This window comes from Arthrobacter sp. Y3223151 (assembly GCF_059091125.1).
Genome location: NZ_JBNHGI010000004.1, coordinates 1 through 112,899 on the forward strand (window position 1 = coordinate 1; position 112,899 = coordinate 112,899).

General features: G+C 65.1%; 108 protein-coding genes and 1 tRNA gene (1 of these 109 only partly in view). 47 read left to right on the forward strand and 62 right to left on the reverse strand.

Annotated features, from left to right (window positions below; genetic code table 11):
* On the reverse strand, positions 1-353 hold a 353-nt coding region (locus tag AC5RUP_RS07425), incomplete at its 3' end, for an anti-sigma factor family protein (RefSeq protein ID WP_494158419.1).
* A gap of 8 nt (positions 354-361) precedes the next feature.
* The gene (gene sigE / locus AC5RUP_RS07430) at positions 362-964 is read right to left on the reverse strand and encodes an RNA polymerase sigma factor SigE (protein ID WP_494067330.1); all 603 of its coding nucleotides are present in this window, start codon (positions 962-964) and stop codon (positions 362-364) included.
* Between the two features lie 300 nt (positions 965-1,264).
* On the opposite strand from sigE, the gene AC5RUP_RS07435 reads away from it, so the two are divergent.
* The gene (locus tag AC5RUP_RS07435; protein WP_494131937.1) at positions 1,265-1,897 is read left to right on the forward strand and encodes an O-methyltransferase; all 633 of its coding nucleotides are present in this window, start codon (positions 1,265-1,267) and stop codon (positions 1,895-1,897) included.
* A gap of 61 nt (positions 1,898-1,958) precedes the next feature.
* Here AC5RUP_RS07435 and AC5RUP_RS07440 read toward each other — a convergent pair whose 3' ends face one another.
* From AC5RUP_RS07440 to AC5RUP_RS07460, 5 genes are all read right to left on the reverse strand, one after another.
* Positions 1,959-3,560, reverse strand: a complete 1,602-nt coding sequence (locus tag AC5RUP_RS07440) for a leucyl aminopeptidase family protein (protein WP_494158420.1) — start codon at positions 3,558-3,560, stop codon at positions 1,959-1,961.
* 12 nt (positions 3,561-3,572) lie between these two features.
* Positions 3,573-3,752: a DUF3117 domain-containing protein gene (locus tag AC5RUP_RS07445; RefSeq protein ID WP_493979326.1), complete on the reverse strand. Its 180-nt coding sequence runs from the start codon at positions 3,750-3,752 to the stop codon at positions 3,573-3,575.
* Positions 3,753-3,926: 174 nt separating this feature from the next.
* Positions 3,927-5,171 carry a hypothetical protein gene (locus AC5RUP_RS07450; protein ID WP_494148721.1) on the reverse strand — a complete coding sequence of 415 codons (1,245 nt, stop codon included), beginning with the start codon at positions 5,169-5,171 and terminating at the stop codon, positions 3,927-3,929.
* Positions 5,168-5,560 carry a DivIVA domain-containing protein gene (locus AC5RUP_RS07455; RefSeq protein WP_494148720.1) on the reverse strand — a complete coding sequence of 131 codons (393 nt, stop codon included), beginning with the start codon at positions 5,558-5,560 and terminating at the stop codon, positions 5,168-5,170. Before AC5RUP_RS07455 ends, AC5RUP_RS07450 begins: the two co-directional genes overlap by 4 nt.
* Positions 5,561-5,594: 34 nt before the next feature.
* Entirely contained in the window at positions 5,595-6,377 is a 783-nt protein-coding gene (locus AC5RUP_RS07460; protein ID WP_494067335.1) for an LOG family protein, read from the reverse strand.
* 163 nt (positions 6,378-6,540) lie between these two features.
* Here AC5RUP_RS07460 and AC5RUP_RS07465 point away from each other — a divergent pair, with 163 nt between their 5' ends.
* From AC5RUP_RS07465 to AC5RUP_RS07480, 4 genes are all read left to right on the forward strand, one after another.
* The gene (locus AC5RUP_RS07465; protein WP_494092660.1) at positions 6,541-7,359 is read left to right on the forward strand and encodes an amino acid ABC transporter ATP-binding protein; all 819 of its coding nucleotides are present in this window, start codon (positions 6,541-6,543) and stop codon (positions 7,357-7,359) included.
* A gap of 52 nt (positions 7,360-7,411) precedes the next feature.
* Entirely contained in the window at positions 7,412-8,281 is an 870-nt protein-coding gene (locus tag AC5RUP_RS07470; protein ID WP_494158421.1) for a glutamate ABC transporter substrate-binding protein, read from the forward strand.
* A 67-nt stretch (positions 8,282-8,348) separates the two neighbouring features.
* Entirely contained in the window at positions 8,349-9,044 is a 696-nt protein-coding gene (locus tag AC5RUP_RS07475; protein ID WP_494154996.1) for an amino acid ABC transporter permease, read from the forward strand.
* Positions 9,041-9,904, forward strand: coding sequence for an amino acid ABC transporter permease (locus AC5RUP_RS07480; protein WP_494092657.1), 864 nt, complete (start codon positions 9,041-9,043; stop codon positions 9,902-9,904). The genes AC5RUP_RS07475 and AC5RUP_RS07480 overlap by 4 nt, the downstream gene beginning before the upstream one ends.
* A gap of 112 nt (positions 9,905-10,016) precedes the next feature.
* Here the strand turns inward: AC5RUP_RS07480 and dapE are convergent, their stop codons facing one another.
* Positions 10,017-11,105, reverse strand: a complete 1,089-nt coding sequence (gene dapE, locus AC5RUP_RS07485; protein WP_494158422.1) for a succinyl-diaminopimelate desuccinylase — start codon at positions 11,103-11,105, stop codon at positions 10,017-10,019.
* 74 nt (positions 11,106-11,179) lie between these two features.
* Between dapE and dapD the strand changes: the two genes are divergently transcribed.
* Positions 11,180-12,151 carry a 2,3,4,5-tetrahydropyridine-2,6-dicarboxylate N-succinyltransferase gene (gene dapD / locus AC5RUP_RS07490; RefSeq protein WP_494158423.1) on the forward strand — a complete coding sequence of 324 codons (972 nt, stop codon included), beginning with the start codon at positions 11,180-11,182 and terminating at the stop codon, positions 12,149-12,151.
* 20 nt (positions 12,152-12,171) lie between these two features.
* Positions 12,172-13,032 (forward strand): hypothetical protein, encoded by an 861-nt coding sequence (locus tag AC5RUP_RS07495; protein WP_494158424.1) that lies wholly within the window; start codon positions 12,172-12,174, stop codon positions 13,030-13,032.
* Between the two features lie 14 nt (positions 13,033-13,046).
* Here the strand turns inward: AC5RUP_RS07495 and AC5RUP_RS07500 are convergent, their stop codons facing one another.
* A complete protein-coding gene (locus AC5RUP_RS07500) occupies positions 13,047-13,658 on the reverse strand; it encodes a hypothetical protein (RefSeq protein WP_494067343.1) in 612 nt (203 codons plus the stop codon).
* A gap of 186 nt (positions 13,659-13,844) precedes the next feature.
* Here AC5RUP_RS07500 and galE point away from each other — a divergent pair, with 186 nt between their 5' ends.
* A complete protein-coding gene (gene galE, locus AC5RUP_RS07505) occupies positions 13,845-14,858 on the forward strand; it encodes a UDP-glucose 4-epimerase GalE (RefSeq protein WP_494154587.1) in 1,014 nt (337 codons plus the stop codon).
* A 106-nt stretch (positions 14,859-14,964) separates the two neighbouring features.
* Here the strand turns inward: galE and AC5RUP_RS07510 are convergent, their stop codons facing one another.
* The 3 genes from AC5RUP_RS07510 to fdxA form a co-directional block, all read right to left on the reverse strand.
* Complete coding sequence (locus AC5RUP_RS07510) at positions 14,965-16,248, reverse strand: citrate synthase (protein ID WP_494000304.1); 1,284 nt, start codon at positions 16,246-16,248, stop codon at positions 14,965-14,967.
* Positions 16,249-16,409: 161 nt separating this feature from the next.
* The gene (dapC, locus tag AC5RUP_RS07515) at positions 16,410-17,537 is read right to left on the reverse strand and encodes a succinyldiaminopimelate transaminase (RefSeq protein WP_494154586.1); all 1,128 of its coding nucleotides are present in this window, start codon (positions 17,535-17,537) and stop codon (positions 16,410-16,412) included.
* Between the two features lie 5 nt (positions 17,538-17,542).
* On the reverse strand, positions 17,543-17,866 hold the full coding sequence (gene fdxA / locus AC5RUP_RS07520) for a ferredoxin (RefSeq protein WP_494067346.1): 324 nt from the start codon (positions 17,864-17,866) through the stop codon (positions 17,543-17,545).
* A 91-nt stretch (positions 17,867-17,957) separates the two neighbouring features.
* On the opposite strand from fdxA, the gene AC5RUP_RS07525 reads away from it, so the two are divergent.
* The gene (locus tag AC5RUP_RS07525; RefSeq protein WP_494067347.1) at positions 17,958-18,206 is read left to right on the forward strand and encodes a putative acetyltransferase; all 249 of its coding nucleotides are present in this window, start codon (positions 17,958-17,960) and stop codon (positions 18,204-18,206) included.
* Here AC5RUP_RS07525 and AC5RUP_RS07530 read toward each other — a convergent pair.
* The gene (locus AC5RUP_RS07530; protein ID WP_494158425.1) at positions 18,194-19,510 is read right to left on the reverse strand and encodes an MFS transporter; all 1,317 of its coding nucleotides are present in this window, start codon (positions 19,508-19,510) and stop codon (positions 18,194-18,196) included. The genes AC5RUP_RS07525 and AC5RUP_RS07530 overlap by 13 nt on opposite strands.
* A 67-nt stretch (positions 19,511-19,577) precedes the next feature.
* On the opposite strand from AC5RUP_RS07530, the gene AC5RUP_RS07535 reads away from it, so the two are divergent.
* Complete coding sequence (locus AC5RUP_RS07535; protein ID WP_494067349.1) at positions 19,578-20,072, forward strand: ArsR/SmtB family transcription factor; 495 nt, start codon at positions 19,578-19,580, stop codon at positions 20,070-20,072.
* 24 nt (positions 20,073-20,096) lie between these two features.
* On the opposite strand, the gene AC5RUP_RS07540 is transcribed toward AC5RUP_RS07535, so the two are convergent.
* The 8 genes from AC5RUP_RS07540 to AC5RUP_RS07575 all read right to left on the reverse strand — a co-directional run bounded on the left by AC5RUP_RS07540 (position 20,097) and on the right by AC5RUP_RS07575 (position 30,786).
* Entirely contained in the window at positions 20,097-20,591 is a 495-nt protein-coding gene (locus tag AC5RUP_RS07540; protein WP_494153618.1) for a hypothetical protein, read from the reverse strand.
* A gap of 10 nt (positions 20,592-20,601) precedes the next feature.
* A complete protein-coding gene (gene typA, locus AC5RUP_RS07545; RefSeq protein ID WP_494067351.1) occupies positions 20,602-22,524 on the reverse strand; it encodes a translational GTPase TypA in 1,923 nt (640 codons plus the stop codon).
* Positions 22,525-22,683: 159 nt separating this feature from the next.
* Positions 22,684-24,375, reverse strand: a complete 1,692-nt coding sequence (locus AC5RUP_RS07550; RefSeq protein WP_494153617.1) for a dipeptide ABC transporter ATP-binding protein — start codon at positions 24,373-24,375, stop codon at positions 22,684-22,686.
* Positions 24,372-25,340, reverse strand: a complete 969-nt coding sequence (locus AC5RUP_RS07555; protein WP_494091436.1) for an ABC transporter permease — start codon at positions 25,338-25,340, stop codon at positions 24,372-24,374. The genes AC5RUP_RS07550 and AC5RUP_RS07555 overlap by 4 nt, the downstream gene beginning before the upstream one ends.
* On the reverse strand, positions 25,333-26,259 hold the full coding sequence (locus tag AC5RUP_RS07560; RefSeq protein WP_494067354.1) for an ABC transporter permease: 927 nt from the start codon (positions 26,257-26,259) through the stop codon (positions 25,333-25,335). The genes AC5RUP_RS07555 and AC5RUP_RS07560 overlap by 8 nt, the downstream gene beginning before the upstream one ends.
* Positions 26,260-26,383: 124 nt before the next feature.
* On the reverse strand, positions 26,384-28,027 hold the full coding sequence (locus tag AC5RUP_RS07565; protein ID WP_494131951.1) for a peptide ABC transporter substrate-binding protein: 1,644 nt from the start codon (positions 28,025-28,027) through the stop codon (positions 26,384-26,386).
* Positions 28,028-28,295: 268 nt separating this feature from the next.
* Complete coding sequence (locus AC5RUP_RS07570; RefSeq protein WP_494131952.1) at positions 28,296-28,832, reverse strand: hypothetical protein; 537 nt, start codon at positions 28,830-28,832, stop codon at positions 28,296-28,298.
* Between the two features lie 133 nt (positions 28,833-28,965).
* Positions 28,966-30,786, reverse strand: coding sequence for an ABC transporter ATP-binding protein (locus tag AC5RUP_RS07575; RefSeq protein WP_494131953.1), 1,821 nt, complete (start codon positions 30,784-30,786; stop codon positions 28,966-28,968).
* A gap of 80 nt (positions 30,787-30,866) precedes the next feature.
* On the opposite strand from AC5RUP_RS07575, the gene AC5RUP_RS07580 reads away from it, so the two are divergent.
* Positions 30,867-31,490 carry a PH domain-containing protein gene (locus AC5RUP_RS07580; RefSeq protein ID WP_494153616.1) on the forward strand — a complete coding sequence of 208 codons (624 nt, stop codon included), beginning with the start codon at positions 30,867-30,869 and terminating at the stop codon, positions 31,488-31,490.
* Positions 31,491-31,530: 40 nt separating this feature from the next.
* On the opposite strand, the gene AC5RUP_RS07585 is transcribed toward AC5RUP_RS07580, so the two are convergent.
* The 6 genes from AC5RUP_RS07585 to AC5RUP_RS07610 all read right to left on the reverse strand — a co-directional run bounded on the left by AC5RUP_RS07585 (position 31,531) and on the right by AC5RUP_RS07610 (position 39,744).
* Positions 31,531-32,559, reverse strand: coding sequence for an ABC transporter permease (locus AC5RUP_RS07585; RefSeq protein ID WP_494067359.1), 1,029 nt, complete (start codon positions 32,557-32,559; stop codon positions 31,531-31,533).
* Complete coding sequence (locus AC5RUP_RS07590) at positions 32,556-34,097, reverse strand: ABC transporter permease (protein ID WP_494067360.1); 1,542 nt, start codon at positions 34,095-34,097, stop codon at positions 32,556-32,558. Before AC5RUP_RS07590 ends, AC5RUP_RS07585 begins: the two co-directional genes overlap by 4 nt.
* Before the next feature lie 211 nt (positions 34,098-34,308).
* On the reverse strand, positions 34,309-36,096 hold the full coding sequence (locus AC5RUP_RS07595; RefSeq protein WP_494153615.1) for an ABC transporter family substrate-binding protein: 1,788 nt from the start codon (positions 36,094-36,096) through the stop codon (positions 34,309-34,311).
* Positions 36,097-36,476: 380 nt separating this feature from the next.
* A complete protein-coding gene (selB, locus tag AC5RUP_RS07600) occupies positions 36,477-38,282 on the reverse strand; it encodes a selenocysteine-specific translation elongation factor (RefSeq protein ID WP_494158426.1) in 1,806 nt (601 codons plus the stop codon).
* Position 38,283: 1 nt separating this feature from the next.
* Positions 38,284-39,615 (reverse strand): L-seryl-tRNA(Sec) selenium transferase, encoded by a 1,332-nt coding sequence (gene selA / locus AC5RUP_RS07605; RefSeq protein WP_494158427.1) that lies wholly within the window; start codon positions 39,613-39,615, stop codon positions 38,284-38,286.
* A 34-nt stretch (positions 39,616-39,649) separates the two neighbouring features.
* Positions 39,650-39,744: transfer RNA gene (locus tag AC5RUP_RS07610), tRNA-Sec, on the reverse strand.
* 42 nt (positions 39,745-39,786) lie between these two features.
* Here AC5RUP_RS07610 and selD point away from each other — a divergent pair.
* Positions 39,787-40,800 carry a selenide, water dikinase SelD gene (gene selD / locus AC5RUP_RS07615; RefSeq protein ID WP_494155030.1) on the forward strand — a complete coding sequence of 338 codons (1,014 nt, stop codon included), beginning with the start codon at positions 39,787-39,789 and terminating at the stop codon, positions 40,798-40,800.
* 32 nt (positions 40,801-40,832) lie between these two features.
* On the opposite strand, the gene nrfD is transcribed toward selD, so the two are convergent.
* The 4 genes from nrfD to AC5RUP_RS07635 all read right to left on the reverse strand — a co-directional run bounded on the left by nrfD (position 40,833) and on the right by AC5RUP_RS07635 (position 46,671).
* Positions 40,833-41,915, reverse strand: coding sequence for an NrfD/PsrC family molybdoenzyme membrane anchor subunit (gene nrfD, locus AC5RUP_RS07620; protein ID WP_494158428.1), 1,083 nt, complete (start codon positions 41,913-41,915; stop codon positions 40,833-40,835).
* Positions 41,912-42,910, reverse strand: a complete 999-nt coding sequence (locus AC5RUP_RS07625; RefSeq protein ID WP_494131961.1) for a 4Fe-4S dicluster domain-containing protein — start codon at positions 42,908-42,910, stop codon at positions 41,912-41,914. The genes nrfD and AC5RUP_RS07625 overlap by 4 nt, the downstream gene beginning before the upstream one ends.
* On the reverse strand, positions 42,907-46,209 hold the full coding sequence (gene fdh, locus AC5RUP_RS07630) for a formate dehydrogenase (RefSeq protein ID WP_494153319.1): 3,303 nt from the start codon (positions 46,207-46,209) through the stop codon (positions 42,907-42,909). The genes AC5RUP_RS07625 and fdh overlap by 4 nt, the downstream gene beginning before the upstream one ends.
* 93 nt (positions 46,210-46,302) lie before the next feature.
* Complete coding sequence (locus tag AC5RUP_RS07635; RefSeq protein ID WP_494153320.1) at positions 46,303-46,671, reverse strand: iron chaperone; 369 nt, start codon at positions 46,669-46,671, stop codon at positions 46,303-46,305.
* Positions 46,672-46,860: 189 nt separating this feature from the next.
* Here AC5RUP_RS07635 and AC5RUP_RS07640 point away from each other — a divergent pair, with 189 nt between their 5' ends.
* Positions 46,861-48,303 (forward strand): amino acid permease, encoded by a 1,443-nt coding sequence (locus AC5RUP_RS07640; protein ID WP_494153321.1) that lies wholly within the window; start codon positions 46,861-46,863, stop codon positions 48,301-48,303.
* Between the two features lie 92 nt (positions 48,304-48,395).
* Here AC5RUP_RS07640 and AC5RUP_RS07645 read toward each other — a convergent pair whose 3' ends face one another.
* The 5 genes from AC5RUP_RS07645 to AC5RUP_RS07665 all read right to left on the reverse strand — a co-directional run bounded on the left by AC5RUP_RS07645 (position 48,396) and on the right by AC5RUP_RS07665 (position 52,749).
* Positions 48,396-48,683 carry a hypothetical protein gene (locus tag AC5RUP_RS07645; RefSeq protein WP_494153322.1) on the reverse strand — a complete coding sequence of 96 codons (288 nt, stop codon included), beginning with the start codon at positions 48,681-48,683 and terminating at the stop codon, positions 48,396-48,398.
* A 297-nt stretch (positions 48,684-48,980) separates the two neighbouring features.
* On the reverse strand, positions 48,981-50,669 hold the full coding sequence (locus tag AC5RUP_RS07650; RefSeq protein ID WP_494153323.1) for an alpha-amylase family protein: 1,689 nt from the start codon (positions 50,667-50,669) through the stop codon (positions 48,981-48,983).
* Positions 50,670-50,707: 38 nt separating this feature from the next.
* Positions 50,708-51,664, reverse strand: a complete 957-nt coding sequence (locus AC5RUP_RS07655) for a TIGR03885 family FMN-dependent LLM class oxidoreductase (RefSeq protein ID WP_494153324.1) — start codon at positions 51,662-51,664, stop codon at positions 50,708-50,710.
* A 10-nt stretch (positions 51,665-51,674) separates the two neighbouring features.
* Positions 51,675-52,256, reverse strand: a complete 582-nt coding sequence (locus AC5RUP_RS07660; RefSeq protein WP_494153325.1) for a dihydrofolate reductase family protein — start codon at positions 52,254-52,256, stop codon at positions 51,675-51,677.
* Between the two features lie 55 nt (positions 52,257-52,311).
* The gene (locus tag AC5RUP_RS07665) at positions 52,312-52,749 is read right to left on the reverse strand and encodes a VOC family protein (RefSeq protein ID WP_494131969.1); all 438 of its coding nucleotides are present in this window, start codon (positions 52,747-52,749) and stop codon (positions 52,312-52,314) included.
* 84 nt (positions 52,750-52,833) lie between these two features.
* On the opposite strand from AC5RUP_RS07665, the gene arfB reads away from it, so the two are divergent.
* The 3 genes from arfB (at position 52,834) to AC5RUP_RS07680 (ending at position 54,854) form a co-directional block, all read left to right on the forward strand.
* Positions 52,834-53,274, forward strand: a complete 441-nt coding sequence (gene arfB / locus AC5RUP_RS07670; protein WP_494153326.1) for an alternative ribosome rescue aminoacyl-tRNA hydrolase ArfB — start codon at positions 52,834-52,836, stop codon at positions 53,272-53,274.
* A gap of 193 nt (positions 53,275-53,467) precedes the next feature.
* Entirely contained in the window at positions 53,468-54,358 is an 891-nt protein-coding gene (locus AC5RUP_RS07675; RefSeq protein WP_494158474.1) for a CPBP family intramembrane glutamic endopeptidase, read from the forward strand.
* A 280-nt stretch (positions 54,359-54,638) separates the two neighbouring features.
* Positions 54,639-54,854: an NUDIX domain-containing protein gene (locus tag AC5RUP_RS07680; RefSeq protein ID WP_494153332.1), complete on the forward strand. Its 216-nt coding sequence runs from the start codon at positions 54,639-54,641 to the stop codon at positions 54,852-54,854.
* Between the two features lie 92 nt (positions 54,855-54,946).
* On the opposite strand, the gene AC5RUP_RS07685 is transcribed toward AC5RUP_RS07680, so the two are convergent.
* Positions 54,947-55,558: a biotin transporter BioY gene (locus tag AC5RUP_RS07685; protein WP_494148692.1), complete on the reverse strand. Its 612-nt coding sequence runs from the start codon at positions 55,556-55,558 to the stop codon at positions 54,947-54,949.
* Between the two features lie 157 nt (positions 55,559-55,715).
* Here AC5RUP_RS07685 and AC5RUP_RS07690 point away from each other — a divergent pair, with 157 nt between their 5' ends.
* From AC5RUP_RS07690 to AC5RUP_RS07700, 3 genes are read left to right on the forward strand one after another with little or no spacing between them, the layout of a single operon-like run.
* Positions 55,716-56,987 carry an aspartate aminotransferase family protein gene (locus AC5RUP_RS07690; RefSeq protein WP_494091177.1) on the forward strand — a complete coding sequence of 424 codons (1,272 nt, stop codon included), beginning with the start codon at positions 55,716-55,718 and terminating at the stop codon, positions 56,985-56,987.
* Positions 56,988-56,995: 8 nt separating this feature from the next.
* On the forward strand, positions 56,996-60,010 hold the full coding sequence (locus tag AC5RUP_RS07695) for an FAD-binding and (Fe-S)-binding domain-containing protein (protein WP_494153328.1): 3,015 nt from the start codon (positions 56,996-56,998) through the stop codon (positions 60,008-60,010).
* A 60-nt stretch (positions 60,011-60,070) separates the two neighbouring features.
* The gene (locus tag AC5RUP_RS07700; RefSeq protein ID WP_494153329.1) at positions 60,071-61,561 is read left to right on the forward strand and encodes an NAD-dependent succinate-semialdehyde dehydrogenase; all 1,491 of its coding nucleotides are present in this window, start codon (positions 60,071-60,073) and stop codon (positions 61,559-61,561) included.
* Between the two features lie 87 nt (positions 61,562-61,648).
* Here the strand turns inward: AC5RUP_RS07700 and AC5RUP_RS07705 are convergent, their stop codons facing one another.
* Entirely contained in the window at positions 61,649-62,302 is a 654-nt protein-coding gene (locus AC5RUP_RS07705) for a GntR family transcriptional regulator (protein WP_494091174.1), read from the reverse strand.
* A 785-nt stretch (positions 62,303-63,087) separates the two neighbouring features.
* Between AC5RUP_RS07705 and torT the strand changes: the two genes are divergently transcribed.
* The 13 genes from torT to AC5RUP_RS07770 all read left to right on the forward strand — a co-directional run bounded on the left by torT (position 63,088) and on the right by AC5RUP_RS07770 (position 75,783).
* The gene (gene torT, locus AC5RUP_RS07710; RefSeq protein ID WP_494131976.1) at positions 63,088-64,233 is read left to right on the forward strand and encodes a TMAO reductase system periplasmic protein TorT; all 1,146 of its coding nucleotides are present in this window, start codon (positions 63,088-63,090) and stop codon (positions 64,231-64,233) included.
* A 65-nt stretch (positions 64,234-64,298) separates the two neighbouring features.
* Positions 64,299-65,813, forward strand: coding sequence for a sugar ABC transporter ATP-binding protein (locus AC5RUP_RS07715; protein WP_494091172.1), 1,515 nt, complete (start codon positions 64,299-64,301; stop codon positions 65,811-65,813).
* A gap of 7 nt (positions 65,814-65,820) precedes the next feature.
* Positions 65,821-66,879: an ABC transporter permease gene (locus AC5RUP_RS07720; RefSeq protein WP_494153330.1), complete on the forward strand. Its 1,059-nt coding sequence runs from the start codon at positions 65,821-65,823 to the stop codon at positions 66,877-66,879.
* Positions 66,876-68,282: an acetyl-CoA carboxylase biotin carboxylase subunit gene (locus AC5RUP_RS07725; protein WP_494091170.1), complete on the forward strand. Its 1,407-nt coding sequence runs from the start codon at positions 66,876-66,878 to the stop codon at positions 68,280-68,282. Before AC5RUP_RS07720 ends, AC5RUP_RS07725 begins: the two co-directional genes overlap by 4 nt.
* Positions 68,279-69,295, forward strand: a complete 1,017-nt coding sequence (locus tag AC5RUP_RS07730) for a carboxyltransferase domain-containing protein (protein WP_494153121.1) — start codon at positions 68,279-68,281, stop codon at positions 69,293-69,295. Before AC5RUP_RS07725 ends, AC5RUP_RS07730 begins: the two co-directional genes overlap by 4 nt.
* A 10-nt stretch (positions 69,296-69,305) precedes the next feature.
* Positions 69,306-70,274: a 5-oxoprolinase/urea amidolyase family protein gene (locus AC5RUP_RS07735; RefSeq protein ID WP_494131979.1), complete on the forward strand. Its 969-nt coding sequence runs from the start codon at positions 69,306-69,308 to the stop codon at positions 70,272-70,274.
* A complete protein-coding gene (locus AC5RUP_RS07740; protein ID WP_494131980.1) occupies positions 70,274-71,056 on the forward strand; it encodes a LamB/YcsF family protein in 783 nt (260 codons plus the stop codon). The genes AC5RUP_RS07735 and AC5RUP_RS07740 overlap by 1 nt, the downstream gene beginning before the upstream one ends.
* Before the next feature lie 46 nt (positions 71,057-71,102).
* A complete protein-coding gene (locus tag AC5RUP_RS07745; RefSeq protein ID WP_494091166.1) occupies positions 71,103-71,777 on the forward strand; it encodes a GntR family transcriptional regulator in 675 nt (224 codons plus the stop codon).
* A 27-nt stretch (positions 71,778-71,804) separates the two neighbouring features.
* Positions 71,805-72,017: a biotin/lipoyl-binding carrier protein gene (locus AC5RUP_RS07750; protein ID WP_494131981.1), complete on the forward strand. Its 213-nt coding sequence runs from the start codon at positions 71,805-71,807 to the stop codon at positions 72,015-72,017.
* Between the two features lie 178 nt (positions 72,018-72,195).
* Complete coding sequence (locus tag AC5RUP_RS07755) at positions 72,196-73,524, forward strand: aminotransferase family protein (protein WP_494153122.1); 1,329 nt, start codon at positions 72,196-72,198, stop codon at positions 73,522-73,524.
* Positions 73,525-74,020: 496 nt separating this feature from the next.
* Entirely contained in the window at positions 74,021-74,410 is a 390-nt protein-coding gene (locus tag AC5RUP_RS07760) for a hypothetical protein (RefSeq protein ID WP_494158429.1), read from the forward strand.
* 123 nt (positions 74,411-74,533) lie between these two features.
* Complete coding sequence (locus AC5RUP_RS07765) at positions 74,534-75,190, forward strand: peptidase M16 family protein (RefSeq protein ID WP_494153124.1); 657 nt, start codon at positions 74,534-74,536, stop codon at positions 75,188-75,190.
* Between the two features lie 53 nt (positions 75,191-75,243).
* The gene (locus AC5RUP_RS07770; RefSeq protein ID WP_494131985.1) at positions 75,244-75,783 is read left to right on the forward strand and encodes a hypothetical protein; all 540 of its coding nucleotides are present in this window, start codon (positions 75,244-75,246) and stop codon (positions 75,781-75,783) included.
* Positions 75,784-75,871: 88 nt separating this feature from the next.
* On the opposite strand, the gene AC5RUP_RS07775 is transcribed toward AC5RUP_RS07770, so the two are convergent.
* Both AC5RUP_RS07775 and AC5RUP_RS07780 read right to left on the reverse strand, forming a co-directional pair.
* The gene (locus AC5RUP_RS07775) at positions 75,872-76,501 is read right to left on the reverse strand and encodes a DUF4240 domain-containing protein (RefSeq protein ID WP_494153125.1); all 630 of its coding nucleotides are present in this window, start codon (positions 76,499-76,501) and stop codon (positions 75,872-75,874) included.
* Positions 76,502-76,726: 225 nt separating this feature from the next.
* Entirely contained in the window at positions 76,727-77,386 is a 660-nt protein-coding gene (locus AC5RUP_RS07780) for a Type 1 glutamine amidotransferase-like domain-containing protein (RefSeq protein WP_494153126.1), read from the reverse strand.
* A gap of 258 nt (positions 77,387-77,644) precedes the next feature.
* Between AC5RUP_RS07780 and AC5RUP_RS07785 the strand changes: the two genes are divergently transcribed.
* From AC5RUP_RS07785 to AC5RUP_RS07795, 3 genes are read left to right on the forward strand one after another with little or no spacing between them, the layout of a single operon-like run.
* Entirely contained in the window at positions 77,645-78,337 is a 693-nt protein-coding gene (locus tag AC5RUP_RS07785; protein ID WP_494153127.1) for an MSMEG_4193 family putative phosphomutase, read from the forward strand.
* A gap of 23 nt (positions 78,338-78,360) precedes the next feature.
* The gene (locus AC5RUP_RS07790) at positions 78,361-78,912 is read left to right on the forward strand and encodes a DUF3090 domain-containing protein (protein WP_494153128.1); all 552 of its coding nucleotides are present in this window, start codon (positions 78,361-78,363) and stop codon (positions 78,910-78,912) included.
* Positions 78,912-79,679 carry an SCO1664 family protein gene (locus AC5RUP_RS07795; RefSeq protein WP_494153129.1) on the forward strand — a complete coding sequence of 256 codons (768 nt, stop codon included), beginning with the start codon at positions 78,912-78,914 and terminating at the stop codon, positions 79,677-79,679. Before AC5RUP_RS07790 ends, AC5RUP_RS07795 begins: the two co-directional genes overlap by 1 nt.
* 302 nt (positions 79,680-79,981) lie before the next feature.
* Here AC5RUP_RS07795 and AC5RUP_RS07800 read toward each other — a convergent pair whose 3' ends face one another.
* Positions 79,982-81,223 carry an AI-2E family transporter gene (locus AC5RUP_RS07800; protein WP_494153130.1) on the reverse strand — a complete coding sequence of 414 codons (1,242 nt, stop codon included), beginning with the start codon at positions 81,221-81,223 and terminating at the stop codon, positions 79,982-79,984.
* Between the two features lie 1,198 nt (positions 81,224-82,421).
* Here AC5RUP_RS07800 and AC5RUP_RS07805 point away from each other — a divergent pair.
* The 3 genes from AC5RUP_RS07805 to AC5RUP_RS07815 all read left to right on the forward strand — a co-directional run bounded on the left by AC5RUP_RS07805 (position 82,422) and on the right by AC5RUP_RS07815 (position 83,067).
* Complete coding sequence (locus AC5RUP_RS07805; protein WP_494153131.1) at positions 82,422-82,574, forward strand: type II toxin-antitoxin system Phd/YefM family antitoxin; 153 nt, start codon at positions 82,422-82,424, stop codon at positions 82,572-82,574.
* 100 nt (positions 82,575-82,674) lie between these two features.
* The gene (locus AC5RUP_RS07810; protein ID WP_494158430.1) at positions 82,675-82,806 is read left to right on the forward strand and encodes a hypothetical protein; all 132 of its coding nucleotides are present in this window, start codon (positions 82,675-82,677) and stop codon (positions 82,804-82,806) included.
* Positions 82,807-82,827: 21 nt separating this feature from the next.
* Complete coding sequence (locus tag AC5RUP_RS07815) at positions 82,828-83,067, forward strand: hypothetical protein (protein ID WP_494049629.1); 240 nt, start codon at positions 82,828-82,830, stop codon at positions 83,065-83,067.
* A gap of 198 nt (positions 83,068-83,265) precedes the next feature.
* On the opposite strand, the gene AC5RUP_RS07820 is transcribed toward AC5RUP_RS07815, so the two are convergent.
* Complete coding sequence (locus AC5RUP_RS07820) at positions 83,266-84,717, reverse strand: FAD-binding oxidoreductase (protein ID WP_494153132.1); 1,452 nt, start codon at positions 84,715-84,717, stop codon at positions 83,266-83,268.
* A 483-nt stretch (positions 84,718-85,200) separates the two neighbouring features.
* On the opposite strand from AC5RUP_RS07820, the gene AC5RUP_RS07825 reads away from it, so the two are divergent.
* Positions 85,201-86,028 (forward strand): alpha/beta fold hydrolase, encoded by an 828-nt coding sequence (locus AC5RUP_RS07825; protein ID WP_494153133.1) that lies wholly within the window; start codon positions 85,201-85,203, stop codon positions 86,026-86,028.
* A 778-nt stretch (positions 86,029-86,806) separates the two neighbouring features.
* On the opposite strand, the gene AC5RUP_RS07830 is transcribed toward AC5RUP_RS07825, so the two are convergent.
* Positions 86,807-87,538, reverse strand: coding sequence for an alpha/beta fold hydrolase (locus AC5RUP_RS07830; RefSeq protein WP_494153134.1), 732 nt, complete (start codon positions 87,536-87,538; stop codon positions 86,807-86,809).
* A gap of 453 nt (positions 87,539-87,991) precedes the next feature.
* Entirely contained in the window at positions 87,992-88,891 is a 900-nt protein-coding gene (locus AC5RUP_RS07835; protein ID WP_494153135.1) for a diacylglycerol/lipid kinase family protein, read from the reverse strand.
* A 519-nt stretch (positions 88,892-89,410) separates the two neighbouring features.
* On the opposite strand from AC5RUP_RS07835, the gene AC5RUP_RS07840 reads away from it, so the two are divergent.
* Positions 89,411-89,860 (forward strand): rhodanese-like domain-containing protein, encoded by a 450-nt coding sequence (locus tag AC5RUP_RS07840; protein ID WP_494131997.1) that lies wholly within the window; start codon positions 89,411-89,413, stop codon positions 89,858-89,860.
* A 212-nt stretch (positions 89,861-90,072) separates the two neighbouring features.
* Here AC5RUP_RS07840 and AC5RUP_RS07845 read toward each other — a convergent pair whose 3' ends face one another.
* The 4 genes from AC5RUP_RS07845 to AC5RUP_RS07860 all read right to left on the reverse strand — a co-directional run bounded on the left by AC5RUP_RS07845 (position 90,073) and on the right by AC5RUP_RS07860 (position 94,023).
* A complete protein-coding gene (locus AC5RUP_RS07845) occupies positions 90,073-90,441 on the reverse strand; it encodes a zinc ribbon domain-containing protein YjdM (RefSeq protein ID WP_494153136.1) in 369 nt (122 codons plus the stop codon).
* A gap of 216 nt (positions 90,442-90,657) precedes the next feature.
* Positions 90,658-91,011 carry a DUF1801 domain-containing protein gene (locus AC5RUP_RS07850; RefSeq protein WP_494131999.1) on the reverse strand — a complete coding sequence of 118 codons (354 nt, stop codon included), beginning with the start codon at positions 91,009-91,011 and terminating at the stop codon, positions 90,658-90,660.
* Between the two features lie 743 nt (positions 91,012-91,754).
* Positions 91,755-92,501 carry an SDR family NAD(P)-dependent oxidoreductase gene (locus AC5RUP_RS07855; RefSeq protein WP_494153137.1) on the reverse strand — a complete coding sequence of 249 codons (747 nt, stop codon included), beginning with the start codon at positions 92,499-92,501 and terminating at the stop codon, positions 91,755-91,757.
* 847 nt (positions 92,502-93,348) lie between these two features.
* Positions 93,349-94,023 carry an acyl-CoA-like ligand-binding transcription factor gene (locus tag AC5RUP_RS07860; protein WP_494153138.1) on the reverse strand — a complete coding sequence of 225 codons (675 nt, stop codon included), beginning with the start codon at positions 94,021-94,023 and terminating at the stop codon, positions 93,349-93,351.
* A gap of 163 nt (positions 94,024-94,186) precedes the next feature.
* Here AC5RUP_RS07860 and mftD point away from each other — a divergent pair, with 163 nt between their 5' ends.
* The gene (gene mftD / locus AC5RUP_RS07865; RefSeq protein ID WP_494153139.1) at positions 94,187-95,383 is read left to right on the forward strand and encodes a pre-mycofactocin synthase MftD; all 1,197 of its coding nucleotides are present in this window, start codon (positions 94,187-94,189) and stop codon (positions 95,381-95,383) included.
* A gap of 172 nt (positions 95,384-95,555) precedes the next feature.
* Here mftD and AC5RUP_RS07870 read toward each other — a convergent pair whose 3' ends face one another.
* A complete protein-coding gene (locus tag AC5RUP_RS07870) occupies positions 95,556-95,912 on the reverse strand; it encodes a zinc ribbon domain-containing protein YjdM (RefSeq protein WP_494153140.1) in 357 nt (118 codons plus the stop codon).
* 192 nt (positions 95,913-96,104) lie between these two features.
* Positions 96,105-96,743, reverse strand: a complete 639-nt coding sequence (locus AC5RUP_RS07875; RefSeq protein WP_494153141.1) for a TetR/AcrR family transcriptional regulator — start codon at positions 96,741-96,743, stop codon at positions 96,105-96,107.
* Positions 96,744-96,919: 176 nt separating this feature from the next.
* On the opposite strand from AC5RUP_RS07875, the gene AC5RUP_RS07880 reads away from it, so the two are divergent.
* Entirely contained in the window at positions 96,920-98,125 is a 1,206-nt protein-coding gene (locus tag AC5RUP_RS07880) for an APC family permease (protein ID WP_494153142.1), read from the forward strand.
* A 46-nt stretch (positions 98,126-98,171) separates the two neighbouring features.
* Positions 98,172-98,417, forward strand: a complete 246-nt coding sequence (locus AC5RUP_RS07885) for a hypothetical protein (RefSeq protein ID WP_494153143.1) — start codon at positions 98,172-98,174, stop codon at positions 98,415-98,417.
* A 12-nt stretch (positions 98,418-98,429) separates the two neighbouring features.
* Here AC5RUP_RS07885 and AC5RUP_RS07890 read toward each other — a convergent pair whose 3' ends face one another.
* Positions 98,430-98,795 carry a hypothetical protein gene (locus AC5RUP_RS07890; RefSeq protein WP_494153144.1) on the reverse strand — a complete coding sequence of 122 codons (366 nt, stop codon included), beginning with the start codon at positions 98,793-98,795 and terminating at the stop codon, positions 98,430-98,432.
* Between AC5RUP_RS07890 and AC5RUP_RS07895 the strand changes: the two genes are divergently transcribed.
* Genes AC5RUP_RS07895 through AC5RUP_RS07910 form a run of 4 tightly spaced genes read left to right on the forward strand, consistent with a single transcriptional unit; the run spans position 98,795 to position 102,447 of the window.
* Entirely contained in the window at positions 98,795-100,087 is a 1,293-nt protein-coding gene (locus AC5RUP_RS07895) for a flavin monoamine oxidase family protein (RefSeq protein ID WP_494153145.1), read from the forward strand. The genes AC5RUP_RS07890 and AC5RUP_RS07895 overlap by 1 nt on opposite strands.
* Before the next feature lie 52 nt (positions 100,088-100,139).
* Positions 100,140-100,475, forward strand: coding sequence for a MoaF N-terminal domain-containing protein (locus AC5RUP_RS07900; protein WP_494153146.1), 336 nt, complete (start codon positions 100,140-100,142; stop codon positions 100,473-100,475).
* Positions 100,472-100,957: a MoaF C-terminal domain-containing protein gene (locus AC5RUP_RS07905; protein ID WP_494153147.1), complete on the forward strand. Its 486-nt coding sequence runs from the start codon at positions 100,472-100,474 to the stop codon at positions 100,955-100,957. Before AC5RUP_RS07900 ends, AC5RUP_RS07905 begins: the two co-directional genes overlap by 4 nt.
* Positions 100,958-101,016: 59 nt before the next feature.
* Positions 101,017-102,447 carry an aldehyde dehydrogenase family protein gene (locus tag AC5RUP_RS07910; RefSeq protein ID WP_494153148.1) on the forward strand — a complete coding sequence of 477 codons (1,431 nt, stop codon included), beginning with the start codon at positions 101,017-101,019 and terminating at the stop codon, positions 102,445-102,447.
* Positions 102,448-102,690: 243 nt separating this feature from the next.
* Here the strand turns inward: AC5RUP_RS07910 and AC5RUP_RS07915 are convergent, their stop codons facing one another.
* The 11 genes from AC5RUP_RS07915 to AC5RUP_RS07965 all read right to left on the reverse strand — a co-directional run.
* On the reverse strand, positions 102,691-104,325 hold the full coding sequence (locus tag AC5RUP_RS07915; protein ID WP_494158431.1) for a DUF5677 domain-containing protein: 1,635 nt from the start codon (positions 104,323-104,325) through the stop codon (positions 102,691-102,693).
* A gap of 684 nt (positions 104,326-105,009) precedes the next feature.
* Positions 105,010-105,237, reverse strand: coding sequence for a hypothetical protein (locus tag AC5RUP_RS07920; protein ID WP_494049621.1), 228 nt, complete (start codon positions 105,235-105,237; stop codon positions 105,010-105,012).
* A gap of 81 nt (positions 105,238-105,318) precedes the next feature.
* Positions 105,319-106,062, reverse strand: a complete 744-nt coding sequence (locus AC5RUP_RS07925; protein WP_494153150.1) for a maleylpyruvate isomerase family mycothiol-dependent enzyme — start codon at positions 106,060-106,062, stop codon at positions 105,319-105,321.
* A gap of 83 nt (positions 106,063-106,145) precedes the next feature.
* Positions 106,146-106,982 (reverse strand): fumarylacetoacetate hydrolase family protein, encoded by an 837-nt coding sequence (locus AC5RUP_RS07930; protein ID WP_494153151.1) that lies wholly within the window; start codon positions 106,980-106,982, stop codon positions 106,146-106,148.
* A complete protein-coding gene (locus AC5RUP_RS07935) occupies positions 106,979-108,076 on the reverse strand; it encodes a cupin domain-containing protein (RefSeq protein WP_494153152.1) in 1,098 nt (365 codons plus the stop codon). Before AC5RUP_RS07935 ends, AC5RUP_RS07930 begins: the two co-directional genes overlap by 4 nt.
* Before the next feature lie 71 nt (positions 108,077-108,147).
* Positions 108,148-109,323 (reverse strand): MBL fold metallo-hydrolase, encoded by a 1,176-nt coding sequence (locus AC5RUP_RS07940; RefSeq protein WP_494023349.1) that lies wholly within the window; start codon positions 109,321-109,323, stop codon positions 108,148-108,150.
* Between the two features lie 118 nt (positions 109,324-109,441).
* Complete coding sequence (locus AC5RUP_RS07945; RefSeq protein ID WP_494023348.1) at positions 109,442-110,305, reverse strand: SDR family oxidoreductase; 864 nt, start codon at positions 110,303-110,305, stop codon at positions 109,442-109,444.
* A gap of 35 nt (positions 110,306-110,340) precedes the next feature.
* Positions 110,341-111,570 (reverse strand): NAD(P)/FAD-dependent oxidoreductase, encoded by a 1,230-nt coding sequence (locus tag AC5RUP_RS07950; protein ID WP_494153153.1) that lies wholly within the window; start codon positions 111,568-111,570, stop codon positions 110,341-110,343.
* Positions 111,567-111,815 carry a ferredoxin gene (locus AC5RUP_RS07955; protein WP_494023346.1) on the reverse strand — a complete coding sequence of 83 codons (249 nt, stop codon included), beginning with the start codon at positions 111,813-111,815 and terminating at the stop codon, positions 111,567-111,569. Before AC5RUP_RS07955 ends, AC5RUP_RS07950 begins: the two co-directional genes overlap by 4 nt.
* Positions 111,812-112,339 (reverse strand): aromatic-ring-hydroxylating dioxygenase subunit beta, encoded by a 528-nt coding sequence (locus AC5RUP_RS07960; RefSeq protein ID WP_494023345.1) that lies wholly within the window; start codon positions 112,337-112,339, stop codon positions 111,812-111,814. The genes AC5RUP_RS07955 and AC5RUP_RS07960 overlap by 4 nt, the downstream gene beginning before the upstream one ends.
* Before the next feature lie 4 nt (positions 112,340-112,343).
* Positions 112,344-112,899: the final stretch of an aromatic ring-hydroxylating oxygenase subunit alpha gene (locus tag AC5RUP_RS07965; protein ID WP_494153155.1), read on the reverse strand. 851 nt of this gene lie beyond the right edge of the window; only the last 556 of its 1,407 coding nucleotides appear in the window; the start codon falls outside the window, past its right edge — the gene reads right to left on this strand; it ends in the stop codon at positions 112,344-112,346.

Consider the following 112,899-nt stretch of genomic DNA (forward strand, 5'->3'; position numbering starts at 1 on the left):
AGAGCGGCGGGGGCGGGCGGGTGGGCGGCGGCGGCACCGGCCTGCGCGGGGGTGCGCGCGGCCGCGGGTACGCCGTCGTGCCGGTTTTCCGCGGCACCGGAGGGTTCGAGGCCCAGCGGGGGCCCGGCCGGTCCGGTAGCCCCGGGCTGGCTGCAGCGCAGCAACCGCGCGGTCAGGTTGTCGTCCGGGGGCGGCACGTCCAGCGAGCGCAGGCGGTCCTGGATCCGGCGGAATTCGTCGACACTCTTGCGGCACCGCCGGCAGCGTTGAAGATGGCGTTCGAGGGCCGGGCGGCGATCATCGGAGAGTTCGCCGTCCAGGTACTCCGCCAGCTCTCTTCCCGGGTGGAGCATGGCAGCGATCAGTGGGCTCCGGCGATTCGCGGCAGTTTCAGGCGCGGGCGCTCGGCGGGATCCCGGTGCGCCAGCTTTTCCCGCAGCATGGTCCGGCCACGGTGGATCCGCGAGCGGACGGTGCCCAGCTTGACGCCAAGGGCCGCGGAGACCTCGTCATAGGACAGCCCCTCCAGGTCGCAGAGCACTACTGCGGCGCGGAAGTCCGGCGGCAGCTCTTCCAGGGCGGCCTGGACATCGATATCCAGGTTGTTGAATTCGAAGCTGCGCTCGGGGCCGGGATCCTTGCCGGGCAGCCGGGCTTCGGCTTCGTCGCTCAGTCCATCGAACCGAATCCGGCTCTTGCGCCGGGCCTGGTCGAGGAAGAGGTTGGTGGTGATCCGGTGGAGCCAGCCGTCCAGCGTGCCGGGCTTGAAGTTGTCCAGCGACCGGAAAACACGGACAAAGACTTCCTGGGTGAGGTCTTCGGCGTCGTACCGGTTGCCGGTAAGCCTGAAGGCCAAGCGGTAGACCTTGGCGGAGTGGTTGCTCACCACTTCTTCCCACGTCGGAGCGACCCACTGATCGTTGCCGGCGGCGGCGGCCGACGCGGCGTCCTGTAGCTTCGTCATCATCGTGCCCCTTCGTCGGACCGCCCGCACGCCGCCCACCTCCTGGGGGTCCGGGAATGCGGCTGCGTGCTGCCGGTCTGGCTTTCGGCGTCCCGGGTACCCATCTTGGCGCAAAAAACTGGGAGAATTCTGTAAACCGGCTGCACAAATACCGCTAAGCCCGCTCCCCCGTCTGCCCCGGCCGGCGGCAGCGTGTCCCGACGCCGGGGCACGCGCCTGATCCCGCCACCTGTGGCAGTAGGCTTGGCACTGCGGCCCTGCGCCGTTTCACCGCAAAAGCTGAAGAGAAAGCGATATTTCATGAGTGCCGACAAGCAGACGAGTTGGTCCTACACGGAGGGACTCCCCGCCGAGGATGACGTCTTGCTTCGGGCCCGTGAGCGTTCCCATGAACTGGGCGTTGCCGCTGTCGGCACGGGGGTCGGCGCCGCCCTGACGGTCCTCGCCGCGGGTACCAAGGCGCAGACGGTGGTGGAAATCGGTTCCGGCGCCGGTGTCTCCGGGGTCTGCCTCCTGCGCGGACTGCCGCCTGCCGCGGTGCTGACCACCATCGATGCGGACGTCGACCATCTGCGTGCGGCACGCCAGTCCTTCGTCGATGCCGGCATTCCGGGCAACCGCACCCGCACCATCTCCGGCCGCGCGGCCGACGTGCTGCCCCGGCTGACCGACAACGCCTACGACCTCGTCTTCGTCGACGCGGACAAGCCCTCGTATCCGCTGTACGTGCAGCAAGCGGTCCGGCTGCTCAAGCGCGGCGGCATGCTGATTGTCAACGACGCCCTGGACCACGACCGGGTCTCGGATCCGGCCATCCGCGAAGAATCCACCACCACGCTGCGCAAGGTTGGCAAGGCCATCCGGGAAAACGACCAACTGCTGTCCACCATCCTGCCGACCGGCGAGGGACTGCTGCTGGCCGTCAAACGCTGACCGCCCCGCGGCGCCCAGCCCGCGGCTCCCTGCCCGCGGGCGGTTGGGCCGCCGCCCGGTGCTAGCCGCGGTAGGAGCGCAGGAAGGACAGCAGCAGCCGGGCGCCGTACCCGGTGGCGCCCTTCGTGACCTCGGCCCGGTCGGAGTCTGCCCGGGCGGGGCCGGCGATGTCCAGATGGATCCACGGAAGGGTGCCGGTGAATTCGCGCAGGAACAGCGCTGCGGTGATCGATCCCCCGCCGACCTTCGACCGCTGGGATGCGATGTGCGAGATGTCGGCGATACCGGATTCCAACGCGAAGCCGTATTCGGCCGCCACCTCGTCCAGCGGCATGTGCCAGACCCGCTCCCCGGTTGCCTCCCCCGCGGCTTCGAAGGCGCGCACCAGGGACGGCCGGGTGCCGTACAGCGCCGCATGCTGCCTGCCCAGCCCCAGGGACGCCGCACCGGTGAGGGTGGCGATATCCACCAGGACGTCGGGCTGCAGCCGGGCGGCGGCGTAGGAGAGGCCGTCGGCCAGCACCATGCGCCCCTCCGCATCCGTGTTGCCGATCTCCACCGTGGTGCCGTCGTGGACGGTCACCACGTCGCCGGGCCGGTAGGCGTCGGCGCCGATCGCGTTCTCGGCCAGGGCGAGCAGGCCGGTGACACGGTGCGGGACGCGCAGCTCCGCCGCAGCGGCCAGCACCGCCAGCACGACGCCGGCGCCCGCCATGTCGGTCTTCATCGGCACCATCGGTTCCCGCGGCTTGAGCGACAGCCCGCCGGTGTCGAAGGTGATGCCCTTGCCGACGATGACGATGTGCCTGGTGTTCTCGCCGGCCTGTGCGGGCGTGTAGTCCAGCTGGACCAGCCTGGGCGGAGTCGGCGAGGCCGATCCCACCGCCAGCAGGCCGCCGAACCCTCCGGCAGCCAGCTGATGCTCGTCCCACGTGCGGATGCCCAGGCCGCGGGCCGCGGCGAGGCGCGCGGCCTGGCCGGCCATCCACTCCGGGTTCTTCACGTTGGAGGGCATGTTCGCCAGGTCCCGTGCCAGCCAGGTGGCCCGGGCGCCGGCGGCGGCCGTTGCGGCCGTCTCCGCCGCGGTCCCGGTCAGTTCCAGCACCGCGGCCATCGGCTTGGGCGCGGCGGACGTCCCGGCGCGCGGCGGCCGGTAGCCGCCCAGCAGGAACCCCTCGATGAAAGCCTGTTGCAGCCCTTCCGGCAGGCCCTCGACGGCGCTGCTGCGCACCCGGTCGGTGCCCATCGTCGCCTTGGCCAGGGCGGCGCCGGCCTTGCGCAGCTCCGCCGCGCTGCCACTGCCCAGCCCAATCAAGACGAGGCGCTCAGGCAGCCGGGCGGAGCCGGGCGGCGCCGGCACGGCCAGGACTTCACCGGCCTTGCCGGAGATCCCGTGGACCTCCGCCAGGGCCGCCACGTCGGCGCCAAAGTCGGCTGCCGCCTCGGCGGCACCCTGGCGCGGCTGCGGTGTGGCCCGCTCGACGTTGGCCTCGCCTTCGGCGATGGGAACCGCCAGCACCGTGACATCCCCGGCGCCTTCGGCCGGGGACTGTCCACGGCCGAGGGCCGGAAGGGCCTGGACGCGCGCCATCTGCGGTTCAACCAGGGCCTGCTCCAGATGACGGGCGGTTTGTTCCTCTGCGGTGGAGGGAACGTGGTTCACAGCAAACGGTTCCTAGCCTGCCACGTCGCTGGTGACGCCGAGCAGGCAGTCCTTGAGGTTGCCGGCTTCTTCGGCATTCAGTTCCAGCACCAGACGCCCGCCGCCGTCGATGGGCACCCGCAGGATGAGGCTTCGCCCCTCCTTGGTCACTTCCATCGGACCGTCACCGGTACGCGGTTTCATCGCAGCCATCTGGGAATTCCCTTCCGCCATGGGGCAGCCCGATCGGTGATCGCCCTGCCCGCCAACCTCACATCGGCGGCCCTTCAGTTGCCCGGCCGCCATGTCCAACCACTACCCATTATCGCGTACATCACAACCGGGTGCTAATTTGCGCGACACGGGGCGCACCGGCGCCGGCCGCCGCTAGGGCGGATAGTCCCCGCCGCCGGGCAGTTCGGCCCAGGACCAGAGCCAGGTGACCCAGACGATCTGCCCGGCCAGGAACATCACTGCCAGGCATGTGCGGTAGGCCCGGCTGCGTGATAGCAGGGCCGCCGCCAAGGCCAGCGGGAAGAGCGGAAGCAACAACCGGAAGGTGCTGGTCTGCGGATGAAGAAAGGCAAGCAGGTAGCCCAGGTAGCAGGCGCACCACAGCCTCAGGTCGGCCCCCATCTCCCGGGCCGGCCGGGAGCAGAGGACCCAGGCCGCCGCGGCCACCAGCAGCAGCGGGGCGATCATTCCGCCCAACAGCCCGAAAAGGTTCACGCCCATGTCGAACCACGGCTTGAACAGGATCAGGGCCTCGCCCCGCCAGGCGGTCTCGGTATCGGTGTACGCGGTCATCTCGCCCGTGACCGACCAGGCCAGCACCGGCCAGGCGAGGGCTGCGGCACAGCTGACCAGCGCCAGCGCTGCCGCGCGGAGGAATTCCCGGGTCTGCAGCGGATCGGTGCGGCGCTGCTTGATCCGCCACAGCAGGTGAAGGCCGGCGAGCGCCGCGAACGGAACGCCGACCGGCCGGGAGAGGCACATCAGCACGACGACGGGAATCGCCAGCAGGTACTTCCGCCGCACCAGCAGCAGCAGCGCTCCCGCCAGCAGCGCCAGATTCAGCGATTCGGCGTACGGCACCTGGAGGATCGGCGAGACCGGAAAGACCGCCACGAAGAGCAGGGCCCACAGCGCGGTGCCGTGGGGGGCGTAGCGACGGAAAAGTTTGTAGATGAGCAGCACGGCGGCAAAACCTGCGAGGGTCGCAACCAGCGGTGCCAGCAACTGCCACCCCAGCCCGGTGCCCGCCGCCAGGATGCGGACGATGCCGGGGAAAAGCGCGTAGAACGCCCACTGGTTTTCGTCGACCCGCCCGTCCTGGCCGCGGGGAATATCGGCGGGATACCCCTCCTGGTAGACCTGCTCGTACCAGGCGCTGTCCCAGATTCCGATGAAGGACAGATAGTCGGGGTGCGGGCCGGTCCACGGATTCGGCCCCTGCTGGCGTGCCACCGCGAGGAAGACCAGCAGCGAATACACCCGGGAAAGGGCGTAGAGCACGCAGACCTGGACCCACCACGGCCACCCGGAGATCCGCCGGCGCCAGAAGGAAAGCTCCGCGTGCACGGCCTCCCGAAGCACGCGGGTGCGCGCAAGGCGGTCCTGCACCCCCGTCATCCTTCCCGCGCCGGGTGGGCACCGCCGTCGTGCTGTGGCTGTTCGTGGCTCAGTTGCCGGATCAGGCGCTCCTTGGCTCCCAGCTCGGCCCGCAGGACGTCCAGCACTTCGTCCACCTGGTCCATCCGGTAGCCCCTCAGGGCGGTGGAAAACCGGACACTGTCCAGGTCTTCGGCACGGGGGTGTTCAGGCAGCAAGACCGCCGGCAGCCGCGCCTCATGCTCGCTCAGGCCCTGCAGCGCGGCCACGCGCCCTCGCTCCCATCCGGTGCCGGCGCCCCCGCCGCCCGCGCCGTCGGCGGCCGCCTTCCTCCGGCCCCGCCACCCCGACGCGGCGACAGCGGCCGCACCTGCAACGGCGATGGCAAGGAAAACCAGGAATGCGCTCACAGCACCATCGTGCCAGAGAGGACGTCCCGCCGGGTCAAAATCCGGAGCGGGCGGACAACCCGGAGATGACCTGCTCGACTGCCTCCTCGGCCGTATCCACCACGCTGACCAAGTCCAGATCGGCCTCCGCTATCATCGCTTCGGCCAAGAGCGTGTTGCGGATCCAATCGATCAGCGGCGACCAGAATGCCGTGCCCACCAACACGATCGGGAAGGACGTCACCTTCTTCGTCTGGACCAGCACCATGGCTTCGAACAGCTCGTCGAGCGTGCCCAGCCCGCCGGGGAGCACGATGAACCCCTGCGCGTACTTGACGAACATGGTCTTGCGGGCGAAGAAATACCGGAAGTTGATGCCCAGGTCCACCCAGTTGTTGAGCCCCTGCTCGAACGGCAGTTCGATGCCCAGTCCGACCGACACGCCGCCGGCCTCGCTGGCCCCCTTGTTGGCCGCCTCCATGGAACCGGGGCCGCCGCCGGTGATGACCGCGAAATTATGCCGGACCAGCAGCTGCCCGATCTCCTCGGCGATGGCGTAGTGCTTGCTGCCCTGCCGGGTGCGGGCCGAACCGAACACGCTGATCGCCGGGCCGAGGTCGGCCAGGGTGCCGAACCCTTCGACGAATTCGCTCTGGATCCGCAGCACGCGCCAGGGATCCGTGTGCGTAAACTCCGCCCGGTCCTTGGTGTCCAGCAGGTACTGGTCGGCCTGCGGGATGTCCGCCTGGCGGCGCCGCAGCTCAACCGGCCCCTTGAAACGGGTTTTCGGTGCGCCCGGAAGTTGCGACGGGAGCGGGATGTCTTGCTGGTTTGTCATTTCCCAAGGCTACAGATTCGCCGGCCATCCGTGGCGGTTTCCCCTGTTTCGGTGACAATTCGGCGTATGCGCGGTCCCGGGCGCAGGTTGCTCTTAAATCACGATTCCAGCGGTTCGGTCGCGAATGCATTGCTTGAAGGGAATCTTTCGCTAGATTCATTCCATGACCAGTGACGCATCGCACAGTAAAACGCCGCCTGCCGCTCCGGCGGCGGCAACCCGAGCCACGTCCGCCGCGCCGGCGGGTCAGCCGCTGGTGTCCCTAAAGAACGTCAACAAGCACTTCGGATCCCTCCATGTGCTGAAGGACATCAACCTGGAGGTCACCAAGGGCGAAGTGGTGGTCGTGATCGGGCCGTCGGGTTCCGGCAAGTCCACCCTCTGCCGGGCGATCAACCGCCTGGAGACCATCGACGACGGCGAGATCCTGATCGACGGCGAGAAGATGCCGGCCGAGGGCAAGGCCCTGGCCAAGCTGCGGGCCGACGTCGGCATGGTGTTCCAGTCCTTCAATCTCTTTGCCCACAAATCGATCCTGGAGAACGTCACCCTGGGACCGATCAAGGTCAAGGGGATGAAGCAGTCCGAGGCCAAGGAGCTGGCCATGAGCCTGCTCGAGCGCGTCGGTGTGGCCAACCAGTCGCAAAAGCTGCCGGCCCAGCTCTCCGGCGGCCAGCAGCAGCGCGTGGCGATTGCCCGGGCACTGGCCATGAAGCCGAAGGTGATGCTCTTCGACGAGCCCACCTCGGCACTCGATCCGGAAATGATCAACGAAGTGCTCGACACCATGGTGCAGTTGGCCAGGGAAGGCATGACCATGATCGTGGTTACGCACGAGATGGGCTTTGCCCGCAAGGCAGCAGACCGGGTGCTCTTCATGGCCGACGGCCAGATCGTGGAGCAGGCCACCCCGGAAGAATTCTTCACCAACCCGAAGAGCACCCGCGCCAAGGACTTCCTGGGCAAGATCCTCGAACACTGACCCCCACACCTGGCCTTCCACTGACGGAGGGCCGACAACGCAAGGAGAAAACATGCGAAAGACCCGTTATGGAATGGCTGCCATGGCAGCCGGAGCCGCGCTCGTGCTGTCTGCCTGCGGCGGTGGCGGCGGCACAGGCGGCGGAGGCGGCGGCGGCGAGACTGCCGGCGGCGGCGAAGGCGGCGGCGAAGGCATCCGCGTCGGCATCAAGTACGATCAGCCCGGCCTGGGCTTTTCCTCCGGCGGCCAGTTCTCCGGCTTCGACGTGGATGTAGCCAAATACGTGGCCAACGAGCTGGGCTACTCGGAGGACCAGATCACATTCGTCGAGTCGCCCTCGGCGAACCGCGAAAACATGCTCGCCAACAACCAGGTGGACATGATCTTCGCGACGTACTCCATCACCGATGAGCGCAAGCAGACCGTCGACTTCGCTGGACCGTACTTCGTGGCCGGCCAGGACCTGCTGGTCCGGACCGACGACACCGAAATCACCGGCCCGGATGCCCTTAACGGCAAGAACCTCTGCTCGGTGACCGGCTCCACCTCCGCCCAGCGCATCAAGGAAGAGCACGCCGCCGAAGTGAACTTGGTCGAGCGGCCCAGCTACGCCGAGTGCGTGACCGCCATGCAAGGCGGCCAGATCGACGCGGTGACCACCGACGACATCATCCTGGCCGGACTCGCGGCGCAGCCGAACAACGCCGGCAAGTACAAGGTGGTCGGCAACCCGTTCTCGGAGGAGAACTACGGCGTCGGCCTGCCGAAGGGCTCGGAGCTGTGCGCGGACATCAACGCAGCCATCAACAAGATGGTCGAGGATGGTGCCTGGGAAGAAGCCCTCAAGAAGAACACCGAGGGCGTGGACTACTCCTACAACAAGGACCTGAACCCGCCGAAGCCGGGCGAAGCCTGCGCCTAGCAACATCCGTTGTGGGGCGGGGCTCCCCCGCCCCACAACATGATCTGCCTCTTCCCACCGAAAGGGGATGGACAGTTTGTCCGAGTATTTCCAGAGCTACCTGACGGCGCTGGAGACCTACGACGTCGTCGGAGCCTTGTGGGTCAATATCCAGCTCGCTTTTTGGGCCGCCCTGGGCTCGTTGGTGCTGGGTACCGTCCTGGCCCTGATGCGCATCTCACCGGTACCCAGCTTCCGCTGGGCCGGCGCGGCGTACGTCAACGTCTTCCGCAACACGCCGCTGACCATCATCATGGTGTTCTGCATCCTGGTGGCGGTCTTCCAGCTCCAGATGAACCTCTCCGGCGATTTCGACTTCAACTTCTTCCTCTGGGCCATCGTCGGGCTGTCCATCTACCACGCGGCCTTCGTCTGCGAATCCATTCGCAGCGGCGTCAACACCGTGCCCCTGGGACAGGCCGAGGCCGCCCGCGCCATCGGGCTGAGCTTCCTGCCGGCGGCACGGATGGTCATCCTGCCCCAGGCCTTCCGCGGCGCCGTGGCGCCACTGGGCAACACCCTGATCGCCCTGACCAAGAACACCACTGTGGCAACGGCGGCGTCGGTCGCCGAATCCGCCGGGCTGATGAAAACCATGATCGAGTTCCGGCCGGATGTCATCATGGCCATATTCGCGACCTTCGCCATCGGCTTCGTGATCATCGTGCTGCCGATCGGCCTGATGACCACTTGGCTTTCCAAGAAACTGGCGGTGTCACGATGAAAATCCAGCAGAACGTCCTCTTCGATGCGCCCGGCCCGAAGGCCCGTGCGCGGATCATGGTCACCAACGTCATCGGCATCCTGCTTTTCCTGGGTGCGGCGATCTTCGTCATCGTCGGATTGAACGACAAGGGCCAGCTGGCATCCGAGCTGTGGACGCCCTTCCTGACCGGCGAGGTCTGGCAGTTCACCATCCTGCCGGGCCTGATGAATACCTTTAAGGCCGCGGCAGTCTCGATCCTCACGTCCGTAATCTTCGGTTTGCTCTTTGGCGTGGGCCGGCTCGCCTCGAACGGCCCCCTGCGGTGGCTCTGCGGGGTGATCGTCGAACTCTTGCGGGCTGTCCCGGTGCTGCTGATGATGATCTTCTTCTGGCTCCTGTTTGGGCAGCTGAGAATCGGCACCCCTGCCGACATCCCGTTTTACGCCGTCGTGACGGCCCTGACGCTGTACAACGGATCGGTGATCGCCGAACTGGTCCGCTCCGGCGTGTTCGGCCTGCCCAAGGGCCAGCGTGAAGCCGGCATGGCGATCGGCATGAGCCGTGGCCAGTCGTTGCGCAGCATCGAACTGCCGCAGGCGCTGGTGGCCATGCTGCCTGCCCTGGTCAGCCAGTTCGTGGTGATCTTGAAGGACTCCGCCCTCGGCTACATCATCACGTACTCCGAGTTGCTGCGGTCGATGCAGATCTACGGCTCCGCCGGTCCGATCCTGCAGTCGCTGACGATTGCGGCCGTCCTCTTCATCATCGTCAACTTCGCCTTGTCCTGGGTAGCCAACTGGCTCTCCAAGTTCCTGAGCAGCCGGACCGCGGGCGAGACCGCGCCGCTGACCACGCAGCCGATGGCCGTCAAGGTGTGACCGGCTGCCGCTGACCGCCGACGGGGAAGGGGAGGATGCCTGCGCGTCCTCCCCTTCCCCGTTCCGGGCGGCCCTGTTCCCCGACCGCGGCGTCCCCCGCCGCCCCGGGCGGTCAGGCCAGCAGCCAGCGGCGCAGCGCCGCCCGGCACTCGCGGACGGCCTCCGCCGGCACGTGTTCGTTGTCGGTGTGGGCCAGCAACGCGTCGCCGGGGCCGAAATTGACGGCCGGAATGCCCAGCTCGCTGAACCGCGCCACGTCGGTCCAGCCGTACTTGGGCTTCGGCTCCGCGCCGACGGCGGCCACGAATTCGGCAGCCGCCGGGTGGTCGAGGCCGGGCCGGGCGCCGGCCGCGGCATCGGTGCAGACCACCGTGAAGCCCTCCAAAAGGTTCCGCACGTACAGTTCGGCGTCCCCGGGCGTCTTGTCCGGAGCGAACCGGTAATTGATTTCCACCGTGGTGCTGTCGGGGATGATGTTGCCCGCCGTGCCGCCCTTGATCTTCACCGCGTTCAGGCTCTCGCGGTACTCCAGTCCGTCCACCGTGACAGTGGCGGGTTCATGGTCCCGGAGCCGGACCAGGATGTCAGCCGCAGCATGGATAGCGTTGACGCCCCGCCACGCGCGCGCGGAATGCGCCGCCTGGCCGACCGTGCTCGCTTCGAACCGGGCCGTGCCGTTGCAGCCGCCTTCCACGGTTCCGTCGGTCGGTTCGAGCAGGATGGCGAAGTCGCCCTGCAGCAACTGCGGGTGGTTGCGCACCAGCCGGCCCAGCCCGCTCATCGAAGCATCCACTTCCTCATGGTCGTAGAAGATGTAGGTGACGTCGCGGCTGGGTGCCGTCAGCTCGGCGGCCAGCGCCAGCTGCACCGCTACCCCGCCCTTCATATCGGTGGCCCCGCGCCCGTACAGCACGTCTCCGTCCCACACCGACGGCACGGTCCCGCGGGAGCCGGGCACGGCGGGCAGCGGCACGGTGTCCAGGTGGCCGGCCAGGATAACCCGCTCCGGCCGTCCCAGCTGCGTGCGGGCCACGATGGCGTCGCCGTCGCGCAGCACCTTCAGGTGCGGCAGGGCACGCAGGGCGGCCTCCACGGCGTCGGCCAGGGCGGTCTCGTTGCCGGACACGCTGTTAACGTCGATCAGCGCCGCGGTCAGCTCGGCGACGTCGGCGGTCAAGTCCAGGGCGATGGCGGAAGTCACTCCCCCAGCTTAGCCAGACGCGCCTGCGGCATCCCGGCGTCAGCGGCCCCGGCGCGCTCGGTAGACTTGCATCCATGACCGCGAGCACCACCGCCACCGCCACTCCCCGCACCGCCCACGGCACCGGGCTGGCCACCGTCACCGACAGCGGCACCGTCCTCGACGTCTGGTATCCCGCGCCGGCGCTGGGCCCTGCCGGCGCCGCCCGGGACGCGGAGCACGGCCTCGAGGCCGACGCCGCGGACAGCGCCGATGCGGACCGCGGCACCCGTCTCGAGGTTCTCACCCGCAGCATCGACCTGGACGCCGCGCCGGCCGACACCGCCGACGCCTACCTCCGGCTGCATCTGCTCTCCCACCGCCTCGTCACCCCCAATTCGCTGAACATGGACGGCATTTTCGGGCACCTTGCCAATGTGGTCTGGACCAACTTCGGCCCGTGCGCCGTGGACGGTTTCGAAGCGGTCCGCCGCCGGCTGCGCCGCCGCGGCCAGGTCACGGTCTTCGGCGTGGACAAATTTCCGCGCATGGTCGACTACGTGGTTCCCACCGGCGTGCGGATTGCCGAGGCCGACCGCGTCCGCCTCGGCGCGCACCTGGCCGCCGGCACCACGGTGATGCACGAAGGCTTCGTCAACTTCAACGCCGGCACGCTGGGCACTTCCATGGTGGAGGGCCGCATTTCCGCCGGCGTCATTGTGGCGGACGGGTCCGACGTCGGCGGCGGCGCCTCGATCATGGGGACGCTCTCCGGCGGGGGGAAGGAACGGATCAGCATTGGCGAGCGCGTGCTGCTGGGCGCCAACTCGGGCGTCGGCATCAGCATTGGCGACGACTGCGTGGTCGAGGCCGGCCTGTATGTCACCGCCGGAACCCGGGTCAGCCTGATCGACGTTGCCACCGGGGACCACCGCCAGGTCAAGGCCGTGGAGCTCTCCGGCCTGCCCAACCTCCTCTTCCGCCGCAACTCCACCAGCGGTGCAGTGGAAGTCCTGCCGCGCAAGGGCCAGAGCGTGGAGCTCAACGCGGTCCTGCACGCCAACTAGCAGTCCCGGACGGCACCGCCATGTCCCGGCAAGCCCGTGCACGCAGGACACGCAGCCTGCTCAGCCTGATCGTCCTGCTGGCCCTGGTCGGCGGTGCCGCCTACTTCGCCGCCACCTTCATAGACCGTTCCCAAACCCTGGTCCGGGAGCGGTGCACCGCCGTCGTCGGTTCGGAAACCTTCGAATTGGCACCGGACCAGGCCGCGAACGCCGCGCTCATCTCCGGGATTGCGGTCGGGCGCGGGCTGCCCGCACGCGCCGCGTCGATCGCCTTGGCGACGGCCATCCAGGAGTCGAAGCTGCGCAACATCGATTACGGTGACACGGCCGGTCCCGACTCCCGGGGGCTGTTCCAGCAGCGGCCGTCGCAGGGCTGGGGCACCGAGGAACAAGTGCAGGACCCGGTGTATGCGGCCAACAAGTTCTACGAGGTGCTCGAAGAGGTCCCGGGCTACGAGTCCATGCCGGTGACCGACGCGGCCCAGACCGTCCAGCGCAGCGCCTATCCGCTGGCCTACGCGGACCATGAGGCCGAGGCCAAGGCCTTCGCTTCGGCGCTGACCGGCCACTCGCCCGCCGCCCTGAACTGTGTGCTCAAGGATGCCGAGGCAGCCGGGGACCCCGCTGCCGTCCTGGCGCAATTGGAGGCCGTGCATCCCGGCCTGGACATGGCCGTCGCCGGCCGCGAGGTCCGGGTGGCGGCAGCCGACGAGCGGGGCTGGGCGGTGGCACAGTGGGCGGTGGCTACTGCCGAACGGTTCGACCTTGAGTCGGTGGCCCACGCGGGCCTGAGCTGGCAGCGTGACGACGGCGGCTGGGTCGGCGCCGATACCGACACCGGCTACGTCGTGATCACGGTGGCGCGGGGCCCGGCCGCCTGAGCCGCCCGGCGCAGCTAGACGATGAGTTCGACGATCGGCTGAAGGTAACTGCGGAAGGCGCTTTCGTCGTCCAGCAGTGTCTGGCACAGCAGCACCCGGTCCGGCTCCACAAACCAGGCACGCGGCTCGCACAGCGGCAGCTCGATGAGCTTCAGCTCGAAGGTCCGCGCGGCGCGTCCGAGCTCCATTTCCCGGTCCTGGACCAGTTCGCGGATCAACCCGTTCGTGCCCTTGGCCTCGCGCTCCTGCGCCAGCTTCCCGTACTCGGCCATCCGGGCACGCGCCCAGCTCATCCCGGCGCCGAAGTGGGCCTGCAGAAGCCGCTGCAGCGCGGGGCTGCCGGCGAAGGCGGGAAAGGACGGCGGGGCCAGTTTCGCGGCGTTGCCCGGGCGGTCACGGACCAGGTCCTCCCACCACTTCTCCCATTCGTCCCGCAGCGCTGCCGGGCCGCCGACATGCGCGGTCAGCTGGGTGGGATCGGCGGTGCGGACCGTCGGCAACACCGGCGAGACCGCGGGCCAGCCGGCTCCGGCCAGCCCGGCGACGTCGCGAAGGTAGAGTGCCAGCAGCATATGTCCCGAGGTGTCTGCGGTGATCCGCCACCCCGGCCCACCCGTCTGGTGCATGCTGTCCGCGTCCTTTCGCTCGGACCGACGACGCAGCTCATCTGCAGCGGCCCCGCTGCGGGTGCCGCCCGCGGGGATCTCCACTGCCGCCTGTAGCTCAACTCTAGACCTTGCTGTCCAGCCCTGTACCTACCCCGCTGCGGTCCGTGGCGGGGTGATCGGGGGTGAGCTACTAAGCTGGTGGGCATGAGAATTCTGGTCACCGGAGGAACCGGCTTCATCGGCTCGCACACCACGCTCGCCCTGCTGGAGGCGGGGCATGACGTGGTGGTGCTCGACAACCTGGCCAATTCCAGCGAGGAGTCGCTGCGACGGGTCCAGGAGCTGGCCGGCCGGCAGGCACGGTTCCACCGGGCCGACCTGCTCGACGAGGCCGCGCTCAGCCGGGTGCTGGAGACCGAGTCCGTGGACGCCGTGATCCACTTTGCCGGCCTGAAGGCCGTCGGCGAGTCCGTTGAGAAACCTCTGCACTACTACCACAACAACGTGGGCGGCACGTTGAACCTGCTCCGCGCGATGGACGCCCACGACGTCCGCACGATCGTGTTCAGTTCTTCGGCCACGGTGTACGGCGCCACCGAGGAGGTGCCGCTGACCGAGAAGCTTCCGTTGGACGCCATCAATCCGTACGGCCGGACCAAGGAACAGATCGAGGACATCCTGTCCGACCTGGGCGACTCCGACCCGCGCTGGCACGTGGCCCTGTTGCGCTACTTTAACCCCGTGGGCGCGCACGAGAGCGGGCGGATCGGCGAAGACCCGACGGGTGTGCCCAACAATTTGCTGCCGTTCGTGGCGCAGGTGGCCGTGGGCCGCCGGGACAAGGTCCGGGTCTTCGGCAGCGACTACCCGACGCCGGACGGTACCGGCGTGCGCGACTACATCCATGTCATGGACCTGGCCGCGGGGCACCTGGCGGCCCTGGACTTCATCGCCGGCCGGCCCGGAGTGCGCCGATGGAACCTGGGCACCGGCAAGGGCTCGTCCGTGCTGGAGGTCCTCGCCGCGTTCGGCAAGGCCGCGGGATTCGACATCCCCTACGAGCTGACCGACCGGCGCCCCGGAGACGCCGCCATCAGCTATGCCGACCCTTCGGCCGCGCTGGCCGAGCTCGGCTGGTCGGCCGTCAAGAACCTCGAGCAGATGTGCGAAGACCACTGGCGCTGGCAGAAGAACAACCCGAACGGTTACGCCGGCTGACCAAACGGCGCAAGCGGCAGGCGTCGATGATCTCCGCCTGAAGCAAACGAATGGCCCCCGGATTGCTCCGGGGGCCATCGGCGTCAAGGCGTGCTCCGCCGTCGTACTAGCGGGCCGGGTACTCGCGCTCCTGCGCACCCGTGTACAGCTGCCGCGGGCGGCCGATCTTGGTCTGCGGGTCCTTGATCATTTCCCGCCACTGGGCGATCCAGCCGGGCAGGCGCCCGATGGCGAACAGCACGGTGAACATCTTCTCCGGGAAGCCCATGGCCTTGTAGATCAGCCCGGTGTAGAAGTCCACGTTCGGGTACAGCTTGCGCTCGATGAAGTAGTCGTCCGCCAGCGCCTTCTCTTCCAGGCGCATGGCGATGTCCAGCAGCTCGTCGTTGCCGCCGAGCTTGCCCAGGATCTCGTGCGCGGTGGCCTTGACCAGGCGGGCGCGCGGATCATAGTTCTTGTAGACGCGGTGCCCGAAGCCCATCAGGCGCACGCCTTCTTCCTTGTTCTTGACCTTCTCCATGAACTGCTCCGGCTCCTGGCCGCTGGCCTGGATCTGGCGGAGCATGTTCAGCACCGCCTCGTTGGCGCCGCCGTGGAGCGGGCCGAACAGGGCGTTGATGCCGGCGGAGACGGACGCGAACATGTTGGCGTTGGAGCTGCCCACCAGGCGCACGGTGGACGTGGAGCAGTTCTGCTCGTGGTCGGCGTGCAGGATGAGCAGCAGGTCCAGGGCCTTGACCACGGTCGGGTCCAGTTCGTAGGGCTCGGCGGGCAGGCCGAAGCTCAGGCGCAGGAAGTTCTCGACCAGGTTCATGGAGTTGTCCGGGTAGAGCAGCGCCTGGCCGATCGACTTCTTGTGCGCGTAGGCGGCGATCACCGGCAGCTTCGCCATCAGGCGGATGGTGGACAGCTCCACCTGCTTGTCGTCGAACGGGTCCAGCGAGTCCTGGTAGAAGGTGGACAGCGCGCTGACCGCCGAGGAGAGCACCGGCATCGGGTGCGCGTCGCGCGGGAACCCGCCGAAGAAGCCCTTGAGCTCTTCGTGCAGCAGGGTGTGGCGGCGGATCTTGTGGTCGAACTCCTCCAGCTCCGTGGGTGTGGGCAGTTCGCCGTAGATCAGCAGGTAGGACACTTCGAGGAAACTCGAGTGCTCGGCCAACTGCTCGATCGGATAGCCGCGGTAGCGGAGCACCCCGGCGTCGCCGTCGATGTAGGTGATCGCTGAGGTGGTGGCCGCCGTGTTCATGAACCCCGGGTCGAAGGTGACCGCGCCGGTCTGCTTCAGCAGTTTGGATACGTCGTAACCGTCGTTGCCTTCGGCGGCCTTGAGCCGTGGGAGTTCGAGTTCGCCGCCATCGAAGTGCAGCTTGGCACCGGTCTGCTCAGTCATTGAGTCCCCTTCAGGAGGTTTAGAAGCTTACGGCACGCCGGGCGCTTGTGGCACTGAGCATGCACATACTCGGGTAAAACGCTACCCGTAGAGTCACGGATATATCTAATCCGCGACATATATTTTTGTTCATATCCACAGTCGGGCGCCGCCTGGCCGGGTCAGGAAAGCCGTTCGACGGCGGCGTCGATCCGTTCGTCGCTGCCGGTCAGCGCCACCCGGACATGGCCGTTGCCGGCCTCGCCGTAGAACACGCCGGGTCCGGTGACGATGCCCAGCTCGGCCAGACGGCCCACGGTGGTCCACGTATCTTCCCCCGCGCTCCCCCACAGGTACAGGCCGGCCTCGGAGTGGCGGATCTGCACGCCGAAATTCTCCAGCGCCGGCAAGAGCCGCTCGCGCCGGCTCCGGTACAGGTCCTTCTGCTCCTGGACGTGCGCGTCGTCGCGCAGGGCGGCGCGCATCGCGGCCTGCACCGGGAACGGCACGATCATGCCGGCGTGCTTGCGGCTGTTGATGATGTTCGGCATCAGCGCCGGGTCGCCGGCCAGGAACGCGGCACGGTACCCGGCAAGGTTTGACTGCTTGCTGAGCGAGTAGGCGCACAGCAGGCCCTCGTGCGAGCCCTGCGCGACATAGGGGTCCAGCACGCTCGGCACGGCCTGCCCGCCGCGCGCGGTGTCCCAGGCGCCCCAGCCCAGCTCCGCGTAGCATTCGTCGGAGGCGACCACGGCGCCCAGGCCGCGGGCGTCCTCCACCAGGGTGCGCAGCTCTGCCCGGTCCCGGACAATGCCCGTGGGGTTGCCCGGCGAGTTGACCCACACCAGTTTGACCCGGCTCCTGGTCTGCGGATCCAGGTCCGCCAGGTTGTCCGCCGCCACCGGGGTCGCGCCGGCGAGGATGGCGCCGATGTCGTAGGTCGGATACGCCACGACGGGGCGCACCACCACGTCGCCCGCCCCGAGTCCCAGCAAGGTGGGCAGCCAGGCGACCAGTTCCTTGGAGCCGACGGTGGGCATGACCGCCTCCGGGTCCATGCCGGGAACGTTGCGACGGCGGCCGAACCAATCCACGATCGCTTCCCGCAGTTCGGCGGTGCCGTGGGTCGTGGGGTAGCCCGGCGCGTCGGCGGCCGCGGCCAGGGCCTCCCGGACGACGGCCGGAGTGGAGTCAACCGGCGTGCCGATGGACAGGTTCACCGCGCCGCCCGGGTGCGCGGCCGCTTTTTGCGCGTAGGGCGCCATGGCGTCCCACGGGTATTCCGGCAGCTGCAGGCCGAAGGGACTCATCGAGTTCAGTCTTGGTTCTGCGGCGGCAGCGCGGCGATCAGCGGGTGGTCCTTGTGCGTGTTGCCCAGCTTGGCGGCACCGCCCGGGGAACCCAGATCGTCGAAGAACTCCACGTTGGCCTTGTAGTAGTCGGCCCACTCCTCGGGGGTGTCATCCTCGTAGTAGATGGCTTCGACCGGGCAGACCGGCTCGCAGGCGCCGCAATCGACACATTCATCCGGGTGGATGTACAGGGCCCGTTCGCCTTCGTAGATACAGTCCACCGGGCATTCTTCGATACATGCCTTGTCTTTTACATCCACGCACGGCTGTGCGATTACGTACGTCACGTCCGTCAGCACCTTTCTGAACAGTTCCCACCAGCGTATCCGTTCGGACCATTATCTCCCCAGCCGGGCACGGCCTGCCTAAGATGGTGACGTGATACCCGCTACCCCCGCCGCGTTTCTGGCCGCAGCAGCACCGGGAACGCGCGTGGTGGTCCGATACCGGATCGAGGGCGGATTTACCGACGTGCTCGGCGAACTGCGCGCCGTCGACGCCGAAAGCTGCACGGTGGTCACCAGGCGCGGCGACGTCGTCGTCTCCCTGTCGGCCGTGGCCGCGGCCAAGCAGGTGCCGCCCGCCCCGCCGCGGCGCCGCCCGCGGGCCGGCGGTCAGCCCTCGTAACTGTCCGGCAGTTTCCGCAGGGCCCACAGGGGCGAGAACAGTACCGGCGCCGCGGCAAGCGCGGACCCGGCCGCACCGATCCACAGGGTGGGCACCAACCCGATGGTTCCGCCGAGCAGGCCCGCCAGCAGTCCGGAGAGAGGCAACACGCCGTACACCACGAAGCGGATCGAGGCGTTCATCCTCCCGAGCAGCCGCGGCGGACAGACCCGCTGGCGCATCGTCACCTGCATCACGTTGTAGACCAGGGAGCAGAAGGCGACGCCGGCCTCGCCCACGATCAGCAGGAGCAGTGCCGAGGCGGTGTCCGGCATCAGCACCGACAACGGCATCGCCGCCAGGAAGACCGCCGACGCGACACTAGCCAGCGGAATCAGGGCCCCCTCGCCGGTCAGCTTCGCCAGCCGGGGCGCGGCCACCGCGCCCAGCAGTCCGCCGGCCGCGGCGACCGAGTAGACCAGCCCCAGCGCGGCCGGGCCCAGGCCCAGTTCGCGCAGCACCAGGATGGGAAACAAGGTGAAAACCAAGCCGGCGAAGAAATTGGACAGGCCCGTGCACGCGGCTATCCGGCTGATCAGCGGGTGCCGCACCACGAAGCCGAGCCCTTCCTTGATTTCCACCGCGAGCGGCCGCCGGCCGTGCCGCGGAGCAGGCACTTCCCGGTCCGAGGTGCGGATCAGGAACAGGGCCGAGAAGAGGTAGCCGAGCGTATCGGCCAGGAACAGCAGCGGAGCCGCCATCACCTGCAGCAGGCCGCCGCCCGCGGCGGGTCCGCCCATCCTCGCCAGCTGCGCGGTACTCTCCAGCTTGGAGTTCGCCGACGACACCTGGTCGCTGCGCACCAGGACCGGGATGTAGCTCTGGTAGGCCACGTCAAAGAACACCGTTGCGCAGCCGAGCACGGCCGCCACCGCGTACAGGTGCCACATCTGCAGCACGCCCGCCCACCACAGCAGCGGCACGGACAGCATCGCGGCGGCACGGACCAGGTCGGCCGTGATCATGACCCGCCGCTTGAGCCAGCGGTCCACCCAGGCGCCCGCCGGCAACCCGATCAGCAGAAAGGCGGCGGTGGCGCTGGCAGTGAGGACACCCACCTGGAATTCGGTGGCCCCGAGCACGGCCACGGCGAGCACCGGGACGGCCAGCTGGCCGACCTGGGCCCCGACCTGGCTGAGCGTCTGGGCCGACCAGAAGGTACGGAAGTTCCGGTCCCGCCATAACGACGGCGGTGCGCCGCCCGGGTGGGTGGCGCCGGCCGCCGGAGCTGTTCCGGAGGCCCCTGGCGCGGGTAGCTGGGTCACAGGTCACAGTCTCAGACAGCGATTGGGGAAAGTCAATCATTAGGCGCCGGTGTCGTATGCTGGAGACATGCCTACGGATCAGGACCTGCAAGCCACCGGGCGGGCGCTCAGCTCCCCGGTACGGCTGCGTATACTCCGGCTCTGCCTCCACCGGTCCCGGACCAACAAGGAGATCGCGGAACTGCTCGGCCTGAATCCGGCCACCTCGCTGCACCATGTGCGCACGCTGCTCAACACCGGCTTCCTGGAGGCCGAGGAACCGCGGAAGGGCAACCGGGGCGCCAAGGAGGTCCCCTACCGTGCCACCCGGATGTCGTGGGGCGCGAAGATGCCGGACGCGGCACCGGTGCTGGTAGAGACCTTCCTGCAGGAAATCGACGGCCTGGCCCCTGACCAGATCGAAACCACGCGAATGGGCATCAAGCTCAACGACGCGCATCGCGAGGAGATGCTGGCGAAGATCCGCGCAATCTTCGAGGAATACGCGATGCTGCCCGCCGACGAAGACGGGACCGCAACTTCCATCTTCATGGCCCACCATCTGGACCAGACGGCGAACTGACGCCCGGCGCGCGGGCGACGCGGATCAGGCCCCGGCCCGCCGCGGCCTAAGTGCCCAGGCACAGGCCAGCAGCGCCACGATGGTGGCGAAAACCAGCCCGATCATCCAGATCCGGCCGGCCACGGCGATCGGCAATTCCACCGCTGCGGTGGTCCCCGTGACGATCAGCGGCTCCCCACCGGGAGCCATCGCCATCAGCCCGACGAGGACGTACGAGAGAACACCCGTCAGGCCGGCCATCAGGACGTTGTGCGTCTTGAGTCCGGCCCAGACCATCACCGCCAGGGCGAACAGCAGGGCCGCCGCGGCGCCCCACGGGTACCCGGACTCGCCGGCATAGAGAATCTGGGAGTGAAGGGCCGTTCCGGCGACCGCCGTCGCCACCGCACCGAAGACGGCCGTGCCCCACCCCTGAAGGGCGGGACGCCGCCGTCGTGTGGGGCGCCGTTCGAGGCCTGGCCCGAAAACAGCGGAAGGCAACCCGCCGTGGTCTCCGGCGGGTTGCCTCTGCTCTGTCATACGGTCCAGCTTATGCCCTGGCGCGCGCCCGGGCCGCCTTGAGCCGCTCGTTGGCGTCCAGCACCAGCTTGCGGATGCGGATCGCTTCCGGGGTGACCTCCACGCACTCGTCCTCGCGGGCGAATTCGAGCGACTCTTCCAGGGTCAGGTTCCGCGGCGGGGTGAGGTTCTCGAAGCTGTCGGAGGAAGCGGCACGCATGTTGGTGAGCTTCTTCTCCTTGGTGATGTTCACGTCCATGTCGTCAGCCCGCGAGTTCTCGCCAACGATCATGCCTTCGTAGACCTCGGAGGTGGGCTGGACGAAGAAGGAGCCGCGTTCCTGCAGGTTGATCATCGCGAAGGGCGTGACCACGCCGGCCCGGTCGGCCACCATCGAACCGTTGGTGCGGTACTCGATCGGCCCTGCCCACGGCTCGTAGCCCTCGGAGATGGACGCGGCGATGCCGGCGCCCCGGGTTTCGGTCATGAAGCGGGTGCGGAAGCCGATCAGGCCGCGGGCCGGAACGATGAACTCCATCCGGACCCAGCCGGTGCCGTGGTTGGCCATGTTGACCATCCGGCCCTTGCGGGCGGCCAGCAGCTGGGTGACGGCGCCGAGGTACTCTTCGGGCACGTCGATGGTCATGTGCTCCATCGGTTCGTGCACCTTGCCGTCGATGGTCTTGGTGACCACCTGGGGCTTGCCCACGGTCAACTCGAAACCTTCGCGTCGCATCTGCTCCACGAGGATGGCCAGCGCCAGCTCGCCGCGGCCCTGGACCTCCCAGGCGTCCGGACGCTCGGTCGGCAGCACCTTCAGCGAGACGTTGCCCACCAGTTCCTTGTCCAGCCGGTCCTTGACCTGGCGGGCGGTGACCTTGGCGCCCTTGACCCTGCCGGCCAGCGGCGAGGTGTTGATGCCGATGGTCATCGAGATGGCCGGATCGTCCACCTTGATCAGCGGCAGCGGCTGCGGGTTCTCGGCATCGGTCAGGGTCTCGCCGATGGTGATGTCCTCGATGCCGGCGACGGCGACAATCTCGCCCGGGCCGGCGGATTCGGCCGGAACGCGCGTCAGTCCCTTGGTGGCCAGCAGCTCGGAGATCCGGACGTTCTTCAGCTGGCCGTCCTGGCGGGCCCAGGCCACGGTCTGCCCCTTCTGAAGGGTGCCGTTGTAGATGCGCAGCAGCGCCAGGCGGCCCAGGAACGGGGAGGCGTCGAGGTTGGTCACGTGGGCCTGCAGCACGCCGTCGGGATCGTAGGACGGGGCCGGCACGTGCTCCATGATGGTGGCGAACAGCGGCTCCAGGTCCTCGTCTTCCGGCAGGGAGCCGTCGGCAGGCTGGGTCAGCGAGGCGCGGCCGGCCTTGCCGGATGCATAGACAACGGGAACGTTGAGGACGGCATCCAGGTCCAGGTCGGGGACTTCGTCGGCAAGGTCGGAGGCCAGGCCCAGCAGCAGGTCCATCGCCTCGGCGACGACGGCGTCGATGCGGGCGTCCGGACGGTCGGTCTTGTTGACCACCAGGATGACGGGGAGCTTGGCGGCCAGCGCCTTGCGCAGCACAAAACGGGTCTGCGGCAGCGGGCCCTCGGAGGCGTCGACCAGCAGGACCACGCCGTCCACCATGGACAGGCCGCGCTCCACCTCGCCGCCGAAGTCGGCGTGCCCGGGAGTGTCGATCACGCTGATGGTGATGGTCTCGCCCTGGGCAGACGGGCCGGAGTAGAACACGGTGGTGTTCTTGGCCAGGATGGTAATGCCCTTTTCACGTTCCAGTTCCCCGGAGTCCATGACGCGCTCTTCAGTCTCGCCGTGGCTGGAGAAGGCACCGGTGTGCTTCAGCATGGCGTCCACGAGGGTGGTCTTCCCGTGGTCGACGTGGGCTACGATCGCGACGTTGCGAAGGTCGCTGCGGACGGCGCTCTGCGTCGATGCGGTGGTTTCAGACATGCGGGATTACTCTTCCGTGGATTACATGGAACCTGGGCCTAATATCGGACAGCCAGCGCCGTGCCCGGATGCGGGTAGGCACTCCATTGTAATCCGCAAGGCCACTCATGGCCTAACGGGGGCCCGGACCCCGGGCCGGCAACGGGGCCGGAATCCGTGTCAGGCCACCTCCGGCGGCAACTCCAGGGTCGCGCCGGGAATGGCCGCCAGCAGCTCCTGCGTGTACCGCTGCTGCGGGGAGTCGAAGACGCCGTCCGTGGTGCCGGCCTCCACCACCCTGCCCTTTTCCATCACGGTGACGTCGTCGGCGATCTGCCGGACCACGGCCAGGTCGTGCGTGATGAACAGGTAGCTCAGCCCCAGGTCCTGCTGCAGGCCCGCCAGGAGGTCCAGGATCTGGGCCTGGACCAGCACGTCCAGCGCGGATACGGCCTCGTCGCAGATCACGACCTCGGGATCCAGGGCCAGCGCACGGGCGATGGCGACCCGCTGACGCTGGCCCCCGGAGAGCTCGTTCGGGAACCGGCGCATGGCCGACGCCGGAAGCGCCACCTGGTCCAGCAGCTGCCGGACCTTTGCCTCGCGGCTGGAGCGGTCGCCGATGTTGTGCACCCGCAGCGGCTCCTCGATGGTGCGGAAGATGTTGTACATGGGGTCCAGCGATCCGTACGGATCCTGGAAGATCGGCTGGACCCGCCGGCGGAAGGCCAGCAGGGCCTTGGCGTTGAGGCCGGTCATGTCCACGCCGTCGAAGACAATGCGGCCGCTGGTCGGCGACTCGAGGTTCAGGACCATCTTTGCCACCGTGGACTTGCCGGATCCCGACTCCCCCACCAACGCCATCGTGGTTCCGCGCTTGATAGCGAAGGACACGTTGTCCACGGCGGTGAAGTCGGTGGACTTCCCAAACCCGCTGCGCAGTTTGAAGACCTTGGTCAGGTCCTTGACCTCGATGACGTTGTCCGCGGCCTGGGCCTCCTGGCCGACCGGGGCCAGCAGTTCCGTGGTTTCTATGCCGGCGGCCTTCGCCGACTGGATCCGCCGCGAGGCCAGGGAGGGCGCGGACTCGACCAGCCGCCGGGTGTAGGGGTGGCGCGGGTTCTGCAGTATCTGCAGGGCGGGACCCGATTCCACCACCCGGCCCTTGTACATGACCACCACCTTGCGGGCACGTTCGGCGGCCAGGCCGAGGTCATGCGTGATCAGCAGGACGGCGGTGCCGAGGTCCCGGGTCATCGATTCCAGGTGGTCCAGGATCTGGCGCTGCACCGTCACGTCGAGGGCCGAGGTGGGCTCGTCGGCTATCAGCAGCCGGGGCCGGCACGACAGGCCGATGGCGATCAGGGCGCGCTGGCGCATGCCGCCGGAAAACTCGTGCGGGAACTGCCGGGATCGGCTGGCGGCATCGGGCAAGCCCGCCTCGGCCAGCACTTTGGCCACCGCGGCGTTATCGGACCGGAGCCCGTTGGCGCGCAGCGTTTCCCTGACCTGGAAGCCGATCTTCCACACCGGGTTGAGGTTGGACATGGGGTCCTGGGGCACCATGCCGATCGAATTGCCGCGCAGTTCCACGATCCGCTGGCTGCTGGCGCCGGCCAGGTCCTCCCCGGCGAAGACGATCTGCCCTCCGGAGACCCGGCCGTTCTCCGGGAGCAGTCCGATGGCCGCCAGCGCGGTGGTCGACTTGCCCGAGCCTGATTCGCCCACGATCGCCACGGTCTCCCCCGGCATGACCGTCAGGTGGGCGTCTTTGACCGCCTCCACGTCCCCGGTGGACGTTCGGAACGTAATCGCCAGGTCTTTGATCTGCAGCAGGGGCGCGGCACCCTCGACTTCGCGGATGTGCGTCATCGCTTCCTCGCCTTCGGGTCAAGGGCGTCGCGGAGGGCGTCGCCGAGCATGATGAAGCTCAGCACGGTGACGGAGAGCGCCAGTGCAGGCCAGAGCAGGCTGGCCGGGTTCGAGCGCAGCGACACCTGGGCCGTGGAGATGTCATTGCCCCAGGACATCACGTCCGGCGGCAGCCCGATGCCCAAAAAGGACAGGGTGGCCTCGGCGACGATGAAGATGCCCAGGTTCACCGTCACCACCACGATGACGGGCGCCAGGGAGTTGGGAATGACGTGCTTGACCAGGGCGGCAAGCCTGGAGACGCCCAGCGACCGGGCCGCCGTGACGAAGTCGGCGTTCCGCACCGAAATGACAGCGCCCCGGGTGATGCGTGCCACCTGCGGCCAGCCGAAGACCACCAGCGTGATGACCACCGTCCAGACGTTGCGGTTGGCCCGGAACAACGGCAGCTGCATGATGATGATGGCGCCCAGGATCAGCGGCAGCGCGAAGAAGACGTCGCCGATCCGGGCGATCACCGAGTCCAGCCAGCCGCCGTAAAACCCGGCAATGGCGCCGAGCGTCCCGCCGATCAGCAGAGCGCCGAGCGTGGCGAAGATACCCACCGTCAGCGACGCCTGGGTCCCGTAGATGATGCGCGAATAGACGTCGCAGCCCTGTTTGGTGAACCCCAGCGGGTGCCCGGGCGCCGGTCCGCCGTCGGAATTGGCCAGCAGGCAATTCTGCGCCGGCGGTGTCTGGGTGAAGATCCACGGGAAGAGCGCCACGACAATGACCAGCACCAGCAGCAGCACCGAGATGATGAACAGCGGCTGTCTCCGCAGGTTCCGCCAGGCTTCGGCCCACAGGCTCAGCGGCTGGACATCCTCGTCGACCTTGTCGGTGGCCAGCAGCGGCGTTTCGTCCAGGGGCGCCACGAAATGCTCGATGGCCTGGTTGTCGCGTTCCAGCGGTTCTCTAGGCATAACGGATCCTCGGGTCGAGCCAGGCATAGAGCACGTCCACCAGCAGGTTGGCCAGAATGTAGACGAGCACGAGCACGCTGACGATGGACACGATGGTGGGGCCCTCGCCCCGCAGCACCGACTGGTACAGGCGCTGGCCGACGCCGGGGACGTTGAAGATGCCCTCGGTCACGATCGCCCCGCCCATCAGGGCCCCGAGATCGGCGCCCAAAAACGTCACGACCGGGATCATCGAGTTCCGCAGGATATGTACGACGACGACGCGCGGCCTGGATAAGCCCTTGGCCATCGCGGTGCGCACGTAGTCGGCGTTCATGTTCTCGATGATGGAGGTTCGGGTCAGGCGCAGCACGTAGGCCAACGACACAAGGCCCAGCACGACGGCGGGGAGTATCAGGTCGGACCAGCCCGCCTGGGCGCCGACCGTGGGTCTGGCCCAGCCGAGCTTGACGCCGACGACGAACTGCAGGACGAAACCGAGGACGAAAATCGGGATCGCGATGACGATCAGCGAGGCGACCAGCACGGTGCCGTCGAACATCCGGCCCTTCCGCAGCCCGGCGATCAATCCGAAGAGGATGCCGAAGACGGCTTCGAAGATCAGCGCGAGGATGGCGAGCCTGACCGTGACCGGGAAGATCTGGGCCAGCACCTCGGCGACGGGCCTGCCGGAGAAGTCGTTGCCGAGATTGAAGGTGACGAGGTTTTTCAGATAGAGGACGTACTGAATGAGGAACGGCTGGTCCAGGTTGTACTGCGCCCGGAGCTGGGCGGCCACCGCGGGGTTGACCGTGCGGTCGCCGAACAGGGCCTGGATGGGATCGCCCGGCAGCGAAAAAACGAGGAAATAGACCAGGAACGTGGCGCCGAAGAACACCGGGATCATCTGCAGGAAGCGCCGGAAGATGTACCAGAGCACTAGCTTCCTCCTTGCGCCCTGCGTGCCGCCAAGTGATGGATCATCAACCCTGCCTCTCGGTGGGATCGGGAGTTGGGGCGCGCTGCGGGGCCCGGCCGCGGCCAGGCCCCGCAGCGCCTCGGGGTCACTTGCCGGTGATCTGGTGGTAAATCGGCACCCCGTTCCAGGCGGTGTCCACGTTCTCGACGACGGAACTCCAGCCGACCTGCCGGACCTGGTACCACAACGGGACGACGGGCAGGTCCTGCATCAGGATCTCCTGCGCCTCGTTGAAGATCTGGTTGCCCTCTTCCGGTGTGGCCGCCCCCAGCCCGTCGCGCAGCTTCTGGTCGAACTCCTTGTTCGAGTAGTCGCCGTCGTTGGATCCCGCCCCGGTGCCGTACAGCGGGCCGAGGAAGTTGTACAGCGACGGGTAGTCGGCCTGCCAGCCGGCACGCGAGGCGCCGGTCATCTCCTTCGCCGTGACCTTGGTCCTCAGCTCGGGGAAGGTGGCGTACGACTCGAACTGGGCGTCGATGCCGAGCACGTTCTTCAGGCCGTTAGCGACTGCTTCGATCCATTCCTTGTGGCCGCCGTCGGCGTTGGAAGCGATGGTGAACGTCTTGTCGCCCCACGGTTGGATCTTGTCGGCTTCCGCCCACAGCCGCTTGGCCTCCTCCTCGTTGTACTGCAGCACTTCGTTGCCCGGGATGCTGTCGCTGTAGCCGGTGAGCACGGGGGCGGTGAACTCGGTGGCCGGCTGCCGGCCGCCCTGGAAGATCACCTCGGTGATCTCGTCCCGGTTGATCGCCATGGAGATGGCCTGGCGCCGCAGCTGGCCGGCCTCGCCGGTCCATTCGTCCAGGTACTGCGGAATGACCATGGTCTGGTTGCCGGCATAGGGCTTTTCCAGCCAGCGGCCCTCGCCGAGGTCGGTCTTGAAGTTTGCCAGCGCGCTCGGCGGGACGGTGTCGAGCACGTCCAGGTTGTCCGAGAGCAAGTCCTGGTAGGCCGCCTCAAAGGACGAATAGAACTTGAACGTGATCCCGCCGTTCTGCGGGGTCCGGGTGCCCTGGTAGTCCGGGTTCGGCACCAGTTCGATCTGCACGTCGTGCTGCCACGCGCCGTCGCCGCCCAGCATGTAGGGTCCGTTCCCGACCGGGTTCTCCCCGAAGGCCTCCATGTCCTCGAAGGCCACGGGCGGCAGCGGCACGAAGGCTGTGTAGCCCAGGCGCAACGGCCAGTCGGATTCGGGCTGTCTCAACGCCACGGTGAAGGTCGTGTCATCGACGACCTTGAGCCCGGACATCTCCTTCGTGGTCGCGCCCTCGGAGCTGACCTCGTCGTATCCTTCGATGCTTTCGAAGAAATAGGCACTCAGCTGGGCGTTCTCGACGGCGGCCCCGTAGTTCCAGGCGTCCACGAAGGAGCTGGAGGTGACCGGGTCGCCGTTGGTGAACGTCTGGTCCGGCTTGAGGGTGATCGTGTAATTCTGCGCGTCCTCGGTCTCGATGGATTCCGCCACCTCGTTGACCGGCTTGCCCTCGGGATCGTAGCTGATCAGGCCCTCGAAGATGAGGTCAACCACGCGGCCGCCGCCGACCTCGTTGGTGTTGGTGGGGACCAGCGGGTTCTGCGGCTCCGTGCTGTTGGCCGTGATCACCGCCTCGGCATTGCCGCCGCCGGCCTCCGTGCCGCCGCCGCCACCACCGCCGCCCCCACAGGCCGTGACCGCGAGCACTGCCGCGGCTGCCAGTCCAACCAGTCGGGATGTTCGAGCGAAACGCATGCCGCCTCCTCAGGTACCGTGCTCCATCCGGCGGCTTGTGACGCCGGACCGGTCCGCGCCGGCATGGATCGCAGCCGCGCAGGCTCAGGTGGCACCAGCATAGGCGCCAACTGTGACGCTGATAACAGGCCTTGCTTCCAATTGGGTTGCGATTTGGTGATAAGGGGTGCTAACGCGGCCGCTGACCAGGTTTCCGGGCCGGTGTGCCGGGGACCGACACGGCCACGAACCTTACCGGGGCGACGGCGACGGACCGGTCGCGGTCCCCTCAGGACAGCTCGGCGAGCTTCGCTTTCCAGTAGGCACGCCAGTGGTCAAGCTGCTCGGTCGACTCGAGCCGTTCATGCTGCACTCCAACCGAGGACTTGCCCGAGGGCTTCTCGTAGATATGGACGCTGACCCGGGAGCCGTCGGCCAAGCCGCAGCGCCAGTACCGCCACTTGGCGGTGTCGCTCAACTCGGGTCCGCGGGTGACCGCGATGCCCGAGAATTCCTCTGCCGCGCCCACCACGGCCACCCACTTGTTGCGCGCCTCATCCATGCTTCCGGTGACGGTCCTGCTCACCGAGGTTTGGAACTCCCCGTCGCAGTCCTGGCCGGGCTGGCGGCGGCCGATCTGCTGTTCGTAGGCGACGGTAGCCGTCTGCGCCCACCAGCCGTCCGCGAGCCCCGACTCGTGCAAGGCAGCGGCGATGTCCTTGTGGCTGAGTTCCTTGGCGCCGATTCCGGCCAAGTACTCCTCCACCTCGGCCCAGCTGACGCCGATGCCCTTTTCAATCGCCTCGATATTCATGCTGCGTACCACTAACACTCCTGGATTGCGCGATGGCCGGCGGCGCCGTCGTGGCAGCACACCGGCCAGGGGCGGCTGAGCCCCCGCCGCCATTTCATCATGGGCGGGGGCCCGGCACCATGGATGGCGGGCTTTGCGGGTCTGGTCAGTCGCCGGCGGCCAGCAACTGGGCGCGCAGCTCGCGGCGCTCGCGCTGCTTTTCCGGATCGGGCAACGGCACTGCCGCCAGCAGCCGCTGGGTGTACAGTTCCTGCGGGTTGCGCAGGATCTCGTCGCGGGTGCCCTGCTCAACGATCCGGCCGTGGCGCATCACGCAAATGCGGTCCGCGAGCACGTCGATGACAGCCAGGTCGTGAGTGACGAACAGGCAGGCGAAGCCCAGTTCCTGCTGCAGGTTCTGGAACAAATCCAGCACCGTCGCCTGGACCGACACGTCCAGCGCGGAGGTGGGTTCGTCCGCCACCATCAGCCTCGGCTCCAGCGACAGTGCCCGGGCGATGCCCACGCGCTGCTTCTGGCCACCGGAGAGTTCGTGCGGGTAGCGGTTGCGGTACGCGCGCGGCAGCTCCACCTGGTCCAGCAGCGCCTCGATCTTCCGCTGCAGGGCGGCGCCCTTGGCGACACCGGCGAGGTACATCGGTTCGCCGATGCTCTCGCCGATCGGCAGCCGGGGATTCAGCGAGGACGACGGGTCCTGGAACACCATGCCCACGTGGCGGCGCAGCGCGTGGAGCTGCCTGGGCCGGGCGCCGGCGATGTCGTGGCCCACCACCCGCAGGGAGCCCTCCGCGACGGGCAGCAGTCCGACGGCGGCGCGACCGATCGTGGTCTTGCCCGATCCGGATTCCCCGACCAGCCCGACCACCTGTCCGGGGTAGATGGACAAGTTGGCCCCCTCCACGGCGCGGAAGGCGGGCACCCGCCCCTGTTTGGGGTATTCGATGGCCACATTGGTCAGCTGAAGCACGGGGTCGCCCTTGGCCGATTCATGGCGTGACTGCGCCAGGGCTTCGGCGTTTTCGCGTTCGCGCCGCTGCAACTCGGTCTCGTCGATGCTCAGCGAGACCCCGGTGGCGGCGGCCAGCGCCGCCGTGAGGTCGACTTCCGTTCCGTCCTCGGGGCGCCCGCCCAGGTGCGGCACGGCGGCCAGCAAGGCCTGCGTGTATTCGTGCCGGGGGTTGTTAAAGATTTCCATCGCGGTGCCGGCCTCCACGATGCGCCCGCGGCGCATCACGGCGATCTTGTCGGCCAGGTCGGCGACCACGCCCATGTCATGGGTGATCAGCACGATGGCGCTGTCCAGTTTGTTGCGCAGGTTGCGCATCAGGTCCAGGATTTCGGCCTGGACGGTGACGTCCAGCGCGGTGGTGGGCTCGTCGGCGATCAGCAGTTTGGGGTCGCAGGAGAGCGACTGGGCGATCATGGCGCGCTGGCGCTGGCCGCCGGAAAGCTGGTGCGGGTAGGACCGGAAGGCCTTGTCCGGGTCGGGCAGCTCGACGAGCTCCAGCAGCCGCAGTGCCCGCTTCTTCGCCTCGCCGGGCGAGATGGCATAGTGCAGCCGCAGCGTCTCCACGATCTGGAACCCGATGGTGTACACCGGGTTCATCGCCGTCATGGGTTCCTGGAAGATCACGGCGACGTCCTTGCCGCGCACCTGCCGGAGCTTGGCGCTGCTAAGGCCCAGGATCTCCCGGCCGTTGAGCTTGACGCTTCCGGTGGCACGGCTGTTGCCCGGGAGCAGGCCCAGCAACGCCATCGAGCTGGCGCTCTTGCCCGAACCGGATTCGCCCACGATCGCCAGGACCTCGCCGGCCTTGACATCGTAGGTGAGGCCGATCGCGGCCGGCACCCACTCCTTGTCCACGCCGAAGTCCACGCTGAGGTTGGTGACCTCCAGGACGGGTGGTGTTCCGCCGGCCGTCTCCAGTTTTCCTGCCGGCAGCGTCGGATCGATGATTTCAGTCATAGCTGGTCTTTCCCTTCCAACGTGTCGCAGTTGGTTGTGGCTAGTGGAGAACCGGCACCCGGTCCTGAAACTATGGGGGCATGACAACGTCTGCTGCCGCCGGCACCACGGTCTTCCGTCCGCGCTCCGCGACCTGGTTCACGGGCATCGTCTGGGCGATCGTGGCGGTCAGCCTGGCGTCCTCGGTGCTGACGCACGGCCCGGGCAGCCTGCTCGTTTCCTGGCCGCTGCTCGCTATTGCCTATCTGACCTGGTGGCTGGCCTGGTATCCCGCCGTCGTTATTGGCGACGACGGCGTGGTGTTGCGCAACCCGGTACGGACCGTCTCCGTGCCCTGGGGAGCCCTGGCCACGGTGGACACCCAGTATGCGCTGACGTTGGTCACCCCGCGCCGCAAGTACACCTCGTGGGCCGCACCGGCTCCCGGCATGTTCGGCGTCCACCGCGCCCGCGCCGATCACGTCCAGGGGCTTCCGGAGACCACCTACGGGCCGGCGCAGTCGATCCGCCCCGGCGATCTCGCGAACACCGATTCCGGGGCAGCCGCGTACTACGTCCGCAAACGCTGGGCGGAGCTGCTGGCTGCGGGCAGCATCAGCATCGGGGACGCCGACAACGTCCCGGTGGGACGGACACCGAACTGGGCGGTCCTCGCCGTCGGGACGGCGCTCGCGGTACTCAGCGTCGTGACGCTGGCCCGCTGAGCCGGGCCTCACGGGGCCGGGCAGGCGACGGGTGCCCATCCTAGACACCCGTCGTCGCGGTGGTTCCGGTCTCGGGGTGCGCGGAAACCGCTGCCGCCTTCGCCCGCTTGGCATTGAACTTCTTCTGCCGCGGGTCGAACGCGTCGCGCAGTCCGTCGCCGATGAAGTTGATGCACAGGCAGATGGCCACGATGAACATGCCCGGCCACCAGAACAGCCACGGACGGGTCTGGAACGCTTCCTGGTTCTGGCTGATCAGCAGGCCCAGCGAGACGTCCGGTGCCTTCACGCCCAGGCCCAGGTAGGACAGGCTGGTCTCCAGCAGGATCGCCGCCGACATGCTCAGGGTCACCGAGACGATGATGACGCCCACGGCGTTCGGCAGGATGTGCTTGAAGATGATCCGGGCGCTGGAGGCGCCGGCGATCCGTGCGGCGTCGACGAATTCCCGCTCGCGCAGGGACAGGAATTCCGCCCGGACCAGTCGCGCCAGGCCGGTCCAGATCACGCAGCCCACGAACAGGCCCAGGAAATACGGCTGGATGCCGGGCCCGACGGCCCGCCCGGCGACCTGGCCGAGCACCGCCGCGATGATGATCAGCGGGATGACGATGACGACGTCGGTCAGCCGCATCAGCACCGCTTCGACCCAGCCGCGGAAGTAGCCGGCGAGGGCGCCGATGACCACCCCGATGGCGCCGCCGACCAGGCCGATGATGAACATTACCGCCACGGAGATCTGGATGCCGCGCATGGTCTGGGCGAACGTATCACGGCCCAGGCGGTCCTGGCCGAACGGATGTTCGCCCAGGCTGAACGGGAACAGCTGCAGGGTGGGCGCTCCCGAGTTCACCATGTCGTTGACGCCGTTGTGCGTGTACTTCCACCAGCCGGGCAGGCCGAACATCCCGCTGGACGAATAGGCGATCAGCAGGATCAGGCCAAAGACCACCAAACTGACGACGGCGGCCGTGTTGCCGATGAAGCGCCTGCGGACGATCTGGCCCTGGCTGAGGCCGGCCTTGTTCTCGTTGGTGGCTGCGACGGGTTTCGTTGCCGTGGTGCTCATGCCTTTACCCTCACTCGCGGATCAAGCGCGGAGTAGACCAGGTCCGCGACAAGGTTGAAGACCAGTGCCAGGATGCCGGTGATGAGGAAGACACCCATCACCGGATTCGGGTCGACCCTTTGCAGCGCCTGGATAAACAGCTGCCCCATGCCGGCGAACGCGAACACCTGCTCGGTGATCACCGCGCCGCCGATGAGCCCGCCGATGTCGAAGGCAACGATCGTGGCGATCGGAATCAGCGCGTTGCGGAACGCGTGGCGCATGACCACGGTGCGCTCGCCCAGGCCCTTGGCCCGGGCCGTGCGGATGTAGTCCATGTTCATGATCTCCAACATCGACGACCGCGAGTAGCGGCTGTAGGACGCCAGGGAAATCAGCAGCAGCGCGATGGTGGGCAGCAGCAGGTGGGTGAACGTGTCGAGGCCATGGACCCAGTAGTCGCCCTTCAGGTTCGGCGTTTCCGAGCCGATGGTGGCGATGGGGCGCTGGTTGACACGCCCGTTGGTGAAGTAAGTGGGCCATGCCTGCATGAAGCGGTCGAGCGCGATGAGGCATCCGACCAGGAAGGAGGTTATCGCCGCAGCATTCATGCTCTGGCGGCGGTCATACCCGCCCATCAACCAGCCGACCGCAAGTCCGACCAGGACGGCGGCAAGGGCCAGCAGGAAGATCATCAGCCCGGTGGCCTGGGCCAGGAGCGGCTGGATCGGGAAGTAGATGACCACGCCGACGCCGACGCTGATGAGCGCAGAGTAGAGCGCCTTGCGGTTCTTCAGGCCCGCGGCCAGCAGGGTGATGCCGAAGGCGATGCCGACGCCGCTGATGGCGATAACTACCAGGCCGAGCCCGGGAGTCTTGAACCACTGGGTGACCGACAGACCCCAGAACACTGCGGCAGCCAGCAGGAAACCGATCCCGGCGGCGCCCAGTTTCCGTTTGTAGCTGCCGTTGGCGCAGACGAACCACACGACCGCGCTGACCAACCCGATGATGAGGATGGATTGCAGGGGTATGTTTGGGTCTCTCAGGAAGTTATTAAATCCGATGGCACCGAATTCTTTCAGCAGGACGGCTACCCAGAAAACGGGAAGTGAAAAGAAGAGGAACGCCATGAAGGTGATGCCGTAATCCAGGGCGCTGTACTGCCGCAGTGCCGAAACAATACCCAGGGAAACACCGATGATGATGGCGAGGACTGTCGCCGCCGTGACCAGCAGAATGGTCATGCCCATGGCCCGGCCGAGTTCTACGGTGACCGGCTGGCCGTTGACGGCATAGCCCAGGTCGCACTGCGCCACGAACGGGACGACGCACTTGGCGGCGCCCGCCAGCCAGCCGAAGTACCGGATGGGTGCCGGCGTTCCCAGGTCGAGCAGCGCAATGCGCTGCTGCATGAGCTGCTCCTTATTCGCGGCATTGCTCTCCCGGAGGTCGTGCAGGGGATCACCCGACAGCGCCGTCAACTGATAGACCAGGAAAGAGGCACCTAGGAGAATGAGCACGGCGGTGAATAACCGCCGCACAATGTAGGTCACCATAGCGTTTTTAACCTCGTTGGTATGTGTTTGCGGATCTTGTGGATCCGGCATTTTCACAGTGAGTGTAATGCAGGTTACACACGAGCGGAATTTGGGAAATCCCAATCACTTATGCGGGAAAATCCGGTGGTAAATGCCGCAAGGCGCCGGGACCGTGGTACTCAAGGTCCCGACGCCTTGCATGCTATCTGCCGAGGAACAGGCGGGGCGGTTACTTAACCTTCCACTCCCAGAAGTTCCACCAGACGCCGGTCTGGTTCGGCATGTACTTCACACCGTCGATCCGGTCGCTGTTGTAGGCATCGATGCCGACCGGCTGGAACAGCGGCAGGCCGTAGAACGAATCCCAGACGATCTTGTCGATCTGCTTGATGAGTTCGTCCTGCTTCTCCGGCTCCGTGGTGACGATCAGCTCGTCCATCAGGGCGTCGGCTTCCTTGCTCGAGAAACCGTTGTAGTTGGAGTCGGCCTTGGTGCGGAAGATCTGCGGCACGCCGCTGACGCCCACGCCCGGGGAGATCCAGCCGAAGATGGTGGCATCGTAGGTGCCGCCGCCCAGGGCCGAGCCCCAGTCGGAGCCGCCCAGGCCGCCGTCGACGATCTTGAAGCCGGCCTTGGAGGCGGATTCCTCGATCAGCGTGAAGGCGTCCACGCGGTTGGGGTTGTCCTTGTTGTACATGATCCGGACCTCGGGGGTGGCGCCGGCCAGCAGCTCCTTGGCACCCTCGATGTCGGCTTCCTGGTAGTTCTCGGAGCCGTTGTTGGCGGCGGAGTCCTCGTAGGCGGCCTGCGCCGGCACGAAGAACTGGGAATCCAGCGGCGTGGCCTCCGGATCCAGCGGAGCCATCAGGCGGTCGACGATGGCCTTGCGCGGCACGGCCTTCATGAACGCCTCGCGGACGTTGGCTTCCTCGAAGACGCCCGAGAAGTTCAGGTCGATGTGGTCGTAGGAGAGCTGCTCGCCGCGGTTGACGGTCACGCCCTCCAGGCCTTCGAGCAATTCCACGGTGTCGGCGGACGCCTGCGGGGCGATGATGTCGACTTCGCCGTTCTTCAGCGCCTGGACCTGGTCCGGAGCGGCGCCGATGTAGCGGATGGTGATTTCCTCCACGTTCGGCATCGGTCCGAATTCGTAGGCCTCATTGCGGACCAGGGTCATGGACTGATCAGGAGTGATGCTGTCCACGATGAACGGGCCGGTGGAGAGGTAGAGGCTGGCGTCCGACGGGAGGGTCTTGCTGTCGAAACCGGTGTTCCAGAAATCGGCGACGGCTTTCAGCTCTTCGTTCTCGGCCGGCTTGTCCGGATTACCCTTGGGGCTCTCGCTGATCAGGTCGACCAGTGCCTGCTCGTCCGCCAGTCCGGCCTTCTCGGCCACCACGTGGGCCGGGCTGTCCAGGACTCCGTAGGAGATCTCCCAGTCGGCGAACGGCTTGGAGTACTTCAGCGTGATGGAGCGGCCGTCGTCGCTGATCTCGGGCTTGTCGGTCAGGCCCAGGCCGGAGGTGTCGCCGGCGTAGGAGAAGTAGGCAGTGCCCTTGTCGACTTCACCCTCGTCGTTGTAGGTGGCGTCGTCGAAATGGCCGGAGTAGACGGCCCAGGCGAGCAGCAGGTCGCCGGCGTCGACCGGGTTGCCGTCCGACCAGGCGACGCCCTCGTTGACCGTGTACTTGACGGTCAGCGGGTCTTCGCTGACCTTCTCGTAGGTGCCGAACTCTTCGTTCTTGACCACGTTGAGTTCGTTGTCGATGTAGTTGAAGTCCGCGTGGGTCAGGTACGAGATCTTCGAGTTGATATCGACGTTGCCGACGGCGGTGTCCGAGTTAAAGGAGCTGAAGGCGTTCACTTCAGCGACGCTGATGGAACCACCGGCTCCAGCCGCGGTGGAATCGCCTGTGCCCTCGGGGGAATTTCCGCCACCCGAAGTCGCGCAGGCGCTCAGGGCCAGGGCTGCAACAGCCGCGACCCCGATAGCTTTGGAAGTACGTCCGAAACGCATTCCGCCTCCTTGTTTCTGTCTTTGGAAGGTCCCCTGCAGTGCTGCAGGGGACGGACATAGACCGCGTCGCCTGAAGTTCAACGAGCTTCCCGCCGAACGTGGCATGTCTCACACGCAATAGAGCGTAAACCGGAACCCCTCGGCTTGGGTATAAAAACTTCGCTTCATATCCGGTTGTTACCGAGATGCAACCTTAAAGCCACGGGCCGCCACCGGGCGAAAACTCCGGCCTCAGGCCGGGAGCCATGGCCGGATGCCCGGAAACACGGCGATCCCGGCCTGCTGGAGGGCTCGGGACACCGCCGGAAACGGTTGCCTCAGACAAGCTTCAGTTATCGAGCGCTAACCGATTTGTGTCCCCGTCGCCGGCCCTCGCGACCTCAACCCGTCGGTTGGGCCCGCCGCACGAGGGTCCGGTGGCCGGAGTCGAGCCGCCTGGTCCAGCCGCGTGCGTCGAGGTGTTCGAGCAGCGGGATGGCCACCCGCCTAGTCGTGCCCAGCGCGCGGCGTGCCTCACTGGCCGTGAAGGGCTGGGGCAGGCGGGCCAGTTCGCGCATCGCCAGGGCGGGCGCCTGCGGAAGCAGCACAACCCCGCCGGCAAACCGGAGCAGGCGCCCGCTGCGTTCCGCGGCGGCGAGTTCGCGGTTGCCGAGACCCAGGGCCCTCAGGTCGTGGGCTTCCGGGGCGGCGAAGGGTTCGGACCCGAGGCGGCGCTCCAGCGTGCTGACCGCGTCCTCGGCGGCACCGAGATCGCCGTGTTCGCCCGGCAGCCGGACGTATCCGCCGACCTGTTCCAGCCCCGCCTCCCGGACGGCCGCCTCGAGCACCGCGTTCCCTGCCGGTCCGAGCAGGTCAACGGCGGCCCCGCGGGACAGGCCGGCCGCCAGCGGGTCCTGCTCCCCCAGTTCCAGCACTGCGTCCCGAAGCCGCCGCCGCCAGGCGTCGAAGACGGGTGCGTGCACCCACCACTCGCCGAACGCCCGGACGTCGTCGGGGACCCTGCCGGGCGCCGTGACACCCATCCGGCGGAGGTGCTCACTCCGGACAGCCCCCCGGCGGACCACCTCGATGAGCGCGTCGCCCCGGGGAGGCAGCGCCGCGAGGCTTTCGGCGCGCCTGGCGCCGTCCCCGCGACGGTCGAGCGCCGGCGGGTCGACGTCGAGGACCTGGGCTCCGGCCAGCACCGACCGGCTGCCTTCGGCCCGCAGCACCAGGCGGTCCCCGATCGCCAGCGGGAGCCGCCGCTCGAGCGTCAGCCGGGCGTGGTCCTCGTTGAACGGGCGCACCCGGCACGGCACGGCCGCGGTGCCGATGTGGGCGAGCAGGTGCCGCGGCCCGTCCGGGAACGCCGCACCCATCGTGCGGCGGACGTCGATGCTGTCCACGAGGAGCCAGGCGTCTTCGGACAGGAGGACGTCGCCGCGATGGATGCCGCCGGCGGCCAGGCCGCGCACATTGACGCCGACCCGGTTGCTCGGACCGATGGACGATAAGGCTTCGTTGCGGCTGTGCAGGCCCCGCACCGACACCGGCCGGAGGCTGCCGTGGCCCGCGAGCTGCAGGCGGTCGCCCACGGCCAGGGAGCCGGCCGTCAGCGTTCCGGTCACCACCGTTCCCGCGCCGCTGATCGTGAAGGATCGGTCGATCCACAACCGCACGCGGCCGGAGGGGTCGGGAGCGGGGATCGAGGACAAGGTTGTATCCAGTACCTTGCGCAACTCGTCGAGGCCGGCTCCCGTGACCGCGGATACGGCGACTGCCGGGGCGTCGTGCAGCCCGGTGCCGGCCAGCTCCGCCCGCACCCGCGCGAGGACCTCGCCGGCCCGGCCCGGCGCGCGGTCGCTGCGGGTCAGCACCACCAGCCCGTGGTTGATGCCCAACGCAGCGACGGCGTCCCGGTGGTCGCTGGATTGGGCCTGCCAGCCTTCGTCCGCGGCGACGACGAAACACACGGCGGGAACGGGACCGAGTCCGGCCAGCATATTGCCCAGGAACTTCTCGTGGCCGGGCACGTCCACGAGCGCCACGTCCCTGCCCGACGGGAGCACGGTCCAGGCGAAACCCAGGTCGATGGTCAGACCGCGGCGCCGTTCCTCGGCCCAACGGTCGGGCTCCATTCCGGTGAGCGCGCGCACGAGGGTGCTTTTGCCGTGATCGACGTGTCCCGCGGTGGCCACCACGAACATGTCAGGAGCCCGTGGTTCGCTGCTGGTCGTCGGTGTGCGCCAGCGCCGAGCGTACGGCGGCGGCGAGCCGCTCGTCGTCGGCCTCGGGCACGCAGCGCAGGTCCACCAGGCAGGCACCGCGGTGGACCCGGGGCAACACAACGGGGTCGCCCGTCCGCAGCCGTCGGGCGGCCGCTTCGGGCAGCTGGAGGGCCCACCCGGGCAGCGGCACCCCGGGCGCTCCCCCGCCGCCGACCCTTCCGTCGTGCTCCACCACCCGGCCGCCGGCGCTGGCCGCCAGGCGCTCCGTGCGCTGCCGCAGCCGGGCGGGGTCGGCGTGCAGGGCCGCCGCCACCGGCGTCTGTTCTCCGGTGAGCGTCGCCTCCACCGCGGCCAGCGTCAGTTTGTCTGCCCGCACCGCCCGCGCGAGCGGGTGGCGGGCCAGCCGGGTGATGACCGCGGCCCGGCCCAACAGCAGTCCCGCCTGGGGGCCGCCCAGGAGTTTGTCACCGCTGGCGATGACGACGTCGGCCCCGGCGGCGAGCGCGCCGGAGATGTCCGGTTCCCGGGGCAGCACCGGGTCTGGGTGGAGCAGGCCGCTGCCCAGGTCCACGACCAGCGGGATCCGGTGTTCTTCGGCCAGGGACCGGAGCCGGCCGATGCCGACGTCGGCGGTGAATCCGCTGACCCGGAAATTGCTCGGGTGCACCTTGAGCAGGCAGCCGGTCTGCGCGCCGATCGCCGAGGCGTAGTCCTCCAGGTGCGTCCGGTTGGTGGTGCCCACTTCGCGCAGCCGGGCACCGGTCGATTCGATCAGCTCGGTCAGCCTGAAACCGGCCCCGATCTCGATGAGTTCGCCGCGGCTGATGACCACTTCGCGCGATCCGGCCAGGGCGGTGGTGGCCAGCACCAGGGCCGCGGCGCCGTTGTTGACCACCAGCGCTTCCTCGGCGGCCGGGCAGGCGTCCAGCAAAGCCTTCCGCGCACCGGCCCCGCGCCGGGACCGTCCGCCGGTGGGCAGGTCCATCTCGACGTCGACATAACCGGCCGCCGACAGCACCGCCTGGCGTGCGGACGCGGAGAGCGGAGCGCGTCCCAGATTCGTGTGGACGATGACGCCGGTGGCGTTCAGCACCGGGCGCAACGAGCTGGCCGCGCGGGAAGCCACCGCGGTCAGGACCGTCGCCTCGACGTCTTCCGGGGCAAGGTCGCCGCGACGCGCCTGTTCCTGCACGTCCCGGACGGTGGAACGGATGGCGTCGTCGCCGAGGCGCACGCGTGCGTGGAGAAGTTCCGGGTGGGCGAGCAGCTGGTCGGTGCGCGGAATGTGCCGGCGCGGGTCGTTCTGGCCCACGGCCCTCCTTCCGGGTCACCTTCAGCTGCGCAGCTGGCGGAAGCGGACGGGAATCGAACCCGCCAGGCCGAGGTACTCGGCCTCACCGGTTTTGAAGACCGGGGGGCCCACCAGGACCCGGACGCCTCCACGAGCATGGTAACACCGGCCCGCCGCTCCTATGCTGTGATCATGAACGGGATCACCGGCGTCGCAGAAGAGTCCGCCGCAGCAGTCCGGCTCACGGGATACGCACACGGCGGAGGCTGTGCCTGCAAGATTCCGCCCGGCGAGCTCGAGGACGTTGTCCGCGGCCTGACCGGCCAAACCAACCCCGACGTCCTGGTGGGGCTCGACGACGGCGACGACGCATCCGCCGTCCGGGTCGGCGAGGACCTCGCGGTGCTCTCGACGGCGGACTTCTTCCCTCCCGTGGTCGACGACGCGTACGACTGGGGCCGGATCGCGGCGGCGAACGCCCTCTCCGACATCTATGCCATGGGCGGCCGTCCGGTCAGCGCGATCAACCTGGTCGGCTGGCCCCGGGACGTCCTGCCGATGGTACTGCTGACCGAAGTGCTGCGGGGCGGGCTCGCCGTGGCGTCCGAAGCGGGCTGTCCGGTGACGGGCGGGCACTCGGTTGACGACCCGGAACCGAAGTACGGGATGGCGGTGACCGGCATCGCCGACCCCGGCAAGCTGATGCGCAATGACGCGGCCCGGCCCGGGCTGCCCCTCACGCTCACCAAGCCGATCGGCCTCGGCCTGCTCAACAACCGGCACAAGAGGACCGGAGAGGTCTTCGACGAGGCGGTCGCGGTGATGACGCAGCTGAACCGGGAGGCCGCCGACGCGGCCGTGCGCGGCGGCGTCCGCGCGGCGACCGACGTCACCGGGTTCGGCCTCCTCGGCCACCTCTACAAGATGTGCCGCGCGTCCGGCGTGGGCGCGGTCATCGACCGGAAGGCCGTGCCGCTCATCGCCGGCGCACGGGAGGCACTGCGGGATGGCTATATCTCCGGCGGCACCCGGCGCAACCTCGACTGGGTCCGCCCGCACCTGCGGCCGGGGGCGGGCATCACGGAGGATGACCTGCTGCTGCTGGCCGACGCGCAGACTTCCGGCGGATTGCTCGTGGTCGGGGAACTTCCCGGGCACCCCGTGGTGGGGCAGACCGTTCCGGGATCCGGGATCGAGGTGCGCTAGGCCCACACCAGCCTGGCTGGCGCCAGCCTGGCTCAGCCGGCGGTCGTGATCGAATCGTGGACGATGCCCGCGCGGCGCCGGGCCGCCAGCCGGGTTTTCTGCGGCTCGATCGTGTAGCGGGGATCCTCCGCCGAGCGGATGCCGGCACGCAGGATACCGAACCGCGTCAGCGCCGACGCGGCCAGCAGCGCCGTGCCGCAGGCCGCGGCCGCCGGCCTGTGCCTGCCGACGGCGAGCACCCCCGCACCGGCAGCCACGGCCAGCCGGTCGCTCCACTTAAGCATGTGCCCGGGAGCACCCTCGTGGAGGGGTTCCGCGGCCACCGGGTCCATGCCGCGTTCCAGGGCCCGGGTGGCGATGACCTCACCGGCAACGCCGAGGACCGCGAGCGCCCGGGCGGGCCCGGCTTCGCGGACGGGGGTCGTGATCATGGCAAGACCGGCCGCGGCGAGGCTGGCAGAACTGACGAAAACGAAGGGCAGGTTGTCGCGACCGGCATTCCAGGTCGGGTTCGCGGTGTCCGACAACAGAACCGCGGTGTAGGCGGAGAGCGGTGCCGCGAACACCGCTGCCTCGACTCCCGCCGGGCCCTCGAGCGCGCGCAGCACCGGGCGCAGCGGCCCCAGCGGCAGCCGGGAGCCGGTCAGGCGGTCGATTTCGGACGCCGCGGAGATCCCGGCACCGGCGCTGAACGCCGCAAGGATCCAGGAGCCCAGGCTCATGGGCGAGGTGGGCTTGATGGTGCGCAGCATGTTGAGGAACCGCTCGGGCCGGCCCAGGTCTTCGATCAGCGCGACGGCGCCGAGGCCGACTGCCGTGAGGGCGGACAGGCGGCTGTTGCGGCACAGCGCACGCCTGCCCGTCAGTTGCCCGCCGAGTCCGAGCAGCGCCGAGCCGCCGGCTACGCCGCCGAGGAAGAGGTAGAGGGCTATCGGGTCGCCCCACGGCGGCGGCTTGACCACGGGCCGGCCGTAGTAGGAGTCGAACCGGGCGTCCGGAACCACCGGCAGTTCGCCCGAGCCGTCTCCGGTCCCGGCGCGGCGCCGCTTGCCGCCGCGCCGGGAGCGGCGAGGCGGTTCGGGCGGGCGGTAGCTGTCGAAGTCGGAGACGGTCACCCGCGGCCTCCCGTCAGGAAGGCGGCCGCGGCCGCGGCCAGCATGCCGGCCGCGGCGATGCCCGCCCGTTTGAACATGCGCGGCAGGTCCGCCGTGGGCACCCGCGGGTCCGGCGGCAGCCCGTACACCTCCGGTTCGTCGAGCAGCAGGAACACGGAACCGGTGCCGCCCACGCCGTCGGAATCGTTGGCCCCGTAGAGGCGTGCCTCGGTCAGCCCCTGCGAGTGCAGTTCAGCTACCCGCTGCTTCGCGGTGGCCACCAATTCCTCGCGCTCGCCGTACTTGATCGACGTCGTGGGGCAGGCCTGGGCGCAGGCCGGCGTCTGGTCGTCGGTGATCCGGTCGTAGCACAGCGTGCATTTCTGGGCGACACCGACGTTGCGGGTCGGGGCTTGTTCCCCCGGGGTGAAGTCACGCTGCGTCTTCGGTCCTGCCGTGCCGTCGCTGCGCCGTTCGATCACGCCGAACGGGCATCCCGCGACGCAGGTGCCGCAGCCGTTGCAGACGTCGTCCTGCACCACCACCGTGCCGTGTTCTGTGCGGAACAGCGCACCGGTGGGGCACACGTCCAGGCACCCGGCGTTGGTGCAGTGCTTGCACACATCCGAGGACATCAGCCAGCGGAAATCGGGCGTATCGGGAGGCGTCGTATCCACGCCCGAAGGCTTCGCCGCTGCAGCCGCGCTTCCCGGCGGTCCGATGCCGGGCATGCCGAGGCTGACGAGTGCCCGCCCGGAGTCGCGTGCCTTTTCGATCCGCCCGCGGTCCTGCTCGACGAAGGCGACGTGGCGCCACGTGTCGGCTCCCAGCGCGCCGGTGTTGTCGTAGGAGGACTGCAGCAGTTCGTACTGCGGGTCGGCGGGATTGCGGTTCCATTCCTTGCAGGCCACCTCGCACGCCTTGCAGCCGATGCAGATCGAGGTGTCCGTGAAGAAGCCCTTGCGCGGGTGTCCGGTGTGCGGAATGTCCCCGGGCGCTTCGGTCAGCCGTTTCATAAGCCTTCCCTCGTGGTGTCATCACCCGGCACGGGGCCGGGATGGGTGATCTTGTCGCTGCCGGTCTCGGGCGTCACCCCGGCGCGGGCCCGGTATTCGGCGACCAGGGCGAGCAGTTCCGGGCCCTGAGGCCGGCGGCCCGGGAAGATGTCGCACGATCCGGCCTTGGATTCCTGGATCTGTACGTTCGGGTCCAGGGTCACGCCCAGCAGGTCGTTGGCTGCGTCCCCGCTGATGACCGCTTCCTGTCCGACGCCCCAGTGGTAGGGCACCCCGATCTGGTGCACCGTGCGCCCGCCGACGACCAGCGGCTTCATCCGTTCGGTCACGAGCACCTTGGCCTCGATGGCTGCCCGTGGCGAGACGATTGTCGCCCAACCGTAGGGTTCCAGGCCGCGTTCGGCCGCCAGTTCCGGCGACACTTCGCAGAACATTTCCGGCTGCAGCTCCGAGAGGTACGGCAGCCAGCGGCTCATCCCGCCGGCCGTGTGGTGTTCGGTCAAGCGGTAGGTGGTGAACACGTAGGGGTAGATGTCCGAACCGCGCACGTTGGCACTCGGCGCGCTGAGGTTGTCTGCGCGCGGGAAGGTGATCCGGGCGGGATTCTGCTGCTGCCGGTAGAGCGGGTTGGCGACCGGAGATTCCTGCGGCTCGTAGTGGGTCGGCAGCGGCCCGTCCACCATGCCCTTGGGCGCGAACAGCCACCCCTTGCCGTCGGCTTGCATGATGAAGGGGTCGTCTCCGGCCAGCGCGGCGGCGCCGCCGGCTGTCGGGTCCGGCTTGCTCCCGGGAGCGCGGTCCAGCGGGAAATCGGGGACGTCCTCCCCGGTCCACCGGTTCTGCTCCGGGTCCCACCAGATGTACTTCTTGCGTTCGCTCCAGGGCTTGCCGTCGGGGTCCGCCGACGCGCGGTTGTAGAGGATCCGCCGGTTCGCCGGCCAGGCCCAGCCCCACTCGGAGGCGACCGGCCCTTGTTCCTGGCCGGGCTTGCGGTCGGCGGCGTGGTTGATGCCGTCGGCGTACACGCCCGTGTAGATCCAGCATCCGCCCGAGGTCGAGCCGTCGGCGCGCATCTCGGTGTACGACGAGAGGGGCATGCCGGCCCGGGGACCGGTGAGATGCCGGCCGTTGATTTCCGCGAGCACCGCTTCGCCGTCGGGGTCGCCGTGTTCGTCGGTGGGATAGTCCCACGTGAGATCCAGCAGCGGCCGGTCTCGTTCATCGGTCGAATCCGCCAGTTTTTCCCGGAGGCGTATGCCCAGCTCGTAGAAGAACTGCAGTTCGCTGCGGCAGTCCCCCGGCGGCTGGATGGCCTGATGCCGCCATTGCAGCAGCCGCTGGGTCTGCGTGAAGGTTCCGGCCTTTTCCACGTGCGTCGCCGCCGGCAGGAAGAAGACTTCGGTGCCGATGTCCTCGGTCCGCAGCTCGCCCGTGGCGATCTCGGGACCGTCCTTCCACCACGTCGCCGACTCGATAAGGTTCAGGTCCCGCACCACCAGCCATTTCAAATGGGACATGCCTAAACGCTGCATGCGCCCGTTGGCGGATCCGACCGCGGGGTTCTGGCCGAAGAGGAAGTAGCCCTCGACCTCATCGGCAAGCATGCCCATGACCGTCTGGTAGGTCCCGTGCGGGCCGTCGATGCGCGGAAGGTAGCCGTAGCCCCAGTCCGAGTCCTCACGGGCCGCGTCGCCCCACCAGGCCTTGAGCAGGCTGATGGTGTAGGCATCGGCGTCGGCCCAGTAGCCCTTCTGGTCCGGCGACGCGATGCCTCCGAGGTAGTCCTGCAACGTCTCCATCTCGGCCTTCGGCATGGGGAGGTAGCCGGGCAACAGGTTGAACAGGGTCGGGATGTCGGTGGAGCCTTGGATGCTGGCATGGCCGCGCAGCGCCATGATTCCCCCGCCCGGCCGCCCCATGTTGCCCAGCAGCAGCTGCAGGATCGCCGCGGTCCGGATGTACTGCGCGCCCACGGTGTGCTGGGTCCAGCCGACGGAATACGCAAAGCAGGTGGTCCGGTCCCGGCCGGAGTTCTCCGTGACCGCCCGCGCCAGGTAGTCGAAATCCGCCAGGGAAATGCCGCAGGCCTCCCGGACCATCTCCGGGGTGTACCTGGCATAGTGCCGTTTCAGGATCTGGAACACCGTCCGCGGGTGCTCCAGCGTGGGGTCCTGCTCGAAATCGGGGTGGGCTAGGGTCGGCCCGCCGCTGCCGTACTGCTGCCCGGTCGCCCGGTCCGCGGTGTCGGCGCCGTGTTCGTGGCCGCCGGCTTCTCCTGCCTCCGACTTCCGTTCATAGGCCCAGGAGGCGAGGTCGTACTGGCCCGTTTCCGGATCGAATCCGGAGAACAGCCCGTCCAGGTCCTCGGCGTCCCGGAACTCTTTGTTCACCAGGGTCGCCGCATTGGTGTAGGCCCGCACGTAGTCCTTGAACCACAGATCGTTGCTGATCACGTAATTGATCAGGGCGCCCAGCAGCACGATGTCCGAACCGGCACGGATGGGCACGTGCCTGTCTGCCACCGCGCTGGTGCGGGTAAACCGAGGATCCACATGGATGACCTTCGCGCCGCGGGCCCTGGCTTCCGTGACCCACTGGTAGCCCACGGGATGGCACTCGGCCATGTTGGAGCCCTGGATGACGATGCAGTCGGCGTTGGCCATGTCCTGCAGTGATTGCGTCGCGCCGCCGCGTCCAAACGAGGTTCCCAAACTGGGAACCGTTGCGGAGTGTCAAATGCGGGCTTGGTTCTCGAGCTGGATGGCGCCCGCAGCGGTGAAGAGCTTCTTGATCAGATAGTTCTCTTCGTTGTCGAGGGTCGCCCCGCCCAGCCCGGCGATGCCCATGGTCCGCCGGAGCGGCCTGCCGTGCTCATCGCTTTGCTGCCATGTGTTCCGGCGGGCTTCGAGGAACCTGTCGGCGATCATCTCGACGGCGGTGTCCAGGTCAAGGTGCTGCCAGTCCTTGGCGTGGGGCGCTCGGTAGAGCACCCTCGTCTGCCGGCCGGGCGCGTTGACCAACTGCTCGCTGGCAGATCCCTTGGGGCAGAGCCGGCCGCGGGAGATCGGCGAATCCGGGTCGCCCTCGATCTGGACAACCTTTTCGTCCTTGACGAAGACGCGCTGACCGCATCCCACCGCGCAGTACGGACACACGCTTTGCACCACGCGGTCCGCGGTGGACGTCCGGGGAGCGATTTCACGGGTCCGCCGCGAGGTCACGGCCTCGCCCCGCCCGAGCGAATCACTCGTGCGGAACTGCCGTACAACCGGCCACTCCAGGAAGCTGAACCGCGACATGGGCCCACCCTAACCCATCCAATTCACCCACAACAGGGGAAACGACGACGCCGGAGGCTCGCGCGGACCCGATGAGGCGGCGGAGGCCGTGCCCTACATCCACAGGACACCGTCTTCCCGGAACTCCCGGACGCGGTGGGCCATCATCCTCCCCAGCAGCTCCGCGGGCACAGGCTGCGTGTAGGGCAGCTGCACCGATCCCTTGCCGGTCCGGAAGCCAGCCAATTCGTCGGCAAACGCCACCCGGATGCCAGGAGTGAAAACCATGTTCGCGTGCCGGCTGTATCCGGCGAAAACAAACATGATGGTGCCGTCGAGAGAGTACGCCGGGGAACCCCACTTCAAGGACTCTTCGGCTTCCGGAACCTGCCCGCGGCTCAGCGACCGCAGCTCCTCCAGCAGCGTGCGGGCGTCTGCAGGGAACGCCGCCAGGTACTCGTCCACGGTCTTCGGCTTGTCCATGTCTCGAAGTTACCCTGCCACGGGCAGACCGGGGCCGGTGTGTGCCGGTTTCGCACGCTAGGACCGGTGGGGTATTCCCTGTGGGCAGCGCGCGGTCCATACTCGGACACGTACGGGGCATCGGCGGGGCGGAGCCGCCCCTGGCGCAGGCTCCGGCCGCAGATGCAGGCGCGAACATCGGAGTCTGGCATGGCTAATTGGAGCGGTTCCCAGTCCCTCCTCCGGCGCAAGCCGATCACGGAGCTGGTGGAGGAGAGCGGGGAAAGCCACCTGTCCAAAAGCCTGGGCGTGTGGCAGCTGACCGCGATCGGCGTCGGCGGGATCATCGGCATCGGCATTTTCACGTTGGCCGGGCTGGTGGCCAACGGCGGCGCCGACGCGGATCCGGTCGGCCCGGCGGTGCTCATTTCCTTCCTCATTGCGGGCCTGGCCAGCGCGGCGGCGGCCCTGTCATATGCGGAATTCGCGGGCATGATCCCGTTTGCCGGCTCGGCCTACACCTATGGCTATGTGGCCCTGGGGGAGGTCATCGGCTGGTTTATCGGCTGGGACTTGCTGCTGGAATATACGGCCATCGTCGCCGTCGTCGCCATCGGCATCTCGGGCTATTTCAGCGCCTTTATGGAGGGCATCGGCGTCCAGGTCCCGGCGTGGATGGAGGGCACCTCCGACACGGTCGAGGGCGGCGTGGTCAACCTGCCGGCCATTGTGGTCTGCCTGCTGATCACGTGGATCCTCAGCCGCGGGACCCGCACCTTCGGCCGGTTCGAACTGATAGCGGTGGGGCTGAAGATCCTGTTGATCCTCTTCATCATCGGGCTGGGCTTCTTCTTCGTGAACCCGGGCAACTACAACCCGTTCATGCCCTCCGGATTCGGTCCGGTGCTGGCGGGAGCCGCCACCGTATTCTTCGCGGTCTTCGGCTATGACGCGATGAGCACGGCGGCGGAGGAATCCGTAGACGGCAAGAAGCACATGCCGAAGGCGATCCTGCTGTCGCTGGCCATCGCGATGGCGCTCTATGTGCTGGCCACCCTGGTGCTGACCGGAATGCAGAACTACACGGACATCAGCCCCACCGCGGGGTTCGCGTCCGCCTTCGAGTCGGTCGGGCTGCCGGTCGTGGCCACGATCATTGCCGCCTTCGCCGTTGTTTCGATCCTGACCGTGATGCTCACCTTCCTGCTGGGCGTGACCAGAGTTTGGTTCTCGATGAGCCGCGACGGGCTGCTGCCGGGCTGGTTCGCGGCGACGGACCGGCACGGCACCCCGCAGCGGGTGACGTGGATCGCCGGCATCGCGTCAGCGCTGCTGGCCGGGGTGTTCCCCATCCGTGCCGTGGCCGACCTGACCAACATCGGCATTTTGGCCGCCTTCGTGGTGGTCTGCGTCGCCGTGATCGTGCTGCGGCGCACCCGGCCGGAGGTACCGCGGACCTTCCGGCTGCCGTGGATGCCGGTGGTCCCGGCCTTCGGCGTCTTGGCCTCGGGGTTCCTGATGCTGCAGCTCGACTGGGAAACCTGGGTGCGCTTCCTGATCTGGCTGATCATCGGCCTGGTCATCTACCTGCTGTACAGCCGCAAGCACTCACTCATGAATCCGAACAGCCCGCGCCATCGGGCCGTACCCTGATCGGTGGCCCGAGCACCTATGCAGGGCTCGAACGAGTGAACCCGCAGCTCTGCAGTGGAACCGCGGCTGCATCGTCACAAGCCGTCGACGAGCTATTCGTTGAGCTCGGCGGTGGCGACTTCGTACTCTTCGACTTCGAGGATCTCCAGCGTTAGGGAGTTGCTTGCCTCGGAGCGAAGGCTGTTCGCCATCTCCGTACTTGCCGTCAGGTTTTCCTCCGTGTCGTATAGCGCGATGGATAAGGATTTGCCGTTCCCCTTCCCGTTCATGAAATAGAAGCCCCGGCAACCGGGGAGTTCCAGCACCCGCTTGACGAGGTCCTGCGGGAGTCCGCTGGAAGCGTCTTGGCTGCCTCGGTAAGTGCTGACTCGAGCGAACATGTTTCCTCCAATGGTTTATTAACTGGAGCCTCGCCTGCCGCTGCTCATTACAGGCGCATTGTGAGGGTGGACACAACCTCCGGCAAGCCATACCGCTGGTTCGGGCTCCTCCCACCAGTAAGCACCCCTCAGCGCCTGCGGACAATACCGGGACTCGACAATAATGGCTGCCCTTCGTCGGCGGTAGGTCTACTTGCAGTTGCAGAGTGGTCAACCGGGCGTAGTTCAACGGATGGTGTTTGGACCCAGGAGCAGTGCGTCGCCGACGCCGGCCCGCGCGCCGTCGTTCACGCCGGCCTACGGGAGCCGCCGGTCCCCAGAATGCTGCAGGCGCAGCCACTTGTAGCCGAACCCTTCGAGGGGCAGGGTGCAGGTGCCGTCCTCGGCGATTTTCACGTCCGCGTCACCCAGCAGGTCCAGCAGCAGCACGGCCCGGAGCTTTTCCGCCGGCCGGTCCTCCGTCGCCAGGTCCAGCGCGACGGTGACCGGATCGGGCGAGAGGTTATGCAGCAGGACCATGCTGGACTCCTCCCACGTGCAGCGGTGGGCCAGCACGGACTTCTCCGGCTGGTCGAGGATCTCGAAGTGCCCCCAGCCCAGCTCCGGGCACTCGCGGTAGCGCTTGATCAGCGTGGCCATGAAGTTCCACAGCGATTCCGGGTCCCGTTTGGCCTGGGCGGCGTTGACGAACTGCGGGCCGAAGCCGCCGTCCGCCAGCGGCGAGATCAGCTGTCCGGGCTCCGCGGTGGAAAAGCCCGCGTTCGGACCGTTCGTCCACTGCATGGGGGTGCGGACGGCCAGGCGGCCTTCCGCGTCCAGGTTCTCCCCCATGCCGATCTCCTCGCCGTAATACAGCACCGGGGTGCCGGGCAACGAAAACAGGAGCGAATACACCATCCTGATCCGGCGCGGGTCCCCGCCCAGCATCGGCGGCAGCCGGCGCTTGAGTCCGCGGCCGTAAAGCTGCATCTGTTCCTCGGGCCCGAAGGCCGCGAAGACCTCCTGGCGCTCCTCCTCGGTGAGCTTGTCCAGCGTCAGCTCGTCGTGGTTGCGCACGAAGGTAGCCCACTGGTTGTCCGGGTTGATGGCCGGCCTGCCCTGCAGGGCCTTCGCCAGCGGGCCCGCGTCCTGCCGGGCCAGGGAGAGGTACATGTTCTGCATGGCGATGAAGTCGAACATCACGTTGAGTTCGTCCCCGTCGCTGCCGCCGAAGAAGGTCAGCTGGTCCTCGTACGGCAGGTTGACTTCGCCCAGCAGGATTCCACCGCCGCGGCGGCGGCTCAGGAAACGGCGAAGGTCCCGCAGGAATTCGTGCGGATCCGGCAGCCCGGACCCGTCCTGCCCGGTGGTTTCAAGGAAGAAGGGCACCGCGTCCACCCGAAAACCGTCAAGCCCCAGCTCCAGCCAGAAGCCCATGGCCTTGGCAATATGGTTCCTGACCTCGGGGTTGGTCACGTTCAGGTCCGGCTGATGCCTGTAGAAGCGGTGCAGATACCACTCCCCCGTGGGCTTGTCTTGGGTCCAGATGGACTGCTCCTGGTCCGGGAACACAACCTCCCGGGAGGTGTCCGGCGGCGGGTCGGACCGCCACACGTAGTAATCCCGGTACGGACTGTCCGTGGACTGGCGCGCGGACTGGAACCACGGATGCTGGTCGGAGGTGTGGTTGACCACCAGGTCCGCGATGACCCGCATGCCGCGGTCCCGGGCGGTGCGGAGGAACTCCACCAGGTCGCCGTGGTCCCCCAGCCGCCGGTCCACGCCGTAGAAGTCCGTGACGTCGTAGCCGTCGTCCCGCTCCGGCGTCGGATAGAAGGGCATCAGCCAGATGCAGGTGACGCCCAGTTCGGCCAGATAATCCACGCGCTGCGCCAGGCCGGCGAAGTCGCCCACGCCGTCGCCGTCGGAATCGAAGTACGACTCCACGTCCAGGCAATAGACGACTGCCGTCTTCCACCACAGGTCGGAAGTGTCGGTAATCCTCACTGGCTTCTCCTCGCTTTCCGTCCGGGCGGTCGAGTCCGTCAGCGCAGCTTCGGCAGGACCTCGCCGGCGAACGTCTCGATGAAGGGCCGCTGCTCCTGGCCCACGAAGTGCAGGTACAACTCGTCGAAGCCCAGGTCCAGGTACTCCTGCAGCCACTCCACATGCCGGCCCGTGCTGGCCGATACGTTGACCGCCGTGCGCAGCTGGTCCTCGCCGACGTGCTCGCTCACGGCGTCGAAGTGGCTGGCCGTGGCCAGGTCCGCGGCCACGTGCGGGGCGAACGTGTTGGAGCGCCACTGGTCCATGGCGATGTCGACGGCGGCCTCCTCCGACGGTGTCCAGGACAGGTGCACCTGCAGCGCGGCCTTCCCGCGTCCGCCATTGTCCCGGTAACCGGCGAGGACCTTCCTGAGCTGCTCCGGCGCCTGGTTGACGGTGATCAGCCCGTCCGCCCAGCGCGCGGCGCGGCGGGCGGTCTCCACGCTGATGGCGGGGGCGATCAGCTCGGGCTTGGGCTCGGGTACCTCCCAAATCCGGGCGTGCTCCACGGTGACCAGTCCGCGGTGGGTGACCTCCTCGCCGTCGTGCAGGCGGCGGATCACCTCCACGGACTCCTCCAGCCGCTGCTGGCGCACGTCCTTGGAGGGCCAGGCGTCGCCCGTGATGTGCTCGTTGGAGTTCTCGCCGCTGCCCGGCGCCATCCAGAACCGCCCCGGAAACATGACGGCCAGGGTGGCCGAGGCGTGCGCGATGATGGCCGGATGGTAGCGCTGGCCGGGGGCGGTGACGACGCCGAACCGCAGCGCTGTGGTTGCCAGCGCCGCACCGAGCCAGGACCAAGCGAAGCCGGAATGCCCCTGCCGCACGGACCACGGCTCGATGTGGTCCGAACACATGGCGGCGTCGAAACCCGCTTCTTCTGCCAGTTTCACGTCCTGCAGCAGCTGGGCGGGCGAGATCTGTTCGTGGGATGCATGGAATCCGATGACAGGCACCACTCCATCCTTACCGTGCCGTCGCGGGTTGTCGAGGCACGTATCGCAGGTACGCGATGCCGTTGTCGAAGATTCTGTGTTCGGCGAGGCTGAGGTCGAGGTGCACGTCGTCGGGCAGGGCGTGCAGGCCGCCGCCCACCATCTTCGGCACCACGAAGAACCGGAAGTCGTCAACCATGCCCGCACGGATCGCGTCTGCCGCAACCGTGGGCCCGAAGATCTGGACCACACCGTGCGCGCGCTCCACGATCCGCTGCAGCTCTCCCAAGCTCAGGCGCGGCACGATGCGCGCCCGGTCCGAGGTGAGCTCTTCGGCCGTCATGGTCGACGACACCACGACCTTGTCCAGGTCCCGCCAGCGCCGGGCGAACTCCCGTTCGGCCGCAGGACGGTCCTCGCCGTCCGGATAGGTGTCCCAGTACCCCATCAACGCATAGGTTTTCCGCCCGAGCACCTCGGTCGATATCCCGGCCATGCGCTCGAGGTGCACAGCAAACACGGCATCACTCGGGCCCGTCCACTGGAAGTCGCCGTCGGCATCGGCGACGTAGCCGTCGATGGACGTTGTTGCCACATAGGCGAGGGTTCCCATGATCGTTCCGCCCCTTCACGGTGCTTACTTGGGCCGGCAGCGACACCGGCACACGTCAGTTCTTCTTCAGTTCCTCGGCGAGCATCACGATGATGCCGCTCGGGCCGCGGACGTACGTGAGCCTGTAGGCGTCCTCGTAGGTTGCCACCCCGCGAAGCGGACGGCAGCCGTGTTTCGCGGCTATTTCGAGGGCCTTGTCCAAATCATCCACGGAGAAAGCGACCCGGTGCATGCCGATCTCGTTGGGGCGGGTGGGCGTCGACTCGATCGCTTGGGGGTGGAGGTATTCGAAGAGCTCGAGCCGGCCGTGACCGTCCGGGGTCTGGAGCATCGCGATGTTGGCGTGGTTGCCATCAAGCCCGACGGCGGTGTCGGTCCAGTCACCGCTGACCGTGTCACGGCCGAGGACCGTCAGGCCGAGGTCGGTGAAAAAGGCGATCGCTGCTTCCAGGTCCCGGACGGCGATACCGACGTTCTCCAGTTTGATGGCCATGCGCGACATGCTAGCGAGCCGCGGGGACAGAAAAGAAGCCCCCTCCCAGCTGCGCCGCGTCGGAGTTGCGGCACAATAAACCGTGTGGACGACCTGCATGTGCCCCCGGGACCCGGCGCGCCCCGCGGCCTCCGGGTGCCGGCGGGGGAACTGGTCGAGCAGTTCTCCCGAGCCTCGGGCCCTGGCGGCCAGAGCGTCAACACCGCCGACTCTCGTGTGCAACTCAGTCTCGATCTGGGCACCACAACGGCGCTCAGCGAGATCCAACGCGAACGCGCCGTCGCCAGGCTTTCCGAGAGAATGTCGGGCACCGTGCTCACCATCAGCGCCTCAGAGCACCGCTCCCAGCGGCGCAACAGGGCTGCGGCGCGGCAACGCCTCGTAGCACTCCTGCGGGACGCGGTGACTCCGCCTGTCGCCCGGCGGGCAACCCGCCCCACGGCTGGCTCGCGGCGCCGCCGGCTCGATGCAAAACGGCTGCGCTCCGAGACCAAGCGCAACCGCCAGCGCCCAGGCTCCGAATGACCTGACTGTTTGCGCCGATCGCCGGGCTCCTCTGTTGAGGATTGCACGGAACTTCAGAGCGCCCCGGCAGCGCTTGACACAGGTCCGGCAGCGGAGAAAAGTGGCGGCCATACCGCCCTCTCCCCCTTTAGCCGCCCCCGTTGGCAGTCCCCGGGAGCCGGGTTTGGCCGCTTGATCATCGAATGGGGTGGGCATGGGTAACGATCCTTCGGGAGCCGAACCGGCGCCATCTCCCCGCGGAGGGCATGCGGGACGCCTGATCGCCCGGCACCCGGTAACGGCCTTTGTGGTCATTGCGATCGGGCTGACGTGGGCTGCGCAGGTGCTATCGATCGTTGTGCTGGGCAATGTTTTGCCCGGGCTCCTGGCAGAGCTGCTGATCCTGCTGGGTACTGCGGCCCTGGTGACCGCAGCCTCGGGCGGCAGGAAGGCCGTCCGGGGCCTTTTTCGGCAGGCTGTCCGCTGGCGGGTAGGCGTCGGCTGGTATATCGCCGCCCTGCTCGCCATACCCGTGCTGACCCTGCTGATCGCCGCGGCAACCGGGTCATTTCAGCCACCGGAAGCCGGATGGGCCGCTGAAACCGGCAACTATCTCGTGAATACCATCCTCGTCGGGGCTGTTCTGGCGAATATCTGGGAGGAACTGGCCTGGACCGCCGTGGTACAGCATCGGCTGATGGAGCGGTGGGGCCTGATCTCCGGCTCGCTGCTGACAGCTTTACCCTTTGCGCTGATCCACCTCCCCCTCGCCTTCGCGGACAAAGGCTTCACCGCGACGCCGGTCCGGGAGGTGCTTTTCTACTGGGCGGTCCTGTTCCTCTTCGCCCCGATTTTCAGGCTCCTGGCGGGCATGGTCTATCTGGGCACGGGCGGAAGCATCCTCATCGTCGGACTCCTTCACGGGTCCTTCAACGCCTCCGGTGCGGATAAGCTCCAGGCGTTCGAGGGAGAGTGGCAGCAGATCGCCGCCGCAGCAATGCTGACCATCGTGCTGGCGCTCTACCAACAGAGCGGGGCACGCGCTAAGGGCCGCCGAACACGATCCCGGCCGGATCGTTACGAAGCAACCCCGGACGACACCTGAACTGGGATTGGTGCAGCGGGGGCGGAATCCCGGTATCCCATCGACTGAACTCCGGCGTTGAAGGATGGAACGCTCGTCCCCTTTGCACGGCCGGGCGGTTGACCGCACCATGACCGGGATGCGAAGTCCTCATGGCCCTGCCACTGAGACAAACCGCCGCAACGTCCGTCAATGCCCGGTGAACGTTCGCCTTTCGGGTATCGACGTGTCACCCGCCGGGTGGGGTCGCTCGTAAACTCGTCTCGTGAGTGAATCATTGGTGCGCTACGTGTCATGCGGCATGCTGATACGTGCAGGCCGAGTCTTTCTTGTGCATCGATCACCGTCGAAGGGACGGTACGCCAATGTCTGGGACTTTCCGGGAGGCCATCTCGAGCCAGGCGAAAATAGTCGTCAAGCGCTTGTGCGTGAGCTTCGAGAAGAGTTGGGCGTAGACATCACTCTGCCTGCTGGGAATCCGCTACGGACCCGCCGGCGTGGTTGTCTCGCGCCTTGATGAAGTGGCGGAGGCTTGGCAGTCAATAATGTTGGCGGGTCATCGCATCACGTCGTCGAGCAGGGGCAGCCCGAACGCGCGGGTCAAGTCCGCTAGACGCGGGAGCCACCGAAGTTCTCGGGCAGCCTGGCTGCCAGCTTCCACGCGGCGGGCATGGCTGCAGCAGCGAGCAGGGCCTTCACGATGCCGCCGATGATGAACGGGTACAGGCCCCACTCGAGCGTCTGCTGCAGATCGGCGCCCAGCGAGATGGACAGCCAGGCCATGCCGAAGACAAAGGTGATCACAGTGCCGGCGAGGAAGGAGACCGTGGCGCCCAGGAACTTCTTGTCCCAGTTGCGCTTGGCCAGCCATCCGGTCAGGCCCGCGGCCGCAACGAAACCCACCAGGTAACCGCCAGTAGGGCCGACGGCAACCGACAGGCCGGACGAGGCATCGGAGAACACCGGCATGCCGGCGACACCGGCCATCCAGTACAGGGCCATCGACAGCATCCCGCGGACCGGGCCCAAGGTGCTGCCAACCAGCAGCACGGCCAGGGTCTGCCCGGTGATCGGGACCGGCCACAGCGGCACAGCCAGTTGAGCCATCACAGCGGTCAGGCCGGCACCGCCGACCACCAGCGCGGTGTTGGCCAGGGCGGTGCTGGGTACCAAGGCGTCGGCCAGGACGCCTTGGCGCACGACTGCTGTGGCTGTGCTCATGGTTGCTCCTTGTGTTTTGCGGAAATCTCAAGACCCGCGGGCACTTCCCCGAGGACCGCAGCGGTGCATCCGCTCGAACTGGCGGTATCCCACGTCTGACACTAGCCTGATCGGCGATTGTTGACAATAAAATAATGTGACCCGCATCATGGGACGCATGGCCTCCCTTAGCCCTCTTTTGAAGCAGGCTACCCCACTGGTAGTTGATCACGCCCTAGGCAGTTGGATCCACGCGACTGATGGAAAGTCGTACCTTGATTTCACTACCGGCATCGGGGTGACGAGCACGGGTCATTGCCACCCGCGGGTAGTGGAGGCTGCCCGCGATCAGGTGGGCAAGATCATTCACGCGCAGTACACCACGGTGATGCACAAGCCGTTGCTGGCGTTGACGGAGAAGCTTGGTGACGTACTGCCCGAAGGTTTGGACTCGGTGTTCTACGCCAATTCCGGGTCCGAGGCCGTGGAGGCTGCGATTCGTTTGGCCAGAATGGCCACGGGCCGGCCAAACATCGTAGTGTTTCAGGGTGGTTTCCATGGTCGGACGGTTGCGGCGGCGTCGCTGACCACTGCCGGAACGAAGTTCTCCGCAGGGTTTTCCCCGCTGATGTCCGGAGTGCACATGTCCGCCTTCCCCTATGCCTATCGGTACCGCTGGGATGACGTGGCAGCAGTGGAATTCGCCCTGAAGGAACTGGACTACCTGCTCCAGACCCGCACCGCTCCAGACGATACTGCAGCATTCCTGATCGAACCGGCGCTCGGCGAGGGTGGGTACCTGCCCACCCCGGCGGCGTTCCAAGATGGACTGCGCGAACGGGCCGACCGGCACGGAATCCAGTTGATCTTCGACGAAGTCCAGACAGGCGTGGGCCGGATGGGCAAGTTCTGGGGACACCAGTATTCCACCGCCACCCCCGACATCCTCATCACCGCCAAGGGCATCGCGTCAGGTTTTCCGATTTCCGCAATCGCCGCCTCCACCGAACTGATGTCCAAGGGCTGGCCCGGGTCCCAGGGCGGAACCTACGGCGGGAATGCGGTCTCGGCCGCCGCTGGCGTCGCCACCCTCGACGTCATCCGTGACGAAGGGCTGGTGGAGAACGCGCGGATCCGCGGCGAGCAGCTCCAGACCGGACTCAAAGAAATCCAGGACCGCTTCCCCGTCATAGGCGATGTCCGCGGCAAGGGCCTGATGCAAGGCATTGAATTCACCGCCGAAGACGGCGCCCCCGACGCCGCCACCGCAGCAGCGGTCCAGCAAGCCACCACCAATCACGGCCTGCTCACTCTCACCTGCGGCCCCGCAGGTAACGTCGTTCGCCTCATCCCCGCCCTCATCGTCTCCGCCGAAGAAATCACCACCGGCCTCGAACGCTTCGAAAACGCCGTAGCCACCGTCACTGCGGCCGTTTCCGCGAAAGGCTGAGCCCACCAATGACGGATGCCGTTCGCTCCCCCGCAGGTCCAGCAACCGGCCCCCGTCGAACAGGCGCACCGGATGCCGGCCTCCCCGCCGTCCTTGCACGCCTTGCATCGGCGGGCGTGGCTTCCGACAGCTCGCCACGCCGCCTCGCGGAATACTCCTATGACGCTTCCAATTACCGGGTAGCCCCGGTTGCCGTGGTGTTCCCCCGGACGGTTGAGGACGTGCTCGCGGTGGTTGCTGCATGCAGGGAAACGGCAACCCCGCTGATTGGGCGCGGCGGCGGGACGTCCATGGCGGGCAACGCCATGGGTCCAGGCGTGATACTTGACTTCTCCCGGCACATGAACGTGGTCCACGAGATTGACGAGGTGACGGGCACCGTGAGCGTCGACCCCGGCGTGGTGCTCGCCATCCTCTCCCGCGAGGTGGAGAAGGCCACCGGTAACCGCTTCACCTTCGCGCCGGACCCGTCCTCCAAGAACCGTGCCACCGTGGGCGGCTCGCTTGGCAATGATGCATGCGGCAACCACTCCGTTCGGTACGGCCGGATCTCCGACCACGTAGTGGAGATCGACGTCGTCACTTCCGACGGCGCCCGCCTTACGGCCACGGCTACCGGGCTGCGTGCCACAGATCCTGCCGACCATGACTCGGCGGCCCGTGCGGATGCACTGACCGCCTCCTTCAAAAACTTGGCCCACCGTCACTTGTCCGAGTTCCGCCTGGAACTCGAACGAATCCAGCGTCAAGTCTCCGGTTACCATCTGGCCCACCTTCTTCCGGAAAACGGGTTTAACATCGCCCGCGCCCTCGCGGGTTCCGAGGGGACCTGCGCCATCATTGTCGGCGCCCGGATGAAGCTCGTGCCTAAGCCTGCCAGCGCCCTGTTGGTGTGCCTTGGTTATGCGGACATAGTCGACGCGGCACGGGACATCATGACCATCTTGGAGTTCTCCCCGGCTGCCGTCGAAGGTATCGATGAGGCGATCGTAAACACTATGCGCTTCCGCCGCGGCAACGGCTCGGTAACGGGTCTGCCCGAAGGCAAAGCCTGGCTGTACGTGGACCTCGACGGCGGGAATCCGCACCAAGTCCGGGCAGAAGCTGATCGACTGCTCGTCAGGCTCAAGGAAAACGGCCGCTTGGTGGATGGGCACACTGTACCGGACCTGCAGGAGCGAGCCGCCCTTTGGCGTGTCCGCGAGGACGGCGCCGGGCTTTCAGCGCGCCTCTCCACCGGCGGAGAATCCTGGCCCGGATGGGAGGATTCCGCAGTTGCCCCGGAGAACCTTGCGGATTACCTTTCTGACTTCCGCGACCTTCTGGGCCGCTACGACCTGACGGGCGTGATGTACGGACATTTCGGTGCCGGCTGCATGCACATCCGGATCACCTATGACCTGCGCACCCAAGCCGGCCGCGGCGTCTTCCGCAACTTCACACAAGAAGCTGCCCAACTGGTGGTCCGCCATGGCGGTTCGCTCTCCGGCGAACACGGCGACGGCAGGGCACGCTCGGAACTGCTGCCTTTGATGTATTCCCCGCGCCTGCTGGCGGCGTTCGCCACGTACCGGCGCACCTGGGACCCGGCAAAAATTCTCAATCCCGGATCCCTCACCGAGCCTGACCCCATTGACGCTAACCTGGCGCTCCAAGGCATTCCGGAGCGGCAGTGGCGCACCAGCTACGACCTGCGTCCAATCCGAGCCGGTGGCGGAGCGAGCGCGGAAACCGATACGCCCGAGACCTCCACCGGCAGCGGCACGGAGCCGTGGGTTCACGCGCTGCAAAGCTGCATTGGCGTGGGACGCTGCCGTACGGACGCGGGCGGCGTGATGTGCCCCAGCTACCGCGCCACGAGGGACGAAAAGGACTCCACCCGGGGCCGGTCCCGAGTGCTCCAGGACATGGTCCGCGGAGCCCGAACCGTCGAGGATGGCTGGAAGTCCGAAGAGGTCCGCGAGGTGCTTGACCTATGTTTGTCCTGCAAGGCGTGCTCCAGCGACTGCCCCACGGGCGTCGACATGGCCACCTACAAGTCCGAATTCTTCTCGCACTACTACAAGGGCAGACTCCGCCCCGTGTCCCACTTCTCCCTGGGCTGGCTACCCCGCTGGCTCAAAATCGCGGGCCGGTCCGCGCCTCTGGTCAATGCCTTGATGTCCACCCCGTTGGCCAAGGGCGCCTCCGCCCTTGGCGGGCTTACCACCCGGCGGGCAATGCCACGTTTCGCCGGAGCCGGCGAGTGGCGTCGAGAAGTAGCGGCTGCCGGCATCGGTCCCATGACCAACTGCAACGACGGCAGTGCTCAGGATGCCGGTGGTGTGGTGCTTTTTGTGGACACTTTTACCCGTGGCTTCCGACCGGAGGTGGCGGGTTCCGCTGCTCGCGTCCTGGCCGGCTCAGGCTCCGTGGAATACTCGGCCGAGGCTTGCTGCGGCCTGACCTGGATCTCTACCGGCCAGCTGGGCACCGCAAAAAAGGTGCTGGCCAAGGCAGCGGCGGCATTGGATGACGGTACCAATCGGGCCATCGTGGTGGTGGAACCCAGCTGCGCGGCGGCGCTGCGCAAGGACTTGCCCGAGCTGGTCCACACAGAACAGGCCCGCCGGGTTGCGGCCCGGGTACGAAGCTTCGCGACGCACATCGACGAGCTCTCCAGCGCCGGATGGAAACCAGCGCCGGCCCGCCCCCTTCCGGAACAAGTGGTGCTTCAGACGCACTGCCACGAATACTCCGTCTTCGGAGCCGGTGTCCAGCGTGCGGCACTCAGAGCTGCGGGCGTCAACAGTGTGGTGGATGCCACCGGCTGCTGCGGCGTGGCCGGAAACTTCGGCTTCGAGAAGGAACACTATGACGTCAGCATGCTGGTGGCTGAGCACGCGCTGGCCCCGGCCCTGCGTCAGACCGATACCTCTTCGGTGATCCTTACGGACGGATTCTCCTGTGCCATGCAGGTGAAGCAGATTGATGACTTTCGGCGGGGTCGTCACCTGGCCCAGCTACTGGACCCCGGCGCATGAGCGGCTTTGGATTGCCACCGTAACGCCGGCCTTCCCCTCCCAACCCAGAAAGGATCACCCATGAGCACGCAGTCAGCCGCCTCCCGAACTTCGCAAAAGGCGCTCGACGCCGTCGCAAAGGTCAGCACGAACCTCTACATTGACGGAGAGTGGACCGAAGCATTTTCCGGTGCCCGGTTCGATGTCATCAATCCCGCCACCGAGGAAGTCATCGCCAGCGTGGCCGACGGGGGACCCGAAGACGCACGCCGTGCGATCGAAACCGCCGGCAGAGCCCAAAAACAGTGGGCCAAAACCCCGCCCCGCGAGCGCGGCGAAATCCTGCGTCGCGCCTTCGACCTGATCATGGCCCGCCAAGACGAACTGGCTTTGATCATGACGACGGAGATGGGCAAGCCCTTTGCCGAGTCCAAAGGCGAGGTGGCGTACGCCGCCGAGTTCTTCCGCTGGTTTTCGGAGGAAGCCGTCCGCATTAACGGAGATCTGACCACCAGCGGCGACGGCAAGAACCGCATCCTCGTCTCGAAGGAACCCGTTGGGCCCTGCGTCCTGGTGACGCCCTGGAACTTTCCGCTGGCCATGGGCACCCGGAAGATTGGCCCTGCCATAGCGGCCGGCTGCACCATGGTCTTTAAACCTGCCAACCTCACTCCCCTGTCTTCGCTGGCACTGGCGGACGTCCTGGAAGAGGCCGGCCTGCCCAAGGGTGTTCTGAACGTGGTCACGACCACCAAAGCCGCCGACGTGGTCACGCCATGGATGGAAAGCGGCATTGCCCGCAAGGTTAGCTTCACAGGTTCTACGGGCGTGGGCATCCGCTTGCTGGAGCAGGCGGCCAAAAACGTCATGCGTTCTTCTATGGAACTGGGCGGGAACGCCCCTCTCATCGTCTTTGAGGACGCGGACTTGGACCGCGCCGTTGAGGGCGCTTTCGCCGCGAAGATGCGGAACATGGGCGAAGCCTGCACGGCCGCCAACCGGATTTTCGTCCAGCGCACCGTCGCCGCTGAGTTCTCCGTCCGCCTCGCGCAGCGGCTGAGCGCCCTCAAGGTCGGCGACGGCGCAGTGAGCGGCACGGACGTCGGCCCCCTCGTGGAGGAAAAGGCGCTGAACAAGGTGCAGGAGCTCGTAGATGACGCCGTTTCCAAGGGCGCCAGTGTGGTTTGCGGCGGCTCCCGCCCGGCGGGCAGCGGCTACTTCTACTCCCCAACGGTGCTTTCCGACGTCAGCCAGGACGCCGCACTGATGAGCGAAGAAATTTTCGGCCCGGTGGCGCCCGTCATCCCCTTCGACACCGAAGACGAAGTGGTGCGGTTGGCGAACGATACCCCTTGGGGCCTTGCGAGCTTTGTGTTCACCCAGGACCTGGACCGTGCGTTCCGCGTCGGTGAGGATCTGGAGTCGGGCATGGTCGGCCTCAACACAGGGATCGTTTCCAACCCGGCGGCGCCGTTCGGTGGCATCAAGGCCTCCGGTCTGGGCCGCGAAGGCGGACGCGTGGGCTTGGATGAATTCTTGGAGATCAAGTACATGGCCATTCCGCGGGTCTAGCGATCGTCGCAGACGACACGGTCGGGGATTGGCGGCCCTGACAGGGACCGTCAGGAAGTCCGAAGATAACTACGGGATCAGCGATAACTACGGGATCAGCCGTGTCAGTGCGTCCTCCATGTGCTCGGCCATAAGCTTTTCAGCGAGGTCTGAATCTCCCTTGGAGATGGCTTCCGCGATGCCTTTATGCTCGGCAATGCGTTTGTCAGCAGTGGCGTACGTGCTTTTCAGGGCATTGAGGCACATTCGCGTCTCAGTCAGGAGCGTGTCATGCATCTTCTTCAGCCGTGGGCTGCCGGCGAGCTCAACCAAGAGGGCATGGAAGCTCATGTCCGCTTCAGTCATGGCTTCGCCGTTGGGGCTTTCCGCCGCTTCCTCCATGGCATGTACGGCTTTCATTAGCTGGGCCGCGTTGCCCTCCGAGTTGGTGCTGGCCACGCGCCGGATTGCGGCTGCTTCAACCGCGGTTCGGGCCAGGTACACATCCCGGAAGTCGTCCTCGTCCATGTTGACAACGAAGAGGCCCCTGTTCCGATAACTGATGAGCAGCCCTTCCTGGGTGAGGCGCTGCATGGCCTCCCGCAGGGGCCCGCGGCTGACTCCCAGTTCCTTGGCAAGCTCGGCTTCACCGAGTTGGATGCCGGGAGCGAAATCACCTCGGGCGATTGCATCACGGATCCGGCGGGCAATAATGGCAGGCGTAGATTCCTGCACTATCGGGTCCAGCACTCCCCTTTTCATCCTGTTTCCATCCTTGCTGCAATGTGAGCTTGGCCAACGATTTCTGGTTGAACTCAGTAACGTTCGCTGCCTGTCTTATGTCTTTGTTGACAATTCTATAGTTTACTCCACAGGCGGCTGCCCAAAAGCTGTGCCGAGGTTTCTACTCCTGGCACGATGCGCCTCGATTTAAGCAATCCCGGAAGAACGTCCGGAAGGAAGTTCGCTGCCCACCGGCTGAATGGCCCGGGCATCAAGAGGACCGGCTACGGCGAGCCAGGACGTCCCGCCCGTGCCGCAGCTGACGCCTCAGAGTGTGCCCCGTCTACAGCTACTTTCGCTGACTGTGAGTTTCGGGTGTCATCGATACGCCAGCAGGTGGCTCTGCCAAAACGGGAAGGTCCAATACGGACACTCTTCCCGGGAACCATGCACCGCCTCCGTGGCCACGATGCTGCGTCGGCAGGTCCCGGCAACCCATCAACGGCTCACCGGCAAGGGTGCACAAAGCACCTGCTTGCCGTGCAGCCGCGGGGCTATCTCCCAGAGCGCCCGCCCCCATCAGGCGTGACGAATGGGCTCTGATCCGGACCATGCCGCCGTCCTACTGTTCCTGAAAAGCAGTGCACGGAAAGCGCGCAAAAAGTGTTGATGTGATCCACCTCACGAGCTATGCTGGCAACACCGCTGCAGATTGTGTACAAAAGGCAATCGACCAGCCCTAGCCTCACAAGCTCGTAGAGCTTCGTGAACTTGGGACGGGCATCTGCGGTGCGGCTTCAGCAACGCCGAGCTGGGAGAGACACATGAAGCTGAACAAGAAAGCAAATACCTTCGGAGCGCTTGCGCTGGCAGCGACGTTGTCGGTGACCGGGTGTGGGGCAATGGGTGGTTCAGGAAACGGTCAGACCGGCGAGGCCACTGACGCCGGATCGTCAGAGGATTGGACTGCGCCGGCCATACACACGACCCTCGACGGCCAGACTACGGAATCGGAGTACACTCCAATCGCACAAGACCAAGTTTCAGAGCAATGGAAGCTTTGCGTCCTGTTCCCGCATATGAAGGACTCATACTGGGCTGCAACGAACTACGGAACGCTGATCGAAGCGCAGCGGGACAACCTCGAGTACAGCATGTTCGAAGCCGGAGGTTACACCAACCTCGACCGGCAGTTGAGCCAAATGCAGGACTGTATTAATGGCGGTTATGACGCCATTATTCTCGGCGCCATCAACGCCACTGGTGTCTGCCCTCAGGTTGCCGCCGCCCTGGAGAAGAAGATTCCAGTCGTGGATTTCATCAATGGAACCGATTGCCCGGAGTCCGAGGATAATCCGCTCTTTTCACATGCACTTGTGAGCTTCCATGATCTTGCGGTGACGACAGCCGAATACATCATCGAGGACACCGCCGGGGCGCCCGCAAAGGTTGGCTTCTTCCCCGGCCCCGAGGGCGCCGGATGGTCGGACGCCGCGGTCAAGGGTTTCAGGGACACGATCGAAGGAACCAATGTGGAGATCGCGGAGATGCGCCGCGCTGATCCCGGCTTGGAAATCCAGCAGAACTTGATCGAGGACACGCTGAAAATCCACCCGGATATCACGCACATTGTGGGAGTGGACATTGCGGCTGAAGCGGGGGTGATTGCAGTCCGCAACGCCAACAAGACCGGAGAGATCGATGTCTATGCATTCGACATCATCCCGCCTGTTTACGACGCGATTGTTGCTGGCGACGCCGTAGGTTCCCCGACGGATTTCACAACGATTCAGGGGCGCATGGCAGTTGATCAAGCAGTCCGCATGCTTGAAGGCGAAGAGCTGCAGGCGCCCACCTCCGGACCGGTGCCCATGATGGTCACCGAGGAGAATGCCGCCGACGTACCTTATACCGAGATGTTCGCCCCGCGGGATTTCAAGACGGTGACGAGCTGGACGCCGGAGGGCTGATGCGGCGACGAAGCTAAGCTGCAGTGCCCTCGGCGGAATCGGCATGGGAAGGAAGTGAGGCAGGTTTGGAGCAGGAACCGGTCGTTTCGCTCAGGGACATCGTTAAAACGTTCGGAGCCGTAAAGGCGCTTGGCGGCATGTCCCTCGACCTCTACCCCGGCGAAGTCCACATCCTGCTGGGCGAGAACGGTGCGGGGAAATCGACTCTGGTCAGCATTCTCCTCGGCAACTACCAGCCCGACAGTGGGACGATCACGGTTCGGGGTTCCGAAGTTCTCCACCATTCGCCGGCCCATGCCCGCAAGCTCGGCATCAACGTAGTCCTGCAGGATTTCAGCCTGGCCCCAACCCTGTCGGTGACCGAGAATCTGTTCCTTGGCCGCGAGCTGAAAAAATTTGGCCTCGTCGACAACGGGAAAATGAAGGCCATCGCCCGGGACAAAATCGGACAGCTCGGGGGCGAGATAGATCCGGAGGCAGAGTGTGGTTCGCTGCCCAGGGCCGAGCAGCAGCTAGTTGAGATCACGAAAGGACTCCTGGGCACTCCGGGTATCCTCCTTCTCGACGAGCCCACTGCTGCGATTAGCGAGCGGGAAGCCGACAGGCTGTTCAAGATCATTGACCGGCTCCGGGACGAGGGCTGGGCGCTTCTCTATATCACCCACCGGATGGAGGAAGTCCGGCGCCTCGGCGACCGGGTGACGGTCATGCGGGACGGCCGGTTCATTTCGACTAATACTCTCGACGAGCTTTCCGAGGAGAGGCTGATAAATGACATGGTCGGCCGTGAACTGGCAGCTGTTTACCCGGACAAGGCGGAAACCAACGGCCCACCGCTGCTCGAGGTCGAAGACCTGTCTACCGCCGACGGCAAGGTCACCCAGGCGTCCCTGCGGGTCTGCCAGGGTGAAATTGTCGCAGTGGCCGGCCTCGTCGGCTCCGGGAAAAGCGAACTCGCCAAGGCCATCCTCGGCCTCCTGCCCCTTTCAAGCGGGCACGTATTGGTAGGAGGAAAAAAATATACGCGACCGAATCCACGAGACATGATCCAGTCGGGGATCGGTTTCATGCCCGAGGACCGCAGGCGGGAAGCTCTCGCGCTCGATCTCAGCGTCCAGGAGAACATCGCACTTGAAGTTAACCGGGCGAAGAAATACAACACTCTTGGCTTGATTTATGGATCGAAAATCCGCGCCCTAGCCCAGGCTTTGGCCAAGAGGCTCGACATCCGGCCCCGGTCCGTCACAGCAGAGGTTCGGGCCCTGTCCGGCGGCAATCAACAAAAGGTCGTTCTGGCCCGTGCCCTGACCCGCGACCGCAGCGTTTTCGTAGTCGCCGAACCTACGTCCGGGGTGGATGTGGGTGCCCGCCAGGAGATCTACGCCAACCTGCGCAAACTGTGCCGCGATGGCGCCGGCGTCCTGATGGTCTCTTCTGATCTGGAGGAGGTCGTAGGACTCGCCGACCGGGTCTATGTCATGAACGGCGGGCGGGTGCAGGTCGAGCTCGTTGGGAACCAGATCACGAACGAAGCCGTTGTTGCTGGTGCCTTCGGGCATGCAGCAGGCGCGGCAGCATAGGACTGTCATGTCAACAACCGAAGTCAAGAGCTCTGCGGCCCCCGCGGGCGCGCCAAAGAAAGAAAACCGCCAGTACTGGCTCAGGTTCTTCAGCACCGTCGGCCCGCTGCCGCCCTTGCTGCTCGTAATGGTGGTCGTCTTTGCCCTGGCAAACGACCGTTTTCTGCAGCCCGATAATCTACTCTCTGTATCCCAGCAATCCGTGGCACTGCTGCTGATTTCTCTGGGACAGATGTTGGTACTGGTCACCGGTGGATTTGATTTGTCAGTGGGAGCAACCGTTGCCCTGTCGTCGGTTGTTTCCGCCACAATGATGAAGCTGGTTTTCGGCGGCGTACCTGAATTTGCAGGTCAGTCCATGATCATGGGTTTCGTCGTCTGCATCGCAGTCGGACTGGTCGTCGGGATGGCCAACGGTCTCGGAGTGGCCTTCCTGAAGGTCAACCCGTTCATCGTGACACTTGCTACCGCCACCATCGTCGGGGGCATCACCATGGTCTTCAGCGGCGGGGCAACGGTTTCCGGGCTGCCGCGAGAGTACATCGTCGGCCTGGGATCCGGGTTCACCTTCGGCGTTCCAAACCTGGTACTCCTCGCCCTTCCGGTCCTGATCCTTGTCTTCGTCGTACTGAAATGGACAACATTCGGCCGCCACCTGTACGCAATAGGCGGCAATGCCCTGGCCGCGAAGACCGCGGGGATCCAAGTGCGGCGAAATCTGATCACCACCTACATAATCTGCGCTGTTCTGGCCTCCCTCGCCGCCTATCTCCTGACCGCCCGCAGCGGTTCGGGGCAACCGACCTTCGGGGGCGCCTTTGCCCTACAATCCATCACCGCGGCCGTCATCGGAGGGGCGTCGCTCCAGGGCGGCAGAGGCGGCGTTGGAGGTACGGTCCTGGGCGTCATTTTCATCATGCTGCTCGGTAACGGTATGAACTTCATGCGGCTTGATACCAACATGCAAGCCATCGCCTTGGGTGCGGCGCTTATTCTCGCGGTCGTGGCTGACCGTTTCCGGGCCTCGGCGAAGGCCCGCCTCATCGCTAAAGGAGTCACGTCGTGACGGAGCCGGTCTTCGAATCGCTGATGGTCACCAACCGGGGCGAGATCGCCCGCCGCATCATCCGCACAGCCAATGCCTTAGGAATCCGGACCATCGCCGTCTGCTCGGATGTGGACACAGAGCTTCCCTTTGTGAAGGAAGCCTCGGAATTTGTCGCCCTGGGTCCGGCGAATCCTGCCGAATCTTACCTGAACGTCGACAAGCTAATGGACGCAGCCCGAACTGTCCGGGCTGCGGCCATCCACCCGGGCTACGGATTTCTCGCCGAGAATTCCGGCTTCGCCCGGCGGGTTATTGAAAGCGGCATCACGTGGGTGGGGCCTTCGCCCGACTCGATGGACATGGTGGCGGATAAGATCAACGCCCGCAACCTGATGCAGTCCGCCGGCGTGCCGGTGGCGACTGGGTCAGCCGAACCGGTAAGCGACCCCGCAGAGGCCGTAAGAATCGCCAATGCTGTCGGCTACCCCGTCATCGTCAAACCATCCGGAGGCGGAGGCGGCATCGGAATGATAGTTGCCGACAATGACGAAGACCTGAGGGCAGCTTTTGATACTGCACGTTCGCGTGCTGAGCGCTTTTTCGGGGACTCGCGGATCCTCATTGAACAGTTCATTCAGCACGCCCGCCACGTCGAGGTCCAGATCCTCGGGCTCGCCGGCGGCCGCGTGATAGCGCTCGGAGAGCGGGATTGCTCGGTCCAGCGCCGCCACCAGAAGGTCGCAGAGGAGTCGCCGTCTCCGGGCATCACACCGGAACTCAGGTCCCGGATGCTGGACGCCGCGGTAAGAGCCGGGACTGCTGTCGGATACCGCAATGCCGGCACCGTCGAATGCCTGGTCGATCCCGTGCGGCAGACCTTTGTTTTCTTGGAAATGAACACCCGGCTGCAAGTCGAGCACCCTGTCACCGAAGCTGTGTTTTCCATCGACCTTGTCGAAGAACAACTCCGCGTCGCCGCCGGCCAGGACGTTGGCTTCGACGCCGGCAACCTCGAACCGACAGGACATGCCCTTGAGATGCGGATCTATGCCGAAGATCCTAAACGCTTCCTGCCGTCTCCCGGTCGCATCAGTGAGTGGACGGAACCATCAGGAGAAGGTGTTCGCGTCGACAGCGGCTATGCAGCCGGCAATACCGTGACCACGGCCTACGATCCGCTCCTGGCGAAACTCATCGTTTGGGGGCGGGACCGGGAAGAAGCACTCGCACGTGCCGGGTCCGCCGTCGATGCCTTCCAAATATCGGGGCTAAAAACCAACCTTCCCTTTTTCCGCATGCTTCTCAACGATCCGGCCTTCAAATCGGGCCGCTACAGCACCGGCGTCGTGGCCGAAGTGCAGAGCCGGGCTGCCGAATCGAAAGCAATGGGCGAGACAGGTCAGGAGGAGCATGCACGATGAAGCCGCACGAAGTCTCCAAACAGTACATCTCGGAACGTTGGGCAGGAGTCCCATCCGCACTTTACGAGCGACGGGAGGCCACTGACGGCAAACCTGCGCTCACCTACCGCCTCGCCGGCGACAGCTATCTCCTCGTTGAGTTCGGTGACATGCACTTTGACCTGAACCTTAACTTCTTTGTCCACAACATCAACACCGAGGTGAACCGGTCCCGCCCTCCGGGACTGGTTGAAACGTCCCCCGGTTTCCGTTCCATACTGCTCTCCTATGACCCAGCGGAAACAAACGTTGCGAACCTGGTTCGGGCACTGGATGAGGCATATGACAACGCAGCCGGTACGGAAAAACTGGTCCTTCCCAGTCGAAAAGTAAATCTTCCTGCAGCGTTTCACGATTCGACGTCCCAGGCAGCTGTTGCCCGCTATGTGCGCAGCATCCGCTCCGATGCCCCTAATTGCGTAAACGATAACAACGTCGATTACACGATCGCCTACAACGGGCTTCGGGATCTTGACGAGCTGATCGAAGTTGTCACGGGGACGGAGCTTTGGGTCGGATTCATTGGGTTCTTCCCCGGGCTACCGTTCACGTTTCCCTTGGATCCGAGGAAGGTTCTCTTCGCCCCCAAATACAACCCGACACGTACCTGGACAGCGGAAGGAGCCATTGGTCTGGGCGGGCCGTGCTACTCGATCTACCCCGTGGAATCCCCGGGCGGATACCAACTGCTCGGCAGAACGCTGCCCGTGTACGACATTCAACAGCGCAACCCTGCTTTCGCGCAGTCACCCCTGCTGTTGCGCCCATGTGACCGCATCAGATTCCATGCCGTTTCCGAACAGGAACTGACCGATTCCTTCGAAGCCGTCCACCGGGGTGAATACGTCTACGACATACAGGACGAAGACTTTGACGTCGCCGGCTATAACGCCTGGTGCGCTTCGTTCGTGGCCGAAGCCGCAGATTTCACTGCCAAGCGGGACACTGCTGCCGCGGCCACCGCCGTCCCGTAAGGAGCCTCTTATGTCCGTTGAAGTTGTTCAACCCGGCATCCAGACAACCGTCCAGGACTGGCCTGGACGAATCGGAATGCTGTCACGCGGTTATTTCCCCGCGGGTCCGATGGATGATTTCGCGTTTCGGCTCGGCAATGTCGCCGTTGGCAACAGCCCTGACGCTGCCGGCCTTGAAATCACACTAGGCAAGACCAAATTCCGGTTCCGGTCCCCCGCCACCGTGGCAGTAACCGGCGCCGCGGGCGACGTGACCGTCGACGGCAGCCCGGTGCCTCAGTGGGCCGCTGTCGAAGTTCCCGCAGGCGCCGAACTGAAGATCGGTTTGGCGGTATCCGGCTTCAGGTTTTATCTGGCGATCAGAGGAGGAATCGATGTCCCCCAAATCCTCGGTTCCCGGTCCACCTACACCATGGGATCGCTAGGAGGAGTCGAAGGACGCGCGCTCGTCAAGGGCGATCTCCTGGACATCGGAAGCTCGGACACCTCGGCTATGGCGGCACTGCCGCAGGAACGGATCCCCGAGTATCTGCACGACTGGGAACTGGAAGTCGTACCAGGGCCATTTGCTACCCCTGAATTTGTCACGGAAGCGGACGTCGAGTACTTCTTTTCACGTTCCTGGACCGTGGACCAGAATTCAAACCGTACCGGAATCAGACTGGACCCGGCGAGGCTGCGGTGGGCCCGGTCCGACGGCGGCATTGCCGGCGGCCATCCATCCAACATCCTCGATACCGGCTACCCTCTCGGCGGGATCAACCTCAATGGGGACACTCCCGTGATCCTCGGACCTGACGGCCCCACTTCCGGCGGCTTTGTCGTATTCGGAGTCGTACCGAAGGCGAGCCTATGGAAGACCGGCCAGATGCGACCAGGGACAGACACAATCCGGTTTAAGCCAATTTCCATCGACGACGCCTACGCATTGGACAAGGAACATGCCTTGCTCACGTCTGCAGCAGGAGGGACCGAATAATGGATACAGCGATCGAAATCAACTGCGACATGGGCGAAGGCTACGGCCGCTGGCGCTTCGCGCCCGACGAAGAATTCATGCCCTATATCAGCGCCGCCAACATCGCGTGCGGCTTCCATGCCGGGGACCCGAGAATCATGCGCCGTACAGTCCAGGCGGCGGTCGCTCAGGGCCTGCAGATCGGGGCGCACGTCTCGCTCCCGGACCTTTTGGGCTTCGGACGACGGCGCATAGCGGTCTCGGCGGAAGAGCTCCGTGACTACACGCTGTATCAGATAGGCGCCCTCAAGGGCTTCGTTGAGGCCGAAGGCTCGAAACTGTCCCATGTAAAACCGCACGGGGTCATGTATCTGATGTCGCTGGAGGACGAAGAGCTGGCCGAAGCTGTCATCGCCGCGGTCGCCGAAATAGACAGCTCGCTCCCCCTTTACTGTTTCGACAAACGCCACACTGAGCTGGCCGCCCGTTACGGCGTTCGGTTGGTCCAGGAGGGATTTGTCGACCTCGGCTATGACGACGCCGGCAACCTTATTATCGAGCGGGAAAAGCAGGCTTGGGACCCTGCACTTGTATCTTCACGTGCGATCAGGTTTGTGCGGGAAGGGAAAGTAGCCACTGTGTCGGGACGGGATCTCGACATCTCCCCGGAGAGCATCTGCCTGCACGGGGACGCGCCGAACTCGGTGGAGGTGATCCGCACGGTCTGGCAGTCCCTGCAGAATGCGGGCATATCTGTGCGGGCGTTGACGAAAGCCGACAACGCAGCGACGGAAACGGGCTGATCCGTGTTGTGTCGAAACTGACCCCGGGAAGGATGGGAGCAACGAGTTGAGTGAGCCGATACTGGAGCCGATCCTCATCGACGGAACAGTGGACACCATCGTTAACCGGTTGCGGGGCGCCATCGAAAAGGGCGCCTACACGCCCGGCCAACAGCTGCGGGAAACCAGTCTTGCCCGGCAGCTGAACGTCAGCCGTTCGCCGGTGCGCGAAGCAATGCAGCGGCTCATACAGGAAGGTCTCCTGCACCGGGTACGCAACCGGGGGGTTTTTGTCCTGGAACTATCCGAGGCGGATATGGATGACATATCCGTCGCACGTCAGTCCGTGGAAAAGACAGCAGCCGAGGATCTGGCGAAGAATCCAAGGAAAGAGATCTTCGATGAACTTGACCGCATCGTAGTCGATATGAAGACGGCCTCGGAAAGCGGTTGTCCCTGGTCAGATCTGGTCGACTTGGACCTGGCGTTCCACACGGCCCTGGTCGGGAGCCTCGGCAACAAACGTCTCACGGTCTTCTATCAAACCCTGCTGACTGAAACGCGCATGTCGCTCATGATGCTGGAGAAATCCTATCCCCATCCGAAAGAGATAGCGGCCGAACACCAGGAGCTCCTGGCAAACGTGAGAGGAGGAAACATCGAGGACCTGGACGAGCAAATCAAAAGACACATGGACCACACGGGCCAGCGCCGCCGGTCCATGACGAACACAGCATCATAATTGCCGGCTTTCGAGGAGGAACGTAAATTGAGTGAAGTACGGTCGGATCTGGCGGCGAATGTTTGGAAGATCCTCGTGACTCCGGGAGCGTCTGTTGTGGAAGACGAAACCATCATGATCCTTGAATCCATGAAGATGGAGATCCCGGTTGAAGCGCCCGAATCCGGTGTTGTCGCGGACATCTCCGTGTCCGAAGGGGATGCAGTCACGGAAGGACAATTACTCGCCGTCCTCGATTAACCGGCGCGGGCACATGCCACAACACGTCGCAATGCTCACGTTCAACTTCGCCTGAGGGAATGCTGGACTCGCTCACGACGCCGGGGAGCGGCGCCAATCGGGACAGCACACGAGGCGCAGGGCAGTTGGCGGTGGCTTGAAATGGATCCGCTCTATTGGCCTGCCTAGGAGAGAAACAATGGCAACCGAAGCAACCGTTCTTGATCCAGCAAACCGTACCAAGCTCGTGGGCGAGTCACTTTGGAGTGCCCAGGCGCACATGCCGTCGGTTATGCAACGCCGCATCGTGATTACCGGGGGGCACGGGGCATACCTCACGACCTCGGAGGGAGAGCGCCTGCTGGATGCCACCGCCGGACTGTGGCACGCCAACATCGGCCATGGCAGGGAAGCAGTTGCGAAAGCGGCGTATGACCAGATGTGCAAGCTGGAGACGTATCACGTTTTCGGCCGGTTCTCGAACGACGTAGCACTCTCCCTCGCGGACCGACTCGTGGCCATGGGTCCGATTCCGGACGCCAAAGTGATTTTCAACAGTGGCGGCTCTGACTCCGTGGACCTGGCCTGCAAAATCGCACGGCGCCACTGGCAGCTTGAAGGTATGACGGACAAGAAAACCATCCTCAGCCGTACTTACTCCTACCACGGGCTCCATGCCTTTGGTACCAGTATCGCCGGGCTTGACTTTAATCGGGACGGCTACGGATCGGATTCCCTCGTTCCCGAGACCGCCCTAATTCCCACAAACAATATAGAAGGCGTCCAGGCCGTCGTAGACGCGATCGGACCCGAGAATATTGCCGCTATTATCACCGAGCCAATCATAGGGACCGGAGGGGTGATTCCGCCTGCTGCCGGATATCTTGAAGGCCTGCAGCAAATCGCCCGAAAAAACAACATTCTTTTAATCGTCGATGAAGTCATCACCGGATTCGGCCGGGCTGGCTCCATGTTCGCCTCCCAAAGGTTCCATCTCGAGCCCGACATGATTCTGCTAGCCAAAGGAATAACATCCGGCTACGCCCCGCTCGGCGGCGTCCTCGTCTCCAACCGGATCTGGGGACGGTTCTATCGAGGACAGGACGCCCCCGTCCTGAGGCATGGCATGACGTACTCGGGTCATGCAACAGCTTGCGCAGTTGCACACGCAAACCTCGACATCCTCGAGAACGAACAACTCGTCCTGCGGGCCTTGGAGCTTGAATCCGTCCTCGATAAGGCCCTTGCCCCTCTAGCCTCGCATCCCCTCGTGCAGGAAATCCGCAGCGGGGTCGGATTTCTCGCCGGCGTCCAGCTCGCACCCGAGGCAGAGGCTGAGGCCGTGGCAAACTCATGCATAGACAGCGGCGTCGTTGTGCGGCCCCTGCGCGGCAACACCCTCCAAATCAGCCCACCCTTCGTGGTGGGAGACGAGGACGTTGACCTGATCGCGGCGACTATCGGGCAGGTCCTCGACGCAAGCGGTAGTACTCCCCCGCCGGCATCATCAGAGCAGGCAGGAACATAAACTCACTGGTAACCACCTCCAATACGGAAAGAATACCCACTCCGCCTTTGCCTCGATTCGGTCTTAACGGCGTCGGCCCTGAACTGGTTCAAGACCGTGGATATCACCCGGTGCGTGCACGGCTGATCCGCGCCGGCTGCCTGGAGTTGGGATCCGAGAAGCTTCACCGCCGCTGCCTTCAGCGGTGCAGAGCGTCCGGTGATGCGCACCTTCCCGTCGATAAGAAGCCCAGCCAGCGCACCGCCTTTGAGTCACAAGCCGGTGTGTTGCCGAGCCCGCACCGGGGACGTTTGGTGAGCCTGGGCGACAAGCTCTGCCTTTATTGCTTCCTCCTGACCCCGGCAAGTCGACGGCTGAAAAGTAACGCCCCTCTAGCAGGATGATTGGGCAGCGGCCCTCTTCGGAGGCCATGGTTCGCCATGCCCGGCCCTCACTGCGCACTGATTGGGGCCTTACGTCCCGGGTTGCAGACGAAGCCGGTACTAAGCTCTGGAGCATGAATGCCCCGAAGACCTTCCCTGACGCCTCGTCAGAGTCACCTGTGCACCCGTCCCCAGCCCGGCGGGCCGGCCTCACCGCCCGGGCGGCTTTCGCATGTGCCCTCGTCGCTGTGGTGCTCACTTGGTTCACCTCATTCGCCGCACCTCTGGCCGCGCAGCAGGCGGCGGCCCGAGGGGACTACGGCAATATCTTTACGTTTTGGGCCGTCGCCTGGGGTATCGTGCTCACCTTGGACCTTGCGGCTCTGATCCTTGGAGCCAGGGCCGCACGGCAGCCCGCGGGGAAGGTTCTCTCTGGTGCCGCGATCGGTATCGGCGCGACAGGCGCGCTCGGTGTCCTGGTGCATAACCTCGTGACGTTCCAGATCATGCGTCTGCTCCAGTGAGAGTCCGTTTGGGTTGAGCTTGTACTCGGAGTCCGCTCTGCAACGAACGTCACGAGCTATCGCGGTAACAGCTGAGTGCCGTCTGCCTGATGTAAGGATCTAAAGCGCTGGGAGAATTCGTTTATGATGCAGACGGTCAATAGCACCGAACACAACGGCATTCAGTCCTATTGGCTCGATAAGCCGGGGCTGTGTACGGGCGTGCTGGTGTTCGGCCTTGGATTACGTGATGAACCAGCTCCATTGGCCGGTATCACGCATCTGGTCGAACATCTCGTCCTGCGCCAGGTGCAACCGGTTACGGTGCAGCACGGGGGCACGGTTGATACGAACACGACCGAGTTCCATGCTTCCGGAAAGCCCGAGGCCGTTGCCGCTTTCCTCAATGCCCTCGCCGAAGTCATCAGGAACTTCTCTACGCTGTCGGAGAAGGACCTTATTCTGGAGAAGGCCATTATCCAGGCAGAGAACCCGCGCAGTTTCCACCAGGTGTCGGCGGGGCTGCTGACCTACCGATTCGGCCCGCGCGGGTCAGGGATTGGCCAGTTCGGTGCACCCGGAACCATCGGGATCAGCTTGAATGAGACCATCGATTGGGTCAAGAGATGGTTCACGTGGGCCAACGCCGCACTGACTTTCACCGGACCCATCCCAGATTCCGTGGACGTCCGGCTTCCACCCGGCGTGCCTGTAGTCAGAGACCAGCCGGCCCCGGTCATCACCGCGCCAACCTTGGTCAAATCGCTATTGCCGCGTCCGGCTTCAGCCAGGCCGCCATAGACTGCGCCCGCCAGGCGTACGAGGCGGAGAACGCCTGGGATGACACGGTCCCGGTGAGCTATCTGGACCAGGTGGCCCACGACGGCTTCTTCGGGAGAACCACCCCTGCCCGGCAGGAGCTGCTCGACCGTGCAACGAGGATGACTTCGGCTGACCTGACAGCGCTGTTGAAAGCCAGCCTGCAGTCCCTCATCGTCGCCGTCGACCGCGCCGTGAAACTCCGAAAGAAAGACACCAGAAATCTCGGACTGGCGGTCGATCCATATGAAATATGGCGGGCCGACTACGGGGAACCGCGGCAAGCCGACACTACAGGCACGGAGAACAGGGAATGGCGCAGCAAGACCACGAGGACCCGCCTGCAGCTCACCGACACCCACCTCGTCAAACATCGGTCAGGCAGCTCCAAGGCCATCAAGCTCGCCGACGTCGCCCTCGTCGGGGACCGCAGCTGCGGCTGCATCGCGCTGATGGACTGCCGGGGACGAAGCACCGACCTCGACGTCAGTCAATGGAAAAACAGCAATAACCTTCGTACTGTCCTGCTACAAGCCTTTCCACCGATGATCGTCCGTCCCTTCCCCGAAGAGTGACAGTCCAAGGCACCGTCGCCTTCGGCGAATCCGAGACCCGCAGGCGCGGGAGCGCTTCACTCAGGGGGCCTGGACCGGCGCAGCCAGGTCATTCCAGCGGCAGCGGTGTCAGCTCCGGGAACACGGCATCGACGTCGGGCTCCTTCCATCGTTTGCCTGCGGGTTCGTCGACGTCGAAGACGCCGGGATGGTCCGGGTAGTCGTCCCAGATTTTCCTGCCGGTGAGGTGCGTGTAGGTGTCGGAGGCGACGTAGGAGAGAAGTTCGGCCTCGGCGACCTCTTCCTGGTTGGTCAGGCGTCCGTCTGCCAGCGCAGACGGGTCATCCCGGACAGCCTGGTAGTAATCCGGGCCCTGGGCGACGACCCAGCTGCGGAAATCCGTGAAGCAGTCGTCACCGCAGAGTGTCAGCAGCACGAAGGCCGCGCCCCAGAGATCCCAGGAATACAGCTCCTGGTTGTGGCGGACGAACTCAGCGTCGAACGCGGCGACTTCCACGGCGGAAAGCTCCGACAGGCATTCTTTCAGCTCAGTCGCCTGCCTCTGAGTGCTTCCGTCCGAGGCCGCGCGCGTTCTTTCGATAATGTCCCAGAAGCCGCCGTCCTCGATGGTGGCGACGCCGCCGCAGGGTGCAGGCGCCGCCACCTCCTCACCGGGGCCGCAGCCGGCAATTGTGAACACGGCCACCAGCAGCGGCAGCGTCCAGGTTTTCGCCCTCATGCCGCGGTGCATCTCTTCAGTGACAGGTACTGATTCCTCTTCGATGCCACAGCTTCCCGTAGGGTGGCCGAATCCGTTTTGTCGGTCATGCCCGCATGATTTCACGTCCCGGCGCCGATTCCCTGCAACAACCTGTGGGTCCCCTCGGTCTCCCCCCAACAAACCATTCGCAATGCCCGGCCACGTCCCATACAGCCACGCGACGTCACACATGCCGGGCACCCATCACACGAACCTCTTCCACTGTCCTTCGGAAATTACCTCGACGGAGCCCTCGACGACCTTGATCGCTGTCTGTTCGTCGATGGCGTAGGCAGGGACACCTATGTCGGCGGCCCACCGCTCTGCGTGGGCCAGGGAGTTGCTCGGGAAAGCGTTCAGGTGCGGAAAGATCGAAAAATCCACCACCCCCAGAGTCCGGTCATCCGGAGCGGACGGCCACTCGACGAAATATTCCCCGATCCGCGGCGTCATCACCATGCTTCCGGCACTCACCCCCACCCACACCGTGTCGGGAAGTGACGGGAGCAGCCCGGCCACTCCGGACTCCCGCATCCAATGGGACAGGTACGTCGCGTCGCCGCCGTCGACCAAGAGCACATCGGTCTCCCGAAGCCACGGGACCCACCGATCCGCGCCAATGGTGGGCAGCGCAGTGAGCTCGAGAACGCCGAGCGACGCCCAGCCCAAGCCGGACAAATGACGGAAGTCGTGCTCGGCGGCCAGGAGGTTCCGCACCGATGCCGGTCCGCACATCGGGTGACCCCACTGCGCTGTCGGGACGATCAGGGCGCGGCACTGGGCCACCGGCTTGTCGAGAAGCTGCACGAGCGCAGAGTGAATGCTCGGGTTCGTCACGCCGCCTGAGGTAAGCAAGAGCTTCAACGTGCCTCCAGGATCCCGCGTGGATGGTGGATGTGCCCGAAGCCGTGGAAACGGGCTGGAACTCACCGACAGATCCGGTAAGCACGCCGTCTGGTGCTCGGCCTTTCAATAGGTACACACCCAGTCAAACTTTGTCCACAGTTCGACGTGGACGCAGACCTCAGGTTGGTCTGTCCCTTCCGGAATGCTTTATATGTCTGTTCGACGCGCGCCCTGCGCGGTTCACGCCGCCATCGAGCGGGTGGTTACGCTGGGTGGATGGCGACAGTTATTCTTGTGCGGCACGGCCGCACCACAGCCAATGCCACTGGGCTGCTGGCCGGTCGGGCCGACGGCGTCTGCCTGGACCAGATCGGGCGTGATCAGGCGGCCCTGACCGGCGACCGGCTCGCGGCCGTGCCCGTAGTCGGGGTGGTGTCGAGCCCTTTGGAGCGTTGTCGGCAGACCGCCCGGTTCATCCTCGATCGCCAAGCCGGCTCGCCGTACGCGCCGATCGATCTCGATCTCACCGAGTGCGATTACGGCGAGTGGCAGGGCCGGAAGCTCAGTGATCTCGCGGCCGAGGATTTGTGGCCGGTTGTGCAGTCGCAACCGTCCGCCGTCGTCTTTCCCGGCGGTGAATCCCTGGCCGCGATGCAGGCACGGTCTGTGGCAGCGATTCGACGCCACGATGCAGCCTTCGAGGCCGAGCACGGGCCAGGGGCCGTGTGGGTTGCGGTCAGTCACGGTGACATCATCAAGTCAATCCTCGCCGACGCGCTCGGCATGCACCTTGACCTGTTCCAGCGTATCAACGTGGGCCCAGCGTCCGTATCGATCGTTCACTACGGCGCTAGTCGGCCAAGCGTCTACGCGACCAACACCGACGCCGGTGATCTCTCGTGGCTGGCGGACGGCATCGGCTCTGCCGAAGCACCGGTGGGCGGCGGTGCGGGGCAAAAGGCGCCATGAACCTCATGACCTAAGATTGTGAGATGCCTACACGTGTTCACGAGTTCGCCTGGCCTGATCGGGTCGTCGTTGGCACCATTGGCCTTCCGGGGGCGCGGACGTTCTATCTCCAGGTGCGTTCGGGGACGCAGATCGTGAGCATTGCCCTGGAGAAGCAGCAGTCGGCCCTGCTCGCGGAGAAGATCGACGAATTTCTCGACCAGCTCATCACCGTGGAGGGCAACCCCTTCAGCGTTCCCACGAGTACTCCCATTGAACTTGTCGACGATGACCAACTCGAGGCCGTTCCGGAGCAGTTTCGCACCGGCTCCATGAGCTTAGGCTGGGACCCGACGACGGCCCAGGTCGTCATCGAGGCCTACCCCATCACCGACGCCGATGCCGACGACGACGAATCGCCTGATGAGGGCGACGCTGAGGCGGCCGAAATGCTGCTGGTGCGAATGCCGGTCGGCACCGCCCGCGCATTCGCCAAGCGCACCCGCGAGGTCGTGGCCGCCGGACGTCCGACGTGCCCGCTTTGCGGTTACCCCATAGACGCCGACGGGCACATTTGCCCCCTTCCCGAGGCCTGATGCCAGCGCCGGACCTGGTGACCGCCGAACTGGAGCTCACCGGCCGCATCACGACTGCTTCAAACGCGACATTTTTGGGCAGCATCGGCGACGTGGTGGTCGTCTATAAGCCGATAGCAGGCGAAAGTCCGCTGTGGGATTTTCCCCACGGCACCCTGGCCCACCGGGAGGTGGCCGCCTACCTGGTCTCGCAGGCCTTCGGCTGGGACGTCGTGCCGCACACCTGGCTCCGCGATGGTCCACTGGGGGAAGGAATGGTGCAGCTCTGGCAGGAGCAAGACTCCGCCCAAAGCGCCGTGAACCTGGTCGCCGCTGACCGGGTGCCGGAGACGGGCTGGAAACACGTTCTCAAGGGTCGTGATGAGAGCGGACAGATGGTCGCCCTCGTTCACGAAGACTCGCCGGCGCTCAGACGCATGGCGGTTTTCGACATCGTCGTCAACAACGCCGACCGCAAAGGCGACCACATTCTTGCCATGACGGGCGGACACCGGCACGGCGTGGACCATGGGCTCACCTTTCACCGTGACCACAAGCTGCGCACGGTGCTGTGGGGATGGTTGGGAGACGCTCTGACCGCCGAGGAGCGCGACGGCATAGATCGTGTCAGCGAGGGACTGCACGGTGGGCTGGGCCGAAACCTGGCGGAGTTGCTCAGCGCCGAAGAAATCGCTTCGCTCGCGGAGCGCTGCGCCCGGTTGCGCTTGGCACAGCGGTTTCCGGCTCCGAGCGGTGAGATGTCTGCGGTGCCCTGGCCGCTGTTCTAAGGGGATTGGGGCTACGGGCTTCGCGGGCTGTGCGACGTTGAGCCGTCCTCTGGGCCTGACCTGTGCGACCGACCTCATCGGCGGTTTCCAAGCCTGGGCAGTACTGTGCAGCAGTCCGACTAAATATCTTGCCCGCGCTGGAGCCATCGAGGATACGAAATCTCAGGACGACTTCATCCCTGCGTGTCAGGGCGTCGTACCGTGGCGCAGGCCGAGATGACGCGGCAGAATTCGCACAACATGCATACCAACGGGGCGGTGCACACCTGGCCGCTGGAGGGTGCGGCGGGTTAGGTCTGCGGTTAGCCCTGCGCGCCTGCCACGGTTGCCTTGGCTTCCGGCCGGCTGCTGTTAGAACCGTCTACCTCTGCTTCCCCTTCCGGTCGGACGGGGAAGACTACGTCCCGCAGATAACGCAGCACCACAATTCCCACCGCTGTTGTTGGTACCGATAGGAAAGCTCCGACGATGCCGAACAGGGTGCCGCCGACTGTTACCGAGGCCAGCACCACGGCCGGGTGGATCTTCAGCTTAGTTCCCACCAGGAACGGCTGCAGCAGGTTGCTCTCCAGTTGCTGGACCACAATCACCACGCCGAGCACGATCAGGGCCGTGACCCAGCCGTGGGAGATCAGCGCGATCAGGGCGGCGAGCAAACCTGTTGCCACCGCACCGACGACCGGGATGAAGGCCGCGATAAAGATCAGGATGGTCAGCGGCAAGGCGAGCGGAATGCCCAGGATGAAAAGGGCGGCGCCGATGAAGACAGCATCGACCAGGGCGACGGCGGCCTGCGCCGCGATGTAGCCGGACAGAGTCTGCCAGGCCCGGGAGGTCACGGCGGCGGCGTGCACGTAGACCTTGGCGTCCGTCCATCGGCTGGTCCAGGCGAGGAAGCGGTCGCCGTCTTTGAGGCAGAAGAACGTGAAGACCAGGACCAGCACAAAGATGATGGTGCCCGAAGTGATGGCCCCCAGTCCGGTGGTGATCCCGGAGGCGATGTCTCCGGCGTGCTCGCGGATCTGGGATACCGCGCTGTCCACCAGGGAATTCAGGTCCGCGTTTTCAAGATTGAACGGTGGCCCGGCCAGGAACTGGGTGATCTGCCCGAGGTTTTCGCGTGCCTTCCCGGCCAGCCCCGCGGTTCCCGAGGCCAGCGACGGAATTACCAGTATCAGCACTCCGACGACGGCAGCCAGCGCAGCGAGCACGGTGACAAAGGCCGCCAGCGCCTTGGGCATGAGGCGGCGGGCCAGGCGGTTCACCGGCCACAGGATGCTGGCCAGCAGCAGGGCCAGGATCGTCGGGAAAACCACCGACCACAGCGAACGGACCAGCCACCAGGCCAGCACTAAACCGATAGCGATGACAACGGCCCGTCCAGTCCACAGAGCAGTGCGGTCAACGCCGGCGGCGAAAATCCCGCGCGGTTCCTGCGGCTTCACTCCGGGTCCGGTGGCGGATTCCACCGCCTCGGGATCAGCCTTGAGAGTGCTCGACACCGAGCGAGCGGTCGATGCCTGACGCTTCGGAATAAATCGCATGCTTCCTATCCTGCCCCACTTGGGCAACTGATCCCGCGCCCACACCACAGGAAGACCCCGGTATTAGCTAACCTCTGCTTCGCCGCGACAGAGCCGCGACGGGACGTTGGCGTAGCGAACCTCGACCCGCCGGATTCTTTTTTCGGGAACAGGCGCTCGGGCCGGGGGTCGAGGGTTCCCTTTTGGGTTATTGCTGGCGACGTCCATGCCGCAGATTCAACTTGGCAGGCATCGTGCGTGGACCGTTCCGATGTGCAGGTCTGGGTTACTGGACGGATGGCGCCTACGCGGGCCCGTGGTCTGGCGTCCGCTGCCGTCCAGATGATCGTCGAAACGGCAGGCGACGCACTTGGGCTGCACCGGGGTGCTGTGGAAGGCGGCTGCCGGCAGATCGGGATGGCTCCGCGGTACTTGAAGATTGCCGGGAAATGGCATGACCACGACCTACGGGGTGCGTCTCCGGGACTGGCTAGTGCTGTCCCTCTTAGGTAGCGCGCGCCGCCGCAGGAGCACCGACATGGCGACAATAAAGAAAAGGATGTACAGCCATGCGGGGATTAGCCGCGCCCAGACGGGGACGGATACGAGGATCAGAATCAGATTCGCCACTGTCAGCCCGAGTAGACAGATCGCAAAGGGCCACCACAGGGGGTCCGGCTTCCATGTCGCCATGCCCCGAGCCTAAACCTGAGGAGGAGGGAGGGGTACCTCCTTCGGCCGGCTATGGTCCCGTCCGCCTGCATAGCCATCGCGAAAGCGTGCCGGCACTCCCTACAGCACAGCAAACCATGATGACACCGAGGATTATTGCGGCATGCCGAGCAGCCTTCGCCTCGACTGCTGCGCCTAGCCGCTAAGAACACGTGTTCTTAGCGGCTATCGCAAAAGGTCCGAGGGAGATCAGGAACTACACGTTGAATCTAAATTCAACCACGTTCCGTAACCGAATAACCTCTGGCGCGGCCATAGGCAAGTCTTCATGTGGCTAATGTTCCGCTCGCTCCCCACGGAGTTCGTCGAACTTTCCGCTTCGCGATATGAATTACCAATCCGATGCTTGTCCAGAACCTAACAAAGGCCAACCAGTAGCATTTCTGTACGAACAGGAGGCGGGTGTGGCCGTCACAGCGAGCGAAGCCCGGCGCAACCTTGACAGTTTCATTGACGAGTCCACCTCGACCGCACCGCAGTAGAGATTGTGTCAAAGCGTGGGTCCGCGGTCTTGACGTCGAAAGCCGAGTACGACTCGTTGATGGAAACAAGCTACCTGCTGGCGTCGCCCAGGAACGCGCACCGTCTCATGTCGGCTCTGAAATCCGCCCGCGCGGCCGATACCGAGCGCAGGCGATGACCCAGTTAGGCCATGGTTCACGATTCCCGGCCCTGAGTGCGGATTGACTGGAGCCCTTTGGTTCCGGGATTGATACTAGGCCGACACTAGACTCCGGAGTATGAGCAATCCGCAGACTTTCCCTGATGCCTCGTCAGACTCACCCACACAACCGGTTTCGACCCGGCCGCGCGCTGAAGTGACCACGCGGGTGGTATTCGCGTGCGCGCTGGTCGCGGTCGTGTTCACCTGATTCACCACATTCGCCGCGCCCTTGGCCGCGCAGCAGGCGGCGGCCCGTGGGGACTACGGCAACCTTTTCACGTTCTGGACCATCGCCTGGGGCATTGTGCTCGTCCTCGATCTCTTAGCCCTTGTCCTTGGAACCAGAGGCGCACGGCAGCCCACAGGGAAGGTGCCCTCAGGTGCCGCGATCGGTATCGGCGCGACAGGCGTGCTCGGTGTCCTGGTGTACAACCTCGTGACATTCCAAGTCATGCCCTTCATCAGCTGAGAGCAGGCCCAGTCTCCAACGGTCTCGACGCGTCCGACATGCGGTTCTCGGCGCGGGCCAACAGTCCAACAGGTGGGCGGCTCCATGGCAAATAACGCCGGAGACTTACGTGGCCGGCTCGACCATTTGAAATCTACGGTCGCCGCAATCACCTTGACTACACGCGGCGGGGCGCACTCGATGCCATCTCGCCCCAGTTCATGGCGACGTAGAGGGCCGGGACCCCGCCGTTGAGGGCGTCGGCACGATGTTGTGGTTGAGGCGGAACAGGTTCTGCGGGTCGAAGCGGTTTTTCAGGGCCACCAGCCGGTCGTACGTTTTCGGCCCGTAGGCCTGGCGCGCGGCGTCGGTGGCGTCGTAACCGACTTCTGCACCGAGGAAGTTGACGTATTGGCCGTGCTCGGCAAGCGGCTGCATATTGGCGTAGGCCTTCCGGGCGAACCCGCTGAGCCGCTCGTCCTCCGCTGGGTCCTTCCAGAAGCCGTAGACATTCAGCCAGTACTTCGCCGAACGGTTGGGAAACGCTGTCGCATCCTCGGGCACACGTCCGAAGGCCCCTTGCATGTGGTGGATGTCGATCCCCGTTCCGAACCACGTCACCTCGGAGGCGAAGCCGACCAGGACATCGACGGCCTCTTCATCCAGTCTGGAGAATGACACGTTCTTCCAGTACCCCCGGGCTCCCTTGGGAAAGAGGCTGTCCATGGCGGACTGCCACTCCAGCCAGGCCGCGGGCCCCACTTCCTCCTCGTCCGGGAGTGCCGCTTCCCGCAGCTGCCCAATCAACTCGAGCCCTGGCTGATGGTTCTCGGAGGCCCAGGCAAAGCCGATGATCATCCACGGCTCCTCCCCCATCTCGAAGTCGGGCGGCAGCACCAGGATCGAGATGATCGGGTTCATCTCATCGGGCAGGTCCTGGGTCCAGCGATCAAAGGCCTGCAGGGCGTCCCTCCAACGCTCCGGGCGGTAGAAGAAATTTCCCCCCAGTACGGCAGCCGGCAACGGACGGGCCCGGAAGGTGAAAGATGAGACCACTCCGAAGTTCCCGCCCCCACCGCGCAGGCCCCAGAACAGCTCGGGGTTTTGCTCCTCGCTGACCTGCAAGTGCTCGCCTGTGGCGGTGACGACGTCGGCGGAGACAAGGTTGTCCAAGCTCAGCCCGTTGGACCGGGTCAGCCAGCCCACACCGCCACCAAGGGTCAGCCCGGCGACCCCGGTCGCGCTGATCACCCCGAGCGGGACGGCAAGTCCGTGCGGAACAGTGGCATGGTCGACGTCCGCCAAAGTCGCACCGGGTCCGACGGTCACAAGCCGCTGCCCTGCTTCGACCTCCACACCGCGCAACTGGCCCAAATCCAGCACCAGGCCGCATTCGACCGTGCCATGGCCGGCGATGTTATGGCCGCCCCCGCGCACAGCCAGCGGCAGCCCGGTGCTCCGCGCCATGTCCAGGACGTGGTCGATGTCAGCAACCGTGCCCGCCCGGATAACCGCCCGCGGGTGCACGTCGATCATCCCGTTCCACACTGCTCGGGCCTCGTCAAAGAGCGGATCCTGCGGTTCAACCACCGACCCGGCCAGATGGCTGCGCAGCTCCTGCAGGGCGCGGTCGGTTTCGCCGTCCTGGTCGCCATGATCCATTGTGTTCATTGGTCTGTTGCTTCCCTGACGCGGGGGTTTGACGTCCCTTAATCCAGCAGTGGATTAAAATTCGCCGGTGCCGGCGATGCCCGGGCGGTACCTGCCCAGGACGCGCCCTGAGGTGTTCCGGCCCGGGAATACGGTCCAGCCGACAATGCACTGGAACAGCGCGTGGTGGCCTCAAGTATAGATTCGCCCGAGTCACCGGACAACAGACCCACCGGAGTGCCTGCTTTTCAAGGAAGAGCGAATTGGCCGATCTTCCCTGAAGACCCTGACATGGAGCACCCCTCCGCCCTACTCAGACAAGCTGAGGGTGGTCCGGGAAGCCGCCGTCCGCCGTCATCATGCAGGAAACGACAACCCCTAGGCAGCCCGGTCAGAGCGGGAGTAGCATACCGAAATGGATCACCCGGGAGATGCCGGGCAAGGGCTGGCGCCGCCACTGCCAGGGACCGCCCAGCGGGCAACCGCACTAGCCTGGAGGGTCGTATGGGACAGCATGTGAAGGCCGGGGAGCTGGAGACCTGGACGGAGCAGGTCGGCCAGGGCCCCGACGTGCTGCTGATCGGCGGGCTCGGGGACACAGTGGAGTCCTGGCAGTTCCAGCTGGACGGGCTGGCGGACCGTTACCGGATTACGGCTTTCGACAACCGCGGGGCTGGCCGGACGGCCATGCCCCAGGGGCAGCCGACCGTGGAGGCGATGGCTGACGACGCTGCCGCGGTGCTGCACTCGTTGGGAGTCTCCTCGGCCCATGTGGCCGGGTTCTCCGGCGGCAGCATCATTGCCCAGGAGCTCGCGCTGCGCCACCCCGAAGCCGTCCGCAGCATGGTGCTGCAAAGCACGTGGTCAGCGATGGACGACTTCATGAAGACGATGATCCGGGCCTTCCACTGGCAAGCCGAGCTGGCGCCCAGCGAGCGTGACTTCCTGGAGGGGTTCTTCATCTGGGTCTACACCGCCAGGGCCCACAATGACGGGACGGTCGACCGGTTCATCGAGGACGCCATGGCCTTCCCGCACAAGCAGAGCACGGAGGACTTCCTCGCGTTCGCCGATGCCTGCGCGCGGCACGTAACGGCCGGCAGACTGAACGCCATTCAGGTTCCAGTACTGGTGCTCGCCGGCGGCGCCGACAGGATGAGCCGCCCTGAGCTCGGTAAGGCGGTGGCCGATGAGATCCCCGGAGCCCGGTTCGAGGTAATGGAGGAGGAAGCGCACCAGCCCTTCCAAGAGGTCCCGGACGCCTGGAACGCGCGGGTGGATGAGTTCTGGCAGGAGGCGGAGAGGCTCCACTCGGGTACGACGTCGAGCTAACCCCGGCACCCGATGTCCTTCTAAGTGTCGGAACGCCGGGCAGCAGCGTCTGCCATTCCGGGATCCCCGGTTCAAGGACTGTTGGCCAGTGACTCGCTTTCGGCCCGAGGCCTCGCTCTCCGTCTAGGCGGATCGCCCCGCCAACCAGGCGAAAGCAACCACCAAAAATGAGTATTTTCCCGAATTGTTGAATCCGCCAGCGCCTGGGCCAACAGGTCCGCGGCGCGGACGAGCCGCGGACCCAGCCTGGGCGAACCGGAGCGGATAACGGCGGCGACTCGCTATTATGTACCCCTCAACGGGTCTTAGCCTTTGCCAAGGGTAGAGCGAGCATAAGGGAACTCTCTATGTACAACCCTTCTCGCAGGCGCTGCGTTCGACCAGCCCTTTTGCATGTTTACGGGCTGCTGCGCCCGGCCCAGGCCGCCATCAGGAGTCCTGTCAGCACCGCCGCCCCGGCAAAGCCTTCCGACGAGGTCCAGTCAGTGGACGGCTTGGTCAGTGCGACCGTAATGACCAAGCAGGAGAGCAGGAACTCAGTGCCAGCCCGCACCGGCTGCCCCCGATAGACAGGAGATGCGATGAAAAGTGTCAGCGGCACCCACCGCACCGCGGTGAGCAGGAGGGGCCGAAGATCGGATAGAACCCGGACATAACGAAGAACAGCCAGGATGCGGCCAGGGTCGGCACGAACAGGGACAGTTTAACGGCCTGCCGTTTCCTTGATGCTGAGCGCCCCTTTCTTCATCAGGTCCGCTTTCCCAGGTTTGGTCGGGTCTTAGGAGCGGGTGAATGCCAGTATGCCGGCTGCCATTCTGGTTGCCGCTCCGTGCTGGACGATGTGCGGCTTGCCCTGTATTTCCAGGAAGCGGCCGTGCGCAGCGATGGCTGCCAGTTTTTGGCACCAGGACCGGGGCGCAACCGGATCGCGTGAGCCGCGGACTACCAGAACGGGCTGGGCGATCCGGCTCACCCTCGCTTCCAGATCGTAGGACATCATCACCGGAAGTTCGGTCAGGTACCAGCGTATGCCGGAGCGCACGTAGTCGGTGAATACGATGGCATTGCCCGCCGGGCTTTCCGTGAGCGAGTTGGCCCCCAGGGCGAGGGCTTGGAGTAAGACGCTTCGGCGTGCTGAATCGACAACGGGGCCGATCAGCACAACGTGCGAGACCAGGTCAGGCCGTATCAGGGCAAGTTCGGTGGCGAACTGCGTTCCCATGGAATGCCCGACCACCACGACCGGTCCGGTGCCCAGCTCAACGAGGGTGCCCGCGATGACAGCAGCATACTCTGCGACGGAAATCTGCCGGTCCGGCTTCGCGGCAGCACCGAATCCCGGTAGGTCGAAGGAATGGACTTCTCCGTGTCCCGCCAAGATCCGCTGCAGCCTGCGGTAGTAGCGGTGGGACATGCCGATACCGTGCAGCAACACGAAAACAGGGTTTCCCGACGTGGCGTGCGGCCCGGCCAGAGAGTAAACATGGGCGTCCCAACGGCCGGTGGTCACGATCCTTGCCGTTATTTTCGCGTCCGCGTCCCCACCCGGGGTTCCGCGCCTGCCGCGGCTTCCAGCAGCGGCTGGAGTTTCTGCGCTTTCGGGATCCATCAGCTCACCTTACGGGAAGGAGCAGACCGGGCCGGCAGATCGGACACCACTTATTCCCGGACCTACCGTACCTAAACCTTTGAAGCTATCCAATACGGAATCTTAACGGGGCCTCCGACAACGGGAGGGAGGATGAAAGCGGCGCTGGAGCCAAGCAGTCGGCTTCAGCGCTTGACCCTGCTGCCCTGCAGCGCTCGGGCTTGCCCGGTAGCCCTGGACACTTCACGTTCGCTATCACGGCCGGTCCAGGTCATCGGGACCGCGGAGTACTCGGGGCCGCGAAGGTTCACCCACCAGGCAAGCCGCGCAGACTCAGGCGCGTCCGCGGGTAGCGGGACGGCCTAAGCAACGTGTTTAGCCGAGAATCGGCAGGGCCGAGGGTGCGCTCTCGACCTTGACGAAGGTGCCGGCGTCTACGGACTTCACTTCACCGTCGATCTGATAGGGCAGGGGCTTGAGCGTGGTGAACTCGTAGCTGCTTACGCTGGGCTGGTCCCCGAGCCCCTGGGTGGTGGCGCGCAGGGCCTTCAGCAGGACCCGCCACTTGGACATGTGCGGGAAAATGATCACTTCGAATTTTCCATCCGAGAGCTTGTCGTCGGCCTCGCTGAGCGTGGCGTACTTCGCCATCTCGGCAATGTTAGCGAAGACGATGCTGTCGAACTTCCGGCGCTTGCCGTCGCTCTGGAGGATTGCGAAGGGCTGAAACTTCGAAAATGTCCGCACCACGGAGACCATCTCCTTGAGGGCGCCTTTGCTCCCCTTTTCCAGATCGATCGCCATCACCGGCGTCAGACCGAATCCGACATAGGAGTGCGCGTATTCATCCGGAGCGTCCGGCCCTTGGCCGGTGTGGATGCGCAGCAGGTCGATGTGCCGCACCCGGCCCTGGGCGATCGCTTCTGCCAGCGGCATCGTGCCCGTGGTCCGCCGGTGATCATTCGCGTTTCCAGCCGCCATCACAGCACACACCGCGTTAGGGTTGCCGGACTGCATGACACCGTTGACCACTTCGTTGTACCCGCCGTCACCGCTGACGGACACGATGAGCACGTCGCGGCCTCCGGCAGCCGCCTCACGCGCCAGCGTGACGGCATGGCCCGCATGCCCCGTTGGCTGCAGCCTGATATCCGGGGCATAGGACAACAGCTCCCTCAACCCGTCGCACAACTGCTCCGCCAACTTCGGTGCATCACCGGTGCTGTTGGGATTGAAGATGATGACAATCGATTCAAAGCTCCGTGCAGAATCCATCACGCACTCCAGTAAAAACTAGTGGATGCCCACCGTGCACCGACCCCGTCGAAAATACAAGGCCAGCCCCGGAATCCGCCTCGCCGCCCGGACAGCTGCCATGGTCCCACTTCATCATGAACAGGCCACGCAGGCCTAGAATCAGCACCGTTTAGCCGCCAAGCGGAGAACGCCGGCAACGGCGCTTCTGTCCTTGGACATTCAGCCCTGTCCAAGCCTGCCGGGACATTTCCATGGCCCCGTCCGCACCACATGGTTATCAGCACCCGAATCGCCCTCGGCCGCGGACCTGTGATTCGAATTGAGCAGCTCCGCGCAGTGAACTTTTAAGTACACCGGCGCCCTTGGCGGCGCAGCCAAAAAACCTCCACCGCCGTGACCAACAGCAAGGACTCACATACGCGGTCGAGTCGGTGCCGAGCGCTGGGGCCAACGACATACCCTTGAAATTGACGACCAAAGTAGCTCATCATTGCGCTTGGAACGACCGACCGATCAGCAGGCAAAGCGAGGAAAACGGTGAAGCAGCGTCACATCTCCGACGACGGCGGCGTGACCTGCCAACGCAGTCCAGATCCCGACGATTCCCCCGGGGCTCTTACGATCGACCAACTACTCCTTGAGAGCCGCATCGGGCTCGAGCGTGTTCACGCTTCGGATCTTGAGCGGGAGATGGCCGTGGGCGCCCTTGTTGTTGACACACGGCCGGTCGATCAGCGAGAACGCGACGGTGATCTTCAGGGAGCGGTCGTCATTGACCGAAACGTTCTCGAGTGGCGGCTCGACCCTTCCAGCCCCCACCGGCTCCCGATCGCTGACGACCCCGCTCGACGGATCGTGGTCGTCTGCAATGAGGGCTACAGCTCCAGCCTCGCTGCCCACACCCTGCAACGGCTGGGACTGACCCGTGCGACCGACCTTATCGGCGGTTTCCAAGCCTGGGCAGCACTGCGCAAGCAGTCCGACTAATTAACCTGCCTGCGCTCGCGGCATCGAAGATACGAAATCTCAGGACTTCATCCCTGTGTGTCAGGGCGGCGTACCGTCTCCTCGCCCAAGGTTGGCCGGCGCCGAGGTCCGGCCGCAGATAGCGCAGCGGCCGATGCATCGATTGGTCTTCGATGACTAGCTGTGAACAGGCTCGCCGACGACGAAACCCCTACATGGGCAATGGCCGCGGGTCAGAGGACCTTCTTCACCACGGTGGACTTCAGTTGCATCCGCCCAAACCCGGGAACGGTCGCATCAATGTCGTGATCGCCCACGCCATCCTCAATGAGTCGAATGCCGCGCACCTTCGTGCCGACCTTCACGACACCGCCACCCGCGCCCTTGACCTTAAGGTCCTTAACGATCGTGACCGTGTCACCATCGGCGAGCACATTGCCAACGGCATCCTTGATCAAAGCGGTCTCGGGCGTGGTCTCGGGCGTGGTCTCGGCCGAGTCTTTCGGCCATTCATGGCCGCACATCGGGCACACCAGCAAGGGGCCCTGCTCGTAGGTGAACGCCTCGTGACACTCCGGGCAAAGCGGCAGACCGTCAGACATTGAAGCGAAATTCAACCACGTTCCGTAGCCGAATAACCTTTGACCAGCGCTGGCCATAGACTGTGTATGCATCTCGCAGGGTCGGCTTCACCGCGGCTGGCGCATCGCCGACGAAGGCGTCCAGGCATCCGCGGCCAATCACTGCCTCGACCCTCCCCGAAGACGGGCCGCGATCGGTCGCGCTCAGGGAGGGGTGAGAAGGCGCTCACTCGATGCTCAGTCGACCACCGAACGGACGATCGCCGCGATACGCTTCTCCGTATCCTCGTCCACGGTCTCGAAATACCACGCGGCCGGCATCAATTGCCCATCAACGCCGCCTGCGGCTCGGAAGGGCGCCTTCTCGGTGATCGCGAGATTCAACCGTTCGTCGTTGCGCAGCGTCACGAGCGCGGGAGTGCTCGCCGACTTCGCGTAGGCGGGCATTCCGTACCAAATCCGCGGCTTCAGAACGGGTGCCGCAGCCATGATTGTGTCATGCACACTCTGCATGACCGAACGCCGCGGCTCGTCCATCTTCGAGATCTTGTCGATAACCTGCGTCAGGTTCTTCTCGTCCTTCGATGACATGTCACGTCCTTTCGTCAGCCGATATCGGCATCGGCGGAATGAAGTTGGCGCATTATTGCGCCGCACCCCATCCGGACATGTCCTGAACGTTCAGGCCTCTCCTCGATGATTCACGTGGTTGCCACGTGGAAGTGCGTTCGGTGGCTCGTACCACCGCAATCAGGGTACCTGACATGCAGACGGAGTACACCGCCGATTCTGCAAAATTCGTCACACGTTAAACCGGAACTCCACCACGTTCCGTAAAAGAATAACCTCACCTACGTGCGTGTTTGCGCGAGGGGTTTCCAGTCTTCGGTCTGCAGACTTCACCAAAGTTCGCTTCGCAGCAGTCCGAAGCTCCACCACGACAACCAGTCGTGGCGGCGCTTCGTCCTTGCCTCTCGAGGAAATAACCGCTCAAATTGGGAGGATTGGCCCATGACAACACTAATCCCCTCCGAACTTGTGGAAGCTCTCGACGGCGAAGCTAGGTGCCCGGCGAACAGCCGCGGGCGTCTCGCCGGCGCCGGTGTCTGTCACGCTGCGGACGGGCCGGAGCCGTTCACGTCCCTGCCCCTGAAAGCATCGGCCGGCATACGGATTCGCGCCTCCGCACGGGACCCGCAATGGACGCGGACGAACGGCAGCCCCGGCATGCGGGCTGACGGCGCGACTCCGGGCGGTAGCGCCGCAGCCCCGGGCGGCAGCGGTGGCAGAACCGCGCCGTCCGGCAAAACGGCCGGACGGTAGCGGCCTGCGGATCAGGAGGCGGTCAGGCCGCCGTCGATGACGTGCTCCATGCCGCTGATGTACGACGAGTCGTCGCTGGCCAGGAAGAGGACGAGGTTGGAAACCTCGCTCGGGTCCGCCATGCGGCGCAACGGGACCTGTTCCGCGATGCCGCCGCCGGTCTCGTCGGTCGCGGCCTCCATCATCGGCGTCTTGATGTAGCCCGGGTGCACGGAGTTGACCCTGATGTTGTCGGGGCCGTACTGCTGGGCTACGTGTTTGGTCATGCCGCGCACAGCGAACTTGCTGCCCACATACGCAAGGTTCGGCGCGCCGATGACGGAGACCATGCCGGCGGTCGAGGAGATATTGACAATGGATCCGCCGCCAGCCTTCTGCATCAGCGGAAGGACGGTCTTCATGCCGTAGAACTGTGAATTCTGGTTGACCGCGATCACCTTGAGGTACTCCTCTTCGTCCAAGTCCACGGTGGGGGAAATGGGGCCGAGGATACCGGCATTGTTGACCAGGATGTTCACGGCACCTAAGGCCTGTTCGGTTTCCGCCACGACTCTCTGCCAGTCGGCCAGTGAGGTGACATCGTGGCGCAGGAAGAGCACGCTTTCGCCCAGTTCCTGCGCGACCTGACGCCCGCGTTCCTCATTTACGTCGGTGAACGCCACCCGGGCACCCTCGGCCACGAAACGCCTGACATGGGATTCGCCCATGCCCTGCGCCGCGCCGGTGATGATGGCAACCTTGCCGTCCAGTTTTCCCATGATTCGGTCCTCCTCATATCGCTGCGCAGCGGTCTGTGCTGCGTCGGCCGCGGCGGCATGCCTGCATACGCGTTGGCCCTGTACCGCATTCTTTATGCGTATGCATCTAATCTAGCCGTGTTTTGTTGAAGCGTCAACAAAGACGGGTGGCCACGCGTTACTCGCCGAGCCCCTCGCTGGTGCCGGACGGGGCTTGGTCCGCCGTGCTCAGGCAGGGCACCTCACTCTCCCTACAGATCACGCAGCCCGGATCGCGTTCTTCGCCCCCCCGCGAGGTGCGATTCCGGTAAACCTCGTCCGCGCACGGGACGGGTGCTGCTACTCAAAGTGACCCGTTAGACGGCGGGCCATCGCAACACGGAGATGCGAGGACTTATACAAGGAGTTGAATGATCTGCGACTCCCCCAGCCATATCGGTGGCAGTACTTAAAATCGTTCCGTTTTGGGGGTCCCTCAGCGGACATTTGCGCACCTTACCGACTGGTGCAGGATCGCGATCTTGGGACGTGCTTACTGGCGCAAGACCCAGTCCAGCAGCAAGGCGGCGACCACAGCGATGGGAGGCAGAGGAGGGCCAGGGCTTTTCACATTTTATTAGCGCAATGACGCCGAGAACCGCGCCAAGCAATCGGCAAGTCTTCATGTGGCTAATGTTTCAGCTCGCTCCCCACGGAGTTCGTCTCCGCTCCTACGTCACAACGCAAAGTCTCTGCTCAATACCTTGCACGTGCCTATGTTCGCCGAAAACAGGAAGCTCTTGGAGCCGGGCCAGAGGAGCTTCTCTATCTGCCTTGAACCTTCAGCTTGAACGCGCTGGGGAGCTCTCGAGGATTCCTCCGCTGGGCATCACATAACTTCCGGGAGTTTCTGACACTGGGAGCTCTCGGTTCGCCCTTCGCCAATGAGAGGACTGAGTGCTTCACACATAGGGCCAAGAGCCTCTCCCATACGTGCGACTACGTCCCCATTGAACCCTTCATCTCGACCCCATGACCGCAAGGTCGCCAAGAAAGCCCCTTGGACAGCGCCGCCGATGCTCGAGGGAATGACACTCTCTGGATGGGTACCTGTGCGCTCTCCGACGAACTCGGCAACAGTTCGCCCCCAGTCGAACCATCGAATCGACACGCTAGGGCGAAGGGACCGGGTTTGCTCAAGTACCTTGAAACGCCGCCTCCATAGTTGCCGTTCATCTGCAGCTTCCTCTAACGCCTGGAGAACCGCACCCTCTACCGCCGCAAGGACCGGGAGGTTCTCGGACTGGCAGTGCAGGAGTTCGGCTAGACGTACGAGGTGGTCATCGAAGCCAACCCACAGGATGTCGGCCTTTGATGGGAAGTAGCGAAAGAGAGTCGTGCGACCCACGCCGCAGGCCGCGGCGACCTCGGACATCGAAGTCTGATCGAATCCCTTCTCGAGGAACAGCCCTATAGCACATTCCTCAATTTCCGCTGCAGATGAGGCATACGGTCGCCCGCCACGCCCATTTTCGCCTTGTCTCGCCAAGTCCACTTCTCCCACTCATCAGGAATGCCCCCCTTTTTGGTACTGAGTACCATTAGGGTAGTGTCGGACGTCACGTACACCTTACAAACGTTCCATTTACAGCATGGCATGGTGCGAGCCGGGCCGAGACAGCGGCCCTCGTTGCATCGCAGCCAACCCCAACAACCGAGGAGAGATCATGGCGAGGAAGCCAATCGAGACGGTAGAAGACGCGAGACAGCGAGCCAAAAAACGGTTGCCGCGCGCAGTATTCTCTGCACTACTTGCCGGCAACGAGCGCGGTGCCACTTTGGACCAGAACCTCGAAGCCTTCGACAGTATCGGCGTGATCCCGCGTGTAGGTGTTGAGGTTGAGAGTCGGGACTACAGCACCAATTTCATGGGCATCGATATGTCGCTCCCGCTGATCATGAGTCCTGCGGGGGCGCAGGCGATGCACGTCGACGGGGAGGTCCCCGTGGCCAGGGCGACCAGAAAGGCCGGCCTCACCCTCGGGCACAGCAACTTCGCCTCGAGCCGATTCGAAGATGTCATCGCCGAGAACCCGAACGCGATCTATCAGCTGTACTGGACCGGCACACGTGATGACATTGCCGTGCGGATCGGACGGGCGAAGGCATCGGGCGCGAAGGCCCTGATCCTGACGATGGACGCTCTTCCCATCCAGGCCCGAGACTGGGGATCCCCGGCCATGCCAGGGAATCTCAACCTGCCCGAGATGATCAGATTCGCCCCGGTAGCACTCTCCCGGCCCAGGTGGCTCAGCAGCTACCTGCAGCGTGGCCAAGTCCCCGACCTTACCGTGCCGAACTTCGGCGACGGGATCGGCGATGCCCCCACAATGATGGACGCATTTATGCAATGGCTTGATACCCCGCTCCCGAGCTGGGATGACGTTGCGTGGGTGAAGGAGGCTTGGGGCGGACCGTTCATGATCAAGGGAATCTGGCACCCGGACGACGCTCTCCGCGCGATCGACGCCGGTGCGACAGCAATCGGGGTATCCAACCACGGCGGAAACAACCTCGACACGACGCCGTCGGCGCTGCGCGCACTCCCCGCGATCGTCTCGGCGGTCAACGGGCAGGCTCAAGTGTCTTACGACGGTGGGATCCGACGGGGTGGTGACATCGTCAAGGCGCTGGCGCTCGGCGCGGACGTGGTCCTCGCCGGACGAGCTTGGCTGTTTGGGCTGTCCGCCGATGGAGAGCGGGGGGTCACCGAAGTGATCACCGCTTTACGGTCCAGCATGGAGAAGTTCATGCTTGGGTTGGGACACGATAGCATCGACCAAATCAGCAAGGATGACTTGGTAATCCCGGATGGATTCATTCTGGAGAAGTCTGCATTCGAGCGAGTTGCAACTCTCGTTTAGAGTGCGTCTACTAGTGTGAACGAGTCGAACTAATGCGCTGCTGCGTAAGTAGGTTGAGAAGTCTGGTGGACTAAACCAAGGAGACGCTTCCCAGACCGAAATCTGGGAAGCGTCTCCTAAGCGGTTGCAGACACAACCGACTAAACCCATGTCTATTGGGAATGGGCGCAGGTCAGAGGACTTTCTTCACCACACTGGACTTTAGTTGCATCCGCCCAAACCCGGGAACAGTCGCATCAATGTCGTGATCGCCCACGCCGTCCTCAATGAGTCGGATGCCGCGCACCTTCGTGCCGACCTTCACCACACCGCCAGCGGCGCCCTTGACCTTGAGGTCCTTGACGATCGTGACCGTGTCACCATCGGCGAGCACATTGCCAACGGCATCCTTGAGTGAAGCGGTCTCGGGCGTGGTCTCGGCCGAGTCTTTCGGCCATTCATGGCCGCACATCGGGCACACCAGCAAGCGGCCCTGCTCGTAGGTGAACACCTCGTGGCACTCCGGGCAAGCCGGCGGAGCGTCAGACATTAAACCTAAATTCCACCACGTTCCGTAGCCGAATAACCTCTTGGAGCGCCGCCGTCCGCAGGTCTGCCCGTACCTGCAGGCGCCAGAATTCGACGTCAACGATGTTGCCCTGCCCCGGCCAGGCAGGCGGGTCTGATTTTCACCAACTCCACCGACTACAACCTGGCGGGTACATGCCAGCGAGTCGCCGCGTCATATAGCTCTCGCCGTTGTACTACCCAACGGGTTGCTCGGGGCCAAATGTGTTTTCTCCAGGACGGAGCTCTGCTGACGAGGCGTCCTTTCCAGCAGCTGCCCTACTCGCAGGATCGCATCATGTATTGAACCGGTATCGGCCACTGTCAGTTGCTGCAGGACCAAGCCGTCGAGGGCTGCGAAAATTGCGCGCGCCAATGGGCCTGTGTCTTGATAGCCGTGTTTCTGCAGCGCCTGTTGCATCGAGGCGACGTAGTTCTCATAGAGCTTGACCGCTGAGGGGCGGAGTTCTGGTTTTCGCCGGGATTCCAAGATCATTTCGTACTGGAACAGCTGCAGCTCTGGTTCTGACTGGACGAGTTCCACCAGGGCGCGAGCGAAATCCTCATTGACTTCCTCGGTGGCCGATAGATCGCTGAGACGGATGGACCGAGCAGAGGCCCATTCCATAGCCGCTTCCAACAGTGCGCTTCGTGAACCGAAGTAGTGGGAGATCAGCGTGTTGTTCACGCCTGCCCGCTCCGCAACGGCGCGGTAGGTCAGGCCCCGCAGCCCTTTTTCAGCCACGACTCCTACGACGGCGGCCAAGAGGGCTTCCCGCCCGTCACCGTATTTGTGCGCTCGTCCACTGGGCATGAAACGAGTCTATCTACACAAGCGGTCCGATCTCCCAAGAGCCCTCGGCCCAGAAAAGAACTTTTCCAAACCTATTGACGTTCGGAACTAAGCAAGTGCATAGTTGTGGGTGGACGTGCCCCACCTCACACTCACTTGTCGATGCGTTCCGGCATTCTTCATTGAAAGGTCCCGTGATGACCAACCCAAACTCACCCGCTGCCGCCGTTCCGGCAGCGGAACCGTCACTTCACAAGACGCTGCGCTGGCAGGATGCTTTCGCTCTGGCTATGGCCGTCTCCGGCGGATTGTTTGTCTCCTTCGGCGCCACGATGGCCGCCATCGGCGCCCTATCCGCCCTGTTCATCTGGGCACTGGCGGCAGGAATCGGCTGGCTTCAAAACAACCTCTTTGCCGAAATGGCGTCCATGTTCCCGAACAAGCCGGGCGGAGTCCCCGTCTATGCACACGAGGCATGGAAGGAACGTTTCGCGCCCGCCGGTGCGCTGGCCACTTTCGGCTACTGGTTCGGCTGGTCCGCGGTCATTTCAGTCGTTAGCTTCACCGCCGGCGCGATCATCCAGGCGCGTTGGTTCCCGGACCAGACCTGGGTGCTGGACCTCGGCATCGCCCAGATCGGACTGAGCCAACTGATCGGTATCGCCCTGATCCTGGCCATCATGGTCCCGAATCTCTTCGGTGCGCAGCCCGCCGCCTGGGTGAACAAGCTCCTCGGTGCGCTGCTGGTCATTCCGCTGCTGATCTTCGTCGTCTCGCCCATCATCAGCGGTAACTGGCACGTCGAGAACCTCACCTGGGGCCTCGGCGGCGAAGGTGCCGACCACTGGGGCGGCTGGCAGGACGCGATTGTCTGGCTGTATCTGGTGGGCTGGACCGCCTACGGCACCGAAATGTGCGCCTCCTTCACCCCGGAATACAAGTCACGCAAGGACGCCAAGCGCGCCCTGTCCGCGTCGGGTGCCTACACCTTCGCCATGTTCGCCTTGGTTCCGCTGGGCGTTGGAGGATTGATCTCCCGCGAAGACGCGGCGGCCGACGTCGGCGGCGTCTTCGTCAACGCCTTCGCCAGCGTGCTGCCCGCAGGCCCGATGGCTGACATCATGCTGATCATCTCCATCGGCGCGCTGCTCATGGGAGTCAACGCCAGCATGGCCGACGGCTCGCGTGCCCTCTACGGCGCGGCGCTGGACGGGCTGGTTCCCCGGCAGTTCGAGAAGCTCAACAAGCACCAGGTTCCCGCCCGGGCCATCCTTACCGCCGTCGTCATGAACATCCTGCTGATCATCTTCGTCTCCAATCCGATCTCGATCCTGGTCGCCGGCGAACCTCGGCTACCTGCTGGCGATCCTGCTGGCCGTCAGCGGCTTCATCATCCTGCGTAAAGACCACCCCCAGATGCCTCGACCATTCCGTGCCGGGCGCACAGCAATGCCACTGGCGATCACCCTGACCATCTACGGTGCCGTCGTTCTGGTCGTCGGCTCGCTGTCCTCCGAACTCACCGGTTACGGCGGACCACTGGAACTCTCCATCGGCGTCGGCATCCTTTTGCTCTCCCTGGTCCTCTACGCCATCCGCCGCCGCGGGCAGGAAAAGCTGCCGTTGCTCCGCGAACCGCGACGCACCGAGTACCCGGCTGAAGATCCCGTATCCACCCCCGAACCAACCAACTAGCCCCCAAGGAGATCACCATGACATCACCCGTTTTCCACGCCGACCACACCGGAAACCCAATATGAGCCGTTCGAGGTCGGCCAGGTCCAGTGGCTGCGCCGCAACGGCGACGGCGGCAACCAGGCCCTCGCGTCCGGCATCTGGCATGTCACGCCCGAAGACGCCCCGGAACCGTTCGACCTGCCGATCGAAGAAGACGAAACCATCTACATCGTCTCCGGCCACCTCCACATCGAAGTCCTCGACGGGGACACCTTCGACCTCAAGGCCGGCAGCATGGCCTCCTTCTCCAAGGGAGCCAAGACCCGATGGACAGTGGTCGAACCCACCGTCGAATTCTTCGTCTACAGCTGACCATTCCCTGAAAGAAGCAACCAATGAGCACTACTACTGACGTCGTCGTCATCGGGGCCGGGTTCGCCGGCCTCACCGCAGCCCGCGAACTCTCGCAACGTGGACATACCGTGAAAATCCTCGAGGCGCGCGACCGGATCGCGGGCCGCACGTGGGTGGAAGAGCGGATGGGCCGCGGCCTTGAACTCGGAGGCACCTGGGTCCACTGGGTCCAGCCCCACGTATGGGCGGAGATGACCCGCTACGGCATCGGCGTGGTCGCCGGCCCGGAGTTCGAGAAAGCCTATTGGTGGGCCGACGGACAGCGGCACGAGGGACCGGCCGAGCGGGTACTGGAGATCATCGACGAACCCAACAAACGCCTCCTGGAGCAAACCCGCGAACTGATCCCTCTGCCGTACCAGCCGCTGAGCAACCCCGCGGTCAAGGGCGTGGACCACGAAAGCCTCTCCGCCCGGATTGACGCGCTGAACCTGGACGAAGAAGCACGCCAACTGCTGCGCACCTTCTGGTCGCTGAACTTCAACGGCAAGATCGAAGACGCCGCCTTCACCCAGGCACTGCGCTGGTGCTCGGCCGCCAGCGGCGACTGGATGCTCATGTTCGAAGCATGCGCCACCTACAAGGTGCAGGGCGGAACGGCCGCCCTGGCCGCCGCGATCCTGGCGGACACGACGGCGGACCTGCACCTCAGCAGCACCGTCAAGTGTGTACAGCAGAACGACGCCGGGGTCACCGTCACCACCGCGGACGGGGCGACCCACGCCGCCAAGGCTGTGATCGTTACGTTGCCGCTGAACGCACTGGATTCGGTTGAGTTCTCGCCCGCGCTCTCGGAAGGCAAGCAGGCCGCTGCCTCACGCGGCCAAGCAGGCCAGGGGGCGAAGGTGTGGATCAAGGTTAGGGGCAAGTGGGACCGGTTTGTCGCTTTTGGCGCAGAAGACTGGCCAATCAACTTCGTCCAGTCCGAATACTTCGACGAGGACAGCACTACTCTGGTCGCCTTCGGACCGGACGGAAACGCAGTCGATGTCGAAGATAGGGACGCCGCGCAGGCTGTGCTGGAGAAACTGGTCCCCGGCATTGAGGTCCTCGAAATCACCGGGCACTCCTGGGTCGGCGACGAGTTCGCCAAATCCACCTGGCCCATGCACTACACGGGATACCTGTCGGAAAGTCTAGAGGAAATGCAGCGCCCCGAAGGGAACGTTTTCCTCGCCGGTTCCGACTACGCCAACGGCTGGGGCGGCTTCATCGACGGCGCCATCGAAAGCGGTCTGTCCACCGCGCGCATCGTCGCCGCCAAGCTCGACTAACACAGGTAACCCACGAGGCTTGAGCCTGCAAAAGAACGGATACATACACGCCATGACGAGCAACGACACCGCAACTGCACACGCCGAAGGACAAGGCTACGTCCCACAGGACGAATGGCCCGCCGTGACGGCGATGCTCGAAGGCTTCGGCGACCCGACCCTCCCGGTGAGCGACAAACTCGAGGGCAGTTCGTTCGACCTCGCCTTCGACAACGGATGGACCATCAGCCACTCCTTCGACCGCGGCGAGGTCACCTGGACGATCACAGGCGGCGCCGACGCCAGCGCCTCCGGCACCCACCCCTATAGGGCGGTCGAAGTGCGCGAGGAGATCTTTACATCGACTTCCTCAAGGGCGAAGGCACCGGCACCCACGACGTCACCATGATCTTCAACCGCGCTGACGGCCGGGTCACGGTCGCGGACTCCTTCTTCGTAAACCGCCACGGGGACGTGCGCATGCACACCGACTTTCTCTCGGGTCGTGTGGCCGGCACCGGCGCGATTGAACCTCGCGCGGAAAGCAACGAGCTAACAGGCAAGCGCATTTTCTACCGCTACAGCCCTACCGAACGGTACGAGCACATCTACCTCAACTCCGGCACGTTCGTCTGGCACTGCGTCCAGGGCGCGGAACGGGGCCTGAGCGACGTCGATCCCATACGGGTATTCGAACTCGCCGATGGGATCGTGCTCCTGTACTGGAGCGAAACCGTCATGCCAGTCGAGTCATTCGTGGTCATCGACCTCGCCAACGAGCGCTCCATCGGGCGCATGTTCTGCTGGGACGGACCGACCCTGGCCCCCATGCACCTGCCCTTCGACAGCAGGTTCACCGTCCTGAACGAAACCCACTACCCCGCCGAATAACCCACAGGCCACGCGCACGCACAGCACCCCTGAATCCGCCTATACCAAAAGGACCAGACATGACCACGCAATTCGAAACCCCAGTCATCAGCTTTGAGGAGCTGCTCTCCGTCATCCAGCCGTCCGAGGGCGGCCGGGAAATCAAGGATCCGGCTACCGGTGAACTAGTGGGCCGCGCGCCAGAACACACGGCTGAGGATCTCGAATCGGCCGTCAGCGCTGCCCGCGAAGCGCAGCCGGCATGGGCGGCCCTCGGCCACGAGGAGCGCAGCGCCTACCTGAACCGCGCCGCCGACGCCGTCGAAGCCTCCTCCGAGGCCCTCGCCGAGCTGCTCTCCCGCGAGCAGGGCAAACCGCTGAACGGGCCGAACGCCCGCTTCGAGGTCGGGGCCTGCGCGGCATGGCTGCGCGCTACGGCATCCTTCGAACTCGAGACTGAAGTGCTGGTCGACGACGACGGCGGCCGGGCCGAACTCCACTACCGCCCCTTCGGCGTGGTCGGCGCGATCGGCCCGTGGAACTGGCCCATGATGATCGGTGTGTGGCAGCTCGCCCCCGCCCTGCGCATGGGCAACACCGTCGTGATGAAGCCCTCGAGCTCCACGCCGCTGTCGGTCCTCGCACTGGTGCACGTCCTGAACACAGCGCTCCCGAACGACGTCTTGCACGTAGTCTCTGGAGACCGGACCGTGGGCAACCTGTTGGTCGAACACCCCGGAATCGCGAAGATCATGTTCACCGGCTCCACGGCCGCGGGCAAGGCGATCATTCGCAACTCCGCAGATACTGTGAAGCGCCTAACCATGGAACTGGGCGGCAACGACGCCGGCATCGTGCTGCCCGACGCCGACCCGCAGGCGATCGCCCAGGACCTGTTCTGGGGCGCGTTCATCAACACCGGCCAGACCTGCGCTGCCCTGAAGCGCCTCTACGTGCACGAGGACATCTACGAAGACGTCGTCAGTGCCCTAACCGAGGTCGCGAAGGCTATGCCCATGGGCGTTGGCCTGGACGAGAACAACGTGCTCGGCCCGCTGCAGAACAAGAACCAGTACGACATCGTCGCGAACCTGGTCCAGGCGGCCAAGGACTCCGGTGCCCGCGTAGTCCTCGGCGGCAACCCCGAACAGGGCCAGCCGGGCTACTTCTACCCGACCACCCTGGTCGCTGACATCGACAACGACAACCCGCTCGTCGCCGAGGAACAGTTCGGCCCGGCCCTGCCGATCGTCAAGTACTCCAGCGTGGACGAAGCCATCGAGATGGCCAACGCCCTCGAGGTTGGGTTGGGGGCCTCTGTCTGGTCCTCCGACAAGGACCAGGCCCGCGAGGTGGCCGCCCGGATCCAGGCAGGCACGGTGTGGATCAACAAGCATGGGGCCGTGGACCCGCGGGTTCCGTTCGGCGGTGCGAAGCAGTCCGGCTATGGCCTGGAATTCGGCGTCGAAGGCCTCAAGCACCTCGGCCAGCCCCACGTGATCAGCTACTAAACTGCACCGCGGGCAATGGGGCCACGCGTCAACGGCCCCATTGCCCGCGCAAAGGGTTAGAGCGCAAACCTGAATTCCACCACGTTCCGTAGCTGAATAACCTCAGGGTACGGCCTCCCTGAGCTAGGCCGTCATGGACCAGCGGACCTGTTTGGATCGCGATGCCGAAGGCCACGAGATTAGCCGGGGGGCGAAGTACCGCCAGCAAAGCTAGGACTCACCGCATCGCCACACGTAGAAACGTCAGGAGACCAGATCCTCATCAGCAGGTGCCTCTGACGAGTCGTCGGCGTCGTCTACCCAGGCGAAGGCTGCAGATACTGCAGCCTCGTCAGTCTTGAGGATGCGCAGTCCCGTGCGTGCGAGCGAGTAGAACTGGTCCACCCAGGCTGTAGCCAACTCGACGTTTCCTCCCATGTTTAGCGACAAACTGGGAATGAGGTGCATCCCGTGGAGAACATTCAAGCAGGGCTCCATCACATGCGTTTCCACTGACCACCATTCAGAGTGCGCTACCCCACTAGAGAGCGAGTACGTCTGCCGATAGAAGTCCAGGAGATCAGTTTCTTTAGCCATGTCGCGGATAGACTTGCCGTCAGCGAAGGTGTCTCGAGTATCGACTGTTCGGTGATCGAGCACGTCATCGTTGTGGCTTAGACGCTGGAGTTCGTCGATGCTTTCGCGAAAGCCAGCGGCTCGCGCTTCGTCAGGCAACTCGTCTGAGATGCGTGCGTAGAGCTTCGCCTTGCCGGCCCCATATTCCTGGAACTGCCTATAGATAGTTGGGTCCTGCTGCGCCATCCAGTGAAGGTAGATCCTGGTCTCTACCAACATGCGACCGATGTGTGCGCCGTGTTCCAGGCACCACAGATCGGGAGCACCCAGCACCGCCACGAGATCACGACCGGCACGGGCCACAAGCCCGGAAACAACTTCCTGTCGTTCGTTCGCGTACAGGTGGGCCGGGGCAGTTTCCAGCGCCTCGACGAAGCTGCTCAGCACGTCCAAAGTGAATCGGCGCAGGTTCTCACCGCCATCGGGCATGGAAGTTGGCTCGGCTTCATCGGGGTGGACGGACGATGCAACCCGCCCATCCTGTCGGCTGTCAGCTGGTTCCGCGGGGCCGCCGTCGGGGCTTTCGGCGTCCCGCTTCCGAATGCATCTGGATGTCATCGAGTTCGCTCCCCAGAACACGCGTGCCCACTTGATCGCTTCATCGAAGTGGTTTGGATCATCGGCCTGCACCACCCCTTTGTGTGCACCCCACATCGCACGCACCGTCGTGTCAGCCGACGCACGGGTGGCGAGGTCACCCGGGTAGTTCTTCAGCAGATCGATCGTGGGGCCGCTTGACCTGAACGTTCCGGCCTGGACGGTGCTCCAAGTACGGAAGCATTTCAGCAGTGCCTCATGATGGCCGTCCCGAAGGACAGAGAGCAGCGCATCCCGGATCAGTTCCAAGTCTCGTTGTTTCGGTGGTGTGACCTCGACGTCACCGACAAGCCACGGGGCCGGCAGATACGGGTACGACGCCAGCGCGCTGCGGACGCCTTCAGAAAGCAGGCCATGTCGGCTGGCCTCGTCGACGACTATTTCGGATGCATCGGAGAACTTGGCGTCCAGGGCAGCCAGATGCGAGAGTCGGCCGTCCAACGCCTCTGCGACCCACGCCACCTCTCCATGTTGGGCGAGCCCTTCCTGTACAGCTTTCTGCCATTTCACGAACTGCCGGAAGCTGTCAGCGCCTTGCTCTGCAAGTACGAGTGCGGGCCAGAGGAGATCCGGGAAGTCGTCCTTGATCCAGTTCCCCAGAATTAACATGCCGGTCGCTGCTAGAGGAGACTTGAACACGCGGCCTTTTTTCACATGGCCAGCCATGGGCCCCGAGTGTTGGTTTGGCTTCCGGATGCTCATGTCAGAAATCTACCTCGTTGATCCGACACAGCCGACTAGCTTCGCAACCGCGTCGATGTGTCGATGGACCGCCCGCGCCGAACTCAACGGGCCTCCCGGCCGGCGCGTGCAGATTGGAGCGCCCGAGCAGTCAATTGCATCGCTGTGACAGCACCTAATAACCTCTGACATAACAACTGCCCAAAGGCCGTACGGGGCGGCCACCCAATGAAAAAACCTGTGGTGCACGCCTATGCGTTCGGCCTGTTATCCAAGCCGAAGCAGTTTCACTTCTGCCATGAATTCTTTGCGGGCAGGGGCCGTGCCACACCATCTCCGACTCTATGACAATGCTGTTCACTACCCGACTAGGAGACCAGAGCTTGAGCAGGTCATGCGGCAGCCCCTTCCGTGCTAACGGATTAGATGTTTCGGGCCCCTTTAGATCCTCGGACTCGAAAACGGCCTCGAGACTCGATTTGCCATGCAGCATCATGGCGTAGTGCGCCATCTGCCCTGTCTTCTCGAACATATGACGGAACACACTGAGGTAGGCATCTTGAGAAATCGAGCTAGGTGAGTAGTGGATATCCTCGAACACGGAGTGCGATCTTTCGTCCATTCAAGCGCTGAGCGCACTACTTGTATTTGTCTACTGTGGCGGCGTGTTCAATCTTGGCCGCCATGATATTGCCCTGATTCCAAGGTGAGCCCGTAGGGGACCTTGGTGCTCAACTCGACGGTGAACCGGCCCGGAGCCAATTTGGTCACCAAGATGCCTCTGGTGGGGTTGTTTCTGGCGACGTATTGAAGCTCCTGTACCGAGGCGTTTAGCTTCTCATCGGCTTCGGAGCTTGTGGCCGCCGCTACCGTGATGTGGGCAGCGGTTATTGTCATGTTTGACCTGCCTTTTCTTATAGATGTTCTTCCGGCTACGGGCCGGTCGGACCGGTTTCTGCTTTGACTGGTAGATGACTATTAGATCCAGCGTGGTGCTGCTGGCGTCCCATTTTTGCTGGAGAACACGCCGTTCCGGGAGCGGCCGCAGGCGAACGCCGTGATGTCCGACAAGGTGCCGGAAATGATGTCTGGGTCTGTAGAGGCTGCGTCGCCGAGTTCAGTGACGGTGGGGGCACCGGCGATTTTCAAGAGCAGATCCTTGTCCTGCCCGCGCGCCCTCCATGCTCCGGTGATGTCTCTGAGCAGGCGTTCGAGGACGTCTGGAGGGATTTGGTCGAAGTTGGCTCCGTTGTCTAGGTCGATCGCGTGTACCCAAACTTCGCGAGTGCGCATCCATACCGTTTCCGAAGCGGGGACCGTGCGGCCTTGGGCGGTTTTGATCTCATGGTTCCAGGCTGCGGACGGGGTGTCGCGCCATTCCACGTTGAGGTGGATAGCGGAGTGTTCGTAGAGATTGCGCAGTGCGGCCGGGGGCAGGGTGGCACCGTAGTCGATTTCGTGGTTGCGTGCCTCTGCGGAGGTGTACATGGGCGTCTCAATGCCGGTATTGGCCCACTCCATGAGGCGGGCGATTGCGCGGGCGTTGTAGCCGACATGCGCGATGACGTGCGCGCGAGTCCAGCCGTGCAGCAGCGAGGGTGCACTGAGTCCGTCATCGGAGAGTTCGTTGAGCTTGCGACCGAAGAACGCTGTACCGCGGCGGGCGGTGAGCAGAGCTGCCTTCAGCTCCAGGTCCTGGGTGAGGTCCTGCCGTGCGACCATAGGTACTCCTTCAGGGAGGCGTGGAAGATCGGTGCGGCGTGGCCCGCGCAGTGACGGGCCACGCCAGGAAATCCGTGTTGCTGCTAGACGATGGCGGGAACGACTGCCGTTGCCCTGTTGCGCAGGGCGCCGAGGCCGTCGATGGAGGTCTCCACTGTCTGGTCGTTGGTGAGGTAGCGCTGGGGGTTGCGGGCGTGGCCCACACCGCCGGGGGTGCCGGTGATGATGACGTCGCCGGGGTTGAGGCTGATCATGGTGGAGATGTAGGAGATCAGGAATTCGGGGCCGTGGACCAGGTCGCCTGTGGAGGCTTCCTGCATGATTTCGCCGTCGACGGTGGTGCGTATGGTTCCGCCGGGGGTCCATTCGTCGGTGGTGACCAGGGCAGGCCCGAGCGGTGTGGAGTTCTCCCAGTTCTTGCCCTGCAGCCATTCCTTGGTCCGGAACTGCCAGGTACGCATGGACACATCATTACAGATCGTGTAGCCGGCGATGTGTTCAGCGGCATCGGCTTCGCTAATGCGGCGGCCGGATTTTCCAACCACGACGGCGAGTTCGGCTTCCCAGTCGATGGCTGTGTCCTCGGTCGGCAGTTCGATGTCGTCGTTGGCGCCGATGAGGGTTTCGGCGTATTTGGAGAAGAGGGTGGGGTATTCGGGCAGTTCGCGGCCCATTTCGAGGATGTGGGTGCGGTAGTTCAGGCCCACGCAGACGATCTTGCCCGGCCTGGTGACCACGGAGGCCAGGTCCGCGCCGGCGGCCGGGTGCTGTCGGCCGGTTGCTGTAGAGGCAAGGTTGCGCCAGTCAGGGTTGGTGAGGAGTTCTCCGACGTCGGCGAACCCGGGAATCTCTGTGTATGTTTTGTCGTCCAGGCGGGCGGCGCGGGTGGATCCGCTGATGCGGAGGGTGGCGAGCTTCACTTGGTGGTTCCTTCGATGTAGGTGCGGTTGAAGTTCAGGCGCTCGATGATGGGGTGGTCGCCGAACTGAAAGAGGTCGAATTCGGTTTCGGCTTGCAGCGACCAGGCAGCCCAGGACGGGACGACCACCAGGTCGCCCTTTTCGAGACAGGTGGTTTCGCCGTTGATCACAATGGCGCCGCGTCCTTCGAAGACCTGGTAAACGCTTGAGCCGACTTCGCGGGTGGTCTGGGTCTGTGCGCCTGCCCGGAGCCGGTGGAACTGGGCGCGGATGGTCGGCATGACATCGCCGCCAGTCGTCGGATTCACGAATCGTACGGCCGCGTGGCCTTGGGAGACGGTGGCCGGGTGGCCTTCGTCCTCAAGCTTGAGCTGTTCGGCTAAGGCCCGGTCGGTGTGCTCCCACCTGTACGCGCCGATCGGGGAAGAGACAGTGTTGTCCAGGCTGGAAAGCGGGCGAAGGCCGGGGTTGGCCCAGAGCCGTTCGGAGCGGGAGATGTTCGGCGTGGATTCGTCCGTGACCCGCTCGGTGCCGAATTCAAAGAACGCCGTGTCAGTGTAGTGCACGAACGGGATGTCCAGGCCGTCGATCCAGGCCATCGGCCGATCAGTCTCGTTGTGGTGGCCGTGGAAGTTCCAGCCCGGGGTCAGCAGGAAATCGCCGCGGGACATACGTACCGGATCGCCGTTGACAACGGTCCAGACGCCCTCGCCCTCGACGACGAACCGGAAGGCGTTCTGCGAGTGGCGGTGCTCGGGAGCCGTCTCGTGGCCGCCGAGGTACTGGATGGCAGCCCACAAGGTCGGGGTCGCATACGGGCGCCCGCCCAAGCCGGGGTTCGCCAGGGCGATGGCGCGGCGTTCTCCGCCCCGGCCCACCGGGACCAGGTCCCCTGCACGCTGTGCCATGGGTAGCAGGTTGTTCCATCGCCATACGTGCGGAACGGCTTGGGGCTTCGGATGCATCGGCATCAGGTCACCGATTTCCGTCCACAATGGGATCAGGTTCTCCGAGTCGAAGTCCTTATACAGCTGGTCCAACTGCTCCTGCTCCTCGGCAGTAGGTGCCGGAGCGAGCATCTGATTCTCGGTCATTCGAAAGTCCTTTGCGTACTGAAGTCGATATAGCTGGTGAAACTAGCGGTTTGAAGAGCCAAGCCAACCGGTCAGCGGCTTTTGACCTCTAGTTCCATGAGGTCCCTGCCTACATGCAGTTTTCCGTTGTACCCATGCCGGGCTTCCCTCCAGCGGCGGTCGGGAGTGGTCGCGGGGACCAGATGCGAAAGCACGAGGTTCTTGGCGCCGGCCCGTTCGGCCACGTCACGACCGACTTGCTCGATCGTGGTGTGCGAAGCAAGGAGGTGCTCTTTCACTGCCTGGCCCCATTCAGGAGGCAGTGAGGCAGCCAGTTGGTCTGCGAAATCGGGATCGATCACTTCATGCACCAGGTAATCGGCGTCCTTGGCCAGATCAATCAAATTCTCGCTGACACAGGTGTCCCCAGATACAACTACTGACCCGTCGGGGGTGTCGAACCGGTATGCAAAGGACGGTGCGGTGGGACGATGATCCACCAGCGTGGCAGTGACGGTAACTTCTCCGTCTTTCCAGACGTGGATCGGTGTCTGAAGCCGCGGGGGTATGCCTGCTGGGTCGATTTCCCAGAGTGAGCCAAGGTCTATGTCGTGGACTTCGAAGCTGGTGTCCGGCGAGGCAACGTTGCTGTCCCGGGCTCTGTCGTTGAAGTCGGCGGAGAACGCCTGGCGAAGGTAGCCGGTCATGTCCGTGATGCCGGGCGTCGGGTTGTCCGGGTTGAATGGTTCCGGCTCGGGACGGTTGGGCGGGAATACGCGGGTCATTGATCCGCGGTTGCCGGGTCCGAACACCTGCACGGGAGCGTTGGTTCCGTTGATCATGTTCATGCTTCCGGTGGAGTACATCGCTGGCCACTCCGCCACGTGGTCGCTGTGCATATGGGTAAAGAACACGCCGCGGATGTTGCTGAATGCGTTCCCGCCAAAGCCTTCTCCTGCCAGACCGGCCGAAAGGAGCCGGACCTGTGAGCCATGTCCCAGGTCGACGAGGTACACCTTGTCCTCGTAAACCACTGCTGTGGATATTCCAAGGCGCTCGTCCGTGAGAATGTTGGGGCCGCCTGCGGTGCCGAGCAGCACGAGCCGTGTTCGGGCCTTCTTCTTCCCCGGTCCCGCATGGGCAGGAGCTGGGGTGGCCACCAGGGTGGCGCCGATGGTGCCAAGCGTTGCCAGTCCGGCGCCTTGAAGCAATTGACGACGGGAAGCAACAGGAAGGCCTTCTAGGGCCGACGAGATGATGCTGCACATAGCAAATTCGCCTCTCTGGAGGTTCGCGTGGGGTTGCAGAAAAAGTGTCCGGCTCCAGCCGGAGCCGGACACTTGTGATCGCTCGTGCTGGCAGACCTGGAAGGGCAGAGTGTTTAGGCTAGACGCCTGCCACTTGCGGCGTGCCGATTCCGCCTGCGACGCTTTCGGCGCCGGGCAGATCCTGGGTGAGGACTGCGCGGTTGAACAGTCCCTGGTCGGCGACGATCGTCTGCCCGGTCATGAGGGTGTTGTGGCGGGAGGCGAGGAACGCGTAAAGCCAGCCGTATTCTTCCGGCGTGGGCAGGTGTTTGAGCGGCATGAGTTCCTGGAACTGGGCCAGGAAGTTTTCCTTGGGGATGTCGGACTGCTTCATGTGGTCCATCCCCAGCGCGCGGGGTCCTTGCAGCTGGCTGTTCGCGATGCCGGAGGGGGCGATCCCGTTAACCCGCACGCGGGGCGCGAACTCGAAGGCCAATTGGTTCACGACGCTGCGTACGGCGCCCTTGCTCGCGGAGTAGAAGAGGCCGCCGCCGTCCGCAGCGTAGGCCGCGGTGGAAGCAGTCAGAACGATCGCGCCGTCATTTTGGTCAAGCATGTCAACAAAGATCTTGGCCGAGAGGACGTAGCCCAGGACGTTGACGTGGAAAAGTTCGTCGAACAGCGAGGGAATCTTCTCGAGCGGTGTCTTCGCCAAGGGAAGGTTGCCGTCGAAGACACCCTGGGATCCGATGAGGGCGTTGAGCTTGCCGTAGCGGTCCTCGATGGCTGCCCGCATCGTCTGCAGGTCTTCGATGCTGCGGACGTCGCCCTGGCGGATCAGGATGCGGTCGCCGAATTCGGCTTCAAGGTCGGCGACCTTGGCGGCTGAGACTTCAAGGATGGCGACGTCGGCGCCTTCGGCGAGGCATTGGCGCGCTACGCCGAGGCCCAGGCCTGAGCCTCCGCCGGTAATCAGAACGACATGGTTGTCTAGCAGTTGCACGTGTGCTCCCTGTATTGGTCGAAAAATGTTGGTGGTCAGGTTTCGGAAGTCTGCAGGTCACCTGCTGCGGCCAAAGCATCGTCCCAGCTGGCTTGGCGCCGCAGTAGTTTGAGGTACTTGCGAAGAGAGCGGTCGCGCCCGCAGGAGAGTACGGCATGGAACTCTCCAGCGCTTCCGTATAAGACGAGGTACTCGCCCGATTGGACCGAGCCTTCGGCCACTTGAGAGACGTCCTCCGGATGGCGCCGCCCGTAGCACTGGATTTTCCGGTCGAACTGGTCCGTCCAGTAGTACGGCACTGCGGTATAGGGATCCTCCCGCCCGGCAAGGATGTTGGCGGCGACGTGCCGCGCTTGCTGTGCGGCATTGGTCCAGTGTCCGACGTGGGTGCGGGGACCGAGCACCGGATGGTCGTACAGGGCGACGTCGCCGGCCGCCCACACGCCAGGCACATTTGTGCGCCCGGCCGCATCGCAGACGACGCCGCCGAAAGTTTCGTCGGGTTCGACACCGGATCCGACGAGCCATTCGGTGTTGGGCTGGATACCGGTGCCGGCCACGACATACGGCGTGTGGTGCACAGTGCCGTCGGAAAAGGTCAAGGTGTAGTCCCCCGGGGCGCCTTCGACCGCGACGACGAGGGCGCCCATCCGCAGGTCGGTGCCCTGGATCAGGTGCAGGTCCCTCAGGTCGGCTGCCACCTCCGGTCCCACGCTCTGATTAAGCGGCAGTGCCGTGGCACCGAAGACGGTGACTTCGATTCCTCGGGTGCGCAGAGAGGCTGCAATCTCAAGACCGATGAAACTGGAGCCGATCAAAGTGATGGCTCCGTAGTTTGCAGCCGCACGACGCAACGCGAGCACATCTTCGACGGTACGCAATGAGGGCAGTGGCTCTCCGGTTGCCGTGGTGATAGTGCGGGGACGGCTGCCCGTGGCGATCACGACCGCGTCCCAAGGCAGCGGATTTCCGTCGGTGGTGATGACGTAGTGCCGGTCGATGTCCAGCCCGGCCGCTCCTTGTCCCAGCATCAGATCGATGCCGAGTTCGGCGAAATGTCCCGGATCGCGCAAGGGGACGGCGTCGGGCTCCTCATGGGATGTCAGCAACTGCTTGGACAGCGGCGGCCGGTCATACGGCAGGTGCCGCTCGTCGGAGAGCAGGGTAATGGATCCGTCGAAACCGCCGTGCCGTAATCCGTCCGCGACGGTTACCCCGGCCACTGACGCACCGGCAATGACGATGTTGCGGGGCAGGCCGGTCATGATCCGTCCTCGGACCCGGACAGGCTCAGGGCCTGTGCCGGGCAGGCGAAGACCGCCTCTTCGACATCCTCGCGGTCTTCTTCACCGATGACCTGGCGATGCAGTACGGCCGCGGGGCTGCCTTTGGGGAGCTCGAAAACCTCCGGTGCCAGGCCGACGCAGATTCCGTAGGCACGGCATCTGGCCGTATCCAGATGCACCCGCATCGTCCCGTCTTGCTTTACGTCGGTGGATACTCCTGTCACAGGATCACCGCCAGGTTCGGGGTTTCCAGCGAGGTTTCGGTGTTGAGGACCCGTCGTGTCAGCAACCTCGGCCCCTCTGGGGTGAGGCGGATGGTGTCTTCGCGCCGGGCAGGGACCAGATCGAAGTAGGGGTCGATGCCGCGCTGCCTGTACAACAACAGGGCGCTGGCCACGGCGACGACGTCGGGTCGGTCTGTCGGGGAAATTTCGATGCTGCCGACTAGCCGCATGGTCCGGGACGGCGGGACCTCCGAGTAGGCGATGCCGGTGTTCAGGCGCGCGATGCGGGTGCGCAGATGCTCTTTGGTGTCGCGCATGCGGTACCCGGGCTGCGCGTATTCCTGGCTGCGCGGCTCCGATGCCTGCCGGATCGGCACTTCGTAGAGCAGATCCTCGTCAAGCAGGTCCAGCCATTCGCCTTCGCGGCCCTCATCGAGCAGGCGTGACTCGGTGGCAAGGAACTGGGTGATCGCCGCGCGCAATTCCGCGTCCGTCTGGAGGGGAAGGTTGTTGGTGACAGTCATGGGGCTACTTCTCCTCGGTGGTCGTGGTCGCCGGTGCGGGGGACGGGGTTTCGCCGCGCATGACCTGAAGCCAATGGCGGTAGAACGCCAACTGGCTATGCTCGCCGTAGCCGGTCGGACGCTGGATGCCGGGGCCATTCCAGTCCGGGTTCGGTGACTGGTCGACCTCACTGTTGTTGCCCTGTTGGAAGTTGAACTTCATGCCGGCTTTTCGTGCCCATGGGCTGGCGGCGGCACGCGGGATTCCTTCCCACGCGACTGTGTCGTCCTGTTCAAAGATGCCCGCAGAACCGAACACGAACTGGCCAGTGGTGTAGGTTTCCCGGACTTCTTCCGGGGACTGAAAATCCCAGACGAATTGCCAGCTCCACAGCTCGATTTCCCCGGGTCCGATCGGCTGCCACTGCCGGAAGCTCGTAACCACCGAGACAGGCCCGCCCGGAACGGCCGGTGTCGCGAACCGGATCATGGACAGGTTCGGAAAGATGGTGCCGACCGTCGGAGGCTCGTGGTTGACCATGTTCAGCTGAGCCTCGTCGAGACCGGACAGATCGAACTGC

Excerpts from the sequence above, each read along its gene's own strand:
- AC5RUP_RS07960 (WP_494023345.1), bottom strand. The coding sequence starts at position 112,339 with ATGACTGTCACCAACAACCTTCCCCTCCAGACGGACGCGGAATTGCGC.
- AC5RUP_RS07635 (WP_494153320.1), bottom strand. The coding sequence starts at position 46,671 with ATGGACAAGCCGAAGACCGTGGACGAGTACCTGGCGGCGTTCCCTGCA.
- AC5RUP_RS07755 (WP_494153122.1), top strand. The coding sequence starts at position 72,196 with ATGGCAACCGAAGCAACCGTTCTTGATCCAGCAAACCGTACCAAGCTC.
- AC5RUP_RS07575 (WP_494131953.1), bottom strand. The coding sequence starts at position 30,786 with ATGACTGAAATCATCGATCCGACGCTGCCGGCAGGAAAACTGGAGACG.
- AC5RUP_RS07810 (WP_494158430.1), top strand. The coding sequence starts at position 82,675 with ATGAGCAATCCGCAGACTTTCCCTGATGCCTCGTCAGACTCACCCACA.
- torT (WP_494131976.1), top strand. The coding sequence starts at position 63,088 with ATGAAGCTGAACAAGAAAGCAAATACCTTCGGAGCGCTTGCGCTGGCA.
- AC5RUP_RS07450 (WP_494148721.1), bottom strand. The coding sequence starts at position 5,171 with ATGACGGGGGTGCAGGACCGCCTTGCGCGCACCCGCGTGCTTCGGGAG.
- AC5RUP_RS07825 (WP_494153133.1), top strand. The coding sequence starts at position 85,201 with ATGGGACAGCATGTGAAGGCCGGGGAGCTGGAGACCTGGACGGAGCAG.
- AC5RUP_RS07590 (WP_494067360.1), bottom strand. The coding sequence starts at position 34,097 with ATGGTGACCTACATTGTGCGGCGGTTATTCACCGCCGTGCTCATTCTC.
- AC5RUP_RS07905 (WP_494153147.1), top strand. The coding sequence starts at position 100,472 with ATGATCTTCAACCGCGCTGACGGCCGGGTCACGGTCGCGGACTCCTTC.
- AC5RUP_RS07895 (WP_494153145.1), top strand. The coding sequence starts at position 98,795 with ATGAGCACTACTACTGACGTCGTCGTCATCGGGGCCGGGTTCGCCGGC.
- AC5RUP_RS07765 (WP_494153124.1), top strand. The coding sequence starts at position 74,534 with ATGATGCAGACGGTCAATAGCACCGAACACAACGGCATTCAGTCCTAT.
- AC5RUP_RS07925 (WP_494153150.1), bottom strand. The coding sequence starts at position 106,062 with ATGGTCGCACGGCAGGACCTCACCCAGGACCTGGAGCTGAAGGCAGCT.
- AC5RUP_RS07465 (WP_494092660.1), top strand. The coding sequence starts at position 6,541 with ATGACCAGTGACGCATCGCACAGTAAAACGCCGCCTGCCGCTCCGGCG.
- AC5RUP_RS07935 (WP_494153152.1), bottom strand. The coding sequence starts at position 108,076 with ATGACCGAGAATCAGATGCTCGCTCCGGCACCTACTGCCGAGGAGCAG.
- AC5RUP_RS07790 (WP_494153128.1), top strand. The coding sequence starts at position 78,361 with ATGCCTACACGTGTTCACGAGTTCGCCTGGCCTGATCGGGTCGTCGTT.
- AC5RUP_RS07685 (WP_494148692.1), bottom strand. The coding sequence starts at position 55,558 with ATGAGCACAGCCACAGCAGTCGTGCGCCAAGGCGTCCTGGCCGACGCC.
- AC5RUP_RS07900 (WP_494153146.1), top strand. The coding sequence starts at position 100,140 with ATGACGAGCAACGACACCGCAACTGCACACGCCGAAGGACAAGGCTAC.
- AC5RUP_RS07785 (WP_494153127.1), top strand. The coding sequence starts at position 77,645 with ATGGCGACAGTTATTCTTGTGCGGCACGGCCGCACCACAGCCAATGCC.
- AC5RUP_RS07445 (WP_493979326.1), bottom strand. The coding sequence starts at position 3,752 with ATGGCTGCGATGAAACCGCGTACCGGTGACGGTCCGATGGAAGTGACC.
- AC5RUP_RS07660 (WP_494153325.1), bottom strand. The coding sequence starts at position 52,256 with ATGGGAACCCTCGCCTATGTGGCAACAACGTCCATCGACGGCTACGTC.
- AC5RUP_RS07680 (WP_494153332.1), top strand. The coding sequence starts at position 54,639 with ATGCTGATACGTGCAGGCCGAGTCTTTCTTGTGCATCGATCACCGTCG.
- AC5RUP_RS07480 (WP_494092657.1), top strand. The coding sequence starts at position 9,041 with ATGAAAATCCAGCAGAACGTCCTCTTCGATGCGCCCGGCCCGAAGGCC.
- AC5RUP_RS07735 (WP_494131979.1), top strand. The coding sequence starts at position 69,306 with ATGTCCGTTGAAGTTGTTCAACCCGGCATCCAGACAACCGTCCAGGAC.
- AC5RUP_RS07460 (WP_494067335.1), bottom strand. The coding sequence starts at position 6,377 with ATGACAAACCAGCAAGACATCCCGCTCCCGTCGCAACTTCCGGGCGCA.
- AC5RUP_RS07820 (WP_494153132.1), bottom strand. The coding sequence starts at position 84,717 with ATGAACACAATGGATCATGGCGACCAGGACGGCGAAACCGACCGCGCC.
- AC5RUP_RS07625 (WP_494131961.1), bottom strand. The coding sequence starts at position 42,910 with ATGAAACGGCTGACCGAAGCGCCCGGGGACATTCCGCACACCGGACAC.
- AC5RUP_RS07835 (WP_494153135.1), bottom strand. The coding sequence starts at position 88,891 with ATGGATTCTGCACGGAGCTTTGAATCGATTGTCATCATCTTCAATCCC.
- AC5RUP_RS07705 (WP_494091174.1), bottom strand. The coding sequence starts at position 62,302 with ATGAAAAGGGGAGTGCTGGACCCGATAGTGCAGGAATCTACGCCTGCC.
- AC5RUP_RS07740 (WP_494131980.1), top strand. The coding sequence starts at position 70,274 with ATGGATACAGCGATCGAAATCAACTGCGACATGGGCGAAGGCTACGGC.
- AC5RUP_RS07885 (WP_494153143.1), top strand. The coding sequence starts at position 98,172 with ATGCCACTGGCGATCACCCTGACCATCTACGGTGCCGTCGTTCTGGTC.
- AC5RUP_RS07720 (WP_494153330.1), top strand. The coding sequence starts at position 65,821 with ATGTCAACAACCGAAGTCAAGAGCTCTGCGGCCCCCGCGGGCGCGCCA.
- selB (WP_494158426.1), bottom strand. The coding sequence starts at position 38,282 with ATGTTCGTGGTGGCCACCGCGGGACACGTCGATCACGGCAAAAGCACC.
- AC5RUP_RS07760 (WP_494158429.1), top strand. The coding sequence starts at position 74,021 with ATGAATGCCCCGAAGACCTTCCCTGACGCCTCGTCAGAGTCACCTGTG.
- AC5RUP_RS07535 (WP_494067349.1), top strand. The coding sequence starts at position 19,578 with ATGCCTACGGATCAGGACCTGCAAGCCACCGGGCGGGCGCTCAGCTCC.
- AC5RUP_RS07700 (WP_494153329.1), top strand. The coding sequence starts at position 60,071 with ATGAGCACGCAGTCAGCCGCCTCCCGAACTTCGCAAAAGGCGCTCGAC.
- AC5RUP_RS07775 (WP_494153125.1), bottom strand. The coding sequence starts at position 76,501 with ATGAGGGCGAAAACCTGGACGCTGCCGCTGCTGGTGGCCGTGTTCACA.
- mftD (WP_494153139.1), top strand. The coding sequence starts at position 94,187 with ATGGCGAGGAAGCCAATCGAGACGGTAGAAGACGCGAGACAGCGAGCC.
- dapC (WP_494154586.1), bottom strand. The coding sequence starts at position 17,537 with ATGAGTCCCTTCGGCCTGCAGCTGCCGGAATACCCGTGGGACGCCATG.
- AC5RUP_RS07880 (WP_494153142.1), top strand. The coding sequence starts at position 96,920 with ATGACCAACCCAAACTCACCCGCTGCCGCCGTTCCGGCAGCGGAACCG.
- AC5RUP_RS07470 (WP_494158421.1), top strand. The coding sequence starts at position 7,412 with ATGCGAAAGACCCGTTATGGAATGGCTGCCATGGCAGCCGGAGCCGCG.
- AC5RUP_RS07795 (WP_494153129.1), top strand. The coding sequence starts at position 78,912 with ATGCCAGCGCCGGACCTGGTGACCGCCGAACTGGAGCTCACCGGCCGC.
- AC5RUP_RS07540 (WP_494153618.1), bottom strand. The coding sequence starts at position 20,591 with ATGACAGAGCAGAGGCAACCCGCCGGAGACCACGGCGGGTTGCCTTCC.
- AC5RUP_RS07730 (WP_494153121.1), top strand. The coding sequence starts at position 68,279 with ATGAAGCCGCACGAAGTCTCCAAACAGTACATCTCGGAACGTTGGGCA.
- AC5RUP_RS07495 (WP_494158424.1), top strand. The coding sequence starts at position 12,172 with ATGTCCCGGCAAGCCCGTGCACGCAGGACACGCAGCCTGCTCAGCCTG.
- AC5RUP_RS07875 (WP_494153141.1), bottom strand. The coding sequence starts at position 96,743 with ATGCCCAGTGGACGAGCGCACAAATACGGTGACGGGCGGGAAGCCCTC.
- AC5RUP_RS07565 (WP_494131951.1), bottom strand. The coding sequence starts at position 28,027 with ATGCGTTTCGCTCGAACATCCCGACTGGTTGGACTGGCAGCCGCGGCA.
- AC5RUP_RS07675 (WP_494158474.1), top strand. The coding sequence starts at position 53,468 with ATGGGTAACGATCCTTCGGGAGCCGAACCGGCGCCATCTCCCCGCGGA.
- AC5RUP_RS07910 (WP_494153148.1), top strand. The coding sequence starts at position 101,017 with ATGACCACGCAATTCGAAACCCCAGTCATCAGCTTTGAGGAGCTGCTC.
- AC5RUP_RS07915 (WP_494158431.1), bottom strand. The coding sequence starts at position 104,325 with ATGGCTGGCCATGTGAAAAAAGGCCGCGTGTTCAAGTCTCCTCTAGCA.
- dapD (WP_494158423.1), top strand. The coding sequence starts at position 11,180 with ATGACCGCGAGCACCACCGCCACCGCCACTCCCCGCACCGCCCACGGC.
- AC5RUP_RS07435 (WP_494131937.1), top strand. The coding sequence starts at position 1,265 with ATGAGTGCCGACAAGCAGACGAGTTGGTCCTACACGGAGGGACTCCCC.
- AC5RUP_RS07665 (WP_494131969.1), bottom strand. The coding sequence starts at position 52,749 with ATGGCCATCAAACTGGAGAACGTCGGTATCGCCGTCCGGGACCTGGAA.
- sigE (WP_494067330.1), bottom strand. The coding sequence starts at position 964 with ATGACGAAGCTACAGGACGCCGCGTCGGCCGCCGCCGCCGGCAACGAT.
- AC5RUP_RS07475 (WP_494154996.1), top strand. The coding sequence starts at position 8,349 with ATGGACAGTTTGTCCGAGTATTTCCAGAGCTACCTGACGGCGCTGGAG.
- AC5RUP_RS07640 (WP_494153321.1), top strand. The coding sequence starts at position 46,861 with ATGGCTAATTGGAGCGGTTCCCAGTCCCTCCTCCGGCGCAAGCCGATC.
- AC5RUP_RS07500 (WP_494067343.1), bottom strand. The coding sequence starts at position 13,658 with ATGCACCAGACGGGTGGGCCGGGGTGGCGGATCACCGCAGACACCTCG.
- AC5RUP_RS07845 (WP_494153136.1), bottom strand. The coding sequence starts at position 90,441 with ATGTCTGACGGTCTGCCGCTTTGCCCGGAGTGTCACGAGGCGTTCACC.
- typA (WP_494067351.1), bottom strand. The coding sequence starts at position 22,524 with ATGTCTGAAACCACCGCATCGACGCAGAGCGCCGTCCGCAGCGACCTT.
- AC5RUP_RS07870 (WP_494153140.1), bottom strand. The coding sequence starts at position 95,912 with ATGTCTGACGCTCCGCCGGCTTGCCCGGAGTGCCACGAGGTGTTCACC.
- AC5RUP_RS07690 (WP_494091177.1), top strand. The coding sequence starts at position 55,716 with ATGGCCTCCCTTAGCCCTCTTTTGAAGCAGGCTACCCCACTGGTAGTT.
- AC5RUP_RS07585 (WP_494067359.1), bottom strand. The coding sequence starts at position 32,559 with ATGAGCACCACGGCAACGAAACCCGTCGCAGCCACCAACGAGAACAAG.
- AC5RUP_RS07850 (WP_494131999.1), bottom strand. The coding sequence starts at position 91,011 with ATGTCATCGAAGGACGAGAAGAACCTGACGCAGGTTATCGACAAGATC.
- AC5RUP_RS07510 (WP_494000304.1), bottom strand. The coding sequence starts at position 16,248 with ATGACTGAGCAGACCGGTGCCAAGCTGCACTTCGATGGCGGCGAACTC.
- AC5RUP_RS07920 (WP_494049621.1), bottom strand. The coding sequence starts at position 105,237 with ATGACAATAACCGCTGCCCACATCACGGTAGCGGCGGCCACAAGCTCC.
- AC5RUP_RS07645 (WP_494153322.1), bottom strand. The coding sequence starts at position 48,683 with ATGTTCGCTCGAGTCAGCACTTACCGAGGCAGCCAAGACGCTTCCAGC.
- AC5RUP_RS07595 (WP_494153615.1), bottom strand. The coding sequence starts at position 36,096 with ATGCGTTTCGGACGTACTTCCAAAGCTATCGGGGTCGCGGCTGTTGCA.
- AC5RUP_RS07950 (WP_494153153.1), bottom strand. The coding sequence starts at position 111,570 with ATGACCGGCCTGCCCCGCAACATCGTCATTGCCGGTGCGTCAGTGGCC.
- galE (WP_494154587.1), top strand. The coding sequence starts at position 13,845 with ATGAGAATTCTGGTCACCGGAGGAACCGGCTTCATCGGCTCGCACACC.
- AC5RUP_RS07550 (WP_494153617.1), bottom strand. The coding sequence starts at position 24,375 with ATGACGCACATCCGCGAAGTCGAGGGTGCCGCGCCCCTGCTGCAGATC.
- AC5RUP_RS07555 (WP_494091436.1), bottom strand. The coding sequence starts at position 25,340 with ATGCCTAGAGAACCGCTGGAACGCGACAACCAGGCCATCGAGCATTTC.
- AC5RUP_RS07940 (WP_494023349.1), bottom strand. The coding sequence starts at position 109,323 with ATGTGCAGCATCATCTCGTCGGCCCTAGAAGGCCTTCCTGTTGCTTCC.
- AC5RUP_RS07695 (WP_494153328.1), top strand. The coding sequence starts at position 56,996 with ATGACGGATGCCGTTCGCTCCCCCGCAGGTCCAGCAACCGGCCCCCGT.
- AC5RUP_RS07855 (WP_494153137.1), bottom strand. The coding sequence starts at position 92,501 with ATGGGAAAACTGGACGGCAAGGTTGCCATCATCACCGGCGCGGCGCAG.
- selD (WP_494155030.1), top strand. The coding sequence starts at position 39,787 with ATGAACGGGATCACCGGCGTCGCAGAAGAGTCCGCCGCAGCAGTCCGG.
- AC5RUP_RS07580 (WP_494153616.1), top strand. The coding sequence starts at position 30,867 with ATGACAACGTCTGCTGCCGCCGGCACCACGGTCTTCCGTCCGCGCTCC.
- AC5RUP_RS07800 (WP_494153130.1), bottom strand. The coding sequence starts at position 81,223 with ATGCGATTTATTCCGAAGCGTCAGGCATCGACCGCTCGCTCGGTGTCG.